Here is a 115,343-nt window from a genome sequence, read left to right on the forward strand (position 1 = left end):
CCAATCCACAGCACCCTGAAACTATTGTAGCATTCCGCTGGAGAGCGGTCTATAAATACTACTATTTTATTATACGAGGAACGCCTTATGAAAAATGCTAAAATTTCCCGCCGCAGCTTTCTGCTTGGCCTTGCCGCCTGCTCTGCCGCAGGCATTCTCACTGCCTGCAAGGGGGATGACACCCCCGCCAGCAGCGCTTCCACCTCGCCGGAAGCACCCGCTTCTTCCGTGAGCGAGCTTGAACCCATCGGGCTGTTTACCGTGGAAGATTTTCCCAAGCTGGACGGCAGCACTGCCTGCATCCCGCTGATGGCCCAGATGATGGCCGATACCACCGGCATCGATCTGGAAGTAGCCCAGAGCGGCATTTCGGTCAGCACCACGGCCTATGCGTGGGAAAACTTCGGCCTGTACCCGGATGAGGAGTACACTGCCAGGATGCTGGTGGTCTACGAAGCGCCGGACTACGTAAAGGAAGAGCTGAAAGAAGCAAACGCCCAGCTGGAACAGAAACCCATTGGCCGGGACGCACTGGTGTTCATCGTGAACGAGAACAATCCGGTCAAGAGCCTGACCCGGCAGCAGCTGAAGGATATCTATGCCGGTAAGATCACCAACTGGAAGGAAGTGGGCGGCGAGGATCTTGCCATCGTGCCCTTCCAGCGGGGCGAAGACTCCGGCAGCCAGACCCTGTTCCGCAAGCTGCTCATTCAGGGCAGCGAACTGATGGACCCGCCCACCGAGCTGGCTCCCGCTGCCATGGGTGAGCTGGTGGACAGCATCGCCGCCTACAACAACAGCGCCAATGCTATCGGCTTCTCGGTCTACTACTACATCGACCAGATGTACTCCCAGCCCGGCCTGCGTCTGCTGGCCGTGGACGGCGTGACCCCTTCCAACGACACCATCGCCAGCGAAAGCTACCCGCTGTGCAACGAGTTCTATGCCGTTCTCCATGCGGACGCTGCCGCCGACAGCCCGGAACGCCAGCTTTACGACTGGCTGGATACCGCCGCCGGACAGGACTGCATCAAAAAATCCGGCTATGTAGCGGTGGCACCCGCCACTGCAGCGAACAGTGCCGTCTGATCTTCTAGCAATTGACAGCTTTCTGCATTTCTGTTACAATATTACACATGAATGTTGAAACTTTTTTGCAAAGGAAGGCTCAATATGGACAATTCCTCCTCCCATGTGGAAAGCCGCTGGCGCACCCAGCTGCGCAACCGCATCATTCAGGCGTCCAGTCTGCTGGAAATTTTGCTCTCCGGCCTTGTGCTCATCGGCCTGCTGCTCAGCGCTGTGCCGCTCATCAAGTGGATGCCCGGCCTGCTGTTTGACGGCAACGAAGTGGAGATCCGCATTTTTCTGGAGCGGAGCCTTGACATCGTGATCGGCATCGAGTTCATCAAAATGCTGGCCAAGCACAGCCCCGGCAGCAGTCTGGAGGTTTTGCTGTATGCCATTGCCCGTCATCTGGTAGTGGGCCACGACTCCGCACTGGAAAACCTGCTCAGCGTGGGAGCCATCGCCCTGATCTTTATTGTGCGCAAGTTCTTCTTTGTGCCGGCCTTTGGTGCCCACCTGCCGGACGGCCATCCGGCACCGGATCTTTCTCCAAAGCAGAGCGGCATCCCGGCAGAGGAGTTTATCTCCCGTCTGAAAGAACGCGCCAAGGCCGAGGTGGCCGAGGCCATTCCTTCCGAAGAAGAGACTTTTGACGAGTACGATTTTGAGCAGGCCGCCCCGGAACCAAAATAACATAAACAAAAATGCCCCGCAGCACTGCCGGAAAACCAGCAGGCTGCGGGGCATTTTATAATGCTTTTATTTTTTATTGTGCTTTCCGAAGCGGTACTCTTTGCCCTCACGGATGCGCTGGATATTGGCGCGGTGCATATAGATCACCATGCCGGACATAAAGCCGGAGCCAATGGCACACACCAGCATATCACCGGCGGCATAGCCCTGCAGGGAACCGTAAATGATGGTCAGCACCGGGTAGAGTGCTGCCATGGCCACGCTGCCCAGCGACACCATGCCGGTGGGGATCAGGCACACCAGAAAGATAATGGCCAGAAACGGCAGCAGCACCGGCTGGATGGCCAGAATGGCACCAGCTGCCACCAGCACGCCCTTGCCGCCTTTGAACCCGAAGTACAGCGGGTACAGATGGCCCAGCACTGCAAAGATAGCGGCCAGATAGACACCCAGATACGGCGACATACCAGCATCGGCGGGCAGCATGTGGAACAGCCACCGGCCGATGCACACGGCCAGCACGCCCTTGAGCACATCGCCTGTCGCGGTCATGGCGGCAGCCTTCTTGCCAAAGGTGCGCAGCATGTTGGTCATGCCGGCCGCACCGCTGCCATGATTGCGCACGTCGTCATGATATACGAATTTGCTGACGAGGATGCCGGTATCCACACTGCCCAGCAGGTACGCCTGCAGGATGGTGGCTGCGGCGATCAGGATCGCTTTCATCATAGAAACGGATGCCTCCTTTGCGGGCGCTTACACGTCCTTTGCGCCCACTTCGCCGGAGCCGCGCTCGCGGATCACCAGACGGATGGGGGTGTGTTCCAGACCAAAGTTCTCGCGGATCTGGTTGATCAGATACCGCTGGTAGCTGAAATGGAACAGCTGCTTCGAATTCACAAAGGCCACGAACGTGGGCGGGCGGGTGGATGCCTGAGTCAGATAGAAGATCTTCAGGCGGCGGCCCTTGTCGCTGGGCGGCTGCATCCGGGCTGTGGCGCGGGCCAGCATCTCGTTCAGCACGCCGGTGGGCACGCGGGCACCGTTCTGGTTGTCCACATCGCGGATCAGCTGCATGAGCTTGTTCACATTGTAGCCGGTCTGAGCCGAGATGAAGATGATAGGAGCATAGCCCATAAAGCTGAAGCACTCGGCATAATCGCGGCGCTGCAGCTCCATGGTGTTGGTCTCCTTGCCTTCCACCGCGTCCCACTTGTTGACGACGATGATGCACGCCTTGCCCTGATCGTGGGCATAACCGGCCACCTTGCTGTCCTGCTCGGTAAAACCGACGGTGGCATCCACAAGGATCAGCGCCACGCGGCTGCGCTCCACAGCGGCCAGTGCGCGCACTACCATATAACGCTCCAGACCATCGGTGATGTTGCTGCGCTTGCGCAGGCCGGCGGTATCGGTAAAGATGAACTTGCCGTAAGCGTTGTCCACCGGGGTGTCAATGGCATCACGGGTGGTGCCCGCCTCGTTTGCCACGATCATGCGGTTCTCGCCCAGAATGCGGTTGGTCAGGCTGGACTTGCCCACATTCGGGCGGCCGATGATGGCAACCGGGATGCGGTCCTCTTCCACCACCGTCTCGCTGAAGTCCAGATGGGCGCACACAGCGTCCAGCAGGTCGCCGGTGCCGTGGCCGTGCACGGACGAAATGGGCATCACCTCGTCAAAGCCGAGGTTGTAGAACTCGTACATCTCCATGGGGGCATCGCCCACCTTGTCGCACTTGTTCACGGCCAGAATGATGGGCTTGTGGCTGCGGCGCAGCATGTGGGCCACATCCTCGTCCGCGGCGGTCAGGCCGTCGCGCACGTCCACCACCATGATGATGCAGTCTGCAGTGTCAATGGCGATCTGGGCCTGCTCCCGCATGTGGGCCAGAATGCCCTCGGTAGCCTTGGGCTCAATACCGCCGGTGTCCACCAGCAGGAAGTCATGGCCGTTCCACTCGCAGTTGGCAAAAATGCGGTCACGGGTAATGCCCGGCGTGTCCTCCACAATGGCAAGGCGCTGACCGCACAGCTTGTTGAACAGGGTGGATTTGCCCACGTTAGGGCGGCCCACCACTGCTACGATCGGTTTGCTCATAGGGGTTCCTCCTTTCTTACAACCCTCTCAGGCACGGCTTACGCCGCGCCAGCTCCCCCGAAAGGGGGAGCTTTTATCACTTCTGCCGAAAGATGCATAAAACCTCGCCCTTCGGGAGAGGTGGCATCGCGCAGCGATGACGGAGAGGGTTTTCTTTTATGCTCTTCTTCTCCTTGCAATGTGCAGGCCGCTGCGCAGCAGGGCGCGGGCTTCGTCGCCGCCAGAGGTCGGCAGCACCTCCACCTTCACGCCAAGGCGCTGGGCCAGCTGGTCGGTGGTGATGTCGTCCAGAAAGGTGTCTTTTTCCTCCCGCAGCATCACGGCGGGCACGCCCAGCGTGCCGCTGGTCAGCCTGCCCTCGCACTGAGCAATGATATCGGTCGCCGTTACAAGCCCGGCCACACCCACATTGCCGCCGAAGAATTTGTTCTTGATGGTGTGCACCGTCACCTCGACCATGGGGTACTGGCGGTGCAGCTCAGCCATCATCTGGTGGATGAGCGGCGAAGCCATTTCGCCCGTGACCACGTCCATCTTTTTGGTGCCGTAGATGCGGTGGGGCTTTTCCAGCTCCGCCAGAAATTCCGAGGCGTACAGGCGCATCATGCCCACGCCGTTTTCCAGCTGGTCGAAGTCCTCGTAGAACTCTTCCGGCGGGATGGGCCTGCCTGCCTTGAGGTACCATTCATCACTGGGGTAAATGATGCGCTTGCCGTGGCGGCGCTTGCACTCATCGCCGAATTCTTCCATGATGTCGATGACTTCGGCGCTGGTCTTTGCATCATACGGTGTCTGCTTGAACAGCTTCTCGCGGTAGTCCGTCACGCCGCAGGGCACCGCAGCGATGCTCTGCACCATAGGGGTCAGCTCCAAAAGGTCGGAGAGGGTACGGCGCAGTTCGTCGCCGTCGTTGATGCCGCGGCACAGCACCAGCTGACAGTTGACGGCGATGCCGCCCTCCACCAGACGGGGCAGATACTTGAGCACCTCGCCGCCGCGCTTGTTGGCCAGCATCCGCACACGGAGCTGCGGGTTCGTGGTGTGCACTGAAATGTTGATGGGCGAAATGTGCATCTTGATGATGCGGTCGATCTCGTGGTCCTGCATGTTCGTCATGGTGATATAGTTGCCGAACAAAAAGGAAAGCCGCTCGTCATCGTCCTTGAAGTAAAGGCTCTCGCGCATACCGGGGGGCAGCTGGTCGATGAAGCAGAACATGCAGTGGTTGGAGCAGGAGTGCTTCTGATCGCCCAGATAGGTCTGGAAATCGCAGCCAAAGGGGCCGCGCTCCGTGCGCTGCACATCCCACTCGCGGATGCCGTCTGCCACCCTTGCTTTCAGGTGGAAGCTTTTGCTGTCAGTGTAGAAATCGTAGTCCAGACTGTCGTTCAGCTCGTTCTCATCCACGCTCAAAAGCTCGTCACCCGGGCCAAGGCCCAGCGCTTCCGCTTCGCTGCCGGGTTCTACCCGTGCGATCTTCATTGCCACCGCATCCACCTCCTTTCAGACAGAACAAGAAGGGGAAGGCATGCGCCCTCCCCTTCTGTACATAACACCATTATGCCACCAATTACGCGCAAATTAGGCCTTCTTGATGACTTCCTCGCCCTTGTAGTAACCGCAGTTGCCACATGCCTGGTGGGGGAGCTTCAGAGAGCCGCAGTTGCTGCACTTGACCAGTGCGGGGGCCTCCAGCTTCCAAACATTGCTGCGACGCTTGTCGCGGCGGGCCTTGGAAAGATGTCTCTTAGGTACTGCCATATTTTTGCACCTCCTTGATGGGTTTATCAGTTCAGCAGTGATTTAAGGATTGCGAGCCTTGTGTCTACGGGAGCTTCGGCATGCTCTGCCGGCTGGCAGGTGCATTCCGCCTTCTTTTTGCCGCACACGGGGCAAAGCCCGGCGCAGTCGGCACTGCAAAGCAGCACCGTGGGGATCTGGAACATAAACTCCTGATTGAGCCATTCATCTATATCCAGATGTCCTTTTTCGTCCAGCGGAAGGTCAAAATCCGGGTCATCCAGATCCCGTTCCTTTACCGTCCACTCCGTATCGACCGTCTCCTCCCGAATGACCGGGTCCAGACAGCGGGCGCACTCTCCGTGCACCGATGCGTTTGCCCGCAGTGTCATCCGGATCTCGTCGCCGTCCGTCTCCGCTTCAAAAACAACGGTGACCGGCTGCGGGATCCTTGCCCCGGCATAATCATGTGCAGATAAATCACACTGAAACTCTGCATGATAGGGTTGTCTGCCGGTGGCGATAAACTTTCTCAGGTCAAATTGCATAGTACACCTCTAAAAGGCTGCTTTGTTAGTATAGCGCCAACGCAGCCCTTTGTCAACACCAAAACAGGCAGAAAACCGAAAAAATTTAAATTTCCCGGTTCTCTGCCTGTTCAAAGTGGTTCAGATCCCGATTTTCCGGAATTACAGGTACTTCTTCACATCGTGGGGCAGTGCAGCCTCGTCAGCGCTGACGGTAACAGTCACCTTCACGCTGTCGCCTGCAATGGCTGCCATCTCGTCCAGCACAACACCCAGACGGTTGATGTCATGATCCAGCACCTTCAGGATGCCGTCGATGTACAGGTCGGTGATATCGTAGTTGCTTGCCATCAGGCCGGCAACAAAGCCGTACAGCATTTCGCCGCCGGAGATCTTGTACTCGTCCAGGTCGATCAGACGTGCAGCAGGAGCGATGTCGTAGGTGAGCTTCATGCCCTTTTCAACGACGACCACGTTGCCCTTGGAGGTCTTGACCGCATCATTGATCTGGTCGATCATAGCCTTGGTCTTGCCGGAGCCCTTGGTACCAACAATCAGTTTAATCATAGTTCAGTCCTCCTGTATTTTCCACGCCTTGCGGCGGGAGATCATTTTTATTTACTTCAGCTTTGCTTCCAGCTCGGCGGTCAGGCCTTCGTAGCCCGGCTTGCCCAGCAGAGCAAACATATTCTTTTTATAGCTCTCAACGCCCGGCTGGTTGAAGGGATTAACACTGAGCAGATAACCGCTGCAGGCACATGCACGCCAGAAGAAGTAGATCAGGTAGCCCACATTGTAAGCAGTCAGGTCGTCCACCTCGATCAGCACTTCGGGCACGCCGCCGTCGGTGTGGGCGAGGATGGTACCCTCCATGGCCTTGCGGTTGACAATGCTCATGTTCTGGTTTGCCAGGAAGTTCAGGCCGTCAAAGTTGCCTTCCAGCGGGTCGATGAACAGATCCTGTGCAGGCTTCTTCACGTCCACGATGGTCTCGAACATGGTGCGGGAGCCTTCCTGAATGAACTGACCCATGGAGTGCAGATCGGTGGAGAAGATGCAGCTTGCGGGGAACAGGCCCTTGTTGTCCTTGCCCTCGCTCTCGCCGAACAGCTGCTTGTACCACTCGTTCATCAGGGCGAAGTCCGGCTCGTAGCATTCCAGAATTTCAACGCTCTTGCCCTTGCGGTACAGGATGTTGCGGATGGCAGCATACTTGTAAGCGTCGTTGTCCTTGCTCAGAACGGAGAAGCGCTCCATGGAATCGGCAGCGCCCTTCATCAGGTCGTCGATGCTGATACCGGCAGCAGCAATGGGCAGCAGGCCCACAGCGCTCAGCACGGAGTAGCGGCCGCCCACGTCGTCGGGGACCACGAAGGTGGGCCAGCCCTGTGCGTCGGCCAGCTGCTTCAGGGTGCCCTTGGCACGGTCGGTGGTGGCGTAGATGCGCTTGTTGGCTTCTTCCACGCCCATCTCCTTTTCCAGCAGTTCACGCAGCACGCGGAATGCCAGAGAAGTCTCGGTGGTAGTGCCGGACTTGGAAATGACGTTGATGGAGAAGCGCTTGCCCTTGCACAGGCTGATGATGTTGTTCAGGTAGGTGGGGCTGATGCTGTTGCCGCAGAAGTAGATCTTGAGGCCATTTTCCAGCTCGTTGTGGAACTGGCCCTTGACGGCCTCGATGACAGCGCGTGCGCCCAGATAGCTGCCGCCAATGCCGGCCACCACCAGCACATCGGAATCCTCGCGGATCTTTGCGGCGGCTTCCTTGATGCGGGCGAACTCTTCCTTATCATAATCACGGGGCAGATACATCCAGCCGAGGAAATCATTGCCCGGGCCGGACTTTGCTTCCAGCTGGTTATGGGCAGCTTCCACCTGCGGATAGATGGCTGCATATTCCTCTTCGCTGATAAAGCTGGAGAGGTGTTTTGTGTTCAGTGCGACGCTCATTTTATTATAACCTCCAAACGATTTGCCGGGCCTTTGCCCTGCGAGGAAATATCTTGGTATAAGTGTACCGTTCCCTCCGGGCAAAGTCAAGGTCAAAATCCTTGGATTTCATACAATTTTAATAGTGTTTTTTTGTTTCTTCATCCAGAATTGTTCACACAGACAGTTCCACGCAGCTTACCGCAGCGCACTTTTGTACGCTGAAGCGTGCATTCAGCTTTCGCAGCCGGTCAAAGCGTCCCACAACAGGCCGAATGCGGTGCCAAAGTCCATTTTTTCAGCATCGGCAGCGGCGCGCACCTCGTACTCGCCCAGTTGGGTCTCCCTGCTCAGGATGCGCACCGTGCCAACGGTCTGGCCCAGCTGCACCGGTGCTTCCAGCTCCTGCGGCAGATCCAGCTGCGCGGTGAGGGCGGCGGCGTTTTCCTTGGGCATCAGCAGCGTTTCGGGCAGAGCGGTGTAGTCCAGCGGTACGCTTTCCTCTGCACTGCCCTTTACTTTTATAAGAAGAGGCCGGTCCTCCATGGCGGGCAGCGGCACGGCGGCGTAGGCCGCAAAGCCGTAGTCCAGCAGGGTGGTGGCCGCTGTGAACCGCTCCGAGCTGGAGAGCGACCCCAGCACCACGGCGATCAGGTCCAGCCCGTCGCGGGTGGCGCTGGCGCTGATGCACACGCCCGCGCCGCTGGTGGTGCCGGTTTTCAGGCCGGTGATGCCGTTGTAGCGCTTGAGCAGCTTGTTGGTGTTCACCAGCTGGGTGGCACCGCCGCGCAGGGTGTCCGTCCAGATGCCGGTATAGTGCAGCACCTCCGGGCAGGTGTTCAAAATCTCGCGGCTCATGATGGCAACATCGTGGGCGGTGGAAAGATGCCCTTCGGTGTCCAGCCCGCAGGCATTGTGGAAGGTGGTGTTCACCATGCCCAGTTCTGCGGCGCGGGCGTTCATCATCTGCACAAAGCCCGGCTCGCTGCCGCCCACCAGCTCTGCCACAGCCACAGCGGCATCATTGGCAGAGGACACACAAATGGCTTTGATCATCTCGTCCAGCGTGAACTGCTCCCCCGGCTCCAGCCAGATCTGACTGCCGCCCATGTGGTAGGCGTGTTCACTTACCGGCACCAGCGTGTCCATGGCAATGCGGCCGTCGTGCACGGCTTCAAAGGTGAGCAGCAGGGTCATTACCTTGGTAATGGATGCAATGGGCATCTGCTGGTCGGCGTTCTTTTCATATAATATAGTGCCCGTCTGCTGGTCGATCAGGCAGGCGGCGCGGCAGGGCAGCTCCAAGGCAGGCTGTGCCGCCGCGGGCTGCACCGGCTGGGTCTGGTCTGCAGCTGCCTGCACCGCCGGGCTTTGCTGCCGCAGCCCATTGCCTTGCGCCGTGCCAAAGGCCAGCGCAAACAGCCAGAAGCACACCACCCCTGCACACAAAAGCGCCAAGTTTTTCCGCTCCATTTCGGTCCCTCCCTGCGCAATGTCTCTTGCTGAGAGAGTATGCAGGGGCCTTTTTGTTTAGAATATCCTGCGCCCGCACCGCAGCCCGCATTTTTTATTTTGTCTTTTTCTACAAAAGGGCTTGACTTTTGCCCACCTTATAGTGTAAATTGGAGATGGCCCAAAAAGGCCGTATTGCTTTAATTTGTGGAATTATTTTTTAGGAGGATACTATTATGATTCTGTCTCGTCGTTCTTTCCTGAAGATGGCTGGTCTGACCGTTGTTGCTGCTGCAGGTGCTTCCATGTTCACCGGCTGCGGTGCTTTCTCCACCACTCCTATCAAGGTAGTCGCCGTTGCGGGTTCTACCAAAGACTTCACTGATGCTGTTGCAGAACTGAACAAGAAGAAGCTGGTCGTATGGCCTGCTGATGCAAACGGCGATTATCTGAAGGGTTATCTGCCCAACTATCTGGCCGCTAATGGTCTCAAAGACTTTGAAGTCGTGAAGTACGAGTACAAGACCAAGAAGGATGCAAACGGTAAGGACTACAATTGTCTGGAAGTCATCGTCAAGTCCACTAAATAATTTTTCCAAGGTTCTCTTTGAGAGACGGGCGTTTGCCCGTCTCTTTTTGTTTTGTCCGCTTTCCAGCAAAAAAGTGCCTGCTGCTGTGCATCCGGTCTTGCGCCGCACCGCCGCTGTGATATATAATAAAGAGCAATGCAAACACCACTCCGTTTTTTGTCGAAAGGATACCCCCTCATGCGAGTTTGTTTTTATACCCTTGGCTGCAAGGTCAACCTGAACGAGACCGGCGCGCTGGAACAGATGTTCCGCGCCAACGGCTTTACCATTGCGCAGGAGAACGAGCCTGCGGATGTTTTTGTGGTGAACAGCTGTACCGTGACCAACTTTGGCGACCAGAAAAGCCGCAAGTGGCTGCGCCGCAAAAAGCGCGAGAACCCCGGCGCGGTCACGGTGCTTACCGGCTGCTACCCGCAGGCTTTCCCGGAGGAAGCCGCCCAGTTCACCGAGGCCGACCTTGTGTGCGGCAACGGCGACCGCAAGGCCATTTTAGATAACGTTCTCAAGCTGCTGGACGGCCATGAGCGCATTGTGGCCATCACGCCCCACCAGCGCGGCGAAAAATTTGAAGAGCTGCCCGTGGAGCGGTTCGAGACCCACACCCGTGCCTTTATCAAGGTAGAGGACGGCTGCAACCGCCAGTGTGCCTACTGCGTCATCCCACGGGCCCGCGGCCCGGTGCGCAGCCGCGACGAAGCCAGCATCCTAGCCGAACTGCGCCAGCTGGCGGCTTCCGGCTACCGCGAGGTGGTGCTCAGTGCCATCTCCCTGCCCAGCTACGGTCTGGATACCGGCACCAACCTTGTGGAGCTGGTGGAGCACTGCGCTCAGGTGGAGGGCATCCAGCGCATCCGTCTGGGCAGTCTGGACCCGGATATGCTCACGCCGGAGTTCATCACCCGCCTTGCCGCCGTGGAAAAGCTCTGCCCGCAGTTCCACCTGAGCCTGCAGAGCGGCTGCACTGCCACCCTGCGTCGGATGCGCCGCGTTTACACTGCCGAGCAGTACGCACAGGTGGTGGACCAGCTGCGCGCCGCCTACGGTGCGCGCCCGGTCAGCTTTACCACCGACTGCATCTGTGGCTTCCCCGGCGAGACGCAGGCCGATTTTGAAGAGAGCTGCGAATTTTTGAAAAAGATCGGCTTTCTCAAGGTGCATGTGTTCCCCTACTCCCGCCGCAGCGGCACCCCGGCCTACGATTTTCCGGAGCAGGTGCACGAGCGGGAAAAGCAGGAGCGCAGCCGCGTGATGAACGGCATCGCCGAGGAGGTGCGCCGCGAAGTGCTGGCCGCCTATGTGGGCACCGAGGACGATGTGCTGCTGGAGACCCCGCTTTCCGGCACGCTGTTCACCGGCTACACCCGGCTGTACATTCCGGTGGTGGTGTCCGCCCCCGGCCACGAAAGCGGGCAGATCGTGCATGTACGCTTGGGCGAATACGACGGCGAGCGTGTGCGTGCAGCACTTTGCTGAGTTTCTGCGCTTAAAACTGTTGATTCTGTACACGAGGACGAATACAACAAATTTTTAACAAATTTTGCGTTTTATCCCTTTTCATCCGGCACGCTTTATGCTAAAATGAAGGTGGATCATCCCGGGCACAGCGCTGTTTGCAGCAGTGCGTTACCAATGTGCCCTGTAACGCGCCCTGCGCGGCAGAACGCTGTCGGCAGCCGGGTGCAGCCCGTTTGTTTTTAGCAAAGCAAGGAGAGAATTGGAATGAGTTTCAGAGGAATCAATACCACGGTCATCCAGATCCGCCGTCAGGTGTTCACCGAGGTGGCACGCATGGCTTACGCCAACGTCAAGGGCGAGCAGGCCAACCACCTGATGCGCAAGATCCCCTACACCATCATCCCCGGCGAGGAAGGCAAGCTGCGCAAGGACATCTTCCTGGAGCGCGCCATCGTTGAGGAGCGTGTGCGTCTGGCCATGGGCCTGCCCACCCGCCGCATGGACGAGCACAACAGCGTCGTCTCCGGTCTGGAGGATGCTTCCATCGCCGATAAGTATTATGATCCCCCGCTGGTGAACGTGATCAAGTTTGCCTGCAACCGCTGCCCGGAAAAGCTGGTCAAGGTTTCCGACCTGTGTCAGGGCTGCCTTGCCCACCCCTGTATGGAAGTGTGCCCCAAGAAGGCCATCACATGGGAGAGCGGTCGTTCCATCATCGATCAGGACAAGTGCATCAAGTGCGGCCGCTGCGTCGGCGTGTGCCCCTACAACGCCATCGTCAAGACCGAGCGTCCCTGCGCTGCAGCCTGCGGCATGGGTGCCATCCACTCCGATGAGCTGGGCCGCGCCGAGATCGATTACAGCAAGTGCGTTTCCTGCGGCCAGTGTCTGGTCAACTGCCCCTTCGGTGCCATTGCCGACAAGGGCCAGATCTATCAGCTGATCCAGGGCTTCAACCGCGGCGACCGCATCTACGCGCTGGTAGCTCCCGCCTTCATCAACCAGTTCCCTGGTCTGGCTTCCACCGGCAAGCTCAAGGCCGCCCTGAAGGCCGTCGGCTTCTACGATGTGGTGGAGGTTGCCATTGGTGCCGACCTGTGCACCGTGGACGAAGCACACGACTTCCTGGAGGAAGTGCCCGGGAAGCTCAACTTCATGGCAACTTCCTGCTGCCCGGCATGGAGCATGATGGCAAAGACCGCTTTCCCGGATCTTGCCAAGAATATCTCCATGACCATGACCCCCATGGTGTTCACCGCCCGCATGATGAAGCAGAAGGACCCCGAGGCCCGTATGTGCTTCATTGGACCCTGCGCCGCAAAGAAGCTGGAAGCTTCCCGCCGCACCGTCCGCTCCGATGTGGACTTCGTGCTCACCTTTGAAGAGCTGGCCGGTATCATCGAGGCCAAGGATGTGGACACCAGCCTGCTGGAAGTGGACGAGGCCGAAGCTCTGCACGCTGCATCCGCAGCAGGCCGCGGCTTTGCACAGTCCGGCGGCGTTGCCAAGGCTGTTGCCGATAAGATCAAGGAATGGCACCCGGATATGGATGTCAAGATCGCATCCGCACAGGGCCTTGCCGAATGCAAGAAGCTGCTCATGCTGGCCAAGGCCGGCAAGTACAACGGCTACCTGTTGGAAGGCATGGGCTGCCCGGGCGGCTGCATCGGCGGTGCAGGCACCATTGCCGACCCCGCACGCACGGCCATCCAGCTGAACAAGTACGTCAAGGAAGCTCCCTTCGCCGACCCGGAGCAGAGCCCCTTTATGAGCGAGATCCACGTGCTGAAGGACGACCCCGACTTTGAACTTTAAGCGCTGATTTTTCAAGAACCGCTTCTCCTGCCGGAGGGGCGGTTCTTCGTCATCTTCGCCCACCATATTTTATCAATGTGCAACATTTCTGTGAAAGCTTCACGAAGCGGATTGACAATTTTGCACAGCCATGCTATTTTAGCATTGACAAACCGGTATTACCGCAATTGTTCAACGCCGCCTCTGTGGCAGGAAAGGCAGATCATTCATGACGAACACTTATAAGCGCGTAAGCGCCGCCCTGCTCTCAGTGCTGCTGCTGTGCATGTTCACCTTTAGTGCAAGCGCTGCTTCCAGCCTGAACGTAGGCATTAAATTCTGGAAAGAAAGATCCGATAAGGAATCCATGGCCAACACCGGCATCGATGCCAGCCGTGATGTCACCCTCACCCGCCAGTCCAACGGCACCTACACGCTCACCCTGCCCATCCAGCAGGTAAGCAAGATGGGTGTCACCGGCTATCTGTCCGGCCTGACCATTGGTGATGTGACCTACACCGGCACCGTCTCCGGCGATGTTGCCAAGGGCACCGGCGTGCTCACCATCAAGAACATGCCCGCCTCGGTGCTGACCGGCAGCGATGTGAACAAGGCACTCACCGTTACCTGCAACATTCAGATGGATCTGAGCGTGCTGGGCGAGATCAACACCGCGGCCCGCATGTGCATCTGGAACAAGTAAGCTTTTTCAAGCAAAGAACGGCGTTCCCCACCGGAACGCCGTTCTTTGCTTTTATCACTCCATGTGCTTTTCCACAAAGTCGCCAACCATTTTGTCCAGCTGCAGCACAGCGTTCTCGGCACCCTTCATCACCTTGCGGGTGGTGCGGCGCAGCTGGCGCTGGTTCTGGGTGGCGGCCATCACGCCCACGGCACCCAGTGCCGCCCCTGCGGCCATGCCAAGCAGCATCCCGGAAGAACTGGTGGATTCATGTTTCATAGTAAAACTCCTTTCGGTGAAAAAGATCCGGTCTCCGGCATTATTATTTCCTGTAAACTATCTGGTATCCGCTTTTTTTATGCAGAAATTTGTGGTATACTGTTCTACGATGTTTTAATGGGCGGGTGTGCCCGGCTAAAAAGCGCACTGCTCATTCCGCATACTGGTAAGGAGGTTCCTTATTTGATACACCCTGTTGAACCCAAAAAAGTCCTTTGCATCCACGATCTTTCCGGCATGGGCCGCTGCAGCCTTGCAGTGATCCTGCCGGTGCTGTCGGTCATGGGCGTGCAGCCGGTAGCCCTGCCCACGGTGGTGCTTTCCACCCACACAGGCGGGCTTGGCACACCTGCACGGCTGGACGGCTGCGCCTACGGCGAACAGGCGCTGGAGCATTACCATGCGCTCGGCGTGGAGTTTGACTGCATCTATACCGGCTATCTGGGCGGTGAGGATCAGGTGGCACTGGCCGAAAAAGCCTTTGCCCTCTGGCCCGCAGCCAAAAAGATCGTTGACCCGGTCATGGGCGACAACGGCAAGGCTTACTCCACCGTAACGCCTGCTTTGATCGACCGCATCCGTGCACTGTGCGGTGCTGCCGATCTGATTCTGCCCAACTACACCGAGGCACAGATCCTGCTGCAGCGCCAGCCGCAGACCGAGCTGCTCACCGATGAAGCCGCACAGGCTCTGGCTGACGAGCTGACCGCTCTGGCCCCCGGGGCTGTCGTCACCGGCCTGCCGCTGGGCAAATACATCGGCTGTGCAGGCAGCGGAAAAGACCGCTTTCTCATCAAAAAGCTGCACATCAGCCGCAGCTTTCCCGGCACCGGCGACCTGTACGGTGCGGTGCTCATCGGCTCGCTGCTGCAGGGCAACGCCCTGAGTGCCGCCGCCGACAACGCTGCCGAGTTCGTGGCGCTTTCCATCCAGAGCACGCCCGCCGCGCAGGATACCCGCTACGGGGTCTGGTTCGAACCGCTTCTGCCGCGCCTGTGCCCGGCAAGCTCGGCAGAATAAGGGGAGGTACACCGATGAACGAAAAGCCAACCTTGAACATCGTTCTGGTGGAGCCGCGCATCCCGCAGAACACCGGCAATGTGGCCCGCACCTGTGCCTGCACTGCCTGTCGGCTGCATCTGGTAGGCCCCATGGGCTTTGCCATCGATGATAAAAAGCTCAAGCATGCGGGTCTGGATTACTGGCACTACCTCGACATCAGCTATTACGACAGTCTGGACGAGTTCTTTGCCAAAAACAGCGGCCCCTATTACTATTTTACCACCAAGGCACCGCAGCGCTACACCGATGTGAGCTACCCGGACGGTGCATACCTCGTGTTCGGACGCGAGGATGCCGGCCTGCCCGAAGCCTTGCTTGCCGCCAATCAGGAGCACTGCATCCGAATGCCCATGCGCGACACCTGCCGCAGCCTGAACCTTTCCAACAGCGTGGCCGTGGGCGTGTATGAAGTGCTGCGCCAGTGGGACTTTCCGGAGCTTTTGGACCACGGACACTTACGAGACTACGAATGGAAATGAGGGACATTATGAGCAAGATCGCGATCCTGACCGATTCCTCCTGCGATATCCCGCAGGAGATGGCCGAAAAATACGGCATCGACATCATGAGTTTCCACATCCTGCTGGACGATGTGGACTACGTGGAGCGTGAAAGCTGCACCAACACCGAATTTTACGATAAGATGCGTGCCGCTAAGGGCGTGCCCTCCACTGCCGCCATCACCCCCATCCAGTTCTGCGAAAAATACTGCCAGTACGTGGACGAGGGCTATACGGATGTCATTCATGTACCCATCAACAAATCCGGCTCTTCCACCTACAATAACGCCCTCATGGCACAGGGGATGCTGCGGGAAGAGCGCCCGGAGCACCACTTGAAGATCCATCTGCTGGACCCCCACACCTATTCCATGGTGTTCGGCTGGTATCTGTGCGAAATGGCCCGCAAGCTGAAGAACGGTGCAGAGATCAGCCATGTGATCCGGGAGTTTGAAAAGCAGATGGACTGCATGGAGATCGTTCTGGGCCCCTATAGCCTGAAGCAGATGAAAAAGAGTGGACGCATCTCTGCTGCTGCTGCTGTTATGGGCGAGCTGATGGGCATTCGTCCCATCATCACCCTGATCGACGGCAAAACCAAGGTGGAAGCCAAGGTACGCGGCGATGACAAAGTGGTGCCCGCCATGGTGGAGCTGTGCAAACAGCGCAGCGAAGGCGTGGAGAACTTTGATTATATGATCGGCCACACCAACATCCCGCAGACCGCCGATCTGGAAAAGGCCTGCCGCAAGGCCTTTGGCAAGCCGCCGCTGCTGGTGTTTGAGCTGGGCGGTGTCGTTTCCGCCAACACCGGCCCCGACACGGTGGCTCTGGTATACACCGGACACCCCAGAGGGTAACACACGATTTTAATAGCCTCCGCTTTCGCTCTGGCTATTTCAGCGGTAATTCTATTTTTATTTTGAGGTTCCGAAAAGCCTGCGGGCTTTTCGGAACCTCTTTTTCACCGGAAGGGTCCAAACCAAAAACTGCATCTGTACCTGATTCTGCGAAAATTCGTTGCAATCTGCCAAAAATTATGCTATACTGCCTTTTGCTGTGCTTTTTGTGCGGCATCCTTTCAGAGCAACTTAGGATTTTAGGCTCCCCGGCGTGTCTCGAACCATGCCGGGCCAAACTCACAGGGGCTGGCGGCCCTGTGCGGTCAAAATCATCCCGCTGGAGTATTATCATGAATCAGAATCCTTCCGTCCGTAAACTGGTGCGCTGCGGCGTGGTCGCAGCCATTTATGTTGTTCTCTGCATGGCTCTGCAGCCGCTCTCCTATGGTGCGGTACAGGTGCGTGTGGCTGAGGCGCTCTGCCTGCTGCCGGTGTTCGGTGCCGAGTACATTGCCGGTGTGGTACTGGGCTGCTTTTTGGCAAACCTGCTGGGCTCCACCATCGTGGATGTCATCTTTGGCACCCTTGCCACCCTGCTGGCCTGCCTTGTCACCTACAAGCTGCGGAACATCCGCATCAAGGGTCTGGCTGTGGCGGCTTCCCTGCCGCCGGTGCTGTTCAATGCGGTGATCATCGGCATTGAGATTGCCGTCATGTTCCCGGACCCCACCTCCAGCGCTCCCATCTGGCTGGCCTGCATCACCAACGGCATCTCCGTAGGTATCGGCGAGCTCATCAGCTGCACCGTTCTGGGTGTGCTGCTGGTGAAGATCATCGAAAGCAGCAAGGCCCTGCGCAAAATTTTTGCAGCTTAATGACCGCAAGGAGGTTTCCATGCAGGCAAACGGAATGATCTTCTGGGACTGGAACGGCACTTTGATGGATGATGTTGATTTCACCCACAGCTGTCTCAACTGGATGCTGGAGACCCACGGTTATCCGCAGCGGTACGATCTTGCCGCTTACCGGGAAATTTTCGGTTTTCCCATTGAGGAATACTACATCCGCGCCGGTTTCAACTTTGCAAAGCACCCTTATGCAGAGCTGGCCGAGCGCTTTATGGAACATTATAACGCAGGCGTGGATGCCTGTCCCCCCTCTGCACACGCTGCCGAAACGCTGGCCGAGCTTTCGCGCCGGGGCTGGCGGCAGAGCGTGCTTTCCGCCTCCCGCCGGGACTACCTGATCGAGCAGGTAGCCGCACGGGGCCTGCAGGGCTATTTTACTGAGTTGCTCGGCCTTGCAGACATCTATGGCGTAAGCAAAGTGCAGGTGGGCAAACAGTGGCTTGCACAAAGCGGCATCGCCCCTGCTGCCTGCGTGATGGTGGGCGACACCCAGCACGATGCCGAAGTTGCAAAGGCCCTTGGCACAAAATGCGTGCTCTACACCGGCGGCCACCAGTCCCGCGCGCGGCTCGAGGCTGTGTGCCCAAATGTCATCGACGATCTGGCACAGCTGCCGCAGCTGCTGGAAACCTTATAATGTACATCTGACCACTTCTGATTTGCAAAAATCAGAGGTGTTTTTTGTTTTAGCTGGCTCGCCCTCTCAGTCTCGCATTCGCTCGCCAGCTCCCCCAAAGGGGGAGCCTCTGGCGAAACCGGAAACTTTGCGTGGATTGCCAAGGCCTCCCACTTTGGGGGAGGTGGATGCGACCAGCGGGAGCAGACGGAGAGGGCGAGGCTGTTCGCCTCCACCACATATCTTTTCCTTTTATGAACCCCCTTCCAGCGCAAATTTACAGAAAATTCATTCAAAATCCGGCTAAAATAACCTTGCAGGTTTGACGCGTCTGCCGCTTTGGTGTATCATATATGTGTGTATTTATGTCTATCTCCGGGAAGCATTTTCCCGAATTTGATCTATGAGGTGTTACCAATGTCCCTTGTTGAAAAACTCTTTGGCAGCTTCTCGGACCGGGAGCTGAAAAAGATCAACCCCATTGCCAAGCAGGTGCTGGCTCTGGAAGAAAAATATGCCGCCATGCCGGATGCCGACCTGCAGGCACAGACCGCTGTGTTCAAGCAGCAGCTGGCCGACGGCAAGACCACCGATGATATCCTGCCGGATGCCTTTGCCGTCTGCCGCGAGGCCGCATGGCGCGTGCTGGGCATGAAGCACTTCCCTGTGCAGGTCATCGGCGGCATTGCCCTGCACCGCGGCGATATTTCCGAGATGCAGACCGGTGAAGGCAAGACTCTTGTGGCTACCCTGCCCGCCTACCTGAATGCCCTCACCGGTGAGGGCGTGCATGTTGTCACCGTCAACGATTACCTTGCCAAGCGCGACAGCGAGTGGATGGGCAAGCTCTACCGCTGGCTGGGCCTTTCTGTCGGCCTGATCGCACAGGGCATGGACGGTGATGCACGCCGCGCCGCCTATGCCGCCGACATCACCTACGGCACCAACAACGAGTTCGGCTTCGACTACCTGCGCGACAACATGGTGACCTATAAGGCCAACATGGTGCAGCGCGGCCACGCCTATGCCATCGTCGATGAAGTGGACTCCATCCTGATCGATGAAGCCCGCACGCCCCTGATCATTTCCGGCCGCGGCGAGGATTCTTCCAGCCTGTACACACAGGTGGACCGCTTTGTGCGCACCCTGCGCAAGAGCGTGGTGGTAGAGCTGGAGGATAAAGTCTCTACCGACGAGCAGACCGACGGTGATTACGTCGTGGACGAAAAGCACAAGACCTGTACCCTGACTGCCAGCGGCATCAAGAAAGCGGAAGCCTACTTCAAGGTCGAGAACCTTGCCGCCGCCGAGAACATGACCCTTGCCCATCACATCGATCAGGCCATCAAGGCTTACGGCGTGATGCAGCGGGACATCGATTACGTGGTCAAGGATGGTCAGGTCATCATCGTGGACGAGTTCACCGGCCGTCTGATGATCGGCCGCCGCTACAACGAAGGCCTGCATCAGGCCATCGAAGCCAAGGAGGGCGTGAAGATCGCCGCCGAGAGCAAAACGCTGGCTACCATCACCTTCCAGAACTACTTCCGCATGTACAAAAAGCTGTCCGGTATGACCGGTACCGCCAAGACAGAAGCCACCGAGTTCACCGAGATCTACGGCCTGAACATCGTTACGGTACCCACCAACCGCCCCCGTCAGCGCATCGATTATCCGGATGCCATCTACAAGACGGTCAACGGCAAATACAATGCCGTTATCCAGCAGGTGCTGGAATGCCACCAGAAGGGCCAGCCCGTGCTGGTGGGTACGGTCAGCGTGGAAAAGAGCGAGACCCTTGCCAAGATGCTGCAGAAATACACCCGCGACTTCAACGTGTTGAACGCAAAGAACCACGAGCGTGAAGCCGAGATCGTGGCGCAGGCCGGCAAAAAGGGTGCCATTACCATTGCCACCAACATGGCAGGCCGTGGTACCGATATCATGCTGGGCGGCAACGCCGAGTTCATGGCCAAGGCCCAGATGCGCAAGGAACACTTCTGCGAAAACCTGCTGAACCCGGAAAAGCCCGAGGATGCCGACCCGGCTGCAGTGGAAATGCTGCTGACCGAAGCCAACGGCCACGGCGATACCGAGGATGCCAACATCCTTGCTGCCCGCAAGCGCTTCGATGAGCTGTACGCCCAGTGCAAGCCCCAGATCGATGCCGAAGCTGAGCAGGTGCGCGCTGCAGGCGGCCTGTTCATCATCGGCACCGAACGCCACGAGAGCCGCCGCATCGACAACCAGCTGCGCGGCCGTGCCGGCCGTCAGGGCGACCCGGGTGCTTCCCGCTTCTACCTGAGCCTGGAAGATGACCTGATGCGCCTGTTCGGCGGCGACCGCGTCTCCAGCCTGATGGATACCCTCAAGATCGACGAGGACACTCCCATCGAGAACCGCATGATCACCAACACGCTGGAAAGCGCCCAGAAAAAGCTGGAAGGCCGCAACTTCGAGATCCGCAAGAACGTGCTGAAGTACGACGACGTGATGAACCAGCAGCGCGAGATCATCTATGGTCAGCGCCGCAAGGTGCTGGATGGCGAGGATATCAGCACCGAAATGCACAAGATGCTGCGCGAGAACATCGATTCCAGCTGCGACCAGTTCCTGGCCGGTGATGTGAAGGACGACTGGGACTTTGGTGCCCTGCGCCGCCACTATCTGGGCTGGCTGACCACCGAGGAAGACCTCCACTACACCGTGGCCGACTTTGACGCTATCTCCCGCAAGGGCATTGCCGACCAGCTCTATGACCGCGGCATGAAGATCCTCGCCGACAAGGAGCAGCGCTACGGTACTCCCATCATGCGTGAGCTGGAGCGCATCTGCCTGCTCAAGTGCGTGGACCGCATGTGGATGGACCACATCGACAACATGGACCAGCTGCGTCAGGGCATTGCGCTGCGCGGCTACGGCCAGAAGGACCCCGTTGTGGAGTACCGCATCGAGGGCTTTGACATGTTCGACCAGATGGTGGATTCCATCCGTGAGTCCAGTGTGAAGATGTTGCTGACCATCGAGATCCGTCAGGCCGGTGCTGCCCCCAAGCGTGAGCAGGTGGCAAAGCCCACCGGCGAAGGCTTTGTGCCCGGCAACGGTGCACCCGGTGCCAAGGGTGCACCCCACGGCCAGCCTGTGCGTGTCATCAAAATTGGCCGCAACGACCCCTGCCCCTGCGGCAGCGGCCTGAAGTGGAAAAAGTGCACCTGCGCCAAGTACCACCCGGAAGGCACATCGACGAACGAAAACTAAGTAAAAAACCTCTCAGGCTCTGCCATAAGGCAGGGTCTGGGAGGTTTTTGATAAAATAGAGGGAGTTGATTTTGGAATGATCACACCAGAAAAACTGCTCGAATCCGCAAAGGAGCTGGAAACCCAGCTGCGCACATGGCGGCGCACCCTGCACCGCCACCCGGAGGTAGGCTTTGACCTGCCCGAGACAAAAGCGCTGGTCAAAAAAGCCCTGACCGAGATGGGCTATGCCCCGCAGGACTGCGGCAAGTGCGGCGTACTCGCGCTAGCGGGCGGCAAGCGCCCCGGCAAGACCATCCTGCTGCGCGGTGACATGGATGCTTTGCCCATTCAGGAAGAATCCGGTGAGGAATTTGCTTCCGAGATCCCGGGCCGGATGCACGGCTGCGGCCACGATATGCACACCGCCATGATGCTGGGCGCGGCAAAGCTGCTGAAGGCCCACGAAGACGAGATCGAAGGCACCGTGAAGCTGGAATTCCAGCCTGCCGAGGAGATTTTTCAGGGCTCGCTGGACATGCTGAAAAACGGCCTGCTGGAAAACCCGAAGGTGGATGCCGCGGTGATGTTCCACGTTCTGGCCGGGATGCCCCTGCCGGTGGGTACGGTGCTGGTGCCGGGCGGCGGCATCACCATGGCAAGCTGTGAGCAGTACCACATCACCGTACACGGCAAGGGCGGCCATGGCTCCATGCCCAACGCCTGCATCGACCCCATCACCGCAGCGGCCCACATCCACATTGCCCTGCAGGAGATCAACAGCCGTGAGCTGGACCCCGCCAAGTTTGGCGTATTCACCACGGGCCGGTTTGAAGCTGGCAAGGCATCCAACGTCATCCCGGATTCTGCCGATATGTGGGGCACTATCCGCACGGTGGACCCCGAAGGTGCCGTGAGCGAGCAGATCCACCAGCGCATGACCGAGATCGCGCAGGGCGTGGCGGCAGCCTATCGCTGCACTGCTGATGTGGAGTTCAGCGACCACTGCCCCTGCATGGTGGTGGATACGCCTCTTGCCAAGAATGCCCTGACCTATATGACCGAACTGCTGGGCCGTGGTGCCATGGATATGACCGTCCTCACCGGCGGCAAGCCCGGCGGCGGCAGCGAGGACTTTGCCTTTGTCAGCCACGAAGTGCCTACCGTAAGCATGTTTCTCTCCGCAGGCAACGCCAAGGAGGGCTATGTTTACGGCCAGCACCATCCCAAGGTACGCTTTGACGACAGCGTGCTGTACGAGGGCTCTGCAGCCTATGTTTATATGGCTCTGCGGTGGCTGAGCGACCACAAGGCATAACCATTCGGAAAATTTATCATTTATTTGAACCTCCGAAAAATCTGCGGATTTTCCGGAGGTTCTTTTTCACGGATGGGTTCGGAGCAGCACGCTGCATCTCTTAAAAATCGCCTTTATAAACAAAAAAATCCCGGAAGGTTCACACCCTCCGGGGTCTTTTTTATATCAGCTTTGCCCCCGCATGGGGCAGGCTGTCGGCACCAAGGCTCTGCAGTCTCTGCGGCAGCGCGGTCAGGTCGCCGCCGGTGTAATACCACGCAGCGGCAAATGCGGCCAGTGCCAGAATCAGCAGAAAAATCAGGGCATTCCGCACCCTGTGCCGTTTGCGCGGCGCTGCTGTCGGTGCATCCGGCTCCGGCTTGCCCGGCAGGCGCTGCGCCGTCAGGGCATCTGCCGGGATGGCCCTGCCGTATTTTTGCCAGCTTGTCCCCGCCGCCTGCGGCAGACCGGAGGCCGCCCGGCGGATCATATCCAGCAGCCACAAAGCAGGCATATCTGCATTGGCCACTGTGCGCACCCAGCAGCCTTTCCGGCTGCCCAGAAACAGCACCGTGTCCTCGGCGCGCTCCAGACACCCGGCTGCAAAGTCTGCACCCACAAGGCGCTGCGCTGCCCGCACACGGGTAAGCTTTGCCGGCACCGGCCCGCCCTTGACCCGGCAGACCTTTGCGCTCAGCTTTTCCCGCACCTTTGCATCGGCATAGCTCATGGCTCCAAAATCAAACACTTTTTCTGCGCCGGCCACCGTTTCCATCCGGGCTTCCAGCAGAGTGCCTGCATCCGCATCACAGCATACCAGCAGCCTGTGGTGCGTTTCCAGCGCCTGCACCGCTGCATGAACAAGGGTCATCTCCCCTTCTCCGTACAGCTCTACCGCAAAGCGGTCTGCCAGCGCTTTCCGCGCCTTGCTCAATGCCGCGGGCGTTTCGGCCTGCAGGGCCGCAAGCACCTCTGCCCCACGGCCACGGCACTGGGCAGCAAGTCCTGTCTGCTGCACTGCCTGTTGTACTGCCCACAGCGGTGCGCCAAACAACCGCAGCACACAGGTGGTCTGCGTTTTTTCTTCGTGTATCAACTGCTTCACCCCCGCGGCCCGGGGCCGCTCGTATTAACCCTTGAGGAAGGTGCTGTCCAGTGCCGTCAGAGCCGCAGTATCATGCCGGGCGCTTTTTGCCAGTGCCTGTGTATCTGCAGGAACTTTGCCCTGAGCCAGACGCAGCGCCAGTTCCAGTGCCGCCTGTGCCGCGCGGGCACGCACCAGCGCACGGTCAGGGCGGGAGACGAAAAGCTTTTTCACATAAACGCTCTCACCGCAGGCCGCACCCAGATACACCGTGCCCACCGGGCGGACGGCATCGCCGCCGTTGGGGCCTGCCAGACCGGTGACGCTGACAGCGATATCGGCCCCGGCAGCTTCTGCTGCGCCAAGTGCCATCTGTGCCGCCACAGGAGCAGACACCACATTGTATTTTGCAATGACTGCCGGTTCCACACCTACCATTTTTGCCTTGGCCTGCTCCCAGTAGGTAACAAAGCCGAAGCCGAACACCTCACTTGCACCGGACACATTGGTCAGCCGCTGGGCGATCATGCCGCCGGTGCAGCTTTCTGCCGTGGCAATGGTGAGCCCCTTTTTCTTCAGGGTGTGCACCAGAGTCTCTTCCAGACCGGTCACATCCTCATCATACACCGCATCACCCAGCAGATCATAGAACTTTGTGGCGTATGCGCGGCACATTTTTTCGGCTGAACTGTCGGTTTCTGCCCGGGCAGTAATGCGGATCTCGCACTCGCCGGTCTTGCAGTAGATGGCGGCGGTGGGATTTGCGTTTTCCAACAGATGCCGCACACGGTATTCGATATCGCTTTCGCCGCCCAGCACCCGCAGCGTGATGGAATGCAGGGTGCAGTTCTGGCGGGCCAGCAGCAGCGGGCGCACGCTCTCCTCCCACATGGCTTTCATTTCGTGAGGCACGCCGGGCATCAGCACAGCACAGTGACCATCCTGTTCAAACCATGCCCCAGGGGCAGTGCCGTGGTTATTGATGATCTTGTGGCCGTTCACCGGCACCATGGCCTGCTTGCGGTTATTGGGGGCAGTCTTGCGCCCGGTGCGCGTGAAGAAATCCACGATCTTCTGCCATTCTTCCGGGTCAAAAGCCAGCGTATCACCGTAGCATCCAGCAACCGTCTCCTTGGTCAGGTCGTCCGCCGTGGGGCCAAGGCCGCCGGTGAACACCAGCAGGTCGCACCGCTGCTTTGCCTCGTTGACGAAATCCGCCAAACGGCCGTGGTTGTCGCCAATGGTGCTCTCGCGCTGGACGGTGATGCCCAGAGCCGCCAGTTCCCGGCTGAGGTACTGGGCGTTGGTGTTGAGAATGTTGCCGAGCAGCAGCTCGGTGCCCACACTGATGATCTCTGCTGTCATGGCTTTCACCCCTCAAATTCGACCTGATCGGTGATACGGATGCGGATGCGCTCGGCGCTCTCTGCTGCTTCGGCTTCCAGCGCGGCAAGGCCGGGCATGGCGGCTTCGGCCTCCAGAATTTCGGCCAGTTCCGGGCGGATCTTCGGGTGCGGCGGGGTGAAGATGGTGCAGCAGTCCTCGTAGGGCAGGATGCTGGTCTCAAAGGTGTTGATGTGGCGTGCCGTCTCCACGATCTCGGTCTTGTCCATGCCGATGAGCGGGCGCAGGATGGGCAGATCCTGCGCAGCATCGGTGCACTGCAGGGCCTTGACGGTCTGGCTGGCTACCTGAGCCAGACTCTCGCCGGTAACAAGGGCTTCGCAGCCCTGCTTCTTGGCAATAACGTTGGCAATGCGCATCATGCTGCGGCGCATCAGCACCGTGAACAGCACATCCGGAGCATTATCCCGGATGTACTCCTGCGGCTTGGTGTAGGGCACGACGAACAGATTGGAGCTGCCCGTATAGATGCTGGTGAGCTGCGCCAGAGCTTTTACCTTGAGCTTTGCGCGCTCCGAAGTGTACGGCGGAGACGCAAAGTGGATGTGGTCCAGTGCCAGACCGCGCTTTGCCATGCGGTAAGCCGCCACGGGACTGTCGATGCCGCCAGACAGCATGTTCAATGCACGGCCGCTGGTGCCCACGGGCAGACCGCCCTCGCCGGGCACTTTGGGGCCGTGGATGTAGGCGCCGTAATCACGAATTTCTACGATCACCTTGAAATCCGGGTTATGCACATCCACCTTGAGGTAGTTGTGTTTGCCCAGCAGATAGGCACCCAGCTCCCGCATCAGTTCAGGGCTGGTCATGGGGTAGGTCTTGTCGGAGCGGCGCGCCTCCACCTTGAAGGTGCGGATGCCGTGCAGGCTGGCGCCGAGGTAATCCTCAGCGGTCTGGCAGATGGTGTCAAAGTCCTTGTCGCAGACCACGGCGCGGCTGAGCGCCGCAAGGCCGAACACCTTGCTCACCCGGTCAAAGGCGAGGTCCATATCCACGTCCTCTTCCTCAGGCTCCATGTAAAAGGTGGACTGGGTGCAGTAGACCTTGAACTTGCCCACGGTCTTGAGCCGGTAGCGCAGAATTTTCATCATCGCCGACTCGAACTGGTTGCGGTTGAGGCCTTTCAGGGACATTTCACCCTGATAGCCCATGATAATTTCATGCATAAATGTTGTATCTCCTGATCGTAGGATTTGTAATAGATAACTTTTGAGGGACCCCAAGTCACCTTGGGTGACAGCCCTCTCTGAGATGGGGCCTTTGGCATAACGGAAAAGTTGTCCGCTATATCCCAAAGGCTCCCTCCTTGAGGGAGCTGGCACGGCGTAGCCGTGACTGAAGGAGTCTCACTTCCGGATCTTCTGCAGATGCTTCATGCCGTCCTCAAAGCGGTTGAGAAAAGCATCCACATCCTCGGGGGTGTTGTCGCCGCAGAAGGACACGCGGATGGCCGTGTCGATGGCAAGCGGGTCTTTGCCCATGGCTGCCAGCGTGTGGCTGGGCTGGCCGCGGCCGCAGGCACTTGCCGAGGAAACATACACCTGTGCTTCGGCCAGCCATGCCAGCATGGTCTCGCTCTTGATGCACATCTCGCTGAAGTTCAGCACCTCGGGCACCGCGTTTTCCGGGCTGTTGAGCTCCACCTCCGGGAAAGCCTTCAGCCCGTCCCGCAGACGCTGGTTCAGGGCCTTCATAGCGGTGTCACGGCTCTTCATGGTCTTGGCAAGACGGGTGGCGGCTGCGGCAAGACCCATGGCGTAGGGCAGGTTTTCGGTGCCCGGGCGCAGGCCGCGCTCCTGCTCACCGCCGAGGTACGGCGGCCGGAACGCCTGCACCAGACGGTCAGAAAGATACAGCGCGCCAATGCCCTTGGGAGCGTGGATCTTGTGGCCGCTCACCGACAGGGTATCGATGTTCGTCAGCTTGATGGGCACACGCATCCACGCCTGCACTGCGTCCACATGGACAATGGTGCGGCTGTTGCGGCGCTTGACCTCGGCGGCAAGGTGTTCCACATCGTTGCGGGTGCCCACCTCGTTGTTCACCATCATGCAGGCCACGAGGATGGTGTTCTTGTCCACATACTCCAGCATTTCGTTGATATCCAATGTGCCGTCCGGGCGGGGCTTGACCACCGTGACGTTGTAGCCCTGCTTCGCCAGCTCTTCCAGCGGGCGCTGGACGCTTGGGTGCTCAAAGCCGGACACCACGATGCCCTTGCCGAAAGTGCGGGTGCGCACCGCGCCCAGCAGGGCCAGATTGTTGCTCTCGCTGCCGCAGGAGGTAAAGTACAGCTCCTTTGGCTTGCAGCCCAGTGTACGGGCCACAGCGGCACGGGCGGCGTTCAGCGCTTCCTCGCTGCGGGCACCGGGGCCGTACAGGCTGGACGGGTTTGCCCAGTGTTCCCGCATGGCCTTGTCGATGACATCCGCCACCTCGGGAGCCACCATGGTGGTAGCGGCGTTATCCAGATAATGCAATTCAGGGTTTTGCAGCATAAAAGGGATTCCTGCTTTCTGTTTTCATAATAATCCAGTTTAATTATAGCACAGAAAGCTGTAGAACGCAAAATATTCGCGTTTGCGAGCGCAGCGCAGCAATGAAAGCCCCAGTGGGGCTTTTAAGCGACAGAACGGTCTTGCGCAGCAAGATGGAGGGGCCTCGCCCCGACAAGTTCGTATATGTTTTTCCTTGACAAACACCCCGGCATTGTGCTATCTTTACTGCATAGAGACCGTATCTCTGCTGACGGAACCTTGTGGAGCACCACAGTGCAGGGATGGCGGGAGAGTCAATGCCGACCGTCTGGGCAGCCTTGCGCAATTGCTGCGCAAAGCTGCCTTTTTTGTTGTCGGAAGTTGTTTTTATAAGCAGGGTGCGTTGAATGGCGGGATTTTTTGTCCGCAGACAAGGCGATTTTTCGCAGCAATCCTGACGGATTGCAAGGGGAAGCAACGCAGGATGCGAGCAAAAAGGCCGTTCAGGCAGCATGCAATGCTTGTGAAAACGACTTTCAAAGGAGGATGTCTGATGAAAACCGATATCGAGATCGCACAGGAAGCCAAAATGAGACCCATCACCGAGATCGCCGCCCAGCTGGGCCTTTCCGATGAGCACGTGATTCCCTATGGCCGCTACAAGGCCAAAATCGATCACCGCCTGATCCATGATGCCAAAAAGCAGGGCAAGCTGATCCTTGTCACTGCCATCAGCCCCACCCCGGCGGGCGAGGGCAAGACCACCACCAGCGTGGGTCTGGCCGATGCCATGAACGCTCTGGGCAAAAAGACCATGCTCTGCCTGCGTGAGCCGTCCCTCGGCCCCGTGTTCGGTGTCAAGGGCGGCGCAGCCGGCGGCGGCTATGCACAGGTGGTGCCCATGGAGGATATCAACCTGCACTTCACCGGCGACCTGCACGCCATCGGCACGGCCAACAACCTGCTGGCCGCCATGATCGACAACAGCATCCAGCAAGGCAACCCGCTGAACATCGACCCCCGCCGCATCACATGGAAGCGCTGCATGGACATGAACGACCGCCAGCTGCGGTTCATCGTGGACGGTCTGGGCGGCAAGGTGAACGGCACCCCCCGCGAGGACGGCTTTGATATCACCGTTGCCAGCGAGGTGATGGCAATTTTCTGCCTTGCCACCAGCATTTCCGATCTGAAGGAGCGTCTTTCCAAGATCGTATGCGCCTACACCTACGACGGCAAGCCCGTCACTGCCGGTGAGATCGGTGCTGCCGGTGCCATGACCGCCCTGCTGAAGGACGCGCTGGACCCGAACCTTGTACAGACGCTGGAAAACAACCCCGCCATCATCCACGGCGGTCCCTTTGCCAACATCGCCCACGGCTGCAACAGCGTGCTGGCTACCAAGCTGAGCCTTTCTCTGGCCGACTATACCATCACTGAAGCAGGCTTTGGTGCTGATCTGGGCGCAGAGAAGTTTTTGGATATCAAGTGCCGCTACGCCGGTATCGCTCCCTCTGCCTGCGTGCTGGTGGCCACTGTGCGTGCCCTCAAGAGCCACGGTGGCGTGGCAAAGGCCGACCTGAGCCAGCCCAACCTCGAAGCCGTCAAGGCCGGTGCATCCAACCTCATCCGCCACATCGACAACCTGAAAAATGGCTTCGGCCTGCCGGTGGTGGTCGCCATCAATGCCTTCCCCACCGATACCGCCGAAGAGCAGGCCTACGTGGAGCAGGTGTGCGCCGAGCAGGGTGTTCCCTGCGTGCTGAGCGAGGTGTTCGCCAAGGGCGGCGAGGGCGGCAAGGCGCTGGCCGAGAAGGTGCTGGAGGTGCTGGAGGATCGTCCCATCCAGTACACCTACCCGCTGGAAATGCCCCTGAAGGACAAGATCAACGCCATCGCCACCAAAATTTACCGGGCCGACGGCGTGAACTACAGCGCCGCCGCCAGCAAGACACTGGCCGAGCTGACTGAGATGGGTTACGGAAACCTGCCCGTGTGCATCGCCAAGACCCAGTACAGCTTCAGCGACAACGCAAAGCTCATCGGTGCCCCCACCGGCTTTACCATGGAGGTGCGCGAGGTGCGCCTTGCTGCCGGTGCAGGCTTTGTGGTGGTCATCTGCGGTAATATCATGACCATGCCGGGCCTGCCCAAGAAGCCCGCCGCTGTGGGCATCGATGTGGATGCCAACGGCAAGATCACCGGCCTGTTCTAAGTTTCAAGTAAAAAATAAGAGGTTCGCTCAGTGAACGAACCTCTTATTTTTTATCCTTCTGTGTGGCTGCACAGATAATCCGTCCATACGGCATACCCGGCGGGTCTCAAATGGTAGCCGTCCGGCTGGGCGTAGCTTTCGATCAGGTCGCCGTTTTCATCTGCCAGCACTTCCCACAAGTTGAGAAAATAGCAGTTCTTTTCCAGCGCAATGGCTGCCAGCTCATTGTTGATCTGGCACAGGCGGTCGCGGTTCAAGCCCTCATGGCCGGACTTCTGGCATACTTCCGGCCGCACCGGCGTGATGGACTGCACATAGATCTTTGCATTTGGCAGTGTCTGGCTCAGCATGTCCAGCATCAGCCGGTAATAGGTCAGAAAGCTGCTATAATCGGTATCGCGGCCCAGCACGTTGGTGCCCAACAGAACATAAATAGCTCTGGGCTGCTGGGCGGTCAACGCTTCCAGCGGCACCTCAGCCACGCCGTCGGTGCGCTTGCAGGTGGTGCCGTTAACGATCACGTTCGGCCCAACACCCTTGTACGCACAGAACATGGCGTTCTGCATTCCTTCTTCGTACAGCTGCATGCCCTGCGTCAGGCTGTCGCCCACAAAGCTCACGTCATTGAACCATTCCTTGCCCACAGCCGTGCTGCTCTTTGGCAGCGCCGCCATACGGAAATCCAGCGCAGTGGCCGCGCTGTCTGCAAGCGTCTGCACCGTGAGCTGCCGCGCCACCGCGTAGGAGGCCGTGTTCCAAGTATTATCCTGTGTTACCTCCTGCAGGATGGTGTTCTGCCCAACGCCGGAGGGCCGCTGTTCCCGGTGCAGGCTCTTCCACAACATCCCGATGGCTCCCACCAGCAAAAGCAGCAGCAGCAAAGCTGTCGCCATGAACCGCCTGCGCCAGCGTTTGCGCAACACGCGCCGCCGGTATTCCTGATAGTCTGCCATGCTGTCTCCCTCACTTTTCTGCCCGGGCTATGCTGCGGGCTTTCTCGTTCTTAGTATACCATATCTGTGCATTCCGGCAAGACCCGTTTTCTGCCAGAGTGCCTAAAATTGCAGATTTATTTTGCACGCAGGCATGCCATTGTGTGCAAAAAGCCCGCCTTCTATCGGGTCAAAAGCTTGCATCCTGTACCATAGATGTGTTATACTGAACTGAACTACTATTGATAGGGAGGCTTTCACGATGGCATTTACTCCAAAACTGACTTATAAAGGCAAGCCCCTCGTCCGCAAGGACAATGAGCTGTACTACGGCAATATGACCGACCCATATGTGCTCTATCTGCAGATCACGACCACCAAGCCTGTGGGCGATCAGCAGGTTGCAGACAAGGTCCACCTGATGCTGCTCTCTACCGACACCACCAAGGCTCCGCAGGAGCGCGTGATGCGTCAGACTACCAAGATCGGCCTGTACAACGCTTTGGACATCGGCAGCATCTGGCTGCAGAAGGCAAACGCACAGTAAACAAAAAAGACCGCTGCACCGGAGTGCAGCGGTCTTTTTTGCTTATTCTTCGGTCACTTCAAAGTCGAGTGGCTTGCCGCAGTTTGGGCACTTGGGTGCGCCGTCCAGCAGTTCGTCTTCCTCAAACACGGCGGTGGTGCCGCAGTCCGGGCAGGTCACTTCGTACTGCACGGGGCCATCCTCGGCATCCTCTTCGGCATCCTCTTCGCCATCCCCTTCCAGAGCGACCTCAAAGGTCACGCCGCAGTGCGCGCAGTTGGCTTCGCCTGCATCCAGATCATCCTCGCTGACGTAAACGGTCTCGCCGCAGTTGGGGCAGGCCACTTCATAGAACGGCTCGCTGGCGATGTCATCATCCTTGGCATCGTCATCGTCGTCGCCGTCGGAGTCCTCATCCTCAGCGTCCTCGCTTTCGCCGTCTTCGTCCTCCTCCTCGTACAGATCTGCTTCCAGATCTTCCAGCTCATCGCTCAGGTCGTTGATCTGGTCGTAGGCGCGGGAAAGATCTTCGTCCACGCTCTCGATGACCTCAGCCATTTCACCCAGCAGTGTGCTCATGGCCTTGATGATCTTGCCCTCTTTGGTGGTATCATCAATGCCCAGACCATCGACCAGACCCTGCAGATAAGCTGCCTTTTTGTTCAGTTCCATACGAATGCCCTCCTTAAAATGAGAAAAATCGGAGTTTTAAAAAAACCGGGCAAACGGTTGCCCGCAGCCCGGTTTGGCGTTAAAGGGATCAGACGCGCTCCATATACTCGCCGGTGCGGGTATCGATGCGGATGTGGTCGCCCTCGTTGATGAACAGAGGCACACGAATCTCAGCACCGGTCTCGACGGTAGCGGGCTTCAGGGTGTTGGTGGCAGTGTTGCCCTTGACACCCGGCTCGGTCTGGGTAACTTCCAGCTCGATGAAGTTGGGGATCTCGACGCTGAACACCTTGCCCTTGTAGCTCAGCAGCTTGCACAGCTCGTTCTCCTTGCAGAACTTGAAGTTATCGGGCACATCGGCTGCGTTGACGGGGATGTCATCGTAGGTCTCGTTGTCCATGAAGTGGTACAGATCGCCATCCTCGTAGCTATAGGTCACGTCCTTGCGCTCGATGAAAGCCTGCGGGAACTTTGCGGTCGGGTTGTAGCTGGTCTCAACCACAGAGCCGGTAATCACGTTCTTGGTCTTGGTACGGACAAAGGCAGCGCCCTTGCCGGGCTTCACGTGCTGGAACTCAACGACCTGAAGAACCTGGCCGTCCTGCTCAAAGGTCACGCCATTGCGAAACTCGCCTGCAGAAATCATAGGAATTCCTCCATTAGTTTAATCTCAAATGCTTAACGCATATCTCTATTTATTTTACCCAATCCGTTTGCATTTGGCAAGGGGTTTCGGCAAAAAAGACGATAAAAACACAAAATTTTTTACGTTTTGCACGCTGCATGGTACATCTGCTGCATAGCCCCGGCATCCTCAGCCTGCGTGCCTGCGCTCTCGCAGATGATGACCGGCTGCAGCTTCCGCTCAGCCAGCAGTTCCATCAGCGGCTGCGGCTCCGGGCCGAACTGGGTCTCGGCAAAGGTCCAGTGGCGCTTTTCGCCGCCCGCCGAATACTCGATGCGGGAAAAATGCACATGGAACCGTTCTGCCCGTTGGTCCCCCAGCTTTTCTGCCATGCGGTCAAGGATGGCAGCGTAGTCCTCTTTCGAGCGGATGCCGCCCAGAGTGCGGGCATTCAGGTGGCCGAAGTCGATGCAGGGCGTAATGCGCTTATCCACGCTGCACAGCGCCAGCACCTCGTCCAGTGTGCCCAGCTGGCCGATCTTGCCCATGGTTTCCGGGCAGAGAGTCATATCGGCAAAGCCTGCTTCGTCCAGCGCTTCCACGGCACGGCGCATGGTATCCAGCGCTTTTTCAAGGGCCGCTTCCCGGCTCTGCTTGCCGCAGCTGCCGGAGTGGAAGATGATGCGTCTGCCGCCCAGCGCTTTGCACACCGCCGCACTTTGCAGCAGATACTGGATGCTGTTGAGCCGCTTTTCCTCTTCCAGACTGGACATGCTGATATAATACGGCGCATGCACGCTGAACAGGATATCCTTTGGCCCGGCCAGTGCGGCCATTTTTGCAGCCTTGTCCAGCCCCAGACGCACGCCGCGCCCGCACTGGTACTCGAAGGCGTTCAGTCCCATCTTTGCGGTGTACTCCGGCACATCCAAGCTGCTTTTGTAGCCTTGGGCGGCAAAGCTGTCGCTGGTGCCTGCGGTGCCGAACCGGATCTTCCAATCGCTCACAGAGTCTTGCCTCCCCGGTCATAGTATTTCTGCCAGTGTTTTTTCTCCCACTTACGCTTGAGGATGACCTGCGCACCGAGGTCCGGGCCGCGGGGCACCACCATCAAGCCCGGAATGCCGTACAGCGCTGCCGCCATGCGGTCGGCATAGAGCTGGTCGCCCACCATCGCCATCTGACGGCGCTTCACGCCCATGCGGTGCTGCGCTGCCATCAGAGCAAAGGGCAGCGGCTTTGCGGAGCGGTACAGGTACGCAAGGCCCAGCTTCTGGGCAAAGGGCCGCACCCGCTTTTCCGCACCGTTGGACACGATGGTGAGCCTGACACCTGCCCTGCGCATAGTGTCCAGCCACACGGCCACATCTTCCGGCAGCTCCTGACTGCGGTCGGCGGTGAGGGTGTTATCGATATCCAGCACCAGCGCAGTGATGCCTTTTTCCGCCAGCCATTCCGGCGTGATGTGGGTGACATCCTTGAAAACGTATTCGGGGGTGATGAGCATAGTATTTCTCCCTGCAATGAAAATAGGGGAGCCTGCAATACAGGCTCCCCTACATCGGCGTTAGCAACGCGTATGAAATCTAAAGCAACAGCGATTTCAAGTGATCAATTACTTGAACTTGCGCTTGCGGGCTGCTTCGGACTTCTTCTTGCGCTTGACAGACGGCTTCTCGTAAGCCTCGCGCTTACGGACCTCTGCGAGCACACCGCTGCGAGCGGTGCTGCGCTTGAAGCGACGCAGTGCGCTTTCCAGCGACTCGCCCTCTTTAACACGAATTTCCGACATCTTATTCCCTCCCTTGGACCGTGAGGCAGGAATTTCGTTGTTACATGGTAACTAACAGTAGACAGTATAGCGCATTTTCTCCGGTTCGTCAACCTTTTTTTGAAAGTTTTTTGCGCAAAATCTTTGAAAAGATTTTGAATAAACGTTCCCGGGTGTTTTATGCGCCAGTCCGCCTCTGCGGGTAGTTGTATATCCAGCCTTTCGGCAGGGTATCGGTTGGTTTAGCCCTTGACAGCCAGATTGACCAGACGGCCCTTGACGTAGATCTCCTTGACCAGCTGCTTGCCTTCCAGAGCGGCAGCAACAGCGGGGTCAGCCTTGGCGGCAGCAATGGCGGCAGCAGCGTCAATGTCGGCAGCCACCTTCAGGCGGGCCTTCACCTTGCCGTTCACCTGCACAGCGATCTCCACTGTGCTTTCCACGCACTTGGCCTCTTCGTACTTGGGCCAGGGGTAGTAAGCCAGCTGCTCGTCGTGACTGTGGCCCAGCTTCTCCCACAGCTCTTCGGTCATGTGGGGAGCAAACGGGTTCAGCAGCTGAACAACGGTCTCCAGCTCGGCCTTGGTCGCGCCGCCGTTGTCGTACAGGGCGTTCACCAGCGTCATGAGCTGGGCAATGGCGGTGTTCATCTTCAGGGTCTCGATGTCAGCGCCCACCTTCTTGATGGTCTGGTGCATCAGGGTCTCGACCTGCGGGCGATAGCCCTCGCCCTCCACCAGCTTGTCGCTCAGCGCCCACACGCGGTCCAGGAAGCGGCTGCAGCCTGCAATGGCAGAGGTCTGCCACGGTGCAGCCTGTTCAAAGTCGCCCATGAACATCTCGTACAGACGCATGGTGTCAGCACCGTACTGGTCCACCACCTCGTCCGGGTTGATGACGTTACCCAGAGACTTGGACATCTTCACGATGGGGTGGCGTGCCATTTCGCCGTACTTTTCTTCCAGAGCCTTTTCAGCGGCCTTCTGGCTGCCGTACTCCTTCAGCAGCTTTTCCTGCTCCTCAGCGGGCAGGTTGACAAAGCTGTGGGGGTTCAGGCCCAGGATCATGCCGTGAGCGGTGCGCTTCTGGTAGGGTTCCGGAGAAGGCACAGCGCCGATATCATACAGGAACTTATGCCAGAAACGGCTGTACAGCAGATGCAGGGTGGTGTGCTCCATGCCGCCGTTGTACCAGTCCACCGGAGACCAGTATTCCAGAGCTTCCTTGGAAGCAATGGCATCCTTGCAGTGGGGGTCCATGTAGCGCAGGAAGTACCAGGAAGAACCGGCCCACTGGGGCATGGTGTCAGTCTCGCGGGTAGCGGGGCCGCCGCAGCAGGGGCAGGTAGTCTTGACCCAGTCCTTGTGGCGGGCCAGCGGAGATTCTCCGTCCGGACCCGGCTCAAAATCGGTGATGTCCGGCAGGGTCAGGGGCAGGCTGCTCTCGGGCAGGGGCTGCCAGCCGCACTTTTCACACTTGACCATGGGGATGGGCTCGCCCCAGTAACGCTGACGGCTGAACACCCAGTCGCGCAGCTTGTAGTTGACCTTATCGCAGCCCTTGCCGTTTGCCTCCAGCCAGTCGATCATCTTTTTCTTTGCATCGGTGACGGACAGGCCGTTCAGGAAGCCGGAGTTGACCAGCGTGCCGGTGGCCACATCGGTGAAGGCGGCTTCGTCCAGATTGGACGGGGTATTGCCCTTGACCACCTCGATGATGGGCAGGCCGAACTTCTTGGCAAACTCCCAGTCGCGGGTATCGTGGGCGGGCACAGCCATGATGGCACCGGTGCCGTAGGTGGACAGAACGTAGTCCGAGATAAAGATGGGGATCTCGGTATCGTTGACCGGGTTGATGCCCATGACGCCTTCCAGCTTGACACCGGTCTTTTCCTTGTTCAGCTCGCTGCGCTCAAAGTCGCTTTTGCGGGCTGCCTCGGCCTGATAGGCCTTGACGGCATCGGCATTCTTGAGGATGCCCTTGTCCAGCCACTCCTTGACCATGGCATGCTCCGGAGAAACGACCATGTAGGTGGCACCAAACAGGGTGTCGCAGCGGGTGGTGTACACGGTCAGGGTATCGCCTGCGGTGGTGCCGAAGTTGACTTCTGCGCCGTGGCTGCGGCCGATCCAGTTCTTCTGCTGGGTGGCAACGCGCTCAATGTAATCCAGACCGTCCAGACCATCGATCAGCTTATCGGCATAAGCGGTGATCTTGAGCATCCACTGGCTCTTGACGCGGTGAACGACCTCGCTGCCGCAGCGCTCGCACACGCCGTTGACAACTTCCTCGTTGGCCAGCACGCACTTGCAGCCGGTGCACCAGTTGACGTTCATTTCCTTCTTGTAAGCCAGACCATGCTTATACAGCTGCAGGAAGATCCACTGGGTCCACTTGTAGTACTCGGGGTCGGTGGTATTGATCTCACGATCCCAGTCAAAGGAGAAGCCCAAAGCCTTCAGCTGGCTGCGGAAGTGGTCCACATTGTTCTTGGTGACAATGGCCGGGTGGATGTGGTTCTTCATGGCAAAGTTCTCAGTGGGCAGGCCAAAAGCGTCCCAGCCCATGGGGTACAGCACATTGTAGCCGTTCTGACGGCGCTTGCGGCTGACCACGTCCAGCGCGGTGTAGCTGCGGGGATGGCCTACATGCAGGCCGGCACCCGACGGATACGGGAACTCGACCAGTGCATAGAACTTGGGTTTTTTGTGGTCGATCTCGACATGGAAGGTCTTTTCGTCCTCCCACACCTTCTGCCACTTGGCTTCAACTGCCTTGTAATCGTACTTCATGTTGTTAATCAGCTCCAGACTTTATCCAAAATACCGTTGCTTGGGGGCGTATGCTTTCAAGCTATCTGCCTTTGCCAGAAAACCCTCTCCGTCATCGCTGCGCGATGCCACCTCTCCCGAAGGGGAGAGGTTTTGTGCAGACCGCAGCCTTCCCTCTTTTGCGCAAGCTCCCCCTTTCGGGGGAGCTGTCAGGGCGGACGCCCTGACTGAGAGGGTTCTTTTTTCAGGTAGACAGCTGTTTGCCTGAATCATTCAAGGGTGCTGTCGGGGGTGAGGTACTCGGAGATATCAATGGGCTCACCATCTGCCCACAGGTGCTCCAGATCGTAATAGGTGCGGGTGTTGGGCACGAATACGTGCACGATGACGTTGGAATAATCCAGCAGCACCCAGTTCTTGGAATCGTAGCCCTCCGTGCTGTAGGGTTCCAGCCCCTTCTGAGAAAGCTCAAATTCCACCTCGTCGGCCAGAGATGCCACCTGCGTGGTGGAAGTGCCGGAGGCAATGACAAAGTAATCGGTGAGCACGGTCAGGCTTTCCACCTTGAGCACGCGCACATCGTGGGCCTTTTTCTTATCCAGGATCTTTGCGATCTCAATGGCAAGCGCCTTGCTGTCGTTGAAGTTCTCCATATGTTTTTCCTTTCTGTCAGTTTCAGTTTGCGGAGCCTGCGGCCTGACCATCGGTGGTAACAGCGCCTTCAAGGTCTGTCTCGCCGCTCAGGATGGCATCGTCCGACTCCTTATCGATGCGGCCCATATACTGCACGTTGGCATCGGTGGATGCACTGCCGTGGGGCCACTCGTCGGTGACAAGGTTCATTTCGCTCACATCAATGGGGCCGGTGTAGGTGCAGAAATACTGGTTGAGCAGGTTTGCAATGGAACCCGCATCCGGCACCACGCAGGAGTAACCGGCAAAGGTGTCGGTCTTGCCCACATTGGGCACGCCCATGAACACCGGCGTCTGCGCCAGAATGATGTTGGAGCTGTCGAGCTTGAGGAAGGACACCACCAGCTTTGCAATGGTGGAAATATCCATATCCGTCTTGATATAGTTCTTGAACACCAGCGGCAGCTGGTTCAGGATATCGGTAACGCCCATGGCGCGGGCACGCTTGAACAGGCCGGCATAGAAATAGCGCTGCATGTTCAGGCGGTCGATATCGGAATTGGCGTAGCCGTCGCCGTGGCGGCAGCGCACAAAGAACTCTGCCGATGCACCGTTCAGATTGCGGTAGCCCTTGAGCAGCTTGCTGCCGCCGTAGGACATATCGTGAGGGATATACACCTCAATGCCGCCAAAGTTATCCACCATATCCACCAGTGCCTGCATATCCACCGTCACATAGTAATCGATGGGCAGTCGGAACTGATCGTAGATGACATCGGCCAGAGCGGCGATGCTGCCGCCGTTGGAGATTGCCACCGAGTTGATCTGATAATTCGTGGCGGCGTAGGTCTTGCCATTGGAAAGGGTGATTTTTTTGTTCTTGGTGGTGACAAGGCTGTTGCGGGGGATCTGCAGCATCCGCAGTGCACCGTTCTTGATGTCGAACTGCACGTACAGGATCATGTCGGTCATGCCGTCGTTGGAAGTGGGGTCGTTGGAATAATTGCGGCCCTCTTCATAGTCGATGCCGCAGACCAGAATGTTCACCACATCGCCCTTGTATTCCTCAGCTGTCTTGACCTCTTCCTCAATGGTGGGGGTGCTGTCGTCCGGGCGGATGCTGTCCTCCACCTTGTTTACAAGGCTGACTCCGTACACCACCACACCGGAGATCACCGCGATGATGGCCATGACCACTGCAAAAGGCAGCCAGAGGGGCATTTTCTTTTTCTTTTTGCGGCGGCGCGGCGGCTTCTGCCCTGCTCCCTGTGCCGGGCGGCGCGGCGGCTCATTGTGTGCACCGCCTGCGCTCTGCTTTGCATCCGTGCTGGACGCAGCGTGGCGCGGTGCGGCTGCTGCCGGATCCGGCCGGTTCAGAGAACGCGAAGTATTGATATGGCGTGGCGTCTGGCTCATGCTTTTTTGTATCCTCCAGATTTTCGCGGTCCTGCAAAAAAATGTTCCTGCAGACCTGTCATGCTCTTAAGTATAGCATTATCCGACGAAATCTGCAATCCGTTTTCTGTTTCCGCTTGTTTCAGAGCATCTGTGCTCTCACCGTTCATTCTTCCCGCTGCGGGCAAGGATATCCTCATAGGCAGCCTTGGACATCGGGTCAAGGGGCTTGCCCTGCGAGAGCACGAAATCGTTGGTCTGCTTCAGCGCGGCCAGCATAGCGGCATCCAGATTCTTTTTTTCCAGCTTGCGCAGCTTTTCCACGCCGGGCCAGTCCCGCTCCGCGCTGGTCATATCGGCCAGATACAAAATTTTGTCAAGCCGGGTCATGCCGGGTTTGCCCGCCGTGTGGCAGGCAATAGCGCTAAGCACCGCTTCGTCGGTCACACCCCACTGGGTGCGGGCCAGAATGGCGGCGCACACGCCGTGCCACACCGGGGCCGGGCGCTCTTCGCCGCCCTCGGCATACTGGGGGTAAGCGCGCAGGATCTCGCGCATCTCATCCTTGCTGATCTCCTTGGCCGAGTCGTGCAGCAGGGCTGCCAGCGCGGCGCGCTCCTCATCCTCACCGTAGATCTTTGCCAGCTTGACGGCCATTTTTTTTACATTCAAGGTATGCTCATAGCGCTTATCGCTCAAGCGGCCGCGCACAAGCTCCTTTGCCTGTTTGAGGTTCATTGGCTGATACTTCCTTTTTGTAGAGTTTCTCCCGGCGGATGACCGCCCGCACCGCCTCCGGCAGCTCAGCTTCACACCCTTCGCCTGCAGTCAGACGGGTGCGGATGTCGCTGCTGGCCATGGGCAGCGCCTGTACCGGTGCAAACAGGATGCGTGCCCCGGTGGGGTCCAGCCGGAGAGCCTTTGCGTGCAGCTCGGGGTCGTCGCCCACATGGCGGCTGGTGACCACCAGATGGGCAAGGCGCAGGATGTCCTGCCAGCGGTGCCAGCCGTCAAAGCTCAGCAGCATATCGCTGCCAATGGCAAGGTACAGCTGTGCCCCGGGATTTTCCCGGGCCAGTTTTTCCACCGTGAGCACCGTATAGTTGCGGTTTCCGGCAGCGGCCTGCTCGATCTCCCAGCCGCTGACTTCCAGCTGCGGGATGGTGTCCGCATCCTCTTCCAGTGCATGGAAGCAGCTGCACATTTCCAGCCGCAGTGCGCCCGGCGCAGAGGTCTTCTGCTTGAAGGGCGAAAGCCCGGCAGGCATCACCACCACCTTATCCGGCTGCACGCGGGCAGCGGCAGCGCGCAGATTGTTCAGGTGGCCGTTATGGGGCGGGTCAAATGTACCGCCGTAGAGAAGAACTTTCATTTTTACTTCAGCAGATCAGCGTAGGCGCTGTCCTTTTTCTTCTGCAGGTACAGCACGAACTTGGAGCCGATCACCTGTACGCAGTCGGCACCGGTGGCCTCAGCCAGCTTGACCGAAGCTTCACGGGCATTGTACATGCTGTTTTCCAGCACCTTGAGCTTGATGAGCTCACGGGCATCCAGACAGTCTTTCACGCCCTGGATCATGGTCTCGTCGATCTCGCCCTTACCCACGATGAAAACGGGGTCCATGGTGTTTGCCTTGCCGCGCAGAATGGCGCGCTGTTTGCTTGTCAGCATAGTTTTTTCTCCTTTATTTTGAGGTTGATATTTCGATAAAGAAACGATTTAGAATTGTCTCCGCTTGTGGTGAGAAACTCCTTCAGTCAAAGCCTTGCGGCTTTGCCAGCTCCCTCAAAGAGGGAGCCTTTGGCAGAAACGAAACGCTTGCCGGACTGCCAAAGGCCCCATCTCCGAGGACGACTTCCCCCGGCCGGGGGAAGATGTCACCGTAGGTGACAAAAAGGGGAATCTGTCTGCGAAGCAGACTGGGGGAGTTCATTCTGCCAGAAATCCCGGCAGCTGCTGTTCCAGCACCGCCAGCGCATTGCCGCGGTGGCTGATGGCATCCTTTTCGTCCGGGGTCAGCTGGGCGTAGCTGCGGCCCTCGGTGTTGGGGCGCTTATCGTGCTTTCCCACGCCGCAGTCGGTGGGGATGAACAGCGGGTCGTAGCCAAAGCCGTAGTCCCCGCACAGCCGCTCAAAGGCGATGCTGCCCGGGCACTCGCCCATGCAGGTCAGATGCCGCCCATCCGGCAGGATGAAGCACACCGCGGACACGAATTTTGCACCCCGCTGCCCGGCAGGCACAGCCTGCATGGCGTCCAGAAGCCTGTCGTTGTTGGCTTCGTCGTCGCCGTGGCGGCCGCAGTAGCGGGCACTGTACACGCCGGGCGCACCGCCCAGCGCATCCACGCACAGGCCGGAGTCATCGGCGATGGTGGGCAGGCCGCATGCCCTGCAGATAGTCTCGGCCTTGATGAGGGCGTTCTCGGCAAAGGTGGTGCCGGTCTCCTCCGGCTCGATGGTGATGCCCAGCTGCTTCTGGCTGACCACCTCGTGGCCCTGCGCTTCCAGAATGCGGCGCAGTTCGCGGAGCTTTCCGGCGTTGCCGGTAGCTGCACAAATTTTCATGCTGCGGCCCTCCTTAGTGCTTCCACTGTCGCGGGAGCAGCTCTTCCACAAAGCCCTCCGGGGTAAAGGGCAGCAGGTCGTCGATGCCCTCGCCCACGCCGATGAAGCGCACCGGCAGGCCCAGACGCTGCTTGACCGCTACCACGCAGCCGCCCTTGGCGGTGCCGTCCAGCTTGGTCAGGATGATGCCGGTAGCATCTGCAGCCTTGCAGAATTCCTTGGCCTGACTGATGGCGTTCTGGCCGGTGATGGCATCCAGCACCAGCAGCGTTTCAAGGCTGGCTTCCGGGCTGGCCTTCTTGACGCTGCGGCTGATCTTGGAAAGCTCTGCCATCAGGTTTGCCTTGTTGTGCAGACGGCCTGCGGTGTCGGCAATGACCATGTCATAGCCGCGTGCGGTGGCAGACTTTACGGTGTCGAAAATGACAGCCGCCGGGTCTGCGCCCTCGCCTGCGCTCACAATGGGCACACCGGCGCGGTCGGCCCAGATCTCCAGCTGTTCGCTGGCTGCGGCACGGAAGGTATCGCCTGCGGCCAGCATCACCTTTTTGCCCTCGCGGGTATAGTGATCGGCCAGCTTGGCAATGCTGGTGGTCTTGCCCACGCCGTTCACGCCAATGACCAGAATGACGGCCGGCTTGCCGGAAAGATCCATCTCGGCATCCGGTGTCATTTCCTCGGCAATGATGTCGCGCAGGGCATCCGCCGCCTCTTCGCCGGTCTTCAGGCCCTTTTCGTGCACACGGTCGCGCAGCTTGTCCACCAGACGCACGGCCACCTCGCCGCCCACATCCGCAAGGATGAGCTGCTCTTCCAGATCATCGTACATATCATCGTCGATGACGCTGCCGGTGAGGGTGTTGAGGATATTGCCCCAGAAACCGGTGCGGGTCTTTTCCAGACCCGTTTTCATTTTTTCCTGTTCTTTTTCTTTGTTTTTCTTGCCAAATCCGAAGAACCCCATGGTGTCCTCCTATCTTTTTCTTTAATATATATCAGGAAACCAGCGTTGCGTCAACCTGTTCCAGATCAAGCTTGAGCAGCTTGGACACGCCGTCCTCCTGCATGGTAACGCCGTAAAGCACATTCGCGGCTTCCATTGTGCCGCGGCGGTGGGTGATGACGATGAACTGGGTCTTGTCGCTCACCCGGCGTAAGTACTGGGCAAAACGCACCACATTGGCATCGTCCAGAGCGGCTTCGATCTCGTCCAGAATACAGAACGGGGCCGGGTTGACCGCCAGAATGGCAAAGTAGATGCTGATGGCCACCAGCGCCTGCTCGCCGCCGGAAAGCGCTTCCAGATTCTTGATCACCTTGCCCGGCGGTGCCACCCGGATGCCAATGCCGCAGGAGAGCACATCGCTTTCATCCTCCAGCACAAGGCTGGCTTCGCCGCCGCCGAACAGCTCGGTAAATACGCGGCCAAAGTTTTCGTTGATGGCGCGGAAGCTGTCGGAGAAGATCTCCCGCATCTGTGCCGAAAGCTTGGAGATCATGCGGGTCAGCTCATTGCGGCTTTCCTCCACATCGGTCACCTGATGCATCAGGGCATCGTAGCGGGCCTTGACCTCCTTGTATTCCTCGATGGCGCTCACATTCACGCTGCCAAGGGCGCGAATTTTGCCGCGCAGGTCGGCCACCTGTGCGCGCAGGGCCGTCAGGCTTTCAAACTCCACGCAAAGGTTCTCTGCCTGACTGACCGAGAGCTGGTATTCATCCCACAGCTTTGCCACGGTCTGGTCGTACTCGGTCTCGGCAGCGGCCTTGCGCTCTGCAAGGCGGGCCATCTCGCGCCCCATTTCCTCGCGGCTGTCGGAGGAAGTGCGCGCCCGGCTCAGTGCCGCTGTTTCAGCCTGCTGGCGTTCCAGCCGCTGTTCGGTAGCTTCGCGGATGGCCTTTTCTTTTTGGGCGATCTCGGTCTGGCTGTCGGACTTTGCCTGCCGGATGGCTGCAATTTCTGCCCGGCAGCTCTCGCTGCGCTGTGCCAGTGCCCCAAGGCTTTCTTCCAGCGTGGCGCGGCGGGCAGCGGCATCCTGTGCCCGCTGCTGCAGCGCTGCGATCTGGCTGTAGGCCAGTTCTGCATCCTTCTGGCGGGTCACCTGTTCCAGCCGCTTTGCGCTGAGCTTTTGGCTCAGTTCGGTCTGCTGGGCCACAAAGTTGTCGTCGCCTTCGGCAATTCGGTTCATCTCCGCCGTCAGCAGGTCGATCTTTGCCGTCAGCCGGGCCTGCAGGCTGGCAGCTTCCTCTACTTTGCCACGGCTCTCTGTCATGGCCGCCTGCAAAGCGTCGATCTGCTGCTGGCCGTTGCTGCGGGCCGTTTCCAGCTGGGCGGCAGCAGCTTCCAGCCGCTTCTGCTCTGCCTCGGCACGCACTTTGTCGTTGGCGGCGGTGATCTGTTCACTGGCCGTGGCGGTCAGCTCTGCCTGAAGGGCATCTACCTGCTCTTTGCAGCGGTCGGTCTTTTCCTGTGCAGCAAGGCAGTCTTTTTGTAACTTGGCCGCTTTCACCCGCAGCTCTTCCATCTCCTGCTTGCGGGTGAACAGGCCTGCGCTGCGCTGGACGCTGCCGCCGGTAAAGCTGCCGCCTGCATTGATCACCTGACCATCCATGGTCACGACCTTGCTGCGAAAGCCGTTGTCCCGCGCCACGCGAGAAGCTTCGTTGATGTCGTCCACCACGATGATGCGGCCCAGCAGGTTCGATACGATGTTGTCATACCGGCGGTCGGCCTGCACCAGACTGGAGGCAAGCCGTGCCGTACCGGAGAGTCGGCCACGGAACACGCCGGGCTGGACGGTATCCAGCGGCAGGAAGGTGGCGCGGCCTGCATTGTCATTGCGCAGCAGGGCAATGGCCGCTTTGGCAGCGGCTTCGTTCTCTACCACGATGTTCTGCAGCGCACCGCCCAGAGCTGTTTCCACAGCCACTTCACAGCCCGGCTCCACCTTTAAGATGGCGGACACCGGCCCGATGATGCCCCGCAGGCGGCGGGCACCGGCAGCACGCATGACGGCCTTGACCGAGTTCTGGTAGCCGTCCATGTTCTTTTCCAGTTCCCGCAGCACGGAAAGGCGCTGGCGGGCCGCATCCAGCTCACGGCCAAGGCACTGCTCTGCTGCGTCGGCATCGTCCAGCGCAGCCTTGCGGCCTTTCAGCTTGAGTTCCACGCCGGAACGGACATTTGCCAGCTGCTTCTCGTTTTCTTCCAGCATCCGGCGATACTTGATGGTGTCGTCCAGATCCTGCTTTGCTTCGTCCCGCTGGGCGGTGCTTTCCTGCACGCTCTGCTCAAGGGCAGGCAGGCGCTGGCGGGCTGTTTCCCCGGCAGCTTCGGCAGCGGCCTGCGCCACCTGCGCTTCGGTGCGCCGGGCTGTCAGGCCGGCAAGTTCTGCTTTCAGGGTATCCTTGCGGGCACCGCTGGCACTGCTAGCATCGGTCAGACGTGCGATCTCCGCGTTCAGCGCATCGATCTCTGCCGCCAGCTTTTCGCCCTCCGCTTCCATGGTCTTTGCCACGGCCCGGTGGCGTTGCAAGGCGGCCTGTGCCTCGGTGCTGTCCTGTTCCCCGGCGCTGATCTCTTCCTTCAGGGATGCGGCGCTCTCCTCGTTGCGGAGGATGTCGTTTTCCAGCACAGCGATACGGCTCTCCGACCCGCTGATCTGCTCGGTGATGCTGCGGATATCCCCATTCAGGCGCTCAACAGCAACCGTAAGCTGCTGTGCCTGCATCCGGATCTCCTCAGCCTCCTGCTCGGCGGCTTTCGTCTCCCGGTCAAAGCGCTCGTAGTCGGCCTGTGCTGTCTCGTAGTCCCGCACCTGCTGGCGCACGGCTTCACGCGCGCGGTGCACACCGTCGGTCCACAGGGTCACTTCCAGCGTTTTGCGCTGTGCGGCCAGCTCGAGGAACTTTTCTGCCTTGGCGCTCTCTTTTTCCAGCGGGCCTACCCGGCTTTCCAGCTCGCCAAGGATGTCCCGCAGGCGTTCAAGGTTTTCGCCCGCCGCAGCAAGGCGGCGTTCTGCCTCGGTCTTGCGGTAGCGGTACTTGGCAATACCGCAGGCTTCCTCAAAGATCTCGCGGCGCTCACTGCTTTTTGCGGCCACGATCTCCGCAATGCGGCCCTGCCCGATGACCGAGTAGCCGTCGCGGCCAATGCCGGTATCCAGCAAAAGTTCGTACACATCCTTCAACCGGCACACCTGCCCGTTGATGGTATACTCGCTGTCGCCGGAGCGGTAATATTTGCGGCCAATGGTCACTTCGTCCGCATCCACATCAAAGGTGTGGTCTGCGTTATCCAGCGTCAGCCGCACCTGCGCAAAGCCCATGGCTCCGCGCCGCCGGGTGCCGCCGAAGATCACGTCCTCCATCTTGCCTGCCGCGCGCAGCTGGCGGGAGCTGGTCTCGCCCAGCACCCAGCGCACTGCGTCCGAAAGGTTCGACTTGCCGGAGCCGTTGGGACCTACCACGCCAGTAACGCCTGCGTCGAACCGAATTTTGACTTTATCGGGAAAGCTCTTGAAGCCCTGGATCTCCAGTTCCTTGAATACCATTTACTTTTCCTTTATCACACCCAGCAGCTTGAGCGCTTCTTTTGCGGCGCACTGCTCAGCGGCCTTTTTGCTGCGGCCTTCGCCACGGGCCACGCGGTCAGAGTTGAACCGCACAGCCACCACGAAATGCTTGTCATGATCCGGGCCGGACTCGCTTTCTACTACATAGCTCAACCGCTCTTCCGGGTTCTGCTGCACGATCTCCTGCAGGCGGGTCTTATAGTCAGCCTCGGCGTGCTTGCCCTCGGTGATAAAGGGCAGGATGAAGCTGCGGGCCACATCCATGCCGCCATCCAGATACAAAGCCGCGATCAGCGCTTCAAACGCATCGGACACAACGCTGGGGCGGGTGCGTCCGCCGCAGCGCTCTTCGCCGCGGCCAAGGCGCAGGTACTCGCCCAGATCGATCTCCTGCGCGAACTGAAACAGTGCACCCTCGCTGACAAGGCTGGCGCGGATGCGGGTCAAATCGCCCTCCGGCCGGTCGGCATAGGCGTGGAACAGATAGTCTGCCGAGACGATCTGCAGCACGCTGTCGCCCAGAAATTCCAGCCGCTCGTTGTGCTTGACCGGGGTGCGGCTCTCGTTGGCATAGCTGGTATGGGTGAGCGCGATCTCCAGCAGCTCCGGGTTTTTGAACTTATAACCAATAATTGTTTCCAACTGATGGCTCATATGTTTTAGCTCCCTTATTGATGGTCAGCATCCTCGCCCTCTCAGGCTCACGTCCGTTCGCCAGCTCCCCCAAAGGGGGAGCCCTTGGCAAATCGATGCAGTCTGCACGAACTGCCAAAGCCTCTCACTCTGAGGAAAGACTCTCCCCGGCCGGGGAGAGATGTCACAATAGCGACAGAGTGGGGAATGTGGCATTGCGAAGCAATGACGGAGAGGGCAAGCCCGCTTCCCTTATTCCTCAGTTTTCTGTGCCGCAGCCAGCTCGTCCAGCGCAGACTGCATGGTGCCGCACAGATCGTTCTCCACGCAGATCTTTGCCTGACGGATGGCGTTCTTGATGCCCTTGGCTTTGGAAGAACCGTGGGCCTTGATGACCGGCTGCTTGGCCCCCAGGAAGGGTGCGCCGCCGTACTCCTCGCTGTCCATCTGGTGCTTCAGGTCTGCCACGCTGCCCTTGAGCAGCAGATAGGCCAGCTTGCCGCCGAGGTTTGCGAGGAACATTTGTTTCAGCATGCCCAGCAGCATTTTTGCCACGCCCTCGGTCAGCTTGAGGATCACATTGCCGGTGAAGCCGTCGCACACCACCACGTCCACTTCGCCACCCGGCACATCGCGGGGCTCGATGTTGCCCACAAAGCGGATGCCGGGGGTGGTCTTGAGCAGCTGGTGGGCTTCCTTGAGCATGGGGGTGCCCTTGCTCTCCTCGGCACCGTTGTTGGCCAGCGCCACGCTGGGGCTGCAGCGGCCTTCCACCTTGTTCACATAGCAGCTGCCCATCACGGCAAAGGCTGCCAGCATCTCGGGGCGGCACTCCACATTGGCACCGCAGTCCAGCAGCAGATAAGCCTGCTTTTTGGCGGGCACCATGGTAGCCAGAGCCGGACGCTTGATGCCCTTGAGGGTGCGCACGATGAGGCTTGCGCCCACATGCAGCGCACCGGTGCTGCCGGCGGAAACAAAGGCATCGCCCTTGCCGTCTTTCAGCATGTTCAAGCCCACCACGATGGAGGAATCCTTCTTCTGGCGGATGGCACGGGCAGGCTCATCGCACATATCGATGACCTCGGTGCAGTTCACCAGCTCAATGCCGTCCAGCGGGATGCTGTTCTCCTGTGCGGTCTTGCGCACCAGCGCTTCGTCGCCCACACCTACGACGGTGATGCCGTACTCTTTCACGGCCTGTGCGGCACCCTCCAGCACCGCCAGAGGGGCGTTGTCGCCGCCCATCATATCCACGATAATCTTCATAGCTTTTCTCCCTTCTTAAAGAGAAGTTTCATCCAGCCAGTGCTGGAAGCTGGCAACAGCGCGCTGAGCCTGTGCCATGTAACGCAGGCGCTTGTCCCGCGGGCGGCTCTTCTCCGGCAGCGGAGGAAGGATGCCCATATTCGCGCCCATGGGCTGGAAGTGCTTGTTCTCGGTAGTCAGGTACTGCACCAGTGCGCCGCACATGGTGTCGGCAGGCGGGGCGGGCAGCTCTTTGCCTTCCAGCCGGGCATACAGGCTGCGGGCCGCCAGCAGGCCGCAGGCAGCGCTTTCCATATAGCCCTCAAAGCCGGTGATCTGGCCCGCAAAGAACACATTGGGGTGTTCTTTCAGGCACAGCTGGGCGCTGAGCACCCGGGGCGCATCGAGGAAGGTGTTGCGGTGCATGACACCGTACCGCACAAACTCGGCATTTTCCAGCCCGGGGATCATGCTGAACACCCGCTTCTGCTCTCCCCACTTGAGGTTTGTCTGGAAGCCCACGATGTTATACAGGGTGCGTTCCTTATTTTCGGCCCGCAGCTGGACATTGGCCCATGGACGGTGTCCGGTGTTGGGATTCACAAGGCCCACCGGGCGCAGCGGGCCGAAGCGCATGGTGTCGGCACCCCGGGCGGCCATAATTTCGATGGGCATACAGCCCTCATACACGGTGACGGTGTCGGCCTTTTTGCCGTGGGCATCCGGGTCGGGCTGAGCAGACTGCTCGGCCCCGGTGTCAAAGTCGTGCAGCGGGGCACGCTCTGCCGAAGCGAGAGCTGCGTGGAATTTCTCGTACTCTTCCTTGTTGAAAGGGCAGTTCAGGTAGTCGGCCTCGCCCCGGTCATAGCGGGAGGCGGCAAACACCTTGTTGTAATCAAGGCTTTCAGCGGTGACGATGGGGGCCACAGCATCGTAGAAGTGCAGACGCTCGTCCCCGGTCAAGGCCCCGATCTCATCGGCCAGTGCGCCGTCGGTCAGGGGGCCGGTGGCCACCAGAATGGGGGCAGATGCATCGATGTGCTCCACCTGCTCCCGGTGGACGGTGATATTTTCACAGCTTTCCACCATGCGGGTCACTTCGGCGCTGAATGCGTCGCGGTCCACCGCCAGCGCACCGCCAGCGGCCACGCGGGCCGTCTCGGCGGCGTTCAGCAGCTGGCTGCCCATCCGCCGCATCTCTTCCTTCAGCAGGCCGGAAGCAGAGTCCAGCCGCTCAGCTTTCAGGCTGTTGGAGCAAATCAGCTCTGCAAAGCCTGCGCTTTTGTGTGCGGGCGAAAAATGCACGGGCTTCTGTTCGTACAGGTCTACCTGCACGCCCTTGCCCGCCAGCCAGAGGGCGGCTTCACAGCCCGCAAGACCCGCGCCCAGCACGGTTACTTTATAGTTCATAGTTTTATCCTTTTAGTCCTTTTTCGGCACCGGCATCTCGTAGCCGCAGCCTTCCTTTGCGCAATACAGCTTGGAGCCTTTGCGGAACATGGTGCTGCCGCACTTGGGGCACTTGGTGGGCACCGGCATGTCCCATGTCATAAAGTCGCAGTCCGGGTAGCGCTCGCAGCCATAATAGATGCGGCCCTTGGAGCTCTTGCGCTCCAGCATACGGCCCTTGCCGCACTTGGGGCAGATGCCGCCGGTATCCTTGACCAGCCGCTTTGTGCCCCGGCACTCCGGGAAGCCGCTGCAGGCCAGGAACTTGCCGTACTTGCCCACCTTGATGACCATGGGCCGGCCGCACAGGTCGCATACCTCACTGGAAGGCTCATCCGGCACCTTGACCTTCTTGCCTTCCATGTTCTTTTCGGCCTGCTCGAGGCTTGCCGCAAAGCCCTGGTAGAAGTCATCCACCGTCTTGTGCCAGTCGGCCTTGCCGCTCTCGATCTTATCCAGATTCTTTTCCATCTGGGCGGAGAAGTCCACATCCACGATGTGGGGGAACTGCTCCAGCATCAGGCCATCCACCGCCCGGCCCAGCAGGGTGGGCTTGAGCTTTTTCTGGTCGCGCTCCACATAGCCGCGGTCGATGATGGTGGTGATGATGGGCGCATAGGTGGAGGGACGGCCGATGCCGTTTTCTTCCAGTGCCTTGATGAGGGTCGCTTCGGTGTAGCGGGCGGGCGGCTGGGTGAACTTCTGCTCGCTCTTGAGGTCGCGCAGCTTCAGCACCTGACCCTGCTCCAGCGGAGGCAGGGCGGTCTCCTTCTTTTCCTTTTCGTCGGTGGCTTCCTCGTACAGGACGGTGAAACCGTCAAAGGTAACGGTATAGCCGCTGGCCTTGAAACGGTAGTCCGCCGCGCTGACCGTGACGGACACGGTGTCCTGCTGGCAGTCTGCCATCTGGCTGGCCATGAAGCGGCTCCAGATCATGCGGTAGAGCTTTGCGGTGTCGCCGCTGATGCTCTTGTCCACCTCGTCCGGTGTCAGGGACGGCACCGAGGGACGGATGGCCTCGTGGGCATCCTGTGCGGCAGTGGCGCTCTTGGTCTTCCATGTGCGCTTGTAGGGGCAGATATAGGCTTCACCGTAGGCCCCTGCGATATATTCCTTTGCGGCGGCAACGGCTTCATCCGAGATGCGCAGGCTGTCGGTACGCATGTAGGTGATCAGACCCATGGTGCCGTGGCCTGCAATGTCCACGCCTTCGTACAGGGTCTGGGCAGCGCGCATGGTGCGGGTGGCCGTAAAGCCCAAGCGGCGGGATGCCTCCTGCTGCAGGGTACTGGTGATGAAGGCCGGAGTGGGCTGCTTTGCCCGCTTGCCCTTTTTCAGCTCTGCCACCACGTACTCGGCCCCTTCCAGACCCTTTTCAATGGCGCGGGCCTCGGCTTCGCTTTTGGGCAGCAGCTTTTTGCCGCTGGCATCGGTGGCCAGCCGGGCGGTAAAACTCTTGTGGCCTGCGCCGAGGGTGGCATCCACGTTCCAGTATTCGTCGGGCTTGAAGCTCTCGATCTCCTTTTCGCGGTCATCGATCAGGCGCACGGCCACGCTCTGCACGCGGCCTGCGGAAAGGCCCCGGCGCACCTTGCGCCAGAGGAACGGGCTGAGCTTGTAGCCCACCAGACGGTCCAGCACACGGCGGGCCTGCTGTGCGTTGAACAGATCTTCGTCGATGGCGCGGGGATGGGCCATGCCCTCCTTCACGCCCTTTTTGGTGATCTCGTCAAAGGTCACACGGTTCGGCTCGTGGGGGTCCAGCCCCAGAATGTTTGCCAGATGCCAGCTGATGGCTTCGCCCTCACGGTCCGGGTCGGTTGCCAGCAGCACGCCGTCTGCGTGTTTGGCCTTGCTCTTCAATTCCTTGATGAGCTTTTCCTTGCCTTTGATGCTGATGTACTGTGGGGCATAGCCGTGCTCCACATCGATGCCCAGCTGGGAAGCGGGCAGGTCACGGATATGGCCCATGCTTGCGGTGACCTCGTAATCATCGCCCAGATACTTGCCAATGGTTTTCGCCTTAGCAGGCGACTCCACGATAACCAGTTTCGCCATTCGAGTTTACTCCCATTTCAAATTTTCTTTCTTCTCTATCAGAAACGCACCGTGCAACTGCACAGTACGGGATTCTCTATTTTTATATCATACCACAGCTGTTGTGTGCTGCGCCAGCAGAAATTATACTATTTTATCACATACCGCTTGCCCGGCATGCACAGCACCCGGCCGGAAAGCTCCAGCTTCATCAGGGTGCCCAGCAGCACCGCTGTGGGCAGGCCGCTGCGCACGCAAAGCTCCTCAATGCCAAGGGGCTGCGGCCCGATGCAGGAAAGCACCTTCCGCTCATTCTCGCTCAGAGGCTCCGGCTGCTTTGCCGTCACCGCCGCTGCGCTCTGCCGGCGCAGGCCCAGCGGGCCAAGCAGGTCCGCAGCAGAACACACGGCACGCGCTCTGCCGTCCCGCAAAAGGCCGTTTGTGCCTGCAGAATTGGGCGAGTAGATGCTGCCCGGCACCGCGAACACCGGCTTGCCATAGCGTTCGGCGTGAGACACGGTGGACATGGTGCCGCTTTTTTCCTGCGCTTCCACCACCAGCAATGCAGAGCTGAGCGCCGCAATGAGCCGGTTGCGCTGCAAAAATCCATTTGGGCCAACGCCCTCACTGCGAGGCGGGTACTCACTGATCACGCAGCCCTTCTGCTCGATCTTGTGCCGCAGCACCACATTGGCCGCAGGATAGGTGCGGTCGATGGGCACGCCCATCACAGCAATGGTAGGGCAGTTGTTTTTGACAGCAGCGCGGTGCCCGGCGCTGTCCAGCCCGTCCGCAAGGCCGCTGACGATCAAAGCGCCGCTTTTGGCCAGTTCCCCGCCAATGTCCGCCGCTGCGTTCAGGCCGTATTCGGTAGGCTTGCGGCTGCCCACGATGCCCACCGCGCCCGGCTCGTTGAGCCAGAGCGGATCACCGGTGCAGTAGAGCACCAGCGGCATATCCGGGATGCGGGAAAACGCCAGCGGATAGTCCGGGTCGTCAAACGGCAGGATGCGCACACCCAGATCATCGCACCGCATCACCAGCGGGTGGTACTGTTCCGGGGCCAGCTGCTGCGCCCGCAGAGCGGCTGCTTCCCCCGCTGCAAGACGAAATTCTGCCGTATCGCGGGCTTCCCATGCTTCCTGTGCACCGCCAAAGGCATCCAGCACACGGCCCGCGTGAACGCTGGCCGGGCCAAGCACATGGGCCAGCCACAGCCAGCACAGCAGCGGATCCGGGGCAGGCTCCGGCGGGAAAAGGCTGGTCTGCCCTGCAAGGCCGCTCATAGGCTTTCCTCCCGGAAATGCCACAGCAGGATGCTGCCCGCAATGCCGGCGTTCAGGCTTTCCACCCGGTCGGTCATGGGGATGCGCACCGTGCTGCTGCAGGCAGCAATGGTCTCATCGGTCAGGCCCTGACCCTCGCTGCCGATGACGACGCAAACGCCGCCGGGGTAGCTTGCCTGCGCCGCGCTCAGCGGCTGAGACTTGTACAGCGCGGCAGCAAGGCAGGTGATCCCCTTTGCGCGCAGCTGGGTGATGGCATCGGGCATGGCACCGGCTTCGATCACCGGGATGCGTACTGCCGCACCCATGGAAGCGCGCAGGGTCTTGGGGGCATACACACTGGCACAGCCGTCGCTCAAGATCACACCGTCAAAGCCAAAGGCCGCAGCAGAGCGCAGCAGGGTACCCACATTGCCGGGGTCCTGTACCCGTTCCAGCGCCAGATACCGCCCGCCGGCCTTCACTTCGTCCAGTGTGTGCACCGGGGTGCGGAACACGCCGAACACTCCCTGATGGGTGCCCACATCGGCCAGCTTATCGGCCACATGGTCTTCCACAAGGTAGTGTTCACCGGGCAGACCAGCAAGCTCCGGGCACTTTGCCATAGCGCTTTCCGTATAAAACAAGGTCTCCAGTTGCGCACCGCGGGCAAGCTCCGGGCAGAGCTTGCGGCCCTCGGCCAGAAAGCGGCCCTCGCTGCGGCGGAATGCCGCGCTGGAAGAAAGGCGGCAGGCGTATTTGATCTTTGCGTTTTCCCGGCTGGTGATTTTTTCGTCCATCGTGTGTATTCAACCTTTCGCTGTACTGTCGTTCAAAAAGTAGTCTGCCGTCTTGTTCAAAAAATGCAAAAAGGGCAGCGTCTGCCACAAAGTGTTCCTGCGGCAGGGCGCTGCCCTGAAAAACATGTTCCCCTGCCGTAAGAACCCCGGATACAAAACGGACGCCCGCGTATACGCGCGGGCGTCACGATTCAAGTTCCTAATCAGGCGTTCTTGACGGTCTCGACCAGAGCTGCAAAGCTCTTGGGATCGTTAATAGCCATCTCAGACAGCATCTTGCGGTTCAGCTCGATGCCAGCCTTCTTCAGACCAGCCATGAAGGTGGAGTAGTTCATGCCCAGAGGACGAACTGCGTTGTTGATGCGGCAGATCCACAGGTTGCGGAACTGACGCTTCTTCATGCGGCGGCCAGCCAGAGCGTAGTTGCCGCTCTTCATGACCTGCTGCTTGGCCATCTTAAAGTGCTTGCTCTTGCAGCCGTAGAAGCCCTTGGCCAGCTTCAGCATCTTCTTACGACGTTTGTGAGTCATGGTTGCGCCCTTGATACGTGCCATTTTTTATATCTCCTTTAGTTGTCTCAATAGAATGTGTTTGCCTGCGGCTCGCTCTTAGGCGTAGGGCAGCATGCTCTTGATGGTAGCTGCGTTGGTCTTATCAACGTAGCTGGGCTGACGGTAGCCACGGGTCAGCTTGGTGGTCTTCTTGGTCAGGATGTGGCTGCGGAATGCGTGGCCGCGCTTGATCTTGCCGTTCTTGGTCAGCTTAAAGCGCTTCTTAGCGCCAGAGTGCGTCTTCAGTTTCATCTTAGCCATTTTAGTTTCCTCCTAAAATTAGTCCTTATTGGGTTTCGGGATCAGCAGAATGGACATCGTGCGGCCCTCGAGCACCGGCGGCTTATCGGTGGATGCCTGAGGCAGAGCCTCGGCAAAACGTTTCAGCACGTCTGCGCCCAGAGCACTGTGCGCCATTTCACGGCCGCGGAAGCGGATCGAAACCTTAACCTTGTGGCCAGCTGCCAGGAACTTGGCAGTCTGGTTCAGCTTGGTATTGAAGTCGTTGGTGTCAATGTTGAGCGAAAGGCGGGTCTCTTTAACTTCGACCACCTTCTGGTTCTTCTTGGCTTCCTTCTCCTTCTTCTGCTGTTCAAAACGGTACTTGCCGTAATCCAGCACCTTGCACACAGGCGGAACAGCCTGCGGTGCGATCTTGACCAGATCCAGACCAGCATCTTCAGCAGCGCGCATGGCCACCTGAATGGACACAACGCCCTTCTGCTCGCCGTCTGCACCGATCAGACGGACCTCACGGTCACGGATCTGACCGTTGATCTCCAGTTCCTTCGACTTTCCAGCGGTAGCGATAATGAATGCACCTCCAAACAAAATCCATTTTGTTGCAATATTTGGCATAGAAAACGCGGCCGCCCATTTCCAGGACAGCCGCGCAAAAATTCACTCAAAGCCGCAGTCCATTCATAATGAACTGCCTTCAGGTATAGCCCGGGGGATCTTTCCCTCGCAAGGCGAGCGCGGCACAGGCCGTAGCTGCTTTCTTTACCCGGTTATTCTACCACAGGCAGAAAGCGCTGTCAAGCACTTTTTATGCGTTTTGCGGGAAAAATATGACTTTTGAACCCTCTCAGGCGCTGACGCGCCAGCTCCCCCGAATGGGGGAGCTTTTACCGAGAAGGCAAACTTTCCGGTTATTGCACAAAGCTCGCCCTTCGGGAGAGCTGGCAGCGCCGCAGGCGATGCCTGAGAGGGTTTTCCTCCTACGCTTCGATCAGCCTCCCCAGCTCCAGCGAGTAGATGCCCTTATACGTTACCTTCTTTGGCGCAAAGCGCTTATCGATGGCAAGGGCATAGAGGTTCAGCTGCGGGCGGTAGGCCCGCAGGAAGTCCGCTTCGGTCTTGCGGCGGTCGGTCTTGTAATCCAGCAGTTCCAGATGATCCGGGAACACCAGCACAAGGTCTGCAATGCCCTGCACCAGCACCTGCTCATCCTGCACGGCAGCGGCTTCCTGCGCGGAAGCTCCCTGTGCCGTCAGCACGGCCGACGCGGGCAGCGCCGTGATGAAGGCCAGCTCCCGCAGCACCTTTTCGGCTGCGCAGATCTTTGCAAAGGCTTCGCTCTCGGCAAAGCGGCGGATGCGGCCTGCATTGAGTTTTTCCGCAATTTCCGGGGCCACCAGCCGGGTGTCCACCTGCCGCTGGCGCTCTGCAAGGATGGCTTCCTCCAGCGTGCCCGCCGCTTTGGCAGCAGCAAGGGAGGCAAAGTCCGCGTGTTCCAGAAAAGCGTGCAGAGCCGTGCCCATCTCGGCGGCGGTCAGGCCGTCTTTGGAGAGGAAAGCAGGGCGTTCCAGCGTGGTCTGCTCGGCCTTGTGCACGATGCTGGTCACGCTGACTTTGGCGGGCACCGCAGCCAGTTTTGCCGCCGGATACCGCCATGCAAAGCCCTCCTGCAGCTGAGCCACCAATGCCGGGTCTGCCGGGACAGGCTCTGCCGCTTCCGGTTCCTGTTCCGGTGTTTCCGGCTCCGGCTGAGCTTCCTGCACCGTGACCATGATCTCGCTTTCCGTAAACACAAAGGGCAGTTCCAGATCTCCTGCCAGCCGCCGCAGCGGCCCGCCGAAGGGATGCACCAGCAGCGCTGCACGCAGCCAGTCGGCAAAGCTGCCCGCCTGCTGGTTCAGCGTTTCTCCCGCGCCCGCAGCAAGGAATGCTGCCGCCTTGGCAAAGGGATTGCCGGTCTTGGTCATGCCCAGCGGCACCGTGAGGATCAGCTTATCCTGTGCACGGGTGAGCGCCACATATAAAAGGCGCATCTGCTCGCTGCGCGTTTCCTGCGCATGGACGCTGGCAAGGGCTGCGTAGGCTGCAGTCTTGTACATGCTCTCGCCCTGTTCCGGGCGCAGGCGCAGGCCCGCGCCGTATTCCCGGTGCAGCAGCACCGGCTGGTAAGTGTCGCTCAGGTTAAAGTGCCGGGCCGTGTCGCCCACGAACACCACCGGGAACTGCAGACCCTTGGAGCGATGGATGGTCATGATGGTCACACAGCCAGGCCGCGCACCGCCGGGCACAGTGTCCTGCCCGGTAGAACCGGCCTGCGCCGCCGCGTCGATGGCACGCACCAGCGCCGAGATGCCGTTTGCACCGGTCTGTGCACAGAAAGCCGCAAAGCGCCGGGCATCTTCCCGGCGGTGCGCACCGTTTTCCAGTACGCCCAGCGCGGCAAGATAGCCGGTGGAGACAAAGATCTCTTCCAGCAGCTGTTCTGCCGGGGCACTGCGGGCCATGCGCCGCAGTGTGGTGAGCCGGTCATAAAAGTCTTTCACCTTTTGGGTGAACGGCGTTTCATCGTCATTCTGCACCACCTGCAGCACTGCGCCGTACAGACTCATGCGGGAAGCCCTTTTGCCCGTTTCCTTCGCGCCCTGTTCCTCCTGCGCCTTTTTCTGCATTGCGGCGCTCTGGGCACGCAGGCGTACAAGGTCGTCGTCCGTAAAGCCGAACATCGGCCCCAGCATGGCGGCGGCAAGGTAGATATCCTGCGCCGGGTTGTCGATGACCTTCAAAAGCGAGATCAGCGGCCGGATGTGCGCTGCTTCCATCAAGTTTTCGCGCGCATCCGCATACACCGGGATGCCCCGGGCCGTGAGCGCTTCCTCATAAGCGAGGAAGTCGCCGCGCGCCGCCAGCAGGATGCAGCAATCCTCGTACTGCACCGGGCGGGTGGAGCTGCCGTCCCGCACTGGTTCGCCGTTTTTCACCAGTTCTTCAACGCGCTGGGCGATCCACGCCGCGTCGGTCTCAGCGGTGTCGTCGGGCAGGAAGTGCGCTTCCACGCTGCCTGCGTAGTCGCCGGGTGCACCGCACACCAGCCGCTGGCCGTCGCCGTAAGCCGTATCGCCCAGCTGGGGGGTCATGAGCTGTTCAAAGATAAAGTTGATGCCTGCCACCACCTGCGGGGCGGAGCGGAAGTTCGCATCCAGCGCCAGCAGAGCGTTTCCGCCTGCCGTACCCTCCTCCGGGCGGGGGCGGGCAGTGCCGCTGGGCAACGGTGCCCATGCATTCAGCTTAGCCCGGAAGATGCTTGGGTCGGCCTGACGGAAGCGGTAGATGCTCTGCTTCAGGTCGCCCACAAGAAACAGGTCATCCCCCGCCGGGGAAGCAAGGCAGCGGTAAATGGCATCCTGCAAAGCGTTGGTGTCCTGATATTCGTCCACCATCACGGCGGCATAGCTCTGCCGGATGCTCTGGCACAGCGGGGTGCACACGCCATCCGGTGTGCGCAGCAGCCGCAGGGCCTGATGCTCAAAATCGCTGAATTCCAGCAGCTTGCGCTCCTTTTTCTTTGCCGAGAAGCGGGCATCAAAATCCCGCACGGCGGCAAACAGCGCCCGCAGCCGGGGCAGGGCCGCTCTGCGGTCGGCTTCGGCTTCCTCCTCGCTGCAGGAGACAAGCTCCGTAATGTGCTCAAACAGCTTGGCGGCTTCGTCTGCGCGGGTCCTGACCGCCGCCTTATGATCGCCGGTCAGCCGTTTTTTCATGCCCTTGAAGCCGGGTATCTCCTCCATGCCCAGCACATAGGGTGTCAGCTTATCGTACAGCGGTGTCCACTGCCCTGCCGCAGCCAGCCGTTCCACCTCGCCCAGCAGGGCGGCGGCGCTTTCCAGCCGGGAGAGCGGCTCTGCAAATTTATCGTTGACACCGGCCACGGCCTTTGCCTTGGAAGCAGCGGTCTTGCCTTTTTCCTCGGCCTGTGCCTGTGCAAGGACAAAATCTTCCTTACAGTCTGCCAGTGCTGCCGTCAGCAGTTCCCGCGCGGCCTTTGCGCAGCGGGCCGCTTCCGCCAGCAGCAGGTCATGCCAGCAGGTAAAAGCAAAGCCGTTTTCCCGCTGCCATGGTGTCAGATATTCGTCCAGCCTGCGGTCGTAGTCCGGCAGAGCGCGCAGAAAATCGTACACATGCAGGATGGTATTGCCTGCGGCCTGATCGGTGCGGCCCTTTCCGTAAAGGTCTGCAAAGGCACAGAAGTCCGGGTCGCGGTAGGCATTTTCCAGCGTTTCGGCCAGCGCCGAAGCCCGCAGCACCTCCACGCTGCCGGGATCTGCCGGGGCAAAATCCGGCGGGATGTCCAGTGCCTGAAAGTGCTTGTGCAGCAGGTCCAGACAGAACGCGTCAATGGTGCAGATGGGTGCGCGCTGCAAAAGCATCCGCTGGCGGCGCAGGCTCGTGTTGTGGGGCTGCTGCTGGCTGAGCCGCAGCAGTGCCTGCCCGATGCGTGCCCGCAGCTCTGCCGCCGCCGCATTGGTAAAGGTGACGATGAGCAGTTTGTCCGCATCCACCGGGTGGTCCGGATCGGTGATGAGCCGCACCGCGCGTTCGGTCAGCACGGCCGTTTTGCCGCTGCCCGCCGCTGCGCTCACCAGCAGCGCACCACCCCGGTCCTCAATAGCAGCGCGCTGGGCCGGAGTCCATTTGGGCTCACTCATGCCTGCTCACCTTCCTTTCCGTCGTCGGCTTCTTCCGGCTCAAAGGGCTTGGCCGGGGCTTCCAGTGCCCGTTCGCCGATGCCGGTCTCGTGGCAGCAGATAAAGCTGTAGTCGCACCAGACGCAGGGGTTCCTGCCCGCCCCGGCCACCAGCGGTTCCGCAGCGATCTGCCCATCGTAAAGCTGCTGGCCCATCTGGGTGACAAGATCATCCAGATGCAGCTGGATGCGGTTGAGCTTTGCAATATCGGCACGCTTATCCTTCTGGCTGGGGCTGGGTACACCGTTGCGGTAGCCAAAGGGCAGGTAGCGGCCCGTCTCATCCGCATCCATGGCATCGAACACCTTCTGCTCGTCCCTCACAAGGCCGTCCAGCTCGTACTGCACGTCCTGCTGTGCCTGCTGGCGGTTGGTGGTCTTGGGGGCCGGGTCTGCCAGCAGATACAGCACGCCTGCCGGTTCCGCACCGGTAAAGCGGCCGCTCTTATCCCGCGTCAGGCTGAACAGATACAAAAGCATCTGGCAGTCCAGCCCGCAGTATACCTCTTTCAGGTTCAGCTTTTTGGTGCCGGTCTTATAGTCCACCACCCGCACCCAGCGGGTGCCGTCTTCCTCCACCCACTCGTCGGCACGGTCCACCGTGCCCACCAGCTGCACCGTGCGTCCGTCCGAGAGATGATACACCTGCCCGGGCACGGCGTCCTCCCCGGAGCCGATGCGCAGCTCACAGGCTGCCGGGTGGAAGCAGGACTGCTTCTGTTCGTCCCGCAGGTAGCACAAAAGGCTTGTCATGCTTTTTTTGAGCCGCGAGAGCAGATAGGCGAACCGGGCCGTATCCTCCGGCAGATAACGCTTTGCATATTTATCCACCAGCAGGCTGGCAAGCTCTGCCATGGCATCATCGTCCAGCTCCAGAAATGGGGCCAGCCCGGCGCAGGGATTATCCGCATCCGGGTGCGGGTCCAGCGCCATCTGCAGCACCCAGTGCATCAGGGTGCCGCTCTGGTCGGCAGAAAGCTCAGCCCGTCTGCGGGGCTTCAGGCCCAGCACATACTGCAAAAAATAGCCGTAACGGCAGGTATAGTATTTTTCCAGCTGGCTGGGCGAGATGCGCAGCCGCTGCCCCAGCAAGCCGCTCAGCGCGGACAGGTCGTTCACCTGCCGGGGCGGGTCCTCCTCCATGCGGCGCAGCAGCGCAAGGCCCCGGGGTGCATCCGTCTGCGGCAGACGCAGCACCTCAGTCAGGCTGGCGCGTTCCGTGTCGGTCAGCGGCCAGCCGCCCAGCGTATCCAGTGCATCGGCGGGGGTGGCTGCAAGGTCGGGAAGCTCCAGCTCCGGTGCCGCCGGGTGCAGGGCTTCCACGATGGGTTCCAGCGCTGCGCACAGGGTCTTGCCCTGCCCCTTGGGCCAGCTGAGCCACAACCCCTTTGCCGGTGCGGTGAGGGCTTTGTAAACGCACACCTGCTCGCGCACCACGCGGTTCTCAAAGCAGTCCGGCAGATCGATCTGCTTTGCCATCAGAACATCGCGGTCGGCGTGGGTCAGAAGGCCCGTCTCGGACGGTGCACAGGGAAATTCGCCCTCCGCAAGGCCCAGCACGAACACATAGTCCGGCGCGTCCAGACGCATTTTGCCCGCGCTTGCCAGCACCACGGCATCCAGCGTCTGCGGGATGTGCCCAAGGTCCGAAGAGCGCAGCAGCAGGCTGAACAGGTCCTCATATTCTGCAAAGGTCACACCCTGCCCGCCCAGCAGGTGGGCCATCTCGTTGAGCAGCTGCATCACCACGTTCCACTCGCGGGCCGCTTCCTCTGCCGCCGGGATGCCCCGGGCAGTGCGGACGGCTTCCACCAGCGCTGCCTGCTGCTCTTCTGCACCCAGCTTTTTCAGGCAGAAATACAGTTCCCGGCTGATCTGTTCGGCGCTGCCGCCCCGCACCTTGCTGCGCAGTTCGTCCACGGCTGTTACCAGCAGCTGGCGGGCAGTCTCGGCATCCTCCAGCGTTTTTGCATCCTCATCGGACAGTTCATTTTCGCCGAAGCCCTTGGGGCTTTTCTCAAATTTTGTGCGCCATGCCGCCGCATTGGGTGACCAGGTATAGGCATAGTTTTCCAGCGCGCAGACCTGCGGCTCGGTCAGAGCGCACAGGCCGGTCTTGGCAAGAATGGTCAGGTTTTCGGTCATATCCGCACCGCGCAGCAGTGCCAGCAGTGCACGCACCGCCGTAGCCGGGGCGCTGAACTCCGGGGTGGTGGGTTCATCGCAGTAAAGAGGGATATCTGCCATGCGGAACTCGTACCGGATGGCCGCACGGTAATCCGGGATATTGCGGCAGACCACGGCCATTTTGCCGCAGCGCACGCCCTGCCGCATCAGGCGGCGGATGGCCGCAGCGGTGCAGCGGGCTTCCTCTTCCCGGCTGGCAGCGGCAAACAGCCGCACCTCCGGCGCAGCGGGCGGCACCTCACAGGTGCCAGTCTCCAAAAGCTCTGTCACAGCCGCAAGGCCGGGCGCATCCTTATGGCGCAGGTCGCGGCGCAGCAGCTCCGGCACTGCCGCATCAGTACCGTTTTTGCGGGCCAGCTGCCGCAGCTGTGCGGCCACCTGCTTTGCGCCGGAAAAAAGCCCCATATCCCCCGGCACCATGGGCGCACCGTCGTCGCACAGGGCCACCGTGACGGTGGGCAGCGCCGCCAGCATCGCGCCCATCAGCCGCTTTTTGGGTGCGTTGAAGGTATCGAACTCGTCAATGAACACCTCCCGCTCCCGCAGAAAGTCCGGCAGCTCGCCCCGGGCAAGAGCGGCTTCCAGCCGGTCAGCCGCCAGCTCCAGCCGGTCGGCGGGGTCCATGCCGGTGCCCGCCAGCAGCGTTTCGTATCCCTGAAAAATCAGTGCCAGCTCGCTCAGCTTGCCGCTTTCCGGCCCGCAGTCCGGCGCAAGCTCTGACAGCTGTGCGCCGGAAAGGCCGGCACTTTTCAGCTCGTCGATGGTCTGGGCCGCCATCTGGCAGAAGGCCGCACTGCGGCGGTGGCGGTAGTAGTAATGCACATGATCCTGCAGCTCTTCCAGCGCGCGGCGCACCAGCACGGCGCGGCCCGCGTCCGAAAGGGTCTGCACCGCCGCGCCGCCCTCGGCAGAGAGGATGCGCTCGGCCAGACTGGTAAAGGAAAAGCTTTCCACCATGCCAGAAAGAGCATCGCCCAGCTCCCGGTAGATGCGGCCCTCCGTGCTGGAAGTGAACTGTTCCGGCACCAGAAGGATGCTGCGCCGGCCTGCCTCGGCCCGGGCGCGGATGCGGGAATAGAGCAGGGTGGTCTTGCCGCTGCCGGAGCCGCCTAAAACCAGTTTGAGCATGGGGCACTTCCTCCTAAAAAAACGATCTGTGTTTATTGTAACACGAAAATCCTCTCAAAAAAAGTGTTATTATCTACCCTTTAGCCTGCAGCTGTGGTACACTTGGACCGACAAACTTTTCCACACAAGAGAGGAAGCCTGTATGAAAATTTTAGCTGTTGACTACGGCGACAGCCGCACCGGCCTTGCCACCTGTGACCGCACCGAGTTCCTTACAACGGCCATCACCCCGCAGATCACCCTGAAAGCCCGCAACAAGGTGGCGGCACGGGTGTGCGAAGTGGCCAAGGAGATCGGAGCCGAGCTGATCGTGATCGGCCTGCCGCTGAACATGGATGGTACCGAGGGCGAACGCGCCATCAAGAGCCGCAAGCTGGCAAAGACGGTCGAGATCTGGAGCGGCCTGCCGGTGCGCATGTGGGACGAGCGCCAGACCACCTGCGCCGCCGCCGACATTCTGGACGAAAGCGGCACCTTTGGCACAAAGCGCAAGGAGATCCTGGATTCGGTCAGCGCCACCGTCATTCTGGACGATTATCTTGCATGGCGGAAGGAACATCCGGGGGAGATTTGATTCAACTCCTTCCGTCATCGCTGGCGCGATGCCACTGCTCCCCTTTTTGTCACTTGCGTGACATCTTCCCCCGGCCGGGGGAAGTCTTTCTCATTGAGGGAGGCTCTGGCGAAAAGGAAAACTTTGCCGCACTGCCAAGGGCTCCCTCTTTGAGGGAGCTGTCGCCGCAGGCGACTGAAGGAGTTATAAAAAAGGCACCCGCAGTTTTGAACGCTGCGGGTGCCTTTTGGTTCACTGATATGTCTCGATGCTCACGCTGTTGATGGTGATGTCCTCACGGGGCTTCTGGTTTTCGTCCACGGCGGTCTGGCCGATGGCATCCACCACGTCCATGCCCTCGTACACCTGCCCCAGCACGGTATCGGTGTAGTCAAGATAAGGCGCGCCGCCGACGGTCTGATAGGCCGAAACCACCTCCGCGCGGTAGCCCGCGCTGTTCATCTGGTCCACAAGCTCCTGCGTCACAGACTGCTCTCCCGGCAGCGTCTGCATCACGTAAAAAACGCTGGCGCACTCGCCGGAAGCATCGGTGCCCATACACAGGGCACCGGAATAATGGTGCAGGCTGTCGGTGGTCTCAGCCGGGTAGCGGCTGCCGTTCCAGATGGTACTGCCCCTGCCATCGGCCCCCTGCCCGGCTTCCACCACAAAGCCGCTCTCCACGCGGGAGAAGGTCAGGCCGTTGTAGTAGCCTGCCTGCACAAGGCCTGCAAAGTTATCATAGGCCTGCGGGGCCTTATCCGGGAAAAGCACCGCCTTGAACACGCCTGCCGAGGTATCGAACACCGCAATGGTGTCCCCCGCCGCAGGGTGGGCAAACTGCAGCTCTGCCGATTCCACTGCCGGGCGGTCGATCTTCTGGACTGTACTGCCGCCGCTGCCTTTGCCAAAGTGCAGAAAGCTCCCGGCACTGCAGCCCGTCAGCGCCAGCGCCGCTGCCAGCACAAACGCCGCCCATCTTTTTTTATGCATCATTTCCGCCCACGCTCCATACTCTATAGTAACCTGCACGGCACACCGTGCACAGAAGATTCAGAGGATAGTATATCATATTCTGCCGCAGAGTGCGAGAGCAAATGCGTGAAAATTTGCTGCACAATTTCTGTGCGAAAAAGCATCTTGACGAGCAGGCAAAAAAACGCTACACTATATGCAGGCCAAGCGGGCGGCACACAAACAGCCCGTTTTATGACACGATACAGGAGACAATATCTATGTCTGACGAAATCAAGAACCCTAATACCGAAGAAGATCAGCCCGACCTGATGACCCTGGAGGATGAGGACGGCAACGAGATCACATTTGAGGTGATCGATGCGCTGGACCACAAGGGTGTGCATTATCTGGCTGCTGTGGAATACGCCGAGACCGAAGAGGAAGCTGAGAATGCTCAGCTGGTCATTCTGAGCGTTGGCGAGGATGATGAAGGCGAATATCTGGATGTCGTGGATGACGACGAACTGCTGCTGGAGCTGGGCAAGCTGTTTGAAGAGCGCCTGAGCGACGAGTACGACATCGAAGAATAATTCCAGACAAATTACCCGGCAAAACTTCCTGCCCGGCTCGATTTGTTGCGGTTTATATGATCCTACTAATCATTCAACGGGAGCTTGGAGTTCCCCGGTGGATTGCAGACCTCCCCGTCATGGGGCGACCATGAAGGCTCGATGAGGAAGCGCGAACCCGGAGACAGGGCACCCACCTGTCCGTAAGGGTAGGTTTGATTGACCGCAGACGACCGGGCGGGATCTTTTTATAGCAATCCATCCACCTCTGTCCTCTGCACTTTCTGCAGAGATGCAGTGTGTGGATTTTTTATTATCTTGAAAGGATGTGCATTGCGGCATGAAGTCAGAACATCTGGTGGGCACCTCCATCCCCCGCTTTACCTTTGATACCCCCACCACACCGGGCAATGATTTTTACAAGCTGTGCGAAGGGGAGCACCCTCTGGTCATGATCTTCCTGCCTGCCTTTGACCACCCTGTCACCCGGGAATACCTGACCCGCTACCTGCAGACCCTGCCCAGACTGCGCGGCGTGCGGCTGGCCTGCGTGGTGCGTTCCTCGCCCCGCATGGTGGCAAAAGCCACCCAGGGGGCCGAGTTTCCCTTCACCCTCATCTGCGACGCGCCGGGGGTGCTGTACGGCTACCTTGGCGTAGAACAGGCCCGCGGCATCCTGAGCTGGAGCTTTGCGGCCCAGCGCATCTACAAAGCGGCCAAAGAGCAGGGCTACCGCTACAACAGCAATGCTCCGCAGCAGCTGCCGCTGACGCTGGTAGTGGGCCACATGGGTAAGATCCTGTTTACCCACTCCGGCCGCAGCCAGACCGACCTACCGGAGGACTGCGCCGCCATCCGCGAGATCACCCGCGAGGTGGTGCGCACCATGGCCGAGGACCAGCGGCGTGCACACCCCCACTGCTCCGACGAAACGCTCACCCTGCCGGATCTGGTAGGCTGGGATGATCTTGACGGAAGCAGTAATTGAGTCAACAAACAAAAGCACCTGTCATTGACCCTCTCAGGCGCTGACGCGCCAGCTCTCCCGAAGGGAGAGCTTTTTTACTTCTGGAGGACAGGCACAATAAAGCTCCCCCTTTCGGGGGAGCTGGCAATGCCGCAGGCATTGACTGAGAGGGTCATTCATCCGTTTCATCCGAAAACAGCCCCGGGATGCCGCACAGGGCTGCGATGCCCACCAGTGTGAACACGATGCGGGACCAGATGGATGCGCTGCCGCCCAGCAGCCAGCCCACAAAATCGAACTGGAACAGCCCCACAAGGCCCCAGTTGATGCCGCCCACGATCATTAAGATCAGACAGATTTTATAAAAGGTCTGCACAAAAAAGACCTCCTTCCTTTGCGGGCAGTATGCCCCGTGGGAAGGAGGTCTATGCATTTTTATCGGCTCACCCGTGCGCCGCCGCGGTCAGGCTGCGCCACGTACACCTGCTTCCAGCGCCGCTTTGCGGCCTGTGCAGCAGCCCGTGCGGCCCCTTCGTCCCGGAATATGCCGAACACCGCCGCACCGCTGCCGGTCATCAGGGCGGTGACAGCGCCATGCTCCCGCAGCAGGGCCTTGATGGCCCCGGTATCCTTTGCTCCGCTGCACTCTTCCAGCGCATTGCCGGCGGCGGCGCAAAGGGCATCCAGATCTCCGGCACGGATAGCGGCTTCCTGCGCTCCGCAGTCCGGGTGGATGCTGCTGCCCACCCGGTCATAGGCCGCAAAGGCCTCCGGGGTGGAAACGCCGTAGTCCGGCATCACCACCGTGAACCAGCACTCCGGCACCGGCGGCAGCGCCTTGAGAAAATCGCCCACACCCTGCACCCGGCAGGTGCCGCCCATCAGGGCAAAGGGCACATCCGCACCGATCTTTGCGCCCAGCGCGCACAGCTCACTCATGGAAAGGTGCGCACCGTACAGCTCGTTCATGCCCACCAGAACAGCGGCAGCGTCGGCGCTGCCGCCTGCCATGCCCGCCCGCACCGGGGTATTTTTATAGATTGTGATGTCCACGCCCGCCAGAAGGCCGGTGTAGTCAAAAAAGGCCAGCGCTGCCTTGATGGCAGTATTTTTGTTATTGGGGGCCACCAGACTGCCCGGCAGACGCAGGTTCAGGTAGGGGCTGCGGCGCAGCACCACCCGCTCGTACAGGGTGATGGCCTGCATGGTCATGTCCAGATCATGGTAGCCGCTCGGCAGAAGGCCCACCACGTCCAGCGCCAGATTGAGCTTTGCGGGGGCCAGAACGGTCACGCAGTTCAGCCTTGCCATTTGTTCCTCCTCAGATACCGTGATAGATGCCGTTTTCCTGCAGGAATTCCCGGATGCGCCGGAGCGCTTCCTTCAGATGCTCCACGCTGTAGGCGTAGGAAATGCGGGCGTAGCCTTCGCCGGAAGCGCCAAAGGCGTCGCCGGGGATGATGGCCACATGCTTCTGTTCCAGCAGCTTCGTGCAGAAATCCTGACTGCTCATGCCCGTGCTCTTGATGCAGGGGAAGGCGTAGAACGCACCGCGCGGCTCAAAGCAGGTCAGGCCCATATCGTTAAAGGACTTCACCACAAGGCGGCGGCGCATATTGTATTCGTCGCGCATGCGGTCGATCTCGCCGTCGCACTCCTTCAGAGCAGTGATGGCGGCGTACTGGCTGGTGGTGGGGGCGCTCATGATGGCGCTCTGGTGGATCTTGGTCATGATCCGGATGATGGGTGCCGGGCCGCAGGCATAGCCCAGACGCCAACCGGTCATGGCGTAAGTCTTGGAGAAGCCGTTCACCACGATGGTGCGCTCGGCCATGCCGGGCAGGGTGGCAATGGAAACATGAGGCCGCAGGCCATAGTTCAGCTCGGCGTAGATCTCATCCGAGAGCACCATGATGTTGGTGCCGCGCAGTACCTCTGCAACGGCTTCCAGATCCTCGCGCTCCATCACCGCACCGGTGGGGTTGTTGGGGAACGGCATGATGAGCAGCTTTGTCTTGGGGGTGATGGCTGCTTTCAGCGCATCGGCACGCAGGCGGAACTCGTCCTCCTGACGGCAGGCCACATGCACCGGCACACCGCCGGACAGGGTGGTGATGGGCTCGTAGCACACAAAGCAGGGCTCCGGGATGATGACCTCGTCCCCGGGCTGCACCAGCGTGCGGATGCACATATCAATGGCTTCGCTGCCGCCCACCGTGATGAGCACCTCGTGCAGCGGGTCGTAGTGCAGGCCCATGCGGCGCTCCAGATACTTTGCCACCTCGGCGCGCAGCTCCTTCAGGCCTGCGTTGGAGGTGTAGCGGGTGCGGCCATGCTCCAGACTCTCGATGCCGGCTTCGCGCACGGCCCATGGCGTTTTGAAGTCCGGCTCGCCCACGCCCAGACTGATGCACTCGGGCATTTCGGCAGCCAGATCGAAAAATTTGCGGATGCCGGAGGGGCGCATGGCCTCAGCGGCAGGCGCGATCAGTTTATCGTAGTCCATCACAGCACCGTGCACTCTCTTTCATCGATTTCTTCGTCCTGATACAGGCGGCCCTCCTTTTTATAGGTGCGCAGCACAAAGTGGGTGGCGGTGGACAGCACATCGTCCAGCGGGGACAGGCGCTTTGCCACGAACAGGGCGATCTCCTGGAAGGTCTGGCCCTTGATGACCAGCTGCAGGTCGTAGCCGCCGCTCATCAGCAGCACGCTCTCCACCTCGTCAAAGGAGGCAATGGTGGCTGCGATCTCGTCAAAGCCGCGGCTCTTCTTAGGGCTGACGTTCAGCTCGATGACGGCCTCCACACGGTTCACACCGGCCTTTTCCCAGTCCACAAGGGTCTTGTAGCCCTTGATGATGCCCTGCGCCCGGGCCAGATCGATCATGGCCGCCACCTCGGCGGGGGATTTATTCAGCATCGTGGCGATATCCTCAATGGGCAGCCGCGCATTGTCTTCCAGGATCTTCAAAAGCTGTTCCATAGTATTTTGCTCCTTCTCAGCCCGTAATCGGGAAATAAATTATTTATAAGTATAGCACAAGCTGTAAAAGATTGCACCCAATTTTGGGGATAGAATGTCTTTTTCCCCTCGTGTCTGTTCTTTTTTACAAAAAGTGTGTTCAAATTTTGCCAAATCTGCTATACTGGAAGGGTAAGAGTGTGCCGGAACGCTTGCGGCACCGTTCATCAAAAGGAAAACGAGGGTGGAAACGATGAAAGCATTCATTACCGTCATTGGTCACGATACCGTGGGCGTTGTTGCCAAGGTCGCTGGTCTGTGCACCGAACTGAACATCAATATCGAGGACGTGACCCAGAGCATCCTCCAGGGCATGTTCGCCATGATCATGCTGGTGGATATCAGCAACTGCAATGTGAGCCACGAAGAGCTGCACAAGCGCACCGACGCGCTGGCTGCCGAGATGGGCATGCAGATCAACGTGACCCGTCAGGAAGTTTTTGATGCCATGCACACCATCTGATGGAGGGAGTACACAGCTATGAGTATGTTTAATACCGGTGACATTCTCGAGACCATCGAGATGTTCACTCAGGACAATCTGGACGTGCGCACCGTCACCATGGGCATCAGCCTGCTGGACTGCATCGACCCGGACCCGAAGAAGGCGTGCGAGAACATCTATAACAAGATCACCACCAAGGCCGCAAACCTTGTGCCCACGGTGGAGCATATCAGTGCCGAGTACGGTATTCCCATCATCAACAAACGCATCAGTGTCACACCCATCGCCATGCTGCTGGGTGCCTGCCCGGATGCCGACCCTGTGGAGTTTGCAAAAACTCTGGATGCCGCCGGTAAAAAGGTGGGTGTAAACTTTGTGGGCGGCTACAGTGCTCTGGTGCACAAGGGCTTTTCTGCCGGTGACCGCCGCCTGATCGAGTCCATTCCCCGCGCACTGGCCGAGACCGACATCGTGTGCAGCTCGGTGAACATCGGTGCCACCAAGGCAGGACTGAATATGGACGCTGTCAAGCTCATGGGCGAGGCTGTCAAGAAGGCCAGTGAGCTGACGGCTGATCGTCAGTGCATCGGTGCCGCAAAGCTGGTGGTATTCTGCAACGCACCGGAGGACAACCCCTTCATGGCCGGTGCATTCCACGGCCCCGGCGAGCCGGACTGTGAGATCCACGTGGGCGTTTCCGGCCCCGGCGCTGTGCGCGCCGCACTGGCCCGCCTGCCCAAGGATGCCCCCATCGACGAGGTGGCAGAGCTGGTCAAGCGCACCGCCTTCAAGATCACCCGCGTGGGCCAGCTGGTGGCCAATCTGGCTTCTCAGGCACTGGGTGTGCCCGCCGGTATCATCGACCTGTCGCTGGCACCTACCCCCGCCATCGGCGACAGTGTGGCCAACATTCTGGAAGAGATGGGCCTTGAGACCTGCGGCTGCTGCGGCACCACCGCCTGCCTCGCCCTGCTGAACGATGCCGTGAAAAAGGGCGGCGTGATGGCCTCCAACCATGTAGGCGGTCTGTCCGGTGCCTTCATCCCGGTCAGCGAGGATGCCGGCATGATCCACGCCGCCGAGACCGGATGCCTGACCATTGAAAAGCTGGAAGCCATGACCGCCGTCTGCTCGGTGGGCATCGATATGGTCATCATCCCGGGCGACACCACCCCGGCTGTCATCAGCGCCCTGATCGCTGACGAAGCCGCCATCGGCATGGTGAACAGCAAGACCACCGCCGTGCGCGTGATCCCTGCCATTGGCCGCAAGGCCGGCGAGGTGCTGGACTTTGGCGGTCTGCTGGGCTATGGCCCCATCATGGCCGTGAACCAGCACGACCCGTCCGTGTTCATCAACCGCGGCGGCCGCCTGCCTGCCCCCATGCAGTCGCTGAAGAACTGAAGGACCCTCTCAGTCATCTCGCATACGCTCGATGCCAGCTCCCCCGAAAGGGGGAGCTTTTTTCAAACCGAAAGCAGGTGTTTCCTATGAAACCGAACATCGTTCCCAAAAATGGCGATATGCTGCCTCGTGCACGCGAGCTGCGCCGCGAAATGACGCCGCAGGAAAGAAAGCTATGGTATCAGTTTTTGCGCCGCTACCCGGTAAAAATTTATAAGCAGCGCATCATTGAATCTTTTATTGCTGATTTCTACTGTTCTCGCGCACAACTGGTCATCGAATTGGATGGAGCACAACACACCACCGAACAAGGGCTTCTGTATGACCGTGAACGGAGCAGCATCTTTTCGCAGTACGGCTTGGATGTTCTTCGTTTTTCTAATTATGAAGTGGATCTTCAGTTTGAAGCAGTCTGTGAAAAAATCCATCAGACGATTCAATCTCGCCTTTGAAGCTGCACTTTCCCGGTATATGCACAAAAGCTCCCCCCTCGGGGGAGCTGGCATTGCGCAGCAATGCCTGAGAGGGTTCGTTCTTTCCTGAATAAAACCTTTTCAACAGGCCCATCCTCTGGATAACATTTCCAGAAGAAGGGTCTGTTTTTATGTTATCCAGAATGCTTACACGTTCTCAGATGGCTCTGCTCTGCCTTGGCCTGTTTCTCGCCCTTGCTCTGTGTGGCGCATGGCAGGCATTTGCATGGGGCCGCACCCAGCTGGACACCGGGGCGCTGGTGTGCGCCGACACCCTGCGCCTGCACATCCGGGCTGAGAGCGATTCCATCGCCAGCCAGAGCGCAAAGCTCCATGTGCGGGATGCCGTGCTTGCCTATCTGGACACCGCCTGCCCGGCACAGAGCAAACCGGAAGCGATCGCCTGGGCGGCGCAGCATTTGTTTGAGCTGCAGCTCACGGCCCGGCACGCGCTGGCACAGCTGAACATCCGCACGCCGGTGCGGGTGCAGCTGGTAAATATGTACTTTGCCACCCGGCGCTATGGTTCCGGCACTCTTCCCGCCGGGAGGTACGACGCGTTGCGCATCGATCTCGGTGCCGGAAAAGGCCGCAACTGGTGGTGCGTTCTCTATCCGGGCCTGTGCCGCTCTGCCTGCGGCAGCTATGCCCAGCCTGCCGAAAACGACCTTGTGTGCGGGGAGTACATCCTCCGGCTCCGGCTGGTGGAATGGGTGCAGCAGCGCACCGCCCGCCGGGAGGATGTGGTGCTTGTGGGGTAACGCCCGGCACTTTTTCCGCATAGCATGTGGCGAAAGGAGCGTGTGATCATTATGGCGATCCCTGCTTATTATTCCCTGCTCCAGCGTGGCTCCTCCGGGCCGGACGTAGCTCTTGTGCAGACCTGGCTCAACGGTGTGCGCGACGCCTGCACATGGTACAGCGAGCTGAAGGCCGATGGAAAATTCGGCATTTCCACCGAGAACGCCGTGAAGGAGTTCCAACTCAAAAACAAGATGAATGTGGACGGCAAGGTGGGCGCGAACACATGGAACGTGCTCTACACCCGCTACACGGCCAAGCACGGCCTGCATGTGCCCTACCCCGGCATTGCCCTGCGCAGCGGCTCTTCCGGCGGCACGGTGCGTCTGGTGCAGCAGAAGCTCAATTCACTGGGTGAACGGCTGAACGCCGACGGCAGGTTCGGCGCGGCAACGGCAGCGGCTGTGCAGCGGTTCCAGCGCCGCAACGGCCTTACCGCCGACGGCGCGGTCGGCGAAGGAACATGGGAGAAGATGTTCTGATTTAAGGGAAGCGAACTCCTTCAGTCACGGCTTGTGCCGTGCCAGCTCTCTCAAAGAGGGAGTCTCTGGCAAAACCGGAAGCTTTTCCGCACTGCCAAAGGCCCCATCCCCGAGGGGGCTGGCATCGCGCAGCGATGACTGGGGGAGTTTTCCTTGCCCCCCACCCCCGCCCTGCTGTATAATAAAGAAAACTCTGAAAAGGCGGTGTTTCCGTTTGCGTTTTCTGCATCTTTCCGACCTGCATCTGGGCAAGCGGGTGTGCGAGTTCTCCATGCTGGACGACCAGCGGTACATTCTGGAACAGATCCTTTCCCTGCTGGACAGCACACCCGTGGACGGTGTGCTGCTGGCGGGCGACCTCTACGATAAACCCGTTCCCCCTGCCGAAGCCGTGCGCCTGCTGGACTGGTTTTTGACCCAGCTGGCTGAGCGGCAGCTGCCGGTGTTCGCCATCAGCGGCAACCACGACTCCGCCGACCGCATCGCCTTCGGCTCTGCTCTGCTGCAAAGCAGCCGGGTGTACGTCAGCCCGGTGTTCTCCGGTGCGCCGGTGCCCATCCCCCTCACCGACGAATACGGCACGCTGGATGTGTACCTTCTGCCCTTCCTCAAGCCCGCCATGGTGCGGCATGTCTGGCCGGACGAGCCTGTGGAGAGCTACAACGATGCCCTTGCCTGCGTGCTGCGCCACTGCCCGCCGGACCCGGCCCACCGCAGCGTGCTGGTGGCCCACCAGTTCGCAGCCGGTGCCGCCTGCTGTGAGAGCGAGGAAGTCTCGGTGGGCGGTGTGGACAGCGTGGATGCCAACCTGTTCGATGCCTTTGACTACGTGGCACTGGGCCACCTGCACAGCCCCCAGAAGGTGGGCCGCGATGCCGTGCGCTATTGCGGCACCCCGCTGAAATACTCCTTTTCGGAAGCAGGCCAGCACAAGAGCGCCACCTTTGTGGAGTTCGGTCTCAAGGGCGAAGTTTCCATCACCACCGCGCCGCTTACCCCGAAGCACGACCTGCGGGAAGTGCGCGGCAGCTACATGGAGCTGACCGACCGCCGCAATTACGACGGCACTGCGGTGGACGACTACCTGCACATTACCCTGACCGATGAGCAGGACGTGCCGGACGCGCTGGCCCGCCTGCGGGTGATCTACCCCAACCTGATGCGGCTGGACTACGATAATCTCCGCACCCGGGAAGATCAGGAGATCACCGCACCGGAGCGCGCCGAGAGCATCACACCGCTGGAACACTTCTCGGCGTTCTACCAGCTGCAGAACAATCAGCCGCTGACGGCGGAGCAGGCGGCATTCTGCCAGCAGCTCATTGAGGAGATCTGGAAGGAGGGTGAGGACGCATGAGACCGCTGAAGCTCACTCTTTCGGCCTTTGGCCCCTATGCCGCCGAGACGGTTCTGGAACTGGCAAAGCTGGGCAGGGGCGGCTTATACCTTGTCACCGGCGATACCGGCGCAGGCAAGACCACCCTGTTCGATGCCATTACATATGCGCTGTACGATCATTCCAGCGGCGGCGTACGCGAGGGCACCATGCTGCGCTGCAAGTATGCCGGCCCTAAAACACCCACCTTTGTGGAGCTGGAATTTGAGGTGAACGGCCAGCGCTATACCGTGCGCCGCAACCCGGAGTACCAGCGCCCCAAAAACCGCGGCGAGGGCATGACCACCGAAAAAGCGGATGCCACCCTCACCTATTCCGATGGCCGTCCGCCGGTGACCAAAGCCAAGGATGTGACTGCCGCCGTGCAGGAGATCATCGGGCTGGACTACAGCCAGTTCTGCCAGATCGCCATGATCGCGCAGGGTCAGTTCACAAAGCTGCTCAACGCTTCCACCGAGGAGCGCAGCCGCATTTTCCGCAAGCTGTTCCGCACCCAGCGCTATGCCCGGCTGCAAGAGCGCCTGCAGGCCGAAAGCGCCGCCCTCAGCCAGCAGCGCACCACCCAGAATGCAAAGCTGGACAGTCTGCTCTCCGGCATCCGGTTTTCTCCCGACGACCCGGATGCCGATGCCCTTGCCGCACTGAACGCCCAGACCGAGCCGGAGACGGCCCTTGCCCTGCTGGAAGGTCTGCTGGCCCGCCAGCAGGCCGCGCAGGAGACCGTTGCTGCTGCCCTCAAGGACACCGAAGCCAAGCTGGACGAAGTACAACGTCAGCTGGGTGCTGCCCAGCAGGCCCGACAGCTGGCCGCACAGCTGGCCGCAAAGCAGGCAGAGCTTACCGCTGCCCTGCCTGTGCTGGAAGCTGCCCGTGCCGAGAGCGCCCGCCACGCAGGCGATGCCGCCCAGCTGGATGTTCTTGCCGGCCAGGTGACGCAGGCACAGACGGCCCTTGCCGCCTACGATGAGCTGGATGCCCTGTGCCATCAGCAGCAGACCGCGCGGGATGCTGCCCAGCTGGCCGCTGCCAAGGCCAAAGCGAAACGCACCCAGCTGGCCGCACTGGACACAGCGCTGGCCGCTGCTGAAAAGGAGCTGACCGCGCTGGAAGATGCTCCCACCCGGCTGCTGGCCTTGCAGAACCGGGAAAAGGAGCTGGCCCAGCGCAGCACCGCCCTTACCACCCTGAACCAGCGGCTTGCCGCCTGCCAGCAGCAGGCACAAAAGGCCCACCGTGCGCAGGATGCCTACCGCACTGCCGCCGAAGCCAAGGAGCAGGCCCATGCCCGGCGGGATGCGCTGGACAAAGCCTTTCTGGACGCACAGGCCGGACTGCTGGCGCAGGCGCTGGCCGAGGGTGCGCCCTGCCCCGTGTGCGGCAGCGTCCACCACCCGGCAAAGGCCCAACTGCCCCACACAGCCCCCACGCAGGCGCAGGTGGATGCCGCCAAGCAGGAAGCCGAAAAGGCCGATGCACTGGCCCAGACTGCCAGCACTGCCGCACAGAGCGCCCTTGCCGCAGCCGACGAAGCCCGCCGCTCCCTGCGCCGGGATGCTGAGAGCCTATTGCCAGAGCGCTTCACTTCCCCGGATGGGACGGTGCAGCTGACCTTCAAGGGGATGAACGCTGTCCTGACGGAAGAAGCCTGTGCCCTGCACGCAGCACAGGCCGAGTGTGTCGCCGCGCTTCGGCAGGCCGAAGCAGACTGCGCCCGCCGCACCGCATTGGAGGCCGACCGTCAGGCAAAAAGCCGCCAGCGCCCGGCACTGGAACAGGCCGCCGCTGAAGCTGACAGCACCGCCGCCGCGCAGAATGCCAGCGCCGATGCGCTGGAACAGCAGGCCGCTGCCGCTCGTGCAGCCCTGCCCTACCCGCAGCGGGCCGAGGCACAGGCCGCGCTGGATGCATTGGAAGCCAGCCGCACCGCCCTGCGCACCGGCATGGAGCAGGCTCAGCATTCCCTCAAACAGGCAGAGCAGGCCTATGCCGCTGCCAAAGCCGCTGTGGATGCCCTGCAGACCCAGCAAGCCACTGCCGAAACCGCCGGGCCTGCCCAGCCGCTGGAATTTTTACAGGCAGAACAGGCCCGCCTTGCCGCCGCCCGCACTGCCCTGCGGGAGCAGGCCCAGCAGCTGGCCGCACAGCGGCTGCCCAACCGTGCAGCCGCTGAAAAATACTGCACCGCTGCCGAAGCGCGCACTCAGCTTGAACAGCGCTGGCAGTGGGTGAGTGCCCTTGCCGCCACGGCGGGCGGCACCTTGACCAGCAAACAGAAGATCAAATTGGAAGCCTACATCCAGATGAACTATCTGGACCGCATCCTGCGCCACGCCAACACCCGCCTGATGCAGATGACCGCCGGGCAGTACGAGCTGGAGCGCATTGGTGCCGAGAACCAGCGCAGCCAGTCCGGCTTGGACCTTGGCATCATCGACCACTACAACGGCACCCGCCGCAGCGTCAAGACCCTTTCCGGCGGCGAAAGCTTCAAGGCATCGCTGGCGCTGGCACTGGGCCTTTCGGACGAAGTACAGAGCGCGGCAGGCGGCATCCGTCTGGACACGCTCTTCCTCGACGAGGGCTTCGGCAGTCTGGATGACGAATCGCTGGAACAGGCCATGCGCGTACTTGCAGGGCTGACCGAGGGCGACCGGCTGGTGGGCATCATCTCCCACGTAGGTGCTCTGAAAGACCGCATCGACCGACAGGTGGTGGTGCGCAAAGCCCGCACCGGCGGCTCTACCGTAGAACTGATCGTGTGAAACACCGCAGGCCACTTTATAAGTTGCGTCCTTTCGGGGCATCCTATGGGCGGAGGTGATTTTCCAATGAGCTTGACGCCCTTTATCCGCCACGAGCTGGAACACCAGCCCGGCACTGCCGCCGCACCGGAAAACAGCTGCACCCGCTGCAGCCCGCCGCTAGGCAGGGAGCCGGATATCTTGCTGCCAGGCGACCCCGCTGCCCCCGGCACACAGGTGCCGCCGCAGATCGAAACACCGGGCCAGACCCCGCACCCGGACACAAACAGCACCCCGCAGGGTGTGCCCATGACCAACGGCACCCCGGCCGCCTGTTACCAGAAGAACGCCCGGGAATTTTTGGCCGGGGATGTGCAGACCAGCGTGATGGCCCACTATGCACCCGGACTGTTCAGCACAGACCAGCACACCCATTCCTGCCATCCGGCCCCGGACGAGGATGCTTCTCAGGTGCTGAGCCTTGTGGACTGGCGTGAGGATGCACCTTACGGCTAACAAAAATTTTTCAAATTATTTTTGCTCTACCTGTTGAAATCTGCGTCCGCTTCCCTTATTATGGTAGCAAACAAAGATAAAGGCAGGTTTTGCATCATGGCAGAGATCAAATATGAAGTTGTTCAGCGCATTGCAGTTCTCTCGGAGCGTCCCCGCGGCTGGGAGCGTCAGCTGAACCTCATCAGCTGGAACGACGGCGAACCCAAGTACGACATCCGCGACTGGTCCCCGGACGGCACCCGCATGGGCAAGGGCATTTCCCTGAGCCACGACGAAATGGCCATCCTCAAGGGCCTTCTGGACGAGCTGGAGCTGTAAGCATGGGCGGCCGCGAAGAGTTTTTGCAGATCTGGCAGCAGCACATCACCCGCCCCGGCAGCGAAAAGCTGCTGGACTGGCTGGACCATAAGACCGATTTCTTTACGGCACCGGCCTCCACCCGGTTCCACGGTGCCTGTGAGGGCGGGCTGTGCATGCACAGCCTGAACGTCTACCATGCACTGCACGATACCTTTTTTACCGAGGGCGACAGCGAGGAGACCTTTGCCATCTGTGCACTGCTGCACGATCTGTGCAAGGCCAACTACTACAAGCCCGGCACCCGCAACGTGAAAAACGAAGCCACCGGCCAGTGGGAAAAGGTGCCCAGCTACAGCGTGGAGGATCTGTTCCCCTACGGCCACGGCGAAAAGAGCGTATTCCTCATCGAGCGGTTCATGAAGCTGCGGGTCGAGGAGGCCGTTGCCATCCGCTGGCACATGGGCGGCTTTGACGATGCGGCCCGGGGCGGCTGCTTTGCCATCTCGGAAGCCTACGACAAGTATCCCCTTGCCGTCAAGCTGCACATCGCTGATCTGGAAGCCACCTATCTGATGGAGCACCGCACCAGCGCTGTGCGCTGAAAAAACAAAAATACCCGGACAGGCACAGCAGTGCGATACTGCAGCCTGTCCGGGCTTTGTTTTGTTTAATTTTTGCGCTCGGCCTTATTCTGGTACATTTTTGCGTCCGCCTGACGGATGGCCTCGGTGAGCGGATGCACACCGCACACACCGCCAACACTGGCCGAAAGCTCCAGCTCCGGGTAGCCTTCCACTCTGGCACTGGCCGCAGCCTCCCGCACGCGCTGTATCACATGTTCCCCGGGCCGGATGTGCGGCACCAGCAGCAGAAATTCATCGCCGCCGTAGCGCACCAGCACATCGGTCTGGCGCAGGTTGCTCAGGATGGACTGTGCCACGCTCTGCAGGGCCTTATCACCCACCAGATGGCCGAACCGGTCGTTGACCTCCTTGAAGTGATCCACGTCGATCATCACTACGCCTTCCACCTGTTCGCTCTCCGCAAGGAAGCACTCGAAGTACTGGCGGGAGTATGCCCCGGTCAGCGAATCCACAAAGGCGCTGCGGTCAAAGTTGGAGCCGCGGTCCAGCAGCATCCGGCGGCCGCCCATATCCAGCCAGCGTCCGTCCGAAAGCTTGGACACCATTTCCAGCACGCAGCCGCGTCCACCCACTTCCACATACTTTGCCATGACAAAATAAGCCTGATCGTCCTTGAACTCGATCTTGTTCAGGGATTCCTTGCGGGCAAGGGCCTTACTGGAAATGCAGTTTTCGCACCGGCCCGATTTGTTCCACACCATGTGGCAGATGCCGGGCATCTCGGTCAGCCGGCCATCCTTGCCCAGGCTCAGCACCTTGGTGCTTTCCGGGTCCACCAGACGCACGATGTCAAAAATGCCCTTCAGGCGTTCCAGCAGTGCTTCCGGCTGGTCGCTGTTCACATCGCCCAGCATCAGCTCCTGCAGGCGGGCATGGTCATCTGTGATCTGGCCCACCACGCTTACGCAGTGGCGCACACCGGCGCGGCTCCACATGGTGTGCATCACCAGCCGGTGCAGCCGGTATTCCTGATCCACCGCGATCAGCACCGAGAATGCGGCATCCGGCTCTTCCGGCGTTGCGGCTGCAATGGCATCCAGCAGCTTGCGGCGGTCCTTGCCGGAGAGAAATGTCAGGCCCATGCCCTTATCAAAGTCCAGCTTCTGGGTTCGGTTGACCGGATCCTCGTAGCGGTTCACCACGGTCACGCTGCCGCTGAGTATATCGTAATCGAACTGAATACCGCCGCGCTGCTCGGCATAAAAAGCGGTGCGCTCCCGTTCCAGATCCAGCAGGCGCTGGGCACGATCCTCACGGGGCAGAGCTTCGCGGTGCAGGATCTCCTCCGAAAGGCGGCGGGTCTCGTGGCGGAAACCGCGGTCATACTCCGAGCGCTGCAGCTCTGTGCGCAGCAACTCCGAGGATTCTTTCAGGCATTCCATCAGCAGCGGATTGAAGCTGCCGCACTCGCCGTGCAGGATCATGTCAACGGCCTTTTCGTGGCTGTAGGACTGCTTATAACAGCGCTCGCTGGTCAGTGCGTCGTACACATCGGCCAGTGCCACCACCTGTGCTGCAATGGGGATCTCGTCGCCCTTGAGCCTGTCCGGGTAGCCGCCGCCGTCCCACCGCTCGTGGTGCCAGCGGCAGATAGCGTGTGCCACCTTTACCAGCGGTTCGTCCTGCCCGATGGCAAGCCCCTTCAGGATCCTGGCACCCTCGGTGGTGTGAGTCTTGATGGTGGCGTACTCTTCCTCGGTCAGGCGGCCGGGCTTGTTCAGGATTTCTTCCGGGATCATGATTTTGCCGATATCGTGCAGCGCCGATGCTGTGCTGATCAGCGAGATATCACTCTCATCCAGCTGGTAACGGTCCGTCTTCTGCACCAGCTGATGCAGGAGCAGGTCGGTCAGGGTGCGGATGTGCAGCACATGCTGGCCGCTCTCGCTGTTGCGGAACTCCACCACATGGCTCAGAATGCTGATCATCAGCACACCGTTGTGCTCTTTTTCGTACACCTGATCGGTCACAAGGCGGGTAAGGCGCTTCTGCTTTGCGTAAAGCATGAGCGCATTCTTCACCCGGCGCAGCACCATGACCCGCTCGAACGGGCGGCGGATGTAATCGGCCACGCCCATATCATAGGCGCGCTCGACGCTTCGGTTGTCCTCTGCCGCGCTGATCACAATGACCGGGATTTCCTCCTGCCATGCATAGCACTGCATCACCCGCAGCACATCAAAGCCGTCCATTTCCGGCATGATCAGGTCCAGCAGCACCAGCGCGATATCGGTGCGTCTGCGCAGAATTTCGATCGCGCGCAGGCCGTTCTCGGCTTCCAGATATTCGTAGCCCTCGCCCAGAATCTCCTTGAGCATGGCGCGGTTGATCTCCGAGTCATCCACGATCAGTATTTTCTGTTTTGGTTCCATCTCAACCGCTCCTCGCTCCTGTACTTCCGGCTGCAGGGTCTTCCGTTTCCTACCGGACCACAAAAAAAGCTGCTGCAACAGCTTTGCGCTTTGCAGCAGCTTTTCATTTCACTTATATCTGCTTTTTTTTGCAGATCATCCAGCTTTCCGTCATGCGCCCATCATATCGTCGAACCAGTTCATCAGCTCCACCGAGAGGTGCTCCAATCTGGTCTGGGGCTTCCAGTCCGGCTGAGCAGGCTGCGGAGCCTCTGGCCCGGGCTGTGGAGGCTGTTCGGCCTCCGGCTCCGGCCGCGGACTCTGCGCTGCCGATGGTTCCGGCTGCGGGGGCGTATGCGCCGCAACCGGCACAGGCCGCACAGCTTCCGCATGGCGGGCCAGCTCCTGACGTAGCTGCTCTGCATGAGCGCTCGCGCACTCAGCCTCCTGCCGCGCCTGCTCACAGGCCGCTTCCAGCTGGGCATTTTCCTGCCGCAGCGCGGCCATCTGCCGTTCACAGGCAAACAGACGGGTCTGATAGCGCAAAATTTCCGCACTGGCCGCTGCCAGCTTTCGGTTCATCTGCTCCAGCTGGGCACACACCGCCTTGGGCGGCTCTGCCGGAGCCTTTGCCGCGGCAGACTGGGCACAGCGCTGCCGCGAACCATTGTTCTGCTGCCTGCCCTGCGCCATGGTGTCCCTCCGATCCATCCGATACGCCTGATCTGCTTATGACGGCCAGCTTTTTATCTGCGCTTGTTCAGCATGGCCATCAGCTGGTCGTAATAGCCATTATCGCTGTTGTCCTCTTCCACGGGCTTTTCAGCAGTGGGTGCCGGTGCAGCGCCGCCTGCGGCAGAAGCTGCCGGGCTTGCAGTCTCGCTGCTGAACACAGCAGACGGAGTGGACTGTGCGCCGCCCATTGCATTGCTGATGCTGCTGCGCAGGTCGCTTGCGCTCTTGTTGTCAAAACCGGTAGCAACCACGGTCACACGCATCTCGTCCGAGAGGTTCTCGTCGAACGCAGTACCCCAGATGATGTTTGCATCGGGATGTGCGCTCTGGGTAATGAGACCTGCTGCGGTCTCCACATCCTCCAGACCGATGTCCGGGCTGGAAGTGATGTTGATGATCACGCCGTGTGCACCGGCAATGCTGGTCTCCAGCAGCGGAGAAGAAATGGCAGCCTTTGCGGCGTTCTCGGCCTTGCCTGCGCCCTTGGCACTGCCCACGCCCATGTGTGCGTAGCCGGCATCCTTCATGATGGAGCGCACGTCGGCGAAGTCCAGGTTGATGAAGGCAGGCACATTGATCAGAGCGGAAATGGACTCAACGCCCTGACGCAGCACGTTATCAGCTGCCTGGAAGGCATTCATCAGGGTGATCTTTTCCTGACTGATCATCTTCAGGCGCTCATTGGGAATGACGATCAGACTGTCCACATGCATGAGCAGGTTTGCAATGCCCTGCTCTGCCAGACCCATCTTGCGCTTGCCCTCAAAGGAGAAGGGCTTGGTGACGATGCCAACGGTCAGGATGCCCAGATCATGTGCCACCTCGGCCACAACGGGTGCTGCACCGGTGCCGGTGCCGCCGCCCATACCGGCAGTGATAAACACCATCTGGGAACCCTTGAGCGCATTTGCGATCTCGTCCTTGCTCTCTTCAGCGGCGCGCTGGCCGATCTCGGGGTCTGCACCGGCACCGCGGCCCTTGGTCAGCTTGGAACCCAGCTGCACCTTGGTGGCAGCGTGGTTCTTGGCCAGAGCCTGCTGGTCGGTGTTCATTGCGATAAATTCGACGCCCTGCAGGCCGTCGCTGACCATGCGGTTGACAGCGTTGCCGCCGCCGCCGCCCACGCCGATCACCTTGATCGTCGTAACGTTTTCGTCCATTTCTTCATCGAGCATGAGTGCCATAACTTTGTCCTCCATCGGATTTTATCGTAAAACTGCGCATAGCGCACAGAAATTATCTGCTTACACTTATATAACTGTATCGTATCATCTTTTTGCCCTGAATGCAAGTCAATTTTGCTTTTTTGAAGGTGTTTTTTTCTCGCTGGCGCTTTCCCGCGGCATTTCCCGCTCAATTTGGGCACCAAGTTCCGCCAGCATCTGTGCAAAACCGGCATATCCACGGTCGATGTAACCGGTGTCGGTAATGCGGCTCTGTCCCCTTGCCGCCAGCGCGGCCACCACCAGTGCCGCGCCTCCGCGCAGGTCCGCAGCCCGTGTACACGCGCCCTGCAGCTGCCGCACCGGCCGGATGTCCAGTGTGCGTCCCTGCACCTGCACAGCGGCTCCAAAAGCCGCAAAACCCTCTGCACAGCCGAATCTCCGCTCAAACACCACATCCTCGATGCTGCTGGCGCTGTCGGCGGCAAGCATGGCAGCAGCAAGCAGCGGCGCTGCGTCTGTTGCCAGTGCCGGGTATACCCCGGTAAACACTCTGCCCGCGCCGTGCAGCGCGCCCAGCCGGGTAATGACCGCACTTTCCGGCCCTGTTTCTACCCTGCAGCCCATTTGTGCCAGAATTTCCAGCAGCGGTGCATAGGTCTCCGGCCTGCAGCCGGTCAGTTCCACCCGGCCTCCTGCCGCCGCGCAGGCACAGGCAAGGGTGGATGCCACGATGCGGTCGGCCATGGGCGCAAAGCTGCAGCTATACAGCATTCGTCTGCCCTGCACCCGGATGGTGCTGGTGCCCGCGCCCTGTACACAGCCGCCGCAGCGGTTCAGGAATGCTGCCAGATCGCTGATCTCCGGTTCTCGTGCGGCCCCGCGCAGGACCGTCTCGCCCTGCGCCGCAGCTGCTGCCAGAAGCAGGGTCTCGGTAGCACCCACGCTGGGGAACCCAAGTGTGATGTCCGCACCGTGCAGCCCGGCAGGCGCTGTCAGGATCAGCCTTGCCCCCTCCTCCCGGCAGTGCACGCCCATCTGCGCAAGGCCGGAAAGGTGCAGGTCCACCGGCCTTGCACCAATGCGGCACCCGCCGGGCAACACCGTTTCCACCCGGCCAAGCCGCGCCAGAAGCGGTGCGCAGAACAAAATGGATGCCCGCATCCGCGCGGCGGCTTCCGGCGCAAGGCGGCAGGTGGAAGGCACGCCCTGCACCGTGATGTCGCTGCCCTGCCAGCGGGCCGTGCAGCCCGCACCCTGCAAAAGCTCCACGCTGGTGTCCACATCCGCAAGATGCGGCACCTGCAGAAAACGCACCGTGCCATTGCACAAAAGGGCCGCTGCCAGCAGCGGCAGCACGCTGTTTTTGGCTGCCGGGATGTGTACTGTGCCGTTCAGCGGCATGCCGCCTGTGATGATAAGATCTCCGCCCATGCAAAAAGCCCCCGTTCCGCAAAAGATACCTCATGCTATGCGGCGCGAAGGCTTTTTGTTTATTTTGTCTGCGGTTGTGTCATTTGTTTGTCCGGTCATTTGTGGCTGCACCGGCAGCGGATGCTGTCGTTTTATGGCAGGGAGCGCCCGGTTTTATGTCTCCCCGCGGGACACTGACAGCACGATGCCCATTTCGCCCAGCAGCATCATCAGACTGGTGCCGCCGGAGGAAAAAAACGGCAGGCTGATGCCGGTATTGGGGATGGTGTTGGTGACTACCGCCATATTCAACACTGCCTGCAGGGCCACCTGCACCACAAAGCCCACTACCAGCAGCGCACCGAACCGATCCGGTGCATGCGCCGCCAGCGTGATGCCCCGCCACAGCAGCAGCGCAAACAGCAGGATCACCGCGCAGGCTCCCACAAAGCCAAGCTCCTCGCACAGGATGGAAAAGATGAAGTCGTTCTGCGGTTCGGGCACGAACAGGTGCTTCTGGCGGCTGCTGCCAAGGCCAAGGCCCGCCGCGCCCCCGGAGCCGATGGCATACAGGCTCTGGATGGTCTGGTGGCCGTCGCCCAGCGGATCGGCAAAGGGGTCCAGCCATGAGCTGAGACGGCTGGCCGCGTAGGGCACAAGGTCCGGCATAATGATGATGGCAGCTCCAATGGCCGCTGCACCGCCCGCCCCGGCCAGCACGAACCACTTGAGGCCGGTGCCGCCCACGAACATGAGCACCGCGCCGATGCCCAAAATGAGCACGGTGCCGGAGAGGTGCGGTTCCAGCAGCATGAGCACGGCCACCGCTCCCAGCACCAGTGCAAAGGGCAGCACCCCCACCGCAAAGCTGCCCATGCGGTCGTGGTTGAGCGCAATGATATGCGCAAACACCAGCACCACCGCAAATTTGGCGATCTCGCTGGGCTGCAGTGTGCCCAGGCCCGGCAGCACCAGCCAGCGCTTGCAGCCGTTGTACTCCGGCATGAACAGCACCGCCGTCAGCAGTACCATTGAAAGCGCCAGCAGCGGCCATGCCAGCTTGTGGTAAATATGGTAGTCCACCCGGCTTGCCATCCACATGGCCCCGATGCCCAGCGCAGCATACAGCAGCTGCGGCCGCAGGTAGGCAAAAGCATCGCCCCGCCGGTACAGCGCCACTGCACTGCTGGCACTGCCCAGCATTACAAGGCCAAAGCCCACCAGCGTGAGCACCAGCACCAAAAACGGCAGGTCCATGGCCGGCAGATGCCGCAGCGGCAGGCCGCGCTTTGCATGGGCAGCAGCTTTGTGCATCCGTATCACCTCCGTTCCTTTATTGTACGCGGCGGCGGTGCCGGTTAGTCATAGACCCAGCGCACCGGCGCATACATTCCATTTGAAAGAGAGGTGCCTGCCATGCCAAAACCGGAGCCGCGCCCCTTGCGCACCCTGCCGGAACGGACATTCCGTGCCCGGGCACGGCTGGTGGCCGCGTTGATGTGCTGCGTCTGCTTTGCGGGGCTGGCCGCGCGGCTGGCGTATCTGCAGCTGTTTGCGGGCGGCTGGTATACGAACCGCGCCCTCGGCCAGCAATTGCGCGATACTGTGGTGCCTGCCGACCGGGGCCGTATCTACAGCGCCGACGGTGTACTGCTTGCCGCCAACAGCAGCTGCTGGACATTGCGGGCCTCCCCGCGCGAGATGCCGGAGGAAAAGCTCAGCCTTGCCGCACAGGGCCTTGCGGAAATATTGGAGCTGGACGAAGCGAAGCTGCTGGAAAAATTCAGCGACCGCACCTCCAACGACTGCCTTTTGCGCTACCGCGTGGAGCGCGACACCGCCGACCGCGTGCGGGATTTTTGTGAAGAGAACGGCATCACCGGCATCCGCATCAATCAGGACTCCAAGCGCTGGTACCCGGAGGGGGAATTTCTGGCCAGCGTGCTGGGCTTTACCAATGTAGACAACGCCGGTGTGAGCGGGCTGGAGCTGAAATATAACGATGTGCTCACCGGGCAGAATGGTGTGGTGCTCACCGCCGTCAACGCTTGGGGCTACACACTGGAGCAAAGCTACGAGACCGAAAAAGTGCCCTTGGAAGGCAGCGGCCTGCGGCTGACTGTCGATGCCAACATCCAGCATTACCTTGAAAACGCGCTGGATTATGCGGTCAAGGAGCATCATGTGGCGGCGCGCGCCGTGGGCATCGTGATGGACGTGAACACCGGGGCCGTGCTGGCCATGTCCACCACGCCCGCCTACGACCCGAACCAGCCGCGCGTGATCTACGATGCAGCCGCCCGCAAGGCCGTGGATGCCCTTACCGGCAGCGAGCGCGCTGCTGCCCTGCAGCTGGCCCAGCAGACCCAGTGGCGCAACAAGGCCGTCAGCGACCTGTACGAGCCGGGCAGCGTGTTCAAGCTCATCACCTGCGCCGCCGCGCTGGATGCCGGGGCTGTGAGCAAAAACTCCACCTTTTACTGCGGCGAGTCCATCTCGGTGGCGGGCACACGGTTCCACTGCGCCAACCACAAGCGCCACGGCAGCCAGACCGTGACCCAGGCGCTGGAAAATTCCTGCAACCAGAGCTTTATCCAGATCGGCGCGCGGCTGGGCAAGGAAGCCTTCTGCGATTACTTTGCCGCTTTCGGCCTGCGGGAGCCAACCGGGGTCGATCTGCCCGCCGAACCAAAAAAGAGTCTGTACTACACCGCCGACCGCATGGGGCCGGTGGAGCTGGCCTCCTGCGCCTTCGGCCAGAGCAGCAAAATCTCCTATATGGAAATGGCCGCAGCCGTGTGCGCTGTGGTGAACGGCGGCAGGCTGATGCAGCCTTATCTTGTCAGCGATATCCTGAACCCGGACGGCAGCATTCTGCAGCACACAGAGCCGGTGTGCAGGCGGCAGGTGATCAAACCGGAAACTTCTGAAACCATGCGTGAGATGATGGAAGCCGTGGTGCTCTACGGCGGCGGGCGCAATGCCCGCATCCAAGGCTACCGGGTGGGCGGCAAGAGCGGCACCAGCCAGAAGCTGGACAGCGCCGACGAAAAAGCCCGTATTGCCAGCTTTGTGGCCGTGGCTCCCATCGACGACCCGCAGTTTTTGTGTCTGGTGTGCTTGGACGAACCCCACAGCTGGACGACTGCCGGCGGCAGCCTTTCGGCCCCGGTGTGCGCCGAGGTTCTGGAACAGACGCTGGTGTACAAGGGCGTGCCCCGCGCCGTGGAACCGGAAACCGAAACCGATCCCGCCCAGACCGCTGCCGACCTGCCCGCCGACGGTGACAGCTTTGACGGGGCATAAGCAAAAAACGGCCCCGGAAAGGTCTTCCGACTTTCCCGGGGCTGCAATGTTTTTTGTTTAATTCTGCTGCGGCTGCTCGCGGAAGACGATCTCGCCGGTCTCGCTGTTCATGGACTCCACAATGGCAAGGCTCTCCAGCTGGATGCCCTTGCTGCGGATCAGCTCGCCGCCCTGCTGGAAGCCCTTTTCCACAGCAATGCCGATGCCCTCCACTGTGGCGCCGGCTTCCTTGGCCAGATCCAGCAGGCCCATCAGAGCGCAGCCGTTGGCAAGGAAATCGTCAATGATCAGCACATGGTCTTCCGGGGTGAGGAACTTTTTGGAGACGATCACATTGTAGATCTTTTTGTGGGTGAAGGACTGGATCTTGGTTTCGTAGTTGTTGTAGTCCAGATTGATGCTCATGGACTTTTTGGCAAATACCACCGGCACGTTGAACTCGCTGGCCACGATGGCTGCAATGCCAATGCCGCTGGCCTCGATGGTGAGCACCTTGTTGATGGGCTTGCCTGCAAACAGGCGCTTCCACTCCTTTGCCATCTCCCGGAACAGCGGAATGTCCATCTGGTGGTTGATAAAGCTATCCACCTTGAGCACATTGCCCTCGCGTACGATACCATCTTTGCGAATACGATCTTCCAGCATCTTCATAGTGCAGCAATTCCTCCAACCTGATTTTTTCCATGCCCATGCGTTTGCAGCGCATATTTCTCTTTTTATTTCACCTAGTATACCGGATGCTCTTTCCTTTGGCAAGAGGTTTTCTTGATAAATTTATAGGTTTTCCGCTCTTGTACTTTTTACAGATTCGAGTATACTGTAGTTAATATAAGGTGTGTCCGGCATCTGTGCACCGGCACACAGGAGGGGAGAGCATATATGAAAACGGGTCTTGTGCTGGAAGGCGGTGCCATGCGCGGCATGTTTACCGCCGGTGTTCTGGATGTATTGATGGAGCATGACATCGTGCTGGATGGTGCCATTGGCGTTTCGGCCGGTGCGGTGTTCGGCTGCAACTACAAGTCCCATCAGATCGGCCGTGTGATCCGCTACAACACCCAGTATTGCAACGATAAGCGCTACGCAAGCTTCGGCAACCTGCTGCGCACCGGCAACCTGTACAGTGAGCAGTTCTGCTACCACACCGTGCCGGAAAAGCTGGACGTGTTCGACGCAAAGGCATTTGCAGAGAACCCCATGGACTTTTTTGTGGTGTGCACCGATGTGCGTACCGGCGACCCCATCTATCACAAGTGCCGCACCGGCGATGCCGAGGATATCCAGTGGATGCAGGCATCCGCTTCCATGCCGCTGGCGGCCAAGATCGTAAAGATCGGCCATTATCAGCTGCTGGACGGCGGCATTGCCGATTCCATCCCCGTGCGGTTCTTCGAGTCCATCGGCTACAAACGCAACCTCATTGTGCTGACCCAACCCAAGGGCTTTGTGAAAAAGAAGAACAAGATGCTGCCCGCCATCCGGGCACGCTACCTGCGCTACCCCGCTTTCGTGGAAGCCGTTGCCGACCGTCACGAACGCTACAACGAAACGCTGGATCACATTGCCATGCTGGAGCAGACCGGCAAGGCGTTCGTCATCCGCCCGCCCATCCCGCTGGAGATCGGCTCCATGGAGCGCGATCCGGTCCAGCTGCGCCGCGTCTACGAGACCGGCCGTGCCGTTGCCGAAATTCAGGTGGATAAGATCGCCGCCTTTGTGAACGAATCCAAAGCTGCAGCGGAAGAGTAACGGCGGCACAAACAGATATCCTGCATGTGCATAGCCCCCACGGGGAAGCAGCTCTTTTGATCGAAGCGCAGGTGCGCAGCCAGAAGGTCTACATGTGATGTTTTCGCGGCATCACGAAAATGTTAACGTCAACAAAATCATGGTATAGCAGCAGCCCCGGTGAACCTGACGGTCCATCGGGGTTGTTTTTGCGCCGTCTTCAACGACATCGCCGCAGCTGTTCGAATCCACCCTCGAGAGTGAGACTTAAGATGCCGGGCAAAACAAAAAACCAGCGTAATTTCTACGCTGGTCCTTTTGGTGGGCGCGGGTGGATGTCGCGAGCCGCGCATCTAAAAAAGCCCCGCAGGGGCTTTTTTGCCCTCCGGACTATTCGGCGGGCCGATGCTGTTCGAATCCACCCGCCCAGTGAGTCTGGCTTTGCAGCAAAACAAAAACCTCAGCGTACTTGCATACGTTGAGGTTTTTTGGTGGGCGCGGGTGGATTCGAACCACCGAAGCTGAAAGCAGCAGATTTACAGTCTGTCCCCATTGGCCACTCGGGAACACGCCCATATTCAGTTTTTGCAGTCCATGGATTGCCTGTATATATTACCACCCGGATGGTAGTTTGTCAACATCTTTTGCGGAATTTTTGGATTTTTGTGCCGAAAGCAAAAACACAAAAGCAAAAGCCGCCCAGAAATCAACGTTCCTGAGCGGCTTTTTGGAGCTGGTGACAGGAGTTGAACCTGCAACCCACTGATTACAAATCAGTTGCGCTGCCATTGCGCCACACCAGCATGGACCAAGCGGTCTTTTGATAGAATACCAAAAAACGCGCGGCTTGTCAATATCTTCTTGGCGCGCAAAAAAACAACCCATTCCCCAAGCAGTATACTATACCGTTTAACAAATGAGGTGCCATTGCCATCAGTTCATACTTTCGTCTGCTTTTAGCATTCTTTTCTGTTGTATCACGTTTTGATACCAGGAATTTTCAACGCAATACATCGATAATAAAATCGAACCATTCGATTCTATTATCATAAAAACCCCACAGGAACCGCGGACGGCTCCTGTGGGGTTCAAAGTCTGTTGTATTCTTTTTTGAGCAGCGGGCTGCTTCAGCGGGCAAGGGCCTGCTGGATCTTTGCAAAATCCTCCAGTGTGAGGGCTTCCGGGCGGATGCGGGCATCAAAACCGGCGGCTTCAATGGCGGCTGTCACCGCGTCCTTGGGCATCCCCAGGCCGCTGGCAATGGCGTTTGCAGCCGTTTTGCGGCGCTGTCCGAAGGCGGCACGCACCAGCGCAAAATAGCCTTCTTCGTCCTCCACCTGCACAGCGGGCTGCGGACGGATCTCCATGCGCACCACGGCGCTGGTCACCTTGGGGGCCGGGTAAAAACTGCCGGGCGCAGCGGTGAACATCATTTTGGAGGTGGCATAGTAGCTCACCGCGCAGCTGATGGCGCTGGATGCACGGGTGCCGGGCGCAGCAGCCAGACGGTCGGCAGCTTCCTTCTGTACCATGACGGTCAGGCTTTCAATGGGCAGGCGGTCGCCCAGCAGTTTCATGACGATGGGACTGGTGATGTAGTAGGGCAGGTTAGCGCACACAGCCACCGGCATACCGGGGAACTCTTCCGCAATAAGAGCCTTCAGGTCAACTTTCAGTACATCCTGTAATACCAGTTTAAAATTGTCCACTCCGGCCATCGTTTCGGCCAGCAGCGGCGGCAGGCGTTCGTCCACTTCAATGGACACCACCTTGGCGGCGCGCTTTGCCAGTTCCCGGGTCAGCACACCGATGCCGGGGCCGATCTCAATGACACCATAGCGCTTATCCACGCCGCTGGCATCCACGATCTTGGGCGGCAGACCCGGATTGATGATAAAGTTCTGTCCAAAACCCTTGGAGAGTGCAAAATCGTATTTTTCACACAGGGCGCGGATCACCGAGAGGTCGGTCAGTTCGGGCATAGATTCCATCCTTTTTCATAGTACGATTTGAATGCCCTCCGCGTCGCTTTGGGCATATTCAGCGGAAATATTATTATAATATGGCAACCCAGCCAAACCTGCGGGTCTGGCTGGGTTGCATTTTCACGAGAAGGGATCAATACGGCAAACAGCACCGCAATAAACCGGTTTCCTTTTTACAAAAAGAAGCCCATGCAGCATTTCTGCCGGTTTTACCCTTTATTCTGCGCTGGATGCTGCTTCGCCGCCGGCTTCTGCTTCGGTGGAGGAAGCCGTTTCCTCAGAAGAAGCGTTCTCCGGCTCAGTGGCAGCGCTGTCGGCCTCTTCGGAAGCAGCAGTCGAAGAAGCTGCTTCGTTGACACCGCCCAGAGTCGTGGTACCGCTCAGCTGCTGTGCTGCGCTGACCGCACGCTGGATCTGCGGGTCATCCTCGGGGGTATAATCGTAGAAATTCGTGGTCTCTTCGGCACTGAGGGCACGCTCCACATCCACGCTCAGGCCTGTGCCATCAAAGCAGGAGCCGTCGCCGCAGATGAGCTTTGCCACCGTGATGCTCACGGCGCTGCCATCCGAAAGGCGCTGCGGGCTGCTCTGGATGGTTCCCTTGCCCATGGTGGTGGTGCCCACCAGACGTGCGCCGTTCATAGTGCGCAGGCTGGCAGCAAACAGCTCTGCGGCGCTGGCGGTGTTGCCGTTGACCAGACAGACGATGGGCAGCTCCACCTTGCTCTCATCGTCGCTGCTGCCAATGATGGTGCGGTTTCCGTTCTTATCCTCGGCATAGGCCACAGTGCCTTCCGGGGCGATCAGGTCGATGCAGCTGATGGCATCATCCAACACGCCGCCGCCGTTATCTCGCAGGTCGAACACAAGGCTCTGGGCACCGCTGGTAGTGAGAGACCGGATGGCATAGTCCAGCTCGCTGGGCGTGCTGCCGTCGAACTGGCGGATCTTGATGTAACCCACGCTGTCCAGCATCTGGTAGTCCACGGTGGTGCTGGTGTAGCCGGAGTGGGTCAGGTCCGTCGTCCGGGAAGCAGCCTTGCTGTCGAGCCATGTAACATTGACGATGGTGCCGGCTTCGCCCTGCAGGCGGGACTGCACGGCATCCACCCCGGAAAGGCTCTTCACATCGGTGCCGTCAATAGCAGTGATGTAATCGCCCACCACGATACCGGCTTCCTGCGCAGGCGAGTCCTCATACACCCTGGTCACTCTGGCATAGCCGGTCTGGTCCATGCCAAGTTCCACGCCAATGCCCATCACCTTGCCGCTCTGCTGGTTCATCAGCTCGGTGTAGGCGTTGGCGGTGTAGTAACGGGCGTACTTGTCGCCGGTACCCAGCAGATAGCCTGCGGTCAGGCGGTCGTACAGCACCGTTTCATCAATGGTGTAGTAGTCGTTGCTGCGCACATAGCGGTCCACCTCGGCCACTTTGTTGTACATGCTCTCCTTTTCCTTCACGCTGCTCACCGTGCTGTCAAACAGACGCATGGCAATGAGCATGGTAATGGAAAAGGTCACGGTCATGGCAAGGATCACAATGGTGACAGCCATGCCCACAGAGATTTTACGGTTCATGCTTGCCCCTCCCTGTTAATACAGCAGCATCATGATCACACTGCTCAGCAGCGAGAGTGCAAACACGCCTGCCAGAACAAGGCAGCCGATACGCAGCCAGCGCTTGTGTTTTTGTTCGTTCATAGAATACCAGACTCCTTATAAACACACTCAGTTGTGCGGGAACGGGATATAACCGCGCGGATTGACCGCATTGGCCTTTTTGCCGCCCTTCCAGACTTCCAGATGCAGGTGGTTGCCGGTAGAGTTGCCGGTAGAGCCAACGTAGCCGATCAACTCGCCCTGCTTGACATACTTGCCTGCGCTGGTGGCGACCGACCTCATGTGGCCGTACAGGGTGCTGTAGGCGTTGCCGTCCGACATGCTGCCGTGGTAGATGATGACATAGTTGCCATAGCCGCCGCTGGACCAGCCCGCCACCTGCACATAGCCGCTTGCGGCTGCGTAGATGGGGGTACCGCCCGGCGCAGCCAGATCAATGCCGGCATGCAGTCTGTTCACGCCGGACACCGGGTTCTTGCGCCAGCCGTACTCACTGGAAATGCGGGTATAGCTCTTCAGCGGGCAGGCAAAGCCGGTAAAGCTCAGCTGCGGCTTGCTGGATGCAGCGGCCGCGATCAGCTTCTGGATCTCTTTCTTGACGGCCTCATAGTTCAGCTCGTCCGATTCAATAGCGGCCTGTGCCGTCTGCTGGGCCTTCTGGGCATCCTGTGCAGAAAGCTGCGCCGCAGAAATGCTGCTGTTCAGCTCGCTCTGCTTTGCCTTCATCTGGTAGTTCTGGGTATCCAGCTCCGCCTTCTGGCTCGTCAGCTCCTTGCGCTGGGCTTCCAGCTCCACCTTATCTGCTTCCAGAGCGCTCTTGGCGGCCTTCATATTGTCCATGATCTCGGTATCTTTGATGGAGATATCCTGCATGACCTCGTTGAAGGTGAGCAGCTCATACAGGTCATTCACTGCGCTCAGCATGGCCACGCTGCCGCCGTCGCGCAGCTCCTGCATGGCAGCCATGTGCTTTTTAAAATCGCCCCACTGGCCGTCGATCTCGGTCTGCTTCTGGGTGATCTCCGCCTCCTTGGCGGTAATCTTCTGCTCGGTCTGGCCGATGCTGTTCTGTACCGCCGCGATCTGGGTGCTCAGCACACCGATCTGAGACTGAATGACGCCCACGCGCTCCTTCAGCTCACTTTCCAGCGCTTTTGCCGCAGCTTCCTTTTTCTTTGCGTCCGAAAGCTCCTTCTTGTGCTGGTCGATGGATTTGGAAAGGCTGTTCAGCTTGTTTTGCAGGCTGGCCATGCTGGTGGCTGCCGTGGCCGGCTGGAAGCTGACGCTTGCCGCAAGGCATACCGCCGCCAGGCACAGACTCACGCCGCGCAGCAGCTTGCTGCGGGCAGGCTCCGGCCGTGCATGGCGCGGCGTATGGCCGGGCATCTGCAGCCGGAAGGGCTTTGCATGAAGTGCTTTTTTCATGTGCGGCTCCTTTCGATCACACGTTCAGGTGCTTGCGGATGGAGAACATACTGCCCAGACCACCCACAACGGCACCGCCGATGAGGCTGTACGGGATGATAGTGGACCAGACGGCGCTCACCGGCACCAGTGCCTGACCCATGATCATTTCCCACACGCCGCCCAGACCGTCGGAGGCCTGCACCATGTAGGAGTAGCCGCCCAGACTGATTGCTGCAGTGAGCACGCCGGAGATCAGGCCCATGGCCAGACCTTCCACAACGAAGGGCAGAGTGACCAAGCCGTTGGTGGCACCCACGTACTTCATGATCTCAATTTCGCGGCGGCGCGCAAACACGCTCAGGCGGATGGTGCTGCCCACCGTGATGATGCTGACGACCATCAGCACCAGCACGATGCCGCGGCCCACTTTGGTAACAGAGCGCTGCACCTGCACAAAGACGTTGGTCATTTCCACCGGGGCGGTAACGCTGTACACGCCCTGAATGGCCTGCATCTGCTTGCTCATGCTCTCCATCTGGCTCAGATCCGCGATGGAAACGCGGTAGTTGGCCTTGAAGGGGTTGTCATTTTCAAACTCATCCCACAGGGAGGAGTAATCTTCCATGTAATTGCGGTAGGTGTTCAGCACGTCCTGCTTGGAGACGAACTGCACATTGGTCACGCCGGGCATTGCCGCCAGCTTTTCGCCCACGGCCTGCGCAGTGGCATCATCACACTCCGGGTCCAGATAGACCACGGTCTCGTTCTGGCTGCCCAGATAGTTCACCATGCTGTCCACGTTCACCTCGGCAAGACTTGCAAAGGTGTTCAGGGTCATACAGACACTGAGGGACAGGATGCACACAAAGGTCATGGCCCAGTGCTTGCCCAGATTGCGGATGCCGCGCCGGATCAGAAAAAAGAAGGTAGAAGGTCTCATCATACGGTGGCCGCCTCCTTTTCTGCGGTGTCAGCAGGTTCCAGCTCGGTCTCGAACAGGCGTTCTTTGCGCTCTGCGCGTGCGCGGATGGCTTCCTTGTCGGCAGGCACATCCGAAATGATGCGGCCCTTTTTCAGGGTGACGACGCGCTGGTGGAACTGGCGCACCAGCTCGTGCTCATGGGTAACGACCACCACGGTGATGCCCGTTTCGCTCACCCGCTCCAGCAGCTCCATCATTTCCAGGCTCAATTCCGGGTCGATGTTGCCGGTGGGCTCGTCCGCAATGACCAGCTTGGGGCCGTGGGCAAGGGCGCGGGCCACAGCCACGCGCTGCTGTTCACCGCCGGAAAGGGTGTCCGGATAGGCCTTGGCCTTATCCTCCAGATGCACCAGCTCCAGCATGTACTCCACACGGTCGCTGATCTCCCGGCGCTTGACGTTGGTCACATGCATGGCAAAGGCGATGTTCTCGTACACAGTCATGGTGGGGATCAGCCGGAAATCCTGAAAGATAATGCCCATCTGACGGCGCAGATACGGCACCTGATGGCGGTGCAGGCTGGCAACATCCTTGCCCAGAACGGTCACCTTGCCCTCACTGGGCAGCTCTTCGCGCAGCAGCAGCTTGAGCAGGGTGGATTTGCCTGCGCCGGAATGGCCCAGCAGGAACACGAACTCGCCGTCGTCCACATGGAGATTGATATCGTCCAGTGCCAGCGGTCCGCCCCGTTTATATTCCTTGGAAACGTGTTCTAAATCGATCATAGGGTAATATTAGCTCCTGACATTAAAATCTGTTTTCACAGCAAAAAGAACCGGCCAGCATCGGTTTCGAGCGGCCGGTTCTGCACTGCAGGCAGAGCCTGCAGCTTATTAGTATTTGGCCGGATTGTTGGACAGGTACTTCTTGACCATCAGTGCTACCTTAAAGACGATAGCATCGTCGAACTCACGCAGATCCAGACCAGTCAGCTTTTTGATCTTTTCCAGGCGATACACCAGCGTGTTGCGGTGCACAAACAGGCCGCGGCTGGTTTCAGACACATTCAGGTTATTCTCGAAGAAGCGCTGGATGGTGAACAGGGTCTCCTGATCCAGGCTTTCGATGCTGCCCTGCTTGAACACCTCGCGCAGGAACATCTCGCACACGGTGGTGGGCAGCTGATAGATCAGGCGTGCAATGCCCAGATTATCGTAGCGGATGATCTGCTTTTCGGTGTCGAACACCTTGCTCACTTCCATGGCGATCTGCGCTTCCTTAAAGGAGGTAGCCAGATCCTTCACGTTGGAGATGGGGGTGCCGATGCCCACCACAGCCTTGATGTAATGCTCGCCGGACAGGGTATCCACGATGCTGGCAGCCAGCTTTTCCATATCGGTGCGGTCGATGCCCTTGCGGATCTCCTTGACCAGCACGGTATCCGTCTCGCTGATATTGAACACAAAGTCCTTCTGCTTGTCGGGGAACAGGCTGCTGACCACATCGTAGGCGGAGATATCGCCGCCGCTGGTAACACGCACGATGAACACCACGCGGGAAACATCGGTGGCAAAGTGCAGCTCACGGGCCTTGGCATAGATATCGCCGGGCAGGATGTTATCCAGCACCACATTCTTGATAAAGTTGGACTTATCAAACTTTTCGTCGTGGTACTGCTTGATGCTCTGCAGGCTGATGGACAGCATGGCAGCAAACTGACCAGCCGTCTCGTCCACGCCTTCCACGAATACTGCATAATCATTATGCTTGGCGCTGGAGAACTGCTGATAGGTGTAGCCATCGCGCACAAAGCGGTCGCCTGCGGTCAGACGCTCCGCCATGAAACCCTCGCGCACCTCGCCAATCAGGTTCAGTTCCGAGCAGGAAATAACAGCGCCGGTCTCATCCACCACGCCGACCACCCGGTTGATCGCGTCTTTCATCTGGTAGATCACGCTTTGAAATACTCTATTGGCCATAATGGATACCCCTTTTCCTCGTTTGTGCAAACCGCAGCGGCAGCCGGTCGTGATTTTTAACAATTTAGCTGCATTACATTTTATATTTTACACAAAAGAATTTACTTTTGCAACATATTTCAACAAAAAAGATAGTTTTTTCTTGTGAATATTATCTTCAGGGGCCATTCTGAACCAAAAAAGTGCCTTTTTGCGTGGTTCTGCCCCCTATTCTACCGGAAAAATGTGTTGCTTTTTTGAAATTCGGGTGAAAAGCCGACCCTGTCAGCTGGAAATTTTTGACACTTCTTCGGCAGAAAGCTCCCGCCACTGGCCCGGTGCAAGGGCCGGGTCGAGTGCAAGGCCGCCGATGGCATCCCGGTGCAGGCCGTTCACGCCTGCGCCGTACACGCCGAACATCCGCTTGATCTGGTGGTATACGCCCTGCTTGAGCACCACCCGCACAGTGCAGCCGTCGGCAGAAAGGGCCGTCACCTCCGCAGGCGAAAGCGCTGTGCCGTCGGCAAGGGTCACGCCCGCCGCAAAGCCGGTGCGCATCTGCTCGGTCAGCGGCGTGTCCAACACCACGGTGTAGGTCTTGGAGACGTGGCGCTTTGGAGCAAGGATGTCGTGGGCAAAGGTGCCGTCATCGGTCAGCAGCACAAAGCCGGTGCTGGTCTTGTCCAGCCTTCCCGCCGGGAACAGCTGCCGCCGGAGATAGGCATCCCCCACCAGATCGACCACGGTGGTGTCGCGCTTGTCGGTGGAAGCGCTCACCACGCCCTCGGGCTTGTTGAGCATGATGTACACGAACTGCTGATAGCTGAGTGCTCTGCCATCCACAGCCACAGTGTCACTTTCTTTGAGCTGGGTGTCCCCTTTTTTGCAGACAGCACCGTTCACCTGCACCCGCCCTTTGGAAAGCAGCGCCTTTGCTTCGCTGCGGGTGCACTGGGCCGTCTCGGCTAAGTATTTATCCAATCGCATACGCGGTTCTCCTTTGTTGATGATGCTCCCAGTGTAGCATGACAGCGGATTTTTCTCAAGGGGGGACAGGCATCAAAAAAGGCCGCCGCCTTTCGGCGACGACCTTTTAATATTTACTGCAGCTACCCGGCAGGACGGCAGGAAGTTTCTCCAGCGAATGTCCTGGGGGTGGGACCCTGCCGCCGCAGGCGGTAGGGCGGGACTGGAGTCTTGCAACAGCGGCGACCGCTGCCCGCGGCAGAAAACAGGGAGAAGCTGTTGGGGCAGCGGCCAGCAAGACGCAAGCGATAGCGAAGCGGATGCTGGGTGCCGCAACCCGTCGCTGTTCGCGGAGAAAGCTCCCTGATGGCCTGCCCTATTACACGCTCAGGGATGCGTGCTGCTCCACGGCATCGGGGTTAGCATCGAAGATGGGCTTGAGCACATTGGCGATGAACTCCTCCACCTGCTGCGGTGCACGGCCCACAAAGTTCTCCGGCACAAGGCCCGCCACGATCTCCTCGCGGGTCAGGCCAAAGGCAGGGTCGGCAGCAATACGGTCCACCATATCGTTGGGCAGGCCCTCTTCCTTGACCTGCTTGCCGGCGGCGATGGCGTGCTGGCGCAGACGCTCGTGCAGCTCCTGACGGTTGCCGCCCTTTTCCACAGCCTGCATCATGATGTTCTCGCTGGCCATGAAGGGCAGCTCTGCCATCAGACGGCTGCGCACCACCTTGGGATACACCACGATGCCGTCGGTGACGTTGAGCATGATGTTCAGGATAGCGTCGGTGGCAAGGAAGCCCTCAGCCATGGCGACACGCTTGTTGGCGCTGTCGTCCAGCGTGCGCTCAAACCACTGGGTGCCGGTGGTGAAGCTGGGGTTCAGCACATCTACCATCAGGTAGCGGCTCAGCGCGCAGATACGCTCGCAGCGCATGGGGTTGCGCTTGTAAGGCATGGCGGAGGAACCGATCTGGTTCTTTTCAAACGGCTCTTCCATCTCCTTGAAGTTAGCCAGCAGACGCAGGTCGGTGGCAAACTTCATGCAGCTCTGGCCAATGCCGGCAAGGGCGTTCAGGATGAAGGCATCCACCTTGCGGCTGTAGGTCTGGCCGGACACGGGGATGACGGCCTTGGGGTCAAAGCCCATCTCCTTGGCGATGGAAGCATCCACGGCGCGGATCTTATCGGCATCGCCCTTGAACAGCTCCATAAAGGAAGCCTGCGTGCCGGTGGTACCCTTGACACCGCGCAGCTGCAGAACAGCAAGACGGTGGTCGATCTCCTGCAGGTCCATCACCAGCTCGTTGGCCCACAGGGTGGCGCGCTTGCCCACGGTGGTGGGCTGAGCGGGCTGGCAGTGAGTGTAGGCCATGCAGGGCATGTCCTTGTATTCCTCGGCGAAGCGGCCCAGCTTTGCCAACACACCGATCAGCTTTTTGCGCACCAGTTCCAGACCCTGACGCATCACGATGATGTCGGTGTTGTCGCCCACATAGCAGCTGGTGGCACCCAGATGGATGATGCCGGCAGCCTTGGGGCACTGCTGGCCGTAGGCGTACACATGGCTCATCACGTCGTGGCGCACCAGCTTTTCGCGCTCAATGGCCACTTCATAGTTGATATCGTCCACATGGGCTTCCAGCTCAGCCACCATATCGGGGGTGATGTTGGTCAGGCCCTGCTCCATTTCGGCCCGGGCCAGCGCCACCCACAGGCGGCGCCATGTGCGGAACTTGTTATCGTCCGAGAAGATATACTGCATCTCGTCCGAGGAATAGCGGGTGGAAAAGGGGCTGATATAACGATCATGCTGAGACATTGATTGTTTCCTCCTGAAAGTGACTCCCCCAGTCGCCTTCCGGCGACAGCCCCCTCGGGGAGGGGGCCTTTCAGCCTCCCTCTCCGAGGGGGGGTGGCATCGCATCAGCGATGACGGAAGGAGTTTTTCTCTATTCTACCATCAAATCTTGAAATAGTCCACGCCGCCCTCAAAGATCGGCTGATATTTGTCACCGGTAACGTTCTTGTACAGGTACTCGCCGCTGCGCTCCGAGTGGCCCATCTTGCCGAACACACGACCATCCGGGCTGGTGATGCCTTCGATCGCCAGCACAGAGCCGTTGGGGTTATAGCTCTGATCCATGGTGGGATTGCCCTCGATGTCCACATACTGGGTGGCGATCTGGCCATTCTTCATGAGGGTGTCCAGCACCTCCTGCGGAGCCACGAAGCGGCCCTCGCCGTGGCTGATGGCAACGGTGAACTGTTCGCCCACCTCGCACTTGGACAGCCACGGGCTGCCGGTGGATGCAATGCGGGTGCGCACCAGCATGCTCTGGTGGCGGCCAATGGTGTTGAAGGTCAGGGTGGGGTCATAGGGAGTGATGGGGCGGATATCGCCGTAGGGGACCAGACCCAGCTTGATGAGAGCCTGGAAGCCGTTGCAGATGCCCAGCATCAGGCCATCGCGCTGCTGCAGCAGACGGCGCACCGCCTCGGTGACCTCCGGGTTGCGGAAGAAAGATGCAATGAACTTTGCACTGCCGTCCGGCTCGTCGCCGCCGGAGAAGCCGCCGGGCAGCATGACGATCTGGCTGTTATCAATGGCCTTGACCAGTGCCTTGCAGCTCTCGGCCACGTCGGCGGGGGTCAGGTTGCGGATGACCAGGATCTCCGGGTCGGCACCGGCGCGGGCAAAGGCCTTGGCGGTGTCGTACTCGCAGTTGGTGCCCGGGAACACCGGAATGATGACCTTGGGCTTTGCCACACCGATCTTGGGTGCGGCGGGTGCGGTCAACTTGCCGTTGATCTTTTCCACGGTGGGGCCTGCCTTGCGGTAGGGGTACACCGGCTCCAGCTTGCCTTCCCAGATCTCCTGCAGCTGGGCCATATCCAGCTTTTCGCCGCAGGCTTCAAAGACGTATTCCTTGGTGGTCTCGCCCAGGATCTCACCGGCGGGCGAATCGGACACCATTTCCAGAACGATGGAGCCATACATGGGCTGGAACATCTCATGGGTGGTCTTATCCGCACGCATCTTGAAGCCGATGTGGTTGCCAAGGCCCATCTTGAACAGAGCCTCGGCAATGCCGCCGTAGCCCACAGAGCAGGCGGATGCCACCATGCCCTCTTCGATCATGTCCTCCACCATCTTGTAGTTGGCCTTCAGGGAGAAGAAGTTGGGGCAGCCGGTCTCGGGGTCGATGATAGGCCGTACCAGCACCACCGTGCTCTCCGGCTTCTTGAATTCGGTGGAGACCACCTTGTTTGCCTTGCCGATGGCGGTTGCAAAGGAGACCAGCGTGGGAGGCACATCCAGCTTTTCAAAGGAGCCGGACATACTGTCCTTGCCGCCGATGGATGCAATGCCCAGACCCATCTGGGCATCCAGTGCACCCAGCAGAGCGGCCAGCGGCTTGCCCCAGCGCTCCGGGGCGGTGCCCAGACGCTCGAAATATTCCTGGAAGGTGAGGTAAGCATCCTCATAGCGGAAGCCGGAGGCCACCAGCTTGGTAACGCTCTCGATGACAGCCATCTGAGCGCCCTTGTACTGGTCTGCGCTCATCAGGAAGGGGTTGAAGCCCCATGCCATGCCGGAGCAGGTGCTGGTCTCGCCGTCCACCGGCAGCTTTGCCACCATGGCGTTCTGCGGGGTCAGCTGATAGGCACCGCCAAAGGGCATGAGCACGGTGGCGGCACCAATGGTGGAGTCGAACCGCTCAGACAGGCCCTTCTTGCTGCAGACGTTCAAATCGCCCACCATGTTCTTCATCTTCTGGCTGAAGGTCAGGCCCTCCCACTGGGGCTGCCAGACCGTGGCCTTTTCCACATGGACCTTCTGGTGCTTCTCGGCACCGTTGGAGTTCAGGAACTCGCGGCTGATGTTCACAATGGACATACCGTTCCACACCATGTTCAGGCGGGGCTCAGCCGTCACCTTTGCCACCGGAGTGGCCTCAAGGTTCTCTTCGTTGGCGAGGGCAATGAACTTGTCCACGTCCTCGGGGGCCAGCGCCACAGCCATGCGCTCCTGGCTCTCGCTGATGGCCAGCTCGGTGCCGTCCAGACCCTCGTACTTCTTGGTGACCTTGTTCAGGTCGATGTACAGGCCGTCGGCCAGCTCACCGATGGCAACGGACACACCGCCTGCACCAAAGTCGTTGCAGCGCTTGATCATCCTGCAGGCATCCTCGCGGCGGAACAGGCGCTGCAGCTTGCGCTCGATGGGAGCGTTGCCCTTCTGCACCTCGGCACCGCAGTGCTCAAGGCTGTCCAGCTTGTGGGCCTTGGAAGAACCGGTAGCACCGCCCACACCATCACGGCCGGTGCGGCCGCCCAGCAGAACGATGACATCGCCGGGGGCGGGGCACTCGCGGCGGACGTGGGAAGCGGGGGTAGCGCCTACAACGGCGCCGATCTCCATGCGCTTTGCCACATAGCCGGGGTGGTAGATCTCGTCCACCTGACCGGTAGCAAGGCCGATCTGGTTGCCGTAGGAGGAATAGCCTGCGGCAGCAGTGGTCACCAGTTTGCGCTGGGGCAGCTTGCCGGGCAACGTCTCACTGACCGGCTTGAGCGGGTCGCCTGCGCCGGTAACGCGCATGGCCTGATAGACGTAGCTGCGGCCGGACAGCGGGTCACGGATAGCACCGCCGATGCAGGTAGCCGCACCGCCGAAGGGCTCGATCTCGGTGGGGTGGTTGTGGGTCTCGTTCTTGAACAGGAACAGCCAGTCCTCGTCCTTGCCGTTCACATCGCACTTGATCTTGACGGTGCAGGCGTTGATCTCGTCGGACTCGTCCAGATTTTTCAGGATGCCCTGCTTCTTCAGCTCCTTGGCGCCGATGGTGGCAAGGTCCATCATGCAGCGGGGCTTGTTCTCGCGGCCCAGATCGGCGCGCATGGCCATGTAGCGGTCAAAGGCCTTCTGCACCACGGCATCGTCGATCTGCACATCGTCCAGAATGGTGCCGAAGGTGGTGTGGCGGCAGTGATCGGACCAGTAGGTGTCGATCATCTTGATCTCGGTGATGGTGGGGTCGCGGTGCTCCGAGCGGAAATACTTCTGGCAGAACTCGATATCGCCAAGATCCATGGCAAGGCCGTTGTCCGCAATGAACTTTTTCAGCTGCTCTTCGTCCAGCTGGTTGAAGCCCTCCAGCACCTTGACCGGGGCGGGCACGGGGTACTCCATTTTCAGGGTCTGCTTGGTGTCCAGCGAAGCCTCGCGGGCCTCCACCGGGTTGATGACGTATTTCTTGATCTCGGCCACCTGCTCGTCGGTCAGGGTGCCTTCCAGCAGATAGACGCGGGCAGAGCGCACCAGCGGGCGCTCGCCCTGACTGATGAGCTGGATGCACTCAGCAGCGGAGTCGGCGCGCTGGTCGAACTGGCCGGGCAGATACTCCACTGCAAAGGACACGCCGTCGCTGGCGGGCAGCTCGGCATAGGTGTTATCCACCGGCGGCTCACTGAACACGGTGTTTGCACACTGGTTGAACAGTTCTTCGTCGATGCCTTCCACATCGTAGCGGTTCAGCAGACGCAGACCGGTAAGCGACTGGATGCCCAGCAGGCTGGTCAGCTCATTTTTCAGGCCGGTGGCTTCCACATCAAAGCCGGGCTTTTTTTCCACATAAATACGATAGACCATTGGGTAGGTTCCCCCTTTGTTTTCTTTGAACCGACCCTCTCAGTCACGGCTTACGCCGTGCCAGCTCCCCCGAAAGGGGGAGCTTTTTCTGCTGGCGGAAAGTACCGCGTTCGATGGAAAGCATCGGCTTGCCCATTTTCCCGCATAAAGCTCCCCCTTCGGGGGAGCTGCCGCCGCCAGGCGACTGAGAGGGTTTTCTTTCTTACTGCTTCTCTGCCAGTGCCTTCAGGGCGCGCAGGCCGATATCGCTGCGCTTGTGCAGCTTTTCAAAGCTGATCTTCTCTGCCGCCTCATAGGCATGGCTCAGCGCATTGGTCAGGCGCGGGCCGGTGGCGGTGACACCCAGCACACGGCCGCCGGCCGTGACAAGGGCGCCGTCCTCGGTGATGGCGGTGCCGGAGTGGTAGACCGTCACATTCTCCTCGCCGGGCAGCTGGCCGTCCACAAGGCCTGTGATGGGCTTGCCCTTCTCGTAAGCCACCGGGTAGCCGCCGGAAGCCAGAATGACGCAGGCGGCAGCACCGTCCGAGAACTTGACCTCCTCGTTTTCCAGCGTGCCGTTGGTGCAGGCCTGCATGATGCGCAGCAGGTCGCCTTCCAGCAGGGGCAGCACCACCTGCGTTTCCGGGTCACCAAAGCGGCAGTTGTACTCGATGACCTTCGGGCCGTCCGGAGTGAGCATCAGGCCGAAGTAGAGGCAGCCCTTGAAGGGGCAGCCCTCGGCGTTCATGGCCTTGATGGTGGGCAGGAAAATTTTCTCCATGCACTCAGCGGCCACTTCCGGGGTGTAGTAGGGGTTGGGAGCAATGGTGCCCATGCCGCCGGTGTTCAGGCCGGTGTCGTGGTCGTTGGCACGCTTGTGGTCCATGCTGGACACCATGGGCTTGACCACCTTGCCGTCCGTAAAGCTCAGCACACTGACCTCGGGGCCGGTGAGGAATTCCTCCACCACCACATGGTTGCCGGATGCGCCGAATTTCTTATCCAGCATGATCTCCTTCACGCCGTCCGCAGCCTGCTGCTCGTTTTCGCAGATCAGCACGCCCTTGCCCAGTGCCAGACCGTCGGCCTTGATGACCACCGGGTACTTGCCCTCGGCCTTGATGTACTCCATGACCTTGGCGGGGTCGTCAAAGGTCTCGTACTTTGCGGTGGGGATGCCGTATTTCTTCATCAGGTCCTTGGAGAACACCTTGGAGGCCTCGATGCGGGCAGCGGCCTTATCCGGGCCAAAGGCCGGGATGCCCACTGCTGCCAGCGCATCCACCATGCCCAGAGCCAGCGGGTCGTCCTGCGCCACCACAACGTAATCGAACTTTTCTTCTACGGCAAAGCCCACCATGGTGTCCACATCGGTAGACTTGATGTTTTTGCACTTTGCGTCATAGCTGATGCCGCCGTTGCCGGGTGCGCACCAGATCTCGCCGCAGTCAGGGCTCTTTTTCAGTGCCTTGATGATGGCGTGCTCGCGGCCACCGCCGCCGACAACCAGAATTTTTTTCTTCATAATTGCACCTTCTCTATGCATCGGCACGGCGGAAGTTTCTCCGAGGACCGTCCGCTGGGGTTGGACCCTGCCGCCGCAGGCCGCAGGGCGGGCGATGGAATGGCCCGATTCGTGTCCGAGGAGGAAGCTTCCGCTGTGCCGTACTATCAGTGATGGAACAGCCGCAGGCCGCAGAAGGCCATTGCGATGCCGTACTTGTTGCAGGTGTCAATGACCTGCTGGTCGCGGATGGAGCCGCCGGGCTGCACGATGGCGGTCACGCCGGAGCGGCGGGCACGCTCAATGTTGTCTCCGAAGGGGAAGAAGGCATCCGAGCCAAGGCACACGCCGTTCACCTTGCTGAGATATTCCTTCTTTTCCTCAGCGGTCAGCGGGGCGGGCTGCTCGGTAAAGGTCTCGGCCCACACATCGTCGCCAATCACATCCTCGGGCGTATCGCCGATGTAAACATCAATGGCGTTGTCACGGTTAGGCTTTGCCACATCGTCGCGGAAGGGCAGGTTGAGCACCTTATCCATGTGGCGCAGCTGCCAGTTGTCGGCCTTCTGGCCTGCCAGACGGGTGCAGTGGATGCGGCTCTGCTGGCCTGCGCCCACGCCGATGGTCTGGCCGTGGTAGGTGTAGCACACGCTGTTGGACTGAGTATACTTCAGGGTGATGAGTGCAATGACCAGATCACGCTTCTGCTCTTCGGTCACATCCTTGTTCTCGGTGACCCAGTTGTTCAGCATGGTGTCGGCGTTGATGACCAGCTCGTTGCGGCCCTGCTCAAAGGTGATGCCGTACACCTGCTTGTGCTCGATGGGAGCGGGCTTGTAGGCCGGGTCGATGGCGACTACGTTGTAGTTGCCCTTTTTCTTGCCGGACAGGATAGCCAGTGCCTCCGGCTCGTAGCCCGGGGCGATGATGCCGTCGGACACCTCGTGCTGGATCAGCTTTGCGGTGGGCACATCGCAGATGTCCGAAAGGGCGATCCAGTCGCCAAAGGAGGACATGCGGTCCGCACCGCGTGCACGGGCATAGGCATTTGCCAACGGCGACAGCTCCATATCCGGGGCAATGTGGTACATTTTGCGTTCCACATCGGTCAGGGGCAGGCCCAGAGCCGCGCCTGCCGGGGAAACGTGCTTGAAGGAAGCTGCTGCGGGCAGACCACAGGCAGCTTTCAGCTCCTTGACCAGCTGGATGGAGTTGAGGGCATCCAGAAAATTGATGTAGCCGGGCTTGCCGTTCAGCACAGTAACCGGCAGGTCAGAGCCATCTTCCATATAAATGCGGCTGGGCTTCTGGTTGGGGTTGCAGCCGTACTTCAATGCCAGTTCGTTCATTGGTGCATCCTCCTTATTTCTCTATTGTTTTAGTCCTGTTTTTCCTCTGCGTCAAGCTTTTTGAGCAGTTCCAGCTCCTCAGGCAGCAGCTCCGGCTCCTCGGGGTCGTCCAGATCGCTGCACACAGCATCGTACTTGTTAAAGATCATGTCGCCGGTCTCGCCGGAGTCCAGATCAACGACCCGGGCAAACAGGCTCACCTTGTTGTCCGGGTTCAGGCTGCTCCACAGACCCTGTGCAAAATCGCCGATGGTGCGGGGGCAGGCAAAGCGCAGCGGCTCACCCTCAAAGCTGGGGATGGGATTTCCGTTGTGCTTGTAGGTGCTGATGAAATGGCCCTCGCCTGCAACGGGCTGCGGGTAATCAAAGAAATAGCGCTGCACGCTGTCGCCATTGCCGTCCGCAGACTTGAGAATGCTCATCTGATAGCTGCCGTCGGCGTACACCACAGCGGAGATGCGGGGGGTGTAGTTGGGGCCGTCCGGCTCAAAGGTGCGGGTGCGCAGGGCATCGGCAAAGCTCTTACCCTGACTCATCAGGTCATAAATGGTATCGGTCTGGTCACCGTTGGTCACGATATGGGTCTTGCCCAGCGTCAGCACCGGATTGTAAATAATGAGGCTGGGGTCCTCCAGCTTTGCGGGGTCCGCTGCGATGGTGCAGATGCCGCCGCGCTCGGGCACGGGGTCAAACACGCGGTTGCGGCTGTTCTCGCTGCGGCCCATGATAAAGTAGCCAATGAACATCTGGCGGCCATCCGGAGCCATTGCCACAGCAATGCCGCGGCCGGGATACTCGTTGGATGCCAGATACTCGTTCAGGTTGATCTTTTCCATGTCAAATTCTCCTATTACGGAACTCCCCCAGTCGCCTGCGGCGACAGCCCCCTCGGAGAGGGAGCCTTGCCTCCCTCCTTGAGGGAGGTGGCACGCCGTCAGGCGTGACGGAAGGAGTTTTCACTCGATCTCTCCGCTGCACACCATAGCCACGGCCTTGGGCAGCAGCTTCCACTCGGCCTGCTCCATCACACGCTTCTGCAGCACCTCGGGGGTGTCGCCGGGCAGGATGTCCACGGCCTTCTGCAGCAGGATGGGCCCGCCGTCGCACTCTTCGTTCACGAAGTGGACGGTGGCACCGGTCACCTTACAACCCCGGGCCAGAGCCGCCTCATGCGGACGCAGACCGTACATGCCGGGCCCGCAGAAAGACGGGATGAGTGCCGGGTGCACATTCAGGATGCGGCGGGGATACGCTTCAATGACACTGGGCCCCAGCACGGACAGAAAGCCTGCCAGCACCACCAGATCGATGTTGTGGTCTTTCAACGTTTTCAGCAGAGCTGCGTCAAAATCCTCACTACTGGCGTAATCCTTGCGGCGCACCACGCAGCCTTCCACACCGGCCTTTGCGGCCCGTTCCAGCGCATAGACACCGGGCTTGGAGGCCACCACGAGGGTGATCCTGCCGTTGGGGTTCTCGCCTCGGGCTTCGCTGTCCAGCAGAGCCTGCAGGTTGGTGCCGCCGCCGGAGACTAAAACTGCAATGTTCAGCACAGCTCCACGCCCTCACCTTCTGCAATGACGCCCAGACGGTAAGCTTCCGGCTCGCCATTTGCGTGCAGGATGTCCAGTGCCTTGTCGGCCTGCTCTGCGGGGACGGTGAGCACCATGCCAACGCCCATGTTGAAGGTGTTGAACATATCGTGCTCGGAGATATTGCCGGTCTTCTGCATCAGCTGGAACAGAGCCGGGGTGCGGACATCTGCCTTGTTGATGCGTGCGCAGCAGCCCTTTTTCAGGCTGCGGGGAATGTTCTCGTAGAAGCCGCCGCCGGTGATGTGGGAAATGCCCTTCACATCCACCTCTTCCAGCACCTTGAGCACAGGCTTGACGTAGATCTTGGTGGGAGCCAGCAGGGCCTCGCCCAGCGTCTTGCCGCCCAGCTCTGCAGGGGCAGTGTGCAGCACATCGGGGTTTGCGTCAATGTCAAAGATCTTGCGCACCAGCGAGAAACCGTTGGAGTGCACACCGGTGGAAGGCAGGGCAAGAATCACATCACCGGCTGCCATGGTCTCGTTGCTCAGAATCTTTTCCTTATCCACGACACCCACGGTGAAGCCGGCCAGATCGTACTCCTCCTCCGGCATCATGCCCGGGTGCTCGGCAGTCTCGCCGCCCACCAGAGAGCAGTCGGCCTGCACGCAGCCCTCAGCCACACCCTTGACGATCTCGGCGATCTTCTCGGGAATGTTGCGGCCGCAGGCGATGTAATCCAGGAACACCAGCGGCTTTGCACCGGCGCAGATGACATCGTTGACGCACATTGCCACGCAGTCGATGCCGATAGTATCGTGCTTGTCCATGATCATGGCGATCTTCAGCTTGGTGCCCACGCCGTCGGTGCCGGAGATCAGCACCGGGTGCTTGTAGCCGGTGCAGTCCAGCTCAAACAGGCCACCAAAGCCGCCCAGACCGCCAATGCAGTGCTCGTTCATGGTGCGGGCCACATACTGTTTCATCAGTTCAACAGAGCGATAACCGGCGGTGATATCCACACCGGCGGCTGCATAGCTTTCAGAATAGCTTTTTTCCATGGTCTTACTCTCCTAACTTTTTCTCGTCCTTGGGACGGTCGTTCAGGTGGCGTTCGTGAATATCGGTGGAAAGCACCTCGTCCGGCTTCACGGCATATTCGCCGGTAAAGCAGGCGGTGCAGAATCCGCATTTTGCGTTCTTTGCAAGCTGGACAACATGCTCAGTGGAAAGGTAGCCCAGCGTATCGGCCCCGATCACTTCATTGATCTGCTCGACCGTGCGGCCGGTGGCCACAAGCAGCTTCTGATCCGGGATGTCAGTGCCGAAGTAGCAGGGGTACTTGAACGGCGGTGCCGACACCATAAAGTGCACCTCGGTGGCACCGGCATCCCGCAGCAGCTTGATGATGCGGGCAGAGGTGGTGCCGCGCACGATGGAATCATCCACCAGCACCACGCGCTTGCCCTTGACCGTGCTGGAAACGACGTTCAGCTTGATGCGCACGCTGTTCTCGCGCTGCTTCTGGCTGCCCTGAATGAAGGTGCGGCCAATGTATTTGTTTTTGATAAAGCCGATGCCATAGGGGATGCCGCTCTCCTGTGAGTAGCCGAGCGCTGCATCCAGACCGGAATCCGGCACGCCGATGACCACGTCCGCTTCCACGGGGTGTTCCTGTGCAAGGAACCGGCCGGCCTGCTTGCGGGCCTCGTGCACCGAGCTGCCCTCGATGATGCTGTCCGGGCGGGAAAAATAGATGAACTCGAACACGCACATCTGGGTGTCCGGTCGGCCGCAATGATCCTTGATGCTGCGCAGCTCACCGGTTTTTGCGTCTGCCACCACGATCTCGCCGGGCTCCACGTCCCGCAGCAGGGTGGCGCCAGCGGCATCCAGCGCACAGCTCTCGCTGGCAAATACGTAGCCGCCGCCGGGCAGCGTGCCGATGCACAGGGGCCGATAGCCGCGGGGGTCACGCACTGCAATGAGCTTGGTGGCCGACATGATCACCAGACTGTAGGCACCCTCCAGCACATCCATCGTCTTGCTGATGGCGGTCTCGATGCTGCCCATGCGCAGGCGGTTGCGGGTGATCAGGTAGCAGATCACCTCGGTATCGGAGGAGCCGTGGAAGATGGCACCTTCATTTTCCAGCTGGCGGCGCAGCTCGATGGCGTTGGTCAGGTTGCCGTTGTGGCACAGTGCCATGGTGCCGCGGCCATGGCGCACGATCATGGGCTGTGCATTGGCGCGCACACGGCTGCCTGCCGTGGCGTAGCGCACGTGACCGGTAGCCATGTGCGCATTGGGGTTTGCCAGACTTGCCAGCACCGCCGGGGTGAACACCTCGTTCACAAGGCCGAGGTCGCGGTGGCCGTTGATCACGCCATCATCGTTCACGGCGATGCCACAGCTCTCCTGACCACGGTGCTGCAGGGCATACAGAGCCGAGTAGGCCGCAGCGGCCACATCCTCGGTACCGGCACGGTCGTAAATGCCGAAAACGCCGCATTCTTCGTGCAGCGGATATGCAAAATCAGACATTGGTTCTCCTTTTTCGCTCTGAAACCCTCTCAGTCATTGCTCCGCAATGCCAGCTCCCCCGAGGGGGGAGCTTTTATACCGCTTTCCCGTCAGATGGCGTAAGACCTCGCCCTTCGGGAGAGGTGGCACGCCGCAGGCGTGACGGAGAGGGTCCGCGTCTTACAGCTCGTTCAGTTCGTTCTGCAATTTTTCCTCTTTGGCAGCGATCTGTGCGGCCATGGCGGTGCGCTCTGCTGCCAGCTTTTCGGCCAGAGCGTCGTCGCTCAAAGCCAGAATTTCCGCAGCCAGCCATGCGGCGTTCTTGGCACCGTTCAGAGCCACCGTTGCCACCGGGATGCCGCTGGGCATCTGCACCGTGGCAAGCAGGGCATCCATGCCGTCCATGGCACCGCCCTTCATGGGAATGCCGATCACCGGCAGGGTGGTGTTGGCAGCAAAGGCACCCGCCAGATGTGCTGCCATGCCTGCTGCGCACAGGATCACGCCGAAGCCGTTGGCACGGGCGCTTTTGGCAAACTCCGCTGCCTCGGCAGGGGTGCGGTGTGCCGAAAGGATGTGCGCCTCAAAAGGAATGTCCAGCGCTTTCAGCTGGGCACATGCGCCCTTTACCACCGGCCAATCGCTGTCAGAACCCATGATCACAGCCACTTTACGAACCATATCCAAACCTCTCTTTCTCAACCGACAAACAAAAAAGGCTGCGGTACACCCGTACCACGGCCTTTAATTCTGCGTATGCTCTCCCGACGCTTTGCACAAAGTTGCACGATGCCCCTGACATGCCCGAATGTTGTTTCGACCCATGAGACCCGGCAGCATCTTCATCATTGAAGTTCTCCTCCGCAGTTCCTTGTGCTTGCGTTTTCAGGCGGCGGAAAAGCCCTTTCTGCGGGCCGCCGTCCCTGTACTACATACAGTTTACGGCAAAAAAACATCTTTGAAAAGAGTGTTCCCACAAATTCTACCTTGTGTTTTCATGCCGTCAAAAAACTTTCAAAAGTTTTGTGCAGTTTCGACATTGTTTTTCTTTTTAAGTATGACTTATAGTTTAAGTATATTTTATGTAAATAGGATGCGTTAACTTTTTGTACAATAGACGGACTTTTTTAAAAAATAATTTTTGCTGTAATTGCCCGTGCAGCGCGGATGAGGTCCGCCGGGGCACAGCACACCTGCGTGCCGATGCGCCCGCCGGAGACATAGACCTTCTCCTGCGTCAGCACGCTCTCATCGAACACAGTCTTATACTGCTTTTTCATGCCTACCGGGCTGCAGCCACCGCGCACATAGCCGGTGACCTTGTTGATATCGGCCACATGGATCATGGCAACGCTTTTTTCGCCCACACTGCGGGCAGCGGCTTTCAGATCCAGCTCTGCTGCCACCGGAATGACGAACACAAAATAGTTTTTGCTATTGCCCTGCGTCACCAGCGTCTTATACACGCAGGCAGGGTCTTCGCCCATGCTGCCTGCCACATCCACACCTGCCACGGCAACGCCCTCTTCATGAGCGTACTCGTGGGCGGTGTAGGGCACCTTCTCGCGCTCCAGAATGCGCATGGCATTGGTTTTTGCTTCTTTTCCCATTGTAGTATTCCCCTTTATATTTAGCTGGTTCTATTCTTAAGTATGATGGCATTGGGTCAGCGTCCTCGCCCTCTCCGTCATTGCTAACGCAATGCCACCTCTCCCAAAGTGAGAGGCTTTGGCAATCCACGCAAAGTTTCCGTTTTTGCCAAGGGCTCCCCCTTTGGGGGAGCTGCTGAGCGCAAGCGAAGCTGAGAGGGCGAGCCTGCTTTTCCTTTTCCTGCCCCCATTCTACCACTTTCTTCAAAAAAATTCAAAATTCTCTTGACTTCAGTTTCCTGAAGTGATATCATAGCGTCACACACTTCAGAACCCTGAAGTTTGACACTGCAAGCTGCGGCAAAGGAGCCGGTCTCCCTCGCCGTTTCACACGATAAGGCAAAGGAGACAAAACACTATGATCATCGTACTCAAACAGAACGCACCTGAGGTACAGGTACGCGAGTTCTGCCACGAACTGCAGGATATGGGCCTGCAGATCAACGATTCCAAGGGCAGTGAGAGCCACATTCTGGGCCTGATCGGCGACACCAAGGCCGTGGCCGAGAGCTGGGTGCTGGCAAACCCGGTGGTGGAGACCTGCCGCCGCGTGACCGAGCCTTATAAGAAGGCCAACCGCAAGTTCCACCCGGACGACAGCGTGATCGATGTGGACGGCGTAAAGATCGGCGGCGGAAACTTTGCGGTCATTGCAGGCCCCTGCAGCATCGAGAGCGAGGAGCAGATCACCTACTGCGCACAGCGCGTGAAGGCTGCGGGTGCTTCCCTGCTGCGCGGCGGCGCATTCAAGCCCCGCACCTCGCCCTACTCCTTTCAGGGTATGCGCAGCGAGGGCCTCGACCTGCTCAAGCTGGCACGCCGCGCCACCGGTGCTCCCATCGTGACCGAGATCATGAACACCGAGCACCTGCCCCTGTTCGAGAATGTAGACCTCATTCAGGTGGGTGCCCGCAACATGCAGAACTTTGAGCTGCTCAAGGCCGTTGGCCGTCAGAAGAAGCCGGTGCTGCTCAAGCGCGGCCTTGCCAATACGCTGGAGGAGTTCGTGATGAGCGCCGAGTACATCATGGCTGAGGGCAACGAGAACGTCATCCTCTGCGAGCGCGGCATCCGCACCTTTGAGACCAGCATGCGCAACACCCTCGACCTTGCCGGTGTGGTAATGCTGCACAAGATGACCCACCTTCCCGTTATTGTGGACCCCAGCCATGCCTGCGGCCACGCATGGATGGTGCCGGATCTGGCAAAGGCCGCTGTTGCTGCCGGTGCCGACGGCCTGATGATCGAGGTGCACAACAACCCCGCCAAGGCAAAGTGCGATGGTGCCCAGAGCCTGACCCCCGACCAGTTCGACGAGCTGATGCAGTTCATTGGCAAGGAAGTGGAGTTCTTCGGCAAAAAGCTGAACTGATGATTTGAAAGATCCTCCGCTTCGCTCTGGATATATTCAGCGGAAAGAATATTTTTGATATTGCAAACAAGCCAGACCTGCGGGTCTGGCTTGTTTGCTTTTTCACGGGAGGGTTCGTGGATATAAACGGCATCTTCCGGTTCTGCCCCTTTTCCTGTGAAAAAAGCAACCCCGGGGCGCTTGCGGTCACCCCGGGGCTGTTACAAGAATGATCTACTTTTTCAGGAGATCAGGCTCTCTTCCTTGGCCTTATCCCAGACAAGGCAGGTTTGGAGCTTGGTCACATAGCGATAGGGGCGGAACTCGTTTTCCTTCACATCGTCCATCAGACCCTGCTCTTCCATCCAGCTGGCAGCCTGCCGCAGATGAAGGTCGGCGTCATCGATGTCGCTGAAGCTCTTCACCGTCTGCGGTTCCGGGCAGCCGGCCTTTTCCCAGATCAGGGTCGCCAGACCGGCGCGGTTGGAGGGCATGGGGACGCCGGGCATATTCAGCACGCGATAGATGCCGGTTCCGGCTTCGTAAATGCTCCACACGGCTGCACCGGTCAGCGCAACAGCCGCAATGCCGGTCACCACATCGCTGCTGCCGCCGCCGGGATTGACAGGGTCAACATTTCCATTTCCGCCCTGATACAGCGCTTCGACGGTCACGTTGCAACCGGGCATTGTAAAGGTGATGGTCTGGGGGTCGTCCCTAGCCGGAGTCCAGCCCAGTGCTTTGCCATCGTCACGCACGGCGTTCCAGCCGAGGAACTCTGCGCCCTCCTGCAGATCTGCCGTCACGGTCACATCCTTACCTTCCGGCACAACGTCGGTGGTGTCCAGCTGCTGGGCACCGGCACCGAGGTCGGCCGTCGCCTTTGCGTCCTTGGTGGAGACAGCATTGCCGTTCGCATCGGCGAGGTAGCGGTACTCCTTGCCGTCTTCGCCGCGCTTATAGCCGATGATGTAGCCGGGATTCATGCTGAAAAGTCTCAGCTCTTTCTGGTAAGGAGAGTCCTCGTTTTCCAGCGTGATATGACGGCCGACGCTTGGATCGTCGGTCAGGATCGTTGCCGTACCGGTAAAGGTCTTTTTGATTTTGATCTTCTGCCCGGCACCCAGATGGATATTGCTTTGGGTGTTGTTCTCAAAGGCCGCGTTCTTCAGGGTCACTCCGGAGCTGCCAAGATCCTTCAGAAGGATGCCGTCTTTTCCGCCCCTGATGGTGCCGCCGTTGATCTGTGTATCGCCGAAATCGCCGGTGCAGTCAATGACCGTGCCTTCCGCATTCGAGGTAGCCACCGTGCCGCCGTTCATGCGCAGGCCGCCGCGGTTTTTGATGGTGCAGTCGGCATCCGAGGTAATGGTGCCGTCGTTGATCTCCACCCGGCCCCAGTTGTTTTGGATGCAGCTGATACCCACCGACTCAAGAACGCCGTCTGTTGTGGTGCCATTATTGATTGTTAAATAACCAGAATTCACAATGCAGTTTCGTCCGGTAGTTTTGTAGTTTCCTCCATTGATTTTCAGAATCGCACCAGAACTGTTAGTAATTGCAGGAGACGACATACCTCCATCAACTTCTGTAATCACCGAAACATCCGTCAGTGTCATGTGCCCAGCATTTTGGAATACATAAGTATGGTCTGCTATCGTCTTAGTATACTTTCCGCCATTAACGACTACTGTACTGGTACCTCCAGTCGTCACAGCATATCCACTCGTCGTAGTCACGTCAACATTGTTCAGGGTAAGATGATTGTTCGTTCCAAAAAGCATGATAAAGTTTCGAAAAGGTAATATATAAGTACCCCCATTTACAACAGCATTGCTCGAATTGTAAAGATCCAGAAAATGATGTCCGCTCAGATTCACCGTGTGACCATCATTTTCAATCGTCACCAGCTTTGCATGCTCGACATCTATGAAAATCGTATTAGGCTGTGTAAAAGTGACGTCACCAGTAATGCGGATCGTCACTTCATCCGTGGTATCATCCTTGGTATCGATCTCAATACCGCCGGTATAAATTCCTTCCGGGATCTCGTAATCACCGCCCTTGGTGATTTTCATGCCTGTAGTGGGGATCGTCGTGGCCGTTTCCGCGTTTTCCTGCGCAGTTACGCCATTTTCAGGCGTACCCCCCCAGAGCAAGTGCATTGACCGGAAGGACAGATGTCATCATGCATGCCGCAAGCACTGCACTGATGAGCCGCATCTTCTGTTTTTTCATCCTCAAAACCTCTGCTTTCTGTTAAATTTCTGAGAC

At 59.6% G+C, this 115,343-nt stretch carries 100 protein-coding genes, 2 tRNA genes, 1 other RNA gene and 2 riboswitches; of the genes, 33 read left to right on the forward strand and 70 right to left on the reverse strand.

The annotated features are described in order from the left end of the window. The first annotated feature begins 87 nt into the window (after window positions 1-87). Both GKG34_RS02790 and GKG34_RS02795 read left to right on the forward strand, forming a co-directional pair. A complete protein-coding gene (locus GKG34_RS02790; RefSeq protein WP_154255551.1) occupies window positions 88-1,089 on the forward strand; it encodes a substrate-binding domain-containing protein in 1,002 nt (333 codons plus the stop codon). Window positions 1,090-1,173: 84 nt separating this feature from the next. After that, on the forward strand, window positions 1,174-1,761 hold the full coding sequence (locus tag GKG34_RS02795; RefSeq protein WP_154255552.1) for a transporter: 588 nt from the start codon (window positions 1,174-1,176) through the stop codon (window positions 1,759-1,761). A gap of 66 nt (window positions 1,762-1,827) precedes the next feature. Here GKG34_RS02795 and plsY read toward each other — a convergent pair whose 3' ends face one another. The 8 genes from plsY to GKG34_RS02835 form a co-directional block, all read right to left on the reverse strand. After that, window positions 1,828-2,490: a glycerol-3-phosphate 1-O-acyltransferase PlsY gene (plsY, locus tag GKG34_RS02800; RefSeq protein WP_154255553.1), complete on the reverse strand. Its 663-nt coding sequence runs from the start codon at window positions 2,488-2,490 to the stop codon at window positions 1,828-1,830. 27 nt (window positions 2,491-2,517) lie between these two features. Beyond that, complete coding sequence (gene der / locus GKG34_RS02805) at window positions 2,518-3,861, reverse strand: ribosome biogenesis GTPase Der (protein ID WP_154255554.1); 1,344 nt, start codon at window positions 3,859-3,861, stop codon at window positions 2,518-2,520. Between the two features lie 156 nt (window positions 3,862-4,017). Beyond that, window positions 4,018-5,349 carry a DUF512 domain-containing protein gene (locus GKG34_RS02810; RefSeq protein ID WP_347563417.1) on the reverse strand — a complete coding sequence of 444 codons (1,332 nt, stop codon included), beginning with the start codon at window positions 5,347-5,349 and terminating at the stop codon, window positions 4,018-4,020. Between the two features lie 93 nt (window positions 5,350-5,442). Then, window positions 5,443-5,622, reverse strand: coding sequence for a 50S ribosomal protein L32 (gene rpmF, locus GKG34_RS02815; RefSeq protein WP_005920250.1), 180 nt, complete (start codon window positions 5,620-5,622; stop codon window positions 5,443-5,445). Between the two features lie 26 nt (window positions 5,623-5,648). After that, complete coding sequence (locus GKG34_RS02820) at window positions 5,649-6,149, reverse strand: YceD family protein (RefSeq protein WP_154255555.1); 501 nt, start codon at window positions 6,147-6,149, stop codon at window positions 5,649-5,651. A gap of 141 nt (window positions 6,150-6,290) precedes the next feature. Next, window positions 6,291-6,695 carry a hypothetical protein gene (locus tag GKG34_RS02825; protein ID WP_005944262.1) on the reverse strand — a complete coding sequence of 135 codons (405 nt, stop codon included), beginning with the start codon at window positions 6,693-6,695 and terminating at the stop codon, window positions 6,291-6,293. 51 nt (window positions 6,696-6,746) lie between these two features. Further along, entirely contained in the window at window positions 6,747-8,078 is a 1,332-nt protein-coding gene (locus GKG34_RS02830) for a glucose-6-phosphate isomerase (RefSeq protein ID WP_154255556.1), read from the reverse strand. Window positions 8,079-8,291: 213 nt separating this feature from the next. After that, window positions 8,292-9,530, reverse strand: a complete 1,239-nt coding sequence (locus tag GKG34_RS02835; protein WP_097781643.1) for a D-alanyl-D-alanine carboxypeptidase family protein — start codon at window positions 9,528-9,530, stop codon at window positions 8,292-8,294. A gap of 215 nt (window positions 9,531-9,745) precedes the next feature. Here GKG34_RS02835 and GKG34_RS02840 point away from each other — a divergent pair, with 215 nt between their 5' ends. The 4 genes from GKG34_RS02840 to GKG34_RS02855 all read left to right on the forward strand — a co-directional run bounded on the left by GKG34_RS02840 (window position 9,746) and on the right by GKG34_RS02855 (window position 14,051). Next, window positions 9,746-10,099, forward strand: coding sequence for a twin-arginine translocation signal domain-containing protein (locus GKG34_RS02840; RefSeq protein ID WP_154255557.1), 354 nt, complete (start codon window positions 9,746-9,748; stop codon window positions 10,097-10,099). 177 nt (window positions 10,100-10,276) lie between these two features. Then, window positions 10,277-11,572 (forward strand): tRNA (N(6)-L-threonylcarbamoyladenosine(37)-C(2))-methylthiotransferase MtaB, encoded by a 1,296-nt coding sequence (gene mtaB / locus GKG34_RS02845; protein WP_154255558.1) that lies wholly within the window; start codon window positions 10,277-10,279, stop codon window positions 11,570-11,572. 246 nt (window positions 11,573-11,818) lie between these two features. Beyond that, a complete protein-coding gene (locus tag GKG34_RS02850; protein ID WP_005944276.1) occupies window positions 11,819-13,369 on the forward strand; it encodes a 4Fe-4S dicluster domain-containing protein in 1,551 nt (516 codons plus the stop codon). Window positions 13,370-13,577: 208 nt separating this feature from the next. After that, window positions 13,578-14,051 carry a hypothetical protein gene (locus GKG34_RS02855; RefSeq protein ID WP_005944280.1) on the forward strand — a complete coding sequence of 158 codons (474 nt, stop codon included), beginning with the start codon at window positions 13,578-13,580 and terminating at the stop codon, window positions 14,049-14,051. A gap of 54 nt (window positions 14,052-14,105) precedes the next feature. On the opposite strand, the gene GKG34_RS02860 is transcribed toward GKG34_RS02855, so the two are convergent. Beyond that, window positions 14,106-14,309: a hypothetical protein gene (locus GKG34_RS02860; protein WP_044954007.1), complete on the reverse strand. Its 204-nt coding sequence runs from the start codon at window positions 14,307-14,309 to the stop codon at window positions 14,106-14,108. Between the two features lie 183 nt (window positions 14,310-14,492). On the opposite strand from GKG34_RS02860, the gene GKG34_RS02865 reads away from it, so the two are divergent. The 7 genes from GKG34_RS02865 to GKG34_RS02895 all read left to right on the forward strand — a co-directional run bounded on the left by GKG34_RS02865 (window position 14,493) and on the right by GKG34_RS02895 (window position 22,792). Then, window positions 14,493-15,329 carry a bifunctional hydroxymethylpyrimidine kinase/phosphomethylpyrimidine kinase gene (locus GKG34_RS02865; protein ID WP_242821961.1) on the forward strand — a complete coding sequence of 279 codons (837 nt, stop codon included), beginning with the start codon at window positions 14,493-14,495 and terminating at the stop codon, window positions 15,327-15,329. Window positions 15,330-15,343: 14 nt separating this feature from the next. Next, window positions 15,344-15,850 carry a tRNA (cytidine(34)-2'-O)-methyltransferase gene (locus GKG34_RS02870; protein ID WP_005944287.1) on the forward strand — a complete coding sequence of 169 codons (507 nt, stop codon included), beginning with the start codon at window positions 15,344-15,346 and terminating at the stop codon, window positions 15,848-15,850. Continuing rightward, window positions 15,841-16,731 carry a DegV family protein gene (locus tag GKG34_RS02875; protein ID WP_005944288.1) on the forward strand — a complete coding sequence of 297 codons (891 nt, stop codon included), beginning with the start codon at window positions 15,841-15,843 and terminating at the stop codon, window positions 16,729-16,731. The genes GKG34_RS02870 and GKG34_RS02875 overlap by 10 nt, the downstream gene beginning before the upstream one ends. Before the next feature lie 224 nt (window positions 16,732-16,955). Then, window positions 16,956-17,056: riboswitch (PreQ1-III riboswitch) on the forward strand. A gap of 7 nt (window positions 17,057-17,063) precedes the next feature. After that, window positions 17,064-17,588 carry a QueT transporter family protein gene (locus tag GKG34_RS02880; protein ID WP_005944292.1) on the forward strand — a complete coding sequence of 175 codons (525 nt, stop codon included), beginning with the start codon at window positions 17,064-17,066 and terminating at the stop codon, window positions 17,586-17,588. Between the two features lie 19 nt (window positions 17,589-17,607). After that, a complete protein-coding gene (locus tag GKG34_RS02885) occupies window positions 17,608-18,258 on the forward strand; it encodes an HAD family hydrolase (RefSeq protein WP_120080046.1) in 651 nt (216 codons plus the stop codon). Window positions 18,259-18,654: 396 nt separating this feature from the next. Further along, the gene (gene secA / locus GKG34_RS02890) at window positions 18,655-21,495 is read left to right on the forward strand and encodes a preprotein translocase subunit SecA (RefSeq protein WP_154255559.1); all 2,841 of its coding nucleotides are present in this window, start codon (window positions 18,655-18,657) and stop codon (window positions 21,493-21,495) included. 76 nt (window positions 21,496-21,571) lie between these two features. After that, complete coding sequence (locus tag GKG34_RS02895) at window positions 21,572-22,792, forward strand: M20 family metallopeptidase (protein WP_154255560.1); 1,221 nt, start codon at window positions 21,572-21,574, stop codon at window positions 22,790-22,792. A gap of 160 nt (window positions 22,793-22,952) precedes the next feature. On the opposite strand, the gene GKG34_RS02900 is transcribed toward GKG34_RS02895, so the two are convergent. From GKG34_RS02900 to GKG34_RS02915, 4 genes are all read right to left on the reverse strand, one after another. Continuing rightward, window positions 22,953-23,867, reverse strand: a complete 915-nt coding sequence (locus tag GKG34_RS02900; RefSeq protein ID WP_154255561.1) for a hypothetical protein — start codon at window positions 23,865-23,867, stop codon at window positions 22,953-22,955. Window positions 23,868-23,900: 33 nt separating this feature from the next. Continuing rightward, window positions 23,901-25,220, reverse strand: coding sequence for a competence/damage-inducible protein A (locus tag GKG34_RS02905; protein WP_154255562.1), 1,320 nt, complete (start codon window positions 25,218-25,220; stop codon window positions 23,901-23,903). A 5-nt stretch (window positions 25,221-25,225) separates the two neighbouring features. Beyond that, the gene (thiI, locus tag GKG34_RS02910) at window positions 25,226-26,425 is read right to left on the reverse strand and encodes a tRNA uracil 4-sulfurtransferase ThiI (RefSeq protein ID WP_005944312.1); all 1,200 of its coding nucleotides are present in this window, start codon (window positions 26,423-26,425) and stop codon (window positions 25,226-25,228) included. 180 nt (window positions 26,426-26,605) lie between these two features. Beyond that, entirely contained in the window at window positions 26,606-27,757 is a 1,152-nt protein-coding gene (locus GKG34_RS02915) for a cysteine desulfurase family protein (protein ID WP_154255563.1), read from the reverse strand. A gap of 233 nt (window positions 27,758-27,990) precedes the next feature. Beyond that, window positions 27,991-28,077, forward strand: a riboswitch (ZMP/ZTP riboswitch). Between the two features lie 212 nt (window positions 28,078-28,289). On the opposite strand from GKG34_RS02915, the gene GKG34_RS02920 reads away from it, so the two are divergent. Further along, window positions 28,290-29,951: a formate--tetrahydrofolate ligase gene (locus tag GKG34_RS02920; protein ID WP_120080034.1), complete on the forward strand. Its 1,662-nt coding sequence runs from the start codon at window positions 28,290-28,292 to the stop codon at window positions 29,949-29,951. A gap of 50 nt (window positions 29,952-30,001) precedes the next feature. Here the strand turns inward: GKG34_RS02920 and GKG34_RS02925 are convergent, their stop codons facing one another. Then, window positions 30,002-30,904, reverse strand: coding sequence for a GDSL-type esterase/lipase family protein (locus GKG34_RS02925; protein ID WP_005944322.1), 903 nt, complete (start codon window positions 30,902-30,904; stop codon window positions 30,002-30,004). Between the two features lie 241 nt (window positions 30,905-31,145). Between GKG34_RS02925 and GKG34_RS02930 the strand changes: the two genes are divergently transcribed. After that, a complete protein-coding gene (locus GKG34_RS02930; protein WP_097775268.1) occupies window positions 31,146-31,430 on the forward strand; it encodes a hypothetical protein in 285 nt (94 codons plus the stop codon). A gap of 42 nt (window positions 31,431-31,472) precedes the next feature. Here GKG34_RS02930 and GKG34_RS02935 read toward each other — a convergent pair whose 3' ends face one another. The 25 genes from GKG34_RS02935 to GKG34_RS03055 all read right to left on the reverse strand — a co-directional run bounded on the left by GKG34_RS02935 (window position 31,473) and on the right by GKG34_RS03055 (window position 62,694). Then, entirely contained in the window at window positions 31,473-32,081 is a 609-nt protein-coding gene (locus GKG34_RS02935; protein WP_154255564.1) for a CD1247 N-terminal domain-containing protein, read from the reverse strand. Between the two features lie 88 nt (window positions 32,082-32,169). Beyond that, window positions 32,170-32,727, reverse strand: a complete 558-nt coding sequence (gene efp, locus GKG34_RS02940; protein WP_005928281.1) for an elongation factor P — start codon at window positions 32,725-32,727, stop codon at window positions 32,170-32,172. A 119-nt stretch (window positions 32,728-32,846) separates the two neighbouring features. After that, window positions 32,847-33,713: a TIM barrel protein gene (locus tag GKG34_RS02945; protein ID WP_118526306.1), complete on the reverse strand. Its 867-nt coding sequence runs from the start codon at window positions 33,711-33,713 to the stop codon at window positions 32,847-32,849. After that, window positions 33,710-34,213 (reverse strand): YqeG family HAD IIIA-type phosphatase, encoded by a 504-nt coding sequence (locus GKG34_RS02950; protein ID WP_154255565.1) that lies wholly within the window; start codon window positions 34,211-34,213, stop codon window positions 33,710-33,712. Before GKG34_RS02950 ends, GKG34_RS02945 begins: the two co-directional genes overlap by 4 nt. A 108-nt stretch (window positions 34,214-34,321) precedes the next feature. Continuing rightward, window positions 34,322-34,498 carry a 30S ribosomal protein S21 gene (gene rpsU, locus GKG34_RS02955; protein WP_005928271.1) on the reverse strand — a complete coding sequence of 59 codons (177 nt, stop codon included), beginning with the start codon at window positions 34,496-34,498 and terminating at the stop codon, window positions 34,322-34,324. 221 nt (window positions 34,499-34,719) lie between these two features. Continuing rightward, a complete protein-coding gene (gene leuS / locus GKG34_RS02960) occupies window positions 34,720-37,269 on the reverse strand; it encodes a leucine--tRNA ligase (RefSeq protein WP_154255566.1) in 2,550 nt (849 codons plus the stop codon). A gap of 248 nt (window positions 37,270-37,517) precedes the next feature. Further along, window positions 37,518-37,901, reverse strand: a complete 384-nt coding sequence (gene rsfS / locus GKG34_RS02965; RefSeq protein WP_154255567.1) for a ribosome silencing factor — start codon at window positions 37,899-37,901, stop codon at window positions 37,518-37,520. Between the two features lie 22 nt (window positions 37,902-37,923). Next, window positions 37,924-39,297: an LCP family protein gene (locus tag GKG34_RS02970; RefSeq protein ID WP_243139197.1), complete on the reverse strand. Its 1,374-nt coding sequence runs from the start codon at window positions 39,295-39,297 to the stop codon at window positions 37,924-37,926. 138 nt (window positions 39,298-39,435) lie between these two features. Beyond that, a complete protein-coding gene (gene yqeK / locus GKG34_RS02975; protein WP_005944360.1) occupies window positions 39,436-40,014 on the reverse strand; it encodes a bis(5'-nucleosyl)-tetraphosphatase (symmetrical) YqeK in 579 nt (192 codons plus the stop codon). Further along, window positions 39,965-40,648 (reverse strand): nicotinate (nicotinamide) nucleotide adenylyltransferase, encoded by a 684-nt coding sequence (gene nadD, locus GKG34_RS02980; protein ID WP_005944362.1) that lies wholly within the window; start codon window positions 40,646-40,648, stop codon window positions 39,965-39,967. The genes yqeK and nadD overlap by 50 nt, the downstream gene beginning before the upstream one ends. 2 nt (window positions 40,649-40,650) lie before the next feature. Further along, the gene (locus GKG34_RS02985) at window positions 40,651-40,947 is read right to left on the reverse strand and encodes a YhbY family RNA-binding protein (protein WP_005944364.1); all 297 of its coding nucleotides are present in this window, start codon (window positions 40,945-40,947) and stop codon (window positions 40,651-40,653) included. Window positions 40,948-41,205: 258 nt separating this feature from the next. Next, window positions 41,206-41,841 carry an RdgB/HAM1 family non-canonical purine NTP pyrophosphatase gene (rdgB, locus tag GKG34_RS02990; RefSeq protein WP_154255568.1) on the reverse strand — a complete coding sequence of 212 codons (636 nt, stop codon included), beginning with the start codon at window positions 41,839-41,841 and terminating at the stop codon, window positions 41,206-41,208. 13 nt (window positions 41,842-41,854) lie between these two features. Next, window positions 41,855-42,805 (reverse strand): signal recognition particle-docking protein FtsY, encoded by a 951-nt coding sequence (ftsY, locus tag GKG34_RS02995; RefSeq protein WP_005944371.1) that lies wholly within the window; start codon window positions 42,803-42,805, stop codon window positions 41,855-41,857. Window positions 42,806-42,836: 31 nt separating this feature from the next. Further along, window positions 42,837-46,394: a chromosome segregation protein SMC gene (gene smc / locus GKG34_RS03000; RefSeq protein ID WP_154255569.1), complete on the reverse strand. Its 3,558-nt coding sequence runs from the start codon at window positions 46,392-46,394 to the stop codon at window positions 42,837-42,839. Further along, the gene (gene rnc, locus GKG34_RS03005; protein WP_005944374.1) at window positions 46,395-47,069 is read right to left on the reverse strand and encodes a ribonuclease III; all 675 of its coding nucleotides are present in this window, start codon (window positions 47,067-47,069) and stop codon (window positions 46,395-46,397) included. Between the two features lie 231 nt (window positions 47,070-47,300). Beyond that, on the reverse strand, window positions 47,301-48,317 hold the full coding sequence (gene plsX / locus GKG34_RS03010) for a phosphate acyltransferase PlsX (RefSeq protein ID WP_154255570.1): 1,017 nt from the start codon (window positions 48,315-48,317) through the stop codon (window positions 47,301-47,303). A 15-nt stretch (window positions 48,318-48,332) separates the two neighbouring features. Then, on the reverse strand, window positions 48,333-49,706 hold the full coding sequence (gene trmFO / locus GKG34_RS03015; RefSeq protein WP_154255571.1) for a methylenetetrahydrofolate--tRNA-(uracil(54)-C(5))-methyltransferase (FADH(2)-oxidizing) TrmFO: 1,374 nt from the start codon (window positions 49,704-49,706) through the stop codon (window positions 48,333-48,335). A 12-nt stretch (window positions 49,707-49,718) separates the two neighbouring features. Next, entirely contained in the window at window positions 49,719-51,803 is a 2,085-nt protein-coding gene (gene topA / locus GKG34_RS03020; protein WP_097781621.1) for a type I DNA topoisomerase, read from the reverse strand. 128 nt (window positions 51,804-51,931) lie between these two features. Beyond that, complete coding sequence (gene dprA, locus GKG34_RS03025) at window positions 51,932-53,068, reverse strand: DNA-processing protein DprA (RefSeq protein WP_154255572.1); 1,137 nt, start codon at window positions 53,066-53,068, stop codon at window positions 51,932-51,934. Further along, entirely contained in the window at window positions 53,065-53,847 is a 783-nt protein-coding gene (locus tag GKG34_RS03030; RefSeq protein ID WP_097775255.1) for an RNA methyltransferase, read from the reverse strand. Before GKG34_RS03030 ends, dprA begins: the two co-directional genes overlap by 4 nt. A 203-nt stretch (window positions 53,848-54,050) precedes the next feature. Continuing rightward, on the reverse strand, window positions 54,051-54,401 hold the full coding sequence (gene rplT, locus GKG34_RS03035; protein ID WP_005928218.1) for a 50S ribosomal protein L20: 351 nt from the start codon (window positions 54,399-54,401) through the stop codon (window positions 54,051-54,053). 54 nt (window positions 54,402-54,455) lie between these two features. Further along, the gene (rpmI, locus tag GKG34_RS03040; protein WP_005928215.1) at window positions 54,456-54,659 is read right to left on the reverse strand and encodes a 50S ribosomal protein L35; all 204 of its coding nucleotides are present in this window, start codon (window positions 54,657-54,659) and stop codon (window positions 54,456-54,458) included. An 18-nt stretch (window positions 54,660-54,677) separates the two neighbouring features. Then, complete coding sequence (gene infC / locus GKG34_RS03045; RefSeq protein WP_005944384.1) at window positions 54,678-55,256, reverse strand: translation initiation factor IF-3; 579 nt, start codon at window positions 55,254-55,256, stop codon at window positions 54,678-54,680. A 362-nt stretch (window positions 55,257-55,618) separates the two neighbouring features. Beyond that, window positions 55,619-59,341: a UvrD-helicase domain-containing protein gene (locus GKG34_RS03050; protein WP_154255573.1), complete on the reverse strand. Its 3,723-nt coding sequence runs from the start codon at window positions 59,339-59,341 to the stop codon at window positions 55,619-55,621. Further along, window positions 59,338-62,694 carry a PD-(D/E)XK nuclease family protein gene (locus tag GKG34_RS03055; RefSeq protein ID WP_154255574.1) on the reverse strand — a complete coding sequence of 1,119 codons (3,357 nt, stop codon included), beginning with the start codon at window positions 62,692-62,694 and terminating at the stop codon, window positions 59,338-59,340. The genes GKG34_RS03050 and GKG34_RS03055 overlap by 4 nt, the downstream gene beginning before the upstream one ends. Window positions 62,695-62,836: 142 nt before the next feature. Between GKG34_RS03055 and ruvX the strand changes: the two genes are divergently transcribed. After that, complete coding sequence (ruvX, locus tag GKG34_RS03060; protein WP_044954016.1) at window positions 62,837-63,268, forward strand: Holliday junction resolvase RuvX; 432 nt, start codon at window positions 62,837-62,839, stop codon at window positions 63,266-63,268. A gap of 231 nt (window positions 63,269-63,499) precedes the next feature. On the opposite strand, the gene GKG34_RS03065 is transcribed toward ruvX, so the two are convergent. Next, window positions 63,500-64,243 carry a peptidylprolyl isomerase gene (locus tag GKG34_RS03065; RefSeq protein ID WP_243139198.1) on the reverse strand — a complete coding sequence of 248 codons (744 nt, stop codon included), beginning with the start codon at window positions 64,241-64,243 and terminating at the stop codon, window positions 63,500-63,502. Window positions 64,244-64,482: 239 nt separating this feature from the next. Here GKG34_RS03065 and GKG34_RS03070 point away from each other — a divergent pair, with 239 nt between their 5' ends. From GKG34_RS03070 to GKG34_RS03080, 3 genes are all read left to right on the forward strand, one after another. Next, on the forward strand, window positions 64,483-64,794 hold the full coding sequence (locus tag GKG34_RS03070; RefSeq protein ID WP_044954017.1) for a DUF1292 domain-containing protein: 312 nt from the start codon (window positions 64,483-64,485) through the stop codon (window positions 64,792-64,794). A 22-nt stretch (window positions 64,795-64,816) separates the two neighbouring features. Beyond that, window positions 64,817-65,021: non-coding RNA, 6S RNA (gene ssrS, locus GKG34_RS03075), on the forward strand. A 92-nt stretch (window positions 65,022-65,113) separates the two neighbouring features. Further along, the gene (locus tag GKG34_RS03080; protein WP_044954019.1) at window positions 65,114-65,761 is read left to right on the forward strand and encodes an AhpC/TSA family protein; all 648 of its coding nucleotides are present in this window, start codon (window positions 65,114-65,116) and stop codon (window positions 65,759-65,761) included. Window positions 65,762-65,912: 151 nt separating this feature from the next. Here the strand turns inward: GKG34_RS03080 and GKG34_RS03085 are convergent, their stop codons facing one another. Genes GKG34_RS03085 through GKG34_RS03100 form a run of 4 tightly spaced genes read right to left on the reverse strand, consistent with a single transcriptional unit; the run spans window position 65,913 to window position 68,725 of the window. Further along, window positions 65,913-66,116 (reverse strand): DUF378 domain-containing protein, encoded by a 204-nt coding sequence (locus GKG34_RS03085; RefSeq protein ID WP_243111924.1) that lies wholly within the window; start codon window positions 66,114-66,116, stop codon window positions 65,913-65,915. A gap of 59 nt (window positions 66,117-66,175) precedes the next feature. Continuing rightward, a complete protein-coding gene (ispE, locus tag GKG34_RS03090; RefSeq protein WP_154255576.1) occupies window positions 66,176-67,051 on the reverse strand; it encodes a 4-(cytidine 5'-diphospho)-2-C-methyl-D-erythritol kinase in 876 nt (291 codons plus the stop codon). 10 nt (window positions 67,052-67,061) lie between these two features. After that, on the reverse strand, window positions 67,062-68,246 hold the full coding sequence (locus tag GKG34_RS03095; protein WP_005944411.1) for an aminotransferase class I/II-fold pyridoxal phosphate-dependent enzyme: 1,185 nt from the start codon (window positions 68,244-68,246) through the stop codon (window positions 67,062-67,064). After that, window positions 68,246-68,725, reverse strand: coding sequence for an Lrp/AsnC family transcriptional regulator (locus tag GKG34_RS03100; protein ID WP_005944413.1), 480 nt, complete (start codon window positions 68,723-68,725; stop codon window positions 68,246-68,248). Before GKG34_RS03100 ends, GKG34_RS03095 begins: the two co-directional genes overlap by 1 nt. A gap of 232 nt (window positions 68,726-68,957) precedes the next feature. On the opposite strand from GKG34_RS03100, the gene GKG34_RS03105 reads away from it, so the two are divergent. The 10 genes from GKG34_RS03105 (at window position 68,958) to GKG34_RS03150 (ending at window position 77,924) form a co-directional block, all read left to right on the forward strand. Further along, entirely contained in the window at window positions 68,958-69,227 is a 270-nt protein-coding gene (locus GKG34_RS03105) for an ACT domain-containing protein (protein WP_005944416.1), read from the forward strand. 18 nt (window positions 69,228-69,245) lie between these two features. Continuing rightward, window positions 69,246-70,613 (forward strand): PFL family protein, encoded by a 1,368-nt coding sequence (locus GKG34_RS03110; protein WP_005944418.1) that lies wholly within the window; start codon window positions 69,246-69,248, stop codon window positions 70,611-70,613. An 86-nt stretch (window positions 70,614-70,699) separates the two neighbouring features. Further along, a complete protein-coding gene (locus GKG34_RS03115; protein WP_005944419.1) occupies window positions 70,700-71,065 on the forward strand; it encodes an endonuclease domain-containing protein in 366 nt (121 codons plus the stop codon). A 152-nt stretch (window positions 71,066-71,217) separates the two neighbouring features. Further along, a complete protein-coding gene (locus tag GKG34_RS03120) occupies window positions 71,218-71,847 on the forward strand; it encodes a stage II sporulation protein R (RefSeq protein WP_154255577.1) in 630 nt (209 codons plus the stop codon). 51 nt (window positions 71,848-71,898) lie between these two features. Then, the gene (locus GKG34_RS03125) at window positions 71,899-72,369 is read left to right on the forward strand and encodes a peptidoglycan-binding protein (protein WP_044954021.1); all 471 of its coding nucleotides are present in this window, start codon (window positions 71,899-71,901) and stop codon (window positions 72,367-72,369) included. A gap of 214 nt (window positions 72,370-72,583) precedes the next feature. Further along, window positions 72,584-73,726: an exonuclease SbcCD subunit D gene (locus GKG34_RS03130; protein ID WP_044954024.1), complete on the forward strand. Its 1,143-nt coding sequence runs from the start codon at window positions 72,584-72,586 to the stop codon at window positions 73,724-73,726. Further along, the gene (locus GKG34_RS03135; RefSeq protein ID WP_154255578.1) at window positions 73,723-76,527 is read left to right on the forward strand and encodes an SMC family ATPase; all 2,805 of its coding nucleotides are present in this window, start codon (window positions 73,723-73,725) and stop codon (window positions 76,525-76,527) included. The genes GKG34_RS03130 and GKG34_RS03135 overlap by 4 nt, the downstream gene beginning before the upstream one ends. A 66-nt stretch (window positions 76,528-76,593) precedes the next feature. Then, window positions 76,594-77,022 (forward strand): hypothetical protein, encoded by a 429-nt coding sequence (locus GKG34_RS03140; RefSeq protein WP_243139199.1) that lies wholly within the window; start codon window positions 76,594-76,596, stop codon window positions 77,020-77,022. Between the two features lie 96 nt (window positions 77,023-77,118). Next, a complete protein-coding gene (locus tag GKG34_RS03145; protein ID WP_120079997.1) occupies window positions 77,119-77,340 on the forward strand; it encodes a PC4/YdbC family ssDNA-binding protein in 222 nt (73 codons plus the stop codon). Window positions 77,341-77,342: 2 nt separating this feature from the next. Continuing rightward, window positions 77,343-77,924 carry a hydrolase gene (locus tag GKG34_RS03150; protein ID WP_097781609.1) on the forward strand — a complete coding sequence of 194 codons (582 nt, stop codon included), beginning with the start codon at window positions 77,343-77,345 and terminating at the stop codon, window positions 77,922-77,924. 65 nt (window positions 77,925-77,989) lie between these two features. Here the strand turns inward: GKG34_RS03150 and GKG34_RS03155 are convergent, their stop codons facing one another. The 5 genes from GKG34_RS03155 to GKG34_RS03175 form a co-directional block, all read right to left on the reverse strand. Further along, window positions 77,990-80,338, reverse strand: coding sequence for a diguanylate cyclase (locus GKG34_RS03155; protein ID WP_154255580.1), 2,349 nt, complete (start codon window positions 80,336-80,338; stop codon window positions 77,990-77,992). A gap of 150 nt (window positions 80,339-80,488) precedes the next feature. After that, the gene (locus GKG34_RS03160) at window positions 80,489-81,028 is read right to left on the reverse strand and encodes a hypothetical protein (RefSeq protein ID WP_154274765.1); all 540 of its coding nucleotides are present in this window, start codon (window positions 81,026-81,028) and stop codon (window positions 80,489-80,491) included. A gap of 35 nt (window positions 81,029-81,063) precedes the next feature. Beyond that, on the reverse strand, window positions 81,064-82,236 hold the full coding sequence (gene ftsZ, locus GKG34_RS03165) for a cell division protein FtsZ (RefSeq protein WP_044954030.1): 1,173 nt from the start codon (window positions 82,234-82,236) through the stop codon (window positions 81,064-81,066). 108 nt (window positions 82,237-82,344) lie between these two features. Next, window positions 82,345-83,649 carry a UDP-N-acetylglucosamine 1-carboxyvinyltransferase gene (locus GKG34_RS03170; protein ID WP_154255582.1) on the reverse strand — a complete coding sequence of 435 codons (1,305 nt, stop codon included), beginning with the start codon at window positions 83,647-83,649 and terminating at the stop codon, window positions 82,345-82,347. A 153-nt stretch (window positions 83,650-83,802) separates the two neighbouring features. After that, window positions 83,803-84,942 (reverse strand): putative peptidoglycan glycosyltransferase FtsW, encoded by a 1,140-nt coding sequence (locus GKG34_RS03175; RefSeq protein WP_005944435.1) that lies wholly within the window; start codon window positions 84,940-84,942, stop codon window positions 83,803-83,805. A 102-nt stretch (window positions 84,943-85,044) separates the two neighbouring features. Between GKG34_RS03175 and GKG34_RS03180 the strand changes: the two genes are divergently transcribed. Beyond that, complete coding sequence (locus GKG34_RS03180) at window positions 85,045-86,934, forward strand: penicillin-binding transpeptidase domain-containing protein (RefSeq protein ID WP_154255583.1); 1,890 nt, start codon at window positions 85,045-85,047, stop codon at window positions 86,932-86,934. Between the two features lie 57 nt (window positions 86,935-86,991). Here the strand turns inward: GKG34_RS03180 and GKG34_RS03185 are convergent, their stop codons facing one another. Further along, window positions 86,992-87,585 carry a xanthine phosphoribosyltransferase gene (locus tag GKG34_RS03185; RefSeq protein WP_097775238.1) on the reverse strand — a complete coding sequence of 198 codons (594 nt, stop codon included), beginning with the start codon at window positions 87,583-87,585 and terminating at the stop codon, window positions 86,992-86,994. Between the two features lie 228 nt (window positions 87,586-87,813). Here GKG34_RS03185 and GKG34_RS03190 point away from each other — a divergent pair, with 228 nt between their 5' ends. Next, a complete protein-coding gene (locus GKG34_RS03190) occupies window positions 87,814-88,683 on the forward strand; it encodes a patatin family protein (protein WP_154255584.1) in 870 nt (289 codons plus the stop codon). 468 nt (window positions 88,684-89,151) lie between these two features. Here the strand turns inward: GKG34_RS03190 and GKG34_RS03195 are convergent. The 19 genes from GKG34_RS03195 to ybaK form a co-directional block, all read right to left on the reverse strand. Beyond that, window positions 89,152-89,236: transfer RNA gene (locus GKG34_RS03195), tRNA-Tyr, on the reverse strand. 154 nt (window positions 89,237-89,390) lie between these two features. Next, a tRNA-Thr gene (locus GKG34_RS03200) sits at window positions 89,391-89,465 on the reverse strand. Window positions 89,466-89,789: 324 nt separating this feature from the next. Continuing rightward, a complete protein-coding gene (rsmA, locus tag GKG34_RS03205) occupies window positions 89,790-90,644 on the reverse strand; it encodes a 16S rRNA (adenine(1518)-N(6)/adenine(1519)-N(6))-dimethyltransferase RsmA (protein WP_044954033.1) in 855 nt (284 codons plus the stop codon). A 219-nt stretch (window positions 90,645-90,863) separates the two neighbouring features. Beyond that, on the reverse strand, window positions 90,864-92,225 hold the full coding sequence (locus GKG34_RS03210; protein ID WP_154255585.1) for a S41 family peptidase: 1,362 nt from the start codon (window positions 92,223-92,225) through the stop codon (window positions 90,864-90,866). A 150-nt stretch (window positions 92,226-92,375) separates the two neighbouring features. Beyond that, window positions 92,376-93,692, reverse strand: a complete 1,317-nt coding sequence (locus GKG34_RS03215; RefSeq protein WP_154255586.1) for a M23 family metallopeptidase — start codon at window positions 93,690-93,692, stop codon at window positions 92,376-92,378. Window positions 93,693-93,708: 16 nt separating this feature from the next. Then, a complete protein-coding gene (locus GKG34_RS03220) occupies window positions 93,709-94,617 on the reverse strand; it encodes a permease-like cell division protein FtsX (RefSeq protein WP_120020906.1) in 909 nt (302 codons plus the stop codon). Next, entirely contained in the window at window positions 94,614-95,381 is a 768-nt protein-coding gene (gene ftsE, locus GKG34_RS03225) for a cell division ATP-binding protein FtsE (RefSeq protein ID WP_097781588.1), read from the reverse strand. Before ftsE ends, GKG34_RS03220 begins: the two co-directional genes overlap by 4 nt. Before the next feature lie 108 nt (window positions 95,382-95,489). Then, entirely contained in the window at window positions 95,490-96,575 is a 1,086-nt protein-coding gene (locus GKG34_RS03230; RefSeq protein ID WP_005944450.1) for a helix-turn-helix domain-containing protein, read from the reverse strand. A gap of 264 nt (window positions 96,576-96,839) precedes the next feature. Then, window positions 96,840-97,541, reverse strand: a complete 702-nt coding sequence (locus tag GKG34_RS03235) for a pseudouridine synthase (RefSeq protein WP_154255587.1) — start codon at window positions 97,539-97,541, stop codon at window positions 96,840-96,842. Window positions 97,542-97,899: 358 nt separating this feature from the next. After that, complete coding sequence (gene purB / locus GKG34_RS03240; protein ID WP_044954035.1) at window positions 97,900-99,345, reverse strand: adenylosuccinate lyase; 1,446 nt, start codon at window positions 99,343-99,345, stop codon at window positions 97,900-97,902. Between the two features lie 141 nt (window positions 99,346-99,486). Continuing rightward, window positions 99,487-103,179, reverse strand: a complete 3,693-nt coding sequence (locus GKG34_RS03245) for a phosphoribosylformylglycinamidine synthase (RefSeq protein WP_154255588.1) — start codon at window positions 103,177-103,179, stop codon at window positions 99,487-99,489. Window positions 103,180-103,381: 202 nt separating this feature from the next. Next, window positions 103,382-104,686: a phosphoribosylamine--glycine ligase gene (purD, locus tag GKG34_RS03250; RefSeq protein WP_154255589.1), complete on the reverse strand. Its 1,305-nt coding sequence runs from the start codon at window positions 104,684-104,686 to the stop codon at window positions 103,382-103,384. Between the two features lie 146 nt (window positions 104,687-104,832). Next, window positions 104,833-106,014, reverse strand: coding sequence for a phosphoribosylaminoimidazolecarboxamide formyltransferase (locus GKG34_RS03255; protein WP_154255590.1), 1,182 nt, complete (start codon window positions 106,012-106,014; stop codon window positions 104,833-104,835). Window positions 106,015-106,043: 29 nt separating this feature from the next. Then, on the reverse strand, window positions 106,044-106,850 hold the full coding sequence (locus GKG34_RS03260) for an IMP cyclohydrolase (protein WP_005944460.1): 807 nt from the start codon (window positions 106,848-106,850) through the stop codon (window positions 106,044-106,046). Window positions 106,851-106,970: 120 nt separating this feature from the next. Continuing rightward, complete coding sequence (gene purN / locus GKG34_RS03265; RefSeq protein WP_005944461.1) at window positions 106,971-107,567, reverse strand: phosphoribosylglycinamide formyltransferase; 597 nt, start codon at window positions 107,565-107,567, stop codon at window positions 106,971-106,973. After that, entirely contained in the window at window positions 107,561-108,607 is a 1,047-nt protein-coding gene (gene purM / locus GKG34_RS03270) for a phosphoribosylformylglycinamidine cyclo-ligase (protein WP_097775215.1), read from the reverse strand. Before purM ends, purN begins: the two co-directional genes overlap by 7 nt. Before the next feature lie 4 nt (window positions 108,608-108,611). After that, window positions 108,612-110,090 (reverse strand): amidophosphoribosyltransferase, encoded by a 1,479-nt coding sequence (gene purF / locus GKG34_RS03275; protein WP_005944463.1) that lies wholly within the window; start codon window positions 110,088-110,090, stop codon window positions 108,612-108,614. Window positions 110,091-110,249: 159 nt separating this feature from the next. Further along, window positions 110,250-110,750, reverse strand: coding sequence for a 5-(carboxyamino)imidazole ribonucleotide mutase (gene purE / locus GKG34_RS03280; protein ID WP_005944465.1), 501 nt, complete (start codon window positions 110,748-110,750; stop codon window positions 110,250-110,252). Window positions 110,751-111,196: 446 nt separating this feature from the next. After that, window positions 111,197-111,679, reverse strand: a complete 483-nt coding sequence (gene ybaK, locus GKG34_RS03285; protein WP_005944468.1) for a Cys-tRNA(Pro) deacylase — start codon at window positions 111,677-111,679, stop codon at window positions 111,197-111,199. A 397-nt stretch (window positions 111,680-112,076) separates the two neighbouring features. Between ybaK and aroF the strand changes: the two genes are divergently transcribed. After that, a complete protein-coding gene (gene aroF / locus GKG34_RS03290; RefSeq protein WP_097775212.1) occupies window positions 112,077-113,090 on the forward strand; it encodes a 3-deoxy-7-phosphoheptulonate synthase in 1,014 nt (337 codons plus the stop codon). Between the two features lie 221 nt (window positions 113,091-113,311). On the opposite strand, the gene GKG34_RS16115 is transcribed toward aroF, so the two are convergent. Beyond that, window positions 113,312-114,556 (reverse strand): hypothetical protein, encoded by a 1,245-nt coding sequence (locus GKG34_RS16115; protein WP_154255591.1) that lies wholly within the window; start codon window positions 114,554-114,556, stop codon window positions 113,312-113,314. 372 nt (window positions 114,557-114,928) lie between these two features. On the opposite strand from GKG34_RS16115, the gene GKG34_RS03300 reads away from it, so the two are divergent. Next, window positions 114,929-115,237: a hypothetical protein gene (locus GKG34_RS03300; protein WP_154255592.1), complete on the forward strand. Its 309-nt coding sequence runs from the start codon at window positions 114,929-114,931 to the stop codon at window positions 115,235-115,237. Window positions 115,238-115,343 lie beyond the last annotated feature (106 nt).

Source organism: Faecalibacterium sp. BIOML-A4, from assembly GCF_009679665.1.
GTDB classification, from domain to species: domain Bacteria; phylum Bacillota; class Clostridia; order Oscillospirales; family Ruminococcaceae; genus Faecalibacterium; species Faecalibacterium taiwanense.

Coding starts and splice junctions, on each gene's coding strand:
- GKG34_RS03235 (WP_154255587.1), bottom strand. CDS start 97,541: ATGCGATTGGATAAATACTTAGCCGAGACGGCCCAGTGCACCCGCAGC.
- leuS (WP_154255566.1), bottom strand. CDS start 37,269: ATGAAGTACGATTACAAGGCAGTTGAAGCCAAGTGGCAGAAGGTGTGG.
- plsY (WP_154255553.1), bottom strand. CDS start 2,490: ATGATGAAAGCGATCCTGATCGCCGCAGCCACCATCCTGCAGGCGTAC.
- GKG34_RS03260 (WP_005944460.1), bottom strand. CDS start 106,850: ATGGAAAAGATCAACCTGAACGAGTATCTGGCATCCAACGAGTATCCC.
- GKG34_RS02840 (WP_154255557.1), top strand. CDS start 9,746: ATGATTCTGTCTCGTCGTTCTTTCCTGAAGATGGCTGGTCTGACCGTT.
- GKG34_RS03070 (WP_044954017.1), top strand. CDS start 64,483: ATGTCTGACGAAATCAAGAACCCTAATACCGAAGAAGATCAGCCCGAC.
- GKG34_RS03145 (WP_120079997.1), top strand. CDS start 77,119: ATGGCAGAGATCAAATATGAAGTTGTTCAGCGCATTGCAGTTCTCTCG.
- GKG34_RS03230 (WP_005944450.1), bottom strand. CDS start 96,575: ATGGCCAATAGAGTATTTCAAAGCGTGATCTACCAGATGAAAGACGCG.
- GKG34_RS03255 (WP_154255590.1), bottom strand. CDS start 106,014: ATGAACGAACTGGCATTGAAGTACGGCTGCAACCCCAACCAGAAGCCC.
- GKG34_RS02830 (WP_154255556.1), bottom strand. CDS start 8,078: ATGAGCGTCGCACTGAACACAAAACACCTCTCCAGCTTTATCAGCGAA.
- GKG34_RS03175 (WP_005944435.1), bottom strand. CDS start 84,942: ATGCACAAAGCTGCTGCCCATGCAAAGCGCGGCCTGCCGCTGCGGCAT.
- GKG34_RS03245 (WP_154255588.1), bottom strand. CDS start 103,179: ATGGTCTATCGTATTTATGTGGAAAAAAAGCCCGGCTTTGATGTGGAA.
- GKG34_RS02985 (WP_005944364.1), bottom strand. CDS start 40,947: ATGCTGACAAGCAAACAGCGCGCCATTCTGCGCGGCAAGGCAAACACC.
- GKG34_RS02915 (WP_154255563.1), bottom strand. CDS start 27,757: ATGCTGCAAAACCCTGAATTGCATTATCTGGATAACGCCGCTACCACC.
- ruvX (WP_044954016.1), top strand. CDS start 62,837: ATGAAAATTTTAGCTGTTGACTACGGCGACAGCCGCACCGGCCTTGCC.
- plsX (WP_154255570.1), bottom strand. CDS start 48,317: ATGAAGATTATCGTGGATATGATGGGCGGCGACAACGCCCCTCTGGCG.
- purD (WP_154255589.1), bottom strand. CDS start 104,686: ATGAAGAAAAAAATTCTGGTTGTCGGCGGCGGTGGCCGCGAGCACGCC.
- GKG34_RS02950 (WP_154255565.1), bottom strand. CDS start 34,213: ATGCTCATCACCCCCGAATACGTTTTCAAGGATGTCACCCACATCACG.
- rplT (WP_005928218.1), bottom strand. CDS start 54,401: ATGGCACGTATCAAGGGCGCAACCATGACTCACAAACGTCGTAAGAAG.
- purB (WP_044954035.1), bottom strand. CDS start 99,345: ATGTCTCAGCATGATCGTTATATCAGCCCCTTTTCCACCCGCTATTCC.
- GKG34_RS02850 (WP_005944276.1), top strand. CDS start 11,819: ATGAGTTTCAGAGGAATCAATACCACGGTCATCCAGATCCGCCGTCAG.
- GKG34_RS03160 (WP_154274765.1), bottom strand. CDS start 81,028: ATGGATCGGAGGGACACCATGGCGCAGGGCAGGCAGCAGAACAATGGT.
- efp (WP_005928281.1), bottom strand. CDS start 32,727: ATGATTTCTGCAGGCGAGTTTCGCAATGGCGTGACCTTTGAGCAGGAC.
- GKG34_RS02790 (WP_154255551.1), top strand. CDS start 88: ATGAAAAATGCTAAAATTTCCCGCCGCAGCTTTCTGCTTGGCCTTGCC.
- GKG34_RS02880 (WP_005944292.1), top strand. CDS start 17,064: ATGAATCAGAATCCTTCCGTCCGTAAACTGGTGCGCTGCGGCGTGGTC.
- GKG34_RS02825 (WP_005944262.1), bottom strand. CDS start 6,695: ATGATTAAACTGATTGTTGGTACCAAGGGCTCCGGCAAGACCAAGGCT.
- infC (WP_005944384.1), bottom strand. CDS start 55,256: ATGCCAAATATTGCAACAAAATGGATTTTGTTTGGAGGTGCATTCATT.
- rpsU (WP_005928271.1), bottom strand. CDS start 34,498: ATGTCGGAAATTCGTGTTAAAGAGGGCGAGTCGCTGGAAAGCGCACTG.
- GKG34_RS03180 (WP_154255583.1), top strand. CDS start 85,045: ATGCCAAAACCGGAGCCGCGCCCCTTGCGCACCCTGCCGGAACGGACA.
- GKG34_RS03050 (WP_154255573.1), bottom strand. CDS start 59,341: ATGAGTGAGCCCAAATGGACTCCGGCCCAGCGCGCTGCTATTGAGGAC.
- GKG34_RS03190 (WP_154255584.1), top strand. CDS start 87,814: ATGAAAACGGGTCTTGTGCTGGAAGGCGGTGCCATGCGCGGCATGTTT.
- GKG34_RS02920 (WP_120080034.1), top strand. CDS start 28,290: ATGAAAACCGATATCGAGATCGCACAGGAAGCCAAAATGAGACCCATC.
- ftsZ (WP_044954030.1), bottom strand. CDS start 82,236: ATGGCACTCATGCTCGATGAAGAAATGGACGAAAACGTTACGACGATC.
- GKG34_RS02875 (WP_005944288.1), top strand. CDS start 15,841: ATGGAAATGAGGGACATTATGAGCAAGATCGCGATCCTGACCGATTCC.
- GKG34_RS03215 (WP_154255586.1), bottom strand. CDS start 93,692: ATGAAAAAAGCACTTCATGCAAAGCCCTTCCGGCTGCAGATGCCCGGC.
- yqeK (WP_005944360.1), bottom strand. CDS start 40,014: ATGAACCTCAAACAGGCAAAGGAGCTTGTGCGCGGCCGCTTGAGCGAT.
- rpmI (WP_005928215.1), bottom strand. CDS start 54,659: ATGGCTAAGATGAAACTGAAGACGCACTCTGGCGCTAAGAAGCGCTTT.
- ftsE (WP_097781588.1), bottom strand. CDS start 95,381: ATGATCGATTTAGAACACGTTTCCAAGGAATATAAACGGGGCGGACCG.
- GKG34_RS02905 (WP_154255562.1), bottom strand. CDS start 25,220: ATGACAGCAGAGATCATCAGTGTGGGCACCGAGCTGCTGCTCGGCAAC.
- nadD (WP_005944362.1), bottom strand. CDS start 40,648: ATGAAAGTTCTTCTCTACGGCGGTACATTTGACCCGCCCCATAACGGC.
- GKG34_RS03105 (WP_005944416.1), top strand. CDS start 68,958: ATGAAAGCATTCATTACCGTCATTGGTCACGATACCGTGGGCGTTGTT.
- GKG34_RS03065 (WP_243139198.1), bottom strand. CDS start 64,243: ATGATGCATAAAAAAAGATGGGCGGCGTTTGTGCTGGCAGCGGCGCTG.
- GKG34_RS02885 (WP_120080046.1), top strand. CDS start 17,608: ATGCAGGCAAACGGAATGATCTTCTGGGACTGGAACGGCACTTTGATG.
- GKG34_RS02870 (WP_005944287.1), top strand. CDS start 15,344: ATGAACGAAAAGCCAACCTTGAACATCGTTCTGGTGGAGCCGCGCATC.
- GKG34_RS02855 (WP_005944280.1), top strand. CDS start 13,578: ATGACGAACACTTATAAGCGCGTAAGCGCCGCCCTGCTCTCAGTGCTG.
- GKG34_RS02895 (WP_154255560.1), top strand. CDS start 21,572: ATGATCACACCAGAAAAACTGCTCGAATCCGCAAAGGAGCTGGAAACC.
- secA (WP_154255559.1), top strand. CDS start 18,655: ATGTCCCTTGTTGAAAAACTCTTTGGCAGCTTCTCGGACCGGGAGCTG.
- GKG34_RS02970 (WP_243139197.1), bottom strand. CDS start 39,297: ATGAGCCAGACGCCACGCCATATCAATACTTCGCGTTCTCTGAACCGG.
- rnc (WP_005944374.1), bottom strand. CDS start 47,069: ATGAGCCATCAGTTGGAAACAATTATTGGTTATAAGTTCAAAAACCCG.
- trmFO (WP_154255571.1), bottom strand. CDS start 49,706: ATGAACTATAAAGTAACCGTGCTGGGCGCGGGTCTTGCGGGCTGTGAA.
- purE (WP_005944465.1), bottom strand. CDS start 110,750: ATGGTTCGTAAAGTGGCTGTGATCATGGGTTCTGACAGCGATTGGCCG.
- ftsY (WP_005944371.1), bottom strand. CDS start 42,805: ATGGGGTTCTTCGGATTTGGCAAGAAAAACAAAGAAAAAGAACAGGAA.
- thiI (WP_005944312.1), bottom strand. CDS start 26,425: ATGCATGAAATTATCATGGGCTATCAGGGTGAAATGTCCCTGAAAGGC.
- GKG34_RS03135 (WP_154255578.1), top strand. CDS start 73,723: ATGAGACCGCTGAAGCTCACTCTTTCGGCCTTTGGCCCCTATGCCGCC.
- der (WP_154255554.1), bottom strand. CDS start 3,861: ATGAGCAAACCGATCGTAGCAGTGGTGGGCCGCCCTAACGTGGGCAAA.
- GKG34_RS03095 (WP_005944411.1), bottom strand. CDS start 68,246: ATGGACTACGATAAACTGATCGCGCCTGCCGCTGAGGCCATGCGCCCC.
- purM (WP_097775215.1), bottom strand. CDS start 108,607: ATGGAAAAAAGCTATTCTGAAAGCTATGCAGCCGCCGGTGTGGATATC.
- GKG34_RS03210 (WP_154255585.1), bottom strand. CDS start 92,225: ATGAACCGTAAAATCTCTGTGGGCATGGCTGTCACCATTGTGATCCTT.
- GKG34_RS03055 (WP_154255574.1), bottom strand. CDS start 62,694: ATGCTCAAACTGGTTTTAGGCGGCTCCGGCAGCGGCAAGACCACCCTG.
- GKG34_RS03155 (WP_154255580.1), bottom strand. CDS start 80,338: ATGGAACCAAAACAGAAAATACTGATCGTGGATGACTCGGAGATCAAC.
- rsmA (WP_044954033.1), bottom strand. CDS start 90,644: ATGCCCGAACTGACCGACCTCTCGGTGATCCGCGCCCTGTGTGAAAAA.
- GKG34_RS03150 (WP_097781609.1), top strand. CDS start 77,343: ATGGGCGGCCGCGAAGAGTTTTTGCAGATCTGGCAGCAGCACATCACC.
- GKG34_RS02925 (WP_005944322.1), bottom strand. CDS start 30,904: ATGGCAGACTATCAGGAATACCGGCGGCGCGTGTTGCGCAAACGCTGG.
- GKG34_RS02835 (WP_097781643.1), bottom strand. CDS start 9,530: ATGGAGCGGAAAAACTTGGCGCTTTTGTGTGCAGGGGTGGTGTGCTTC.
- ybaK (WP_005944468.1), bottom strand. CDS start 111,679: ATGGGAAAAGAAGCAAAAACCAATGCCATGCGCATTCTGGAGCGCGAG.
- GKG34_RS03300 (WP_154255592.1), top strand. CDS start 114,929: ATGATGTCCGCTCAGATTCACCGTGTGACCATCATTTTCAATCGTCAC.
- GKG34_RS02935 (WP_154255564.1), bottom strand. CDS start 32,081: ATGGAACTGAACAAAAAGGCAGCTTATCTGCAGGGTCTGGTCGATGGT.
- mtaB (WP_154255558.1), top strand. CDS start 10,277: ATGCGAGTTTGTTTTTATACCCTTGGCTGCAAGGTCAACCTGAACGAG.
- GKG34_RS03140 (WP_243139199.1), top strand. CDS start 76,594: ATGAGCTTGACGCCCTTTATCCGCCACGAGCTGGAACACCAGCCCGGC.
- GKG34_RS03125 (WP_044954021.1), top strand. CDS start 71,899: ATGGCGATCCCTGCTTATTATTCCCTGCTCCAGCGTGGCTCCTCCGGG.
- GKG34_RS03120 (WP_154255577.1), top strand. CDS start 71,218: ATGTTATCCAGAATGCTTACACGTTCTCAGATGGCTCTGCTCTGCCTT.
- smc (WP_154255569.1), bottom strand. CDS start 46,394: ATGGTATTCAAGGAACTGGAGATCCAGGGCTTCAAGAGCTTTCCCGAT.
- GKG34_RS03115 (WP_005944419.1), top strand. CDS start 70,700: ATGAAACCGAACATCGTTCCCAAAAATGGCGATATGCTGCCTCGTGCA.
- GKG34_RS03170 (WP_154255582.1), bottom strand. CDS start 83,649: ATGGGCGGAGATCTTATCATCACAGGCGGCATGCCGCTGAACGGCACA.
- GKG34_RS02795 (WP_154255552.1), top strand. CDS start 1,174: ATGGACAATTCCTCCTCCCATGTGGAAAGCCGCTGGCGCACCCAGCTG.
- GKG34_RS03110 (WP_005944418.1), top strand. CDS start 69,246: ATGAGTATGTTTAATACCGGTGACATTCTCGAGACCATCGAGATGTTC.
- GKG34_RS03030 (WP_097775255.1), bottom strand. CDS start 53,847: ATGGACGAAAAAATCACCAGCCGGGAAAACGCAAAGATCAAATACGCC.
- aroF (WP_097775212.1), top strand. CDS start 112,077: ATGATCATCGTACTCAAACAGAACGCACCTGAGGTACAGGTACGCGAG.
- rdgB (WP_154255568.1), bottom strand. CDS start 41,841: ATGAAAATTTGTGCAGCTACCGGCAACGCCGGAAAGCTCCGCGAACTG.
- ispE (WP_154255576.1), bottom strand. CDS start 67,051: ATGGCAAGGCTGAACTGCGTGACCGTTCTGGCCCCCGCAAAGCTCAAT.
- GKG34_RS03080 (WP_044954019.1), top strand. CDS start 65,114: ATGAAGTCAGAACATCTGGTGGGCACCTCCATCCCCCGCTTTACCTTT.
- GKG34_RS02930 (WP_097775268.1), top strand. CDS start 31,146: ATGGCATTTACTCCAAAACTGACTTATAAAGGCAAGCCCCTCGTCCGC.
- GKG34_RS03220 (WP_120020906.1), bottom strand. CDS start 94,617: ATGATGAGACCTTCTACCTTCTTTTTTCTGATCCGGCGCGGCATCCGC.
- rsfS (WP_154255567.1), bottom strand. CDS start 37,901: ATGGAGAACTTCAACGACAGCAAGGCGCTTGCCATTGAGATCGCAAAG.
- GKG34_RS02860 (WP_044954007.1), bottom strand. CDS start 14,309: ATGAAACATGAATCCACCAGTTCTTCCGGGATGCTGCTTGGCATGGCC.
- rpmF (WP_005920250.1), bottom strand. CDS start 5,622: ATGGCAGTACCTAAGAGACATCTTTCCAAGGCCCGCCGCGACAAGCGT.
- dprA (WP_154255572.1), bottom strand. CDS start 53,068: ATGAGCGGCCTTGCAGGGCAGACCAGCCTTTTCCCGCCGGAGCCTGCC.
- purF (WP_005944463.1), bottom strand. CDS start 110,090: ATGTCTGATTTTGCATATCCGCTGCACGAAGAATGCGGCGTTTTCGGC.
- GKG34_RS03100 (WP_005944413.1), bottom strand. CDS start 68,725: ATGGAACAGCTTTTGAAGATCCTGGAAGACAATGCGCGGCTGCCCATT.
- GKG34_RS02820 (WP_154255555.1), bottom strand. CDS start 6,149: ATGCAATTTGACCTGAGAAAGTTTATCGCCACCGGCAGACAACCCTAT.
- GKG34_RS03185 (WP_097775238.1), bottom strand. CDS start 87,585: ATGAAGATGCTGGAAGATCGTATTCGCAAAGATGGTATCGTACGCGAG.
- topA (WP_097781621.1), bottom strand. CDS start 51,803: ATGGCGAAACTGGTTATCGTGGAGTCGCCTGCTAAGGCGAAAACCATT.